114 protein-coding genes (2 of these 114 cut by a window edge) are annotated in these 115,343 nt (G+C 42.6%); 42 read left to right on the top strand and 72 right to left on the bottom strand.

What is annotated here, in order from left to right; genetic code table 11:
• Nucleotides 1-116 carry the end of an AEC family transporter gene (locus AC2A4J_RS10725; protein WP_484175986.1) on the top strand. 769 nt of this gene lie to the left of the window's left edge, so 116 of the gene's 885 nt are visible here — the last part of the coding sequence; its start codon lies off the left edge, out of view; its stop codon occupies nucleotides 114-116.
• Between the two features lie 9 nt (nucleotides 117-125).
• Here AC2A4J_RS10725 and AC2A4J_RS10720 read toward each other — a convergent pair whose 3' ends face one another.
• Complete coding sequence (locus tag AC2A4J_RS10720) at nucleotides 126-1,019, bottom strand: choline sulfate utilization transcriptional regulator (protein WP_484175985.1); 894 nt, start codon at nucleotides 1,017-1,019, stop codon at nucleotides 126-128.
• Between the two features lie 130 nt (nucleotides 1,020-1,149).
• On the opposite strand from AC2A4J_RS10720, the gene betC reads away from it, so the two are divergent.
• Both betC and choX read left to right on the top strand, forming a co-directional pair.
• Nucleotides 1,150-2,670, top strand: a complete 1,521-nt coding sequence (gene betC, locus AC2A4J_RS10715; protein ID WP_484175984.1) for a choline-sulfatase — start codon at nucleotides 1,150-1,152, stop codon at nucleotides 2,668-2,670.
• A gap of 43 nt (nucleotides 2,671-2,713) precedes the next feature.
• A complete protein-coding gene (choX, locus tag AC2A4J_RS10710; protein WP_255829107.1) occupies nucleotides 2,714-3,643 on the top strand; it encodes a choline ABC transporter substrate-binding protein in 930 nt (309 codons plus the stop codon).
• 106 nt (nucleotides 3,644-3,749) lie between these two features.
• On the opposite strand, the gene queF is transcribed toward choX, so the two are convergent.
• Genes queF through AC2A4J_RS10695 form a run of 3 tightly spaced genes read right to left on the bottom strand, consistent with a single transcriptional unit; the run spans nucleotide 3,750 to nucleotide 6,272 of the window.
• Nucleotides 3,750-4,565, bottom strand: coding sequence for an NADPH-dependent 7-cyano-7-deazaguanine reductase QueF (queF, locus tag AC2A4J_RS10705; RefSeq protein WP_255829106.1), 816 nt, complete (start codon nucleotides 4,563-4,565; stop codon nucleotides 3,750-3,752).
• A gap of 11 nt (nucleotides 4,566-4,576) precedes the next feature.
• Nucleotides 4,577-5,350 carry an ABC transporter permease gene (locus AC2A4J_RS10700; protein WP_255829105.1) on the bottom strand — a complete coding sequence of 258 codons (774 nt, stop codon included), beginning with the start codon at nucleotides 5,348-5,350 and terminating at the stop codon, nucleotides 4,577-4,579.
• 4 nt (nucleotides 5,351-5,354) lie between these two features.
• Complete coding sequence (locus tag AC2A4J_RS10695) at nucleotides 5,355-6,272, bottom strand: ABC transporter ATP-binding protein (RefSeq protein WP_255829104.1); 918 nt, start codon at nucleotides 6,270-6,272, stop codon at nucleotides 5,355-5,357.
• A 61-nt stretch (nucleotides 6,273-6,333) separates the two neighbouring features.
• On the opposite strand from AC2A4J_RS10695, the gene AC2A4J_RS10690 reads away from it, so the two are divergent.
• Entirely contained in the window at nucleotides 6,334-6,741 is a 408-nt protein-coding gene (locus AC2A4J_RS10690; RefSeq protein WP_255829103.1) for a PA2817 family protein, read from the top strand.
• Between the two features lie 48 nt (nucleotides 6,742-6,789).
• Here the strand turns inward: AC2A4J_RS10690 and fabF are convergent, their stop codons facing one another.
• The 7 genes from fabF to AC2A4J_RS10655 form a co-directional block, all read right to left on the bottom strand.
• Nucleotides 6,790-8,031, bottom strand: coding sequence for a beta-ketoacyl-ACP synthase II (gene fabF, locus AC2A4J_RS10685; protein ID WP_484175983.1), 1,242 nt, complete (start codon nucleotides 8,029-8,031; stop codon nucleotides 6,790-6,792).
• 104 nt (nucleotides 8,032-8,135) lie between these two features.
• Nucleotides 8,136-8,369, bottom strand: coding sequence for an acyl carrier protein (acpP, locus tag AC2A4J_RS10680; protein WP_012069834.1), 234 nt, complete (start codon nucleotides 8,367-8,369; stop codon nucleotides 8,136-8,138).
• A 134-nt stretch (nucleotides 8,370-8,503) separates the two neighbouring features.
• A complete protein-coding gene (fabG, locus tag AC2A4J_RS10675) occupies nucleotides 8,504-9,238 on the bottom strand; it encodes a 3-oxoacyl-ACP reductase FabG (RefSeq protein ID WP_255829101.1) in 735 nt (244 codons plus the stop codon).
• 61 nt (nucleotides 9,239-9,299) lie between these two features.
• Nucleotides 9,300-10,223, bottom strand: coding sequence for an ACP S-malonyltransferase (fabD, locus tag AC2A4J_RS10670; RefSeq protein WP_484175982.1), 924 nt, complete (start codon nucleotides 10,221-10,223; stop codon nucleotides 9,300-9,302).
• Entirely contained in the window at nucleotides 10,220-11,167 is a 948-nt protein-coding gene (locus AC2A4J_RS10665; protein ID WP_484175981.1) for a fatty acid synthesis protein, read from the bottom strand. Before AC2A4J_RS10665 ends, fabD begins: the two co-directional genes overlap by 4 nt.
• 11 nt (nucleotides 11,168-11,178) lie before the next feature.
• Nucleotides 11,179-11,358: a 50S ribosomal protein L32 gene (gene rpmF, locus AC2A4J_RS10660; RefSeq protein ID WP_072839128.1), complete on the bottom strand. Its 180-nt coding sequence runs from the start codon at nucleotides 11,356-11,358 to the stop codon at nucleotides 11,179-11,181.
• A 17-nt stretch (nucleotides 11,359-11,375) separates the two neighbouring features.
• Nucleotides 11,376-11,897: a YceD family protein gene (locus AC2A4J_RS10655; protein ID WP_255829098.1), complete on the bottom strand. Its 522-nt coding sequence runs from the start codon at nucleotides 11,895-11,897 to the stop codon at nucleotides 11,376-11,378.
• Nucleotides 11,898-12,034: 137 nt separating this feature from the next.
• On the opposite strand from AC2A4J_RS10655, the gene AC2A4J_RS10650 reads away from it, so the two are divergent.
• Complete coding sequence (locus AC2A4J_RS10650) at nucleotides 12,035-12,637, top strand: Maf family protein (RefSeq protein ID WP_255829097.1); 603 nt, start codon at nucleotides 12,035-12,037, stop codon at nucleotides 12,635-12,637.
• A gap of 9 nt (nucleotides 12,638-12,646) precedes the next feature.
• Here the strand turns inward: AC2A4J_RS10650 and AC2A4J_RS10645 are convergent, their stop codons facing one another.
• The 9 genes from AC2A4J_RS10645 to dinG all read right to left on the bottom strand — a co-directional run bounded on the left by AC2A4J_RS10645 (nucleotide 12,647) and on the right by dinG (nucleotide 22,169).
• Nucleotides 12,647-13,567 carry a patatin-like phospholipase family protein gene (locus AC2A4J_RS10645; protein WP_484175980.1) on the bottom strand — a complete coding sequence of 307 codons (921 nt, stop codon included), beginning with the start codon at nucleotides 13,565-13,567 and terminating at the stop codon, nucleotides 12,647-12,649.
• 9 nt (nucleotides 13,568-13,576) lie between these two features.
• Entirely contained in the window at nucleotides 13,577-14,368 is a 792-nt protein-coding gene (locus AC2A4J_RS10640; RefSeq protein WP_484175979.1) for a DUF4892 domain-containing protein, read from the bottom strand.
• Nucleotides 14,369-14,408: 40 nt separating this feature from the next.
• Nucleotides 14,409-15,272, bottom strand: a complete 864-nt coding sequence (locus tag AC2A4J_RS10635) for an alpha/beta fold hydrolase (RefSeq protein ID WP_484175978.1) — start codon at nucleotides 15,270-15,272, stop codon at nucleotides 14,409-14,411.
• Between the two features lie 38 nt (nucleotides 15,273-15,310).
• Nucleotides 15,311-15,790 carry a phosphohistidine phosphatase SixA gene (gene sixA / locus AC2A4J_RS10630; protein WP_484175977.1) on the bottom strand — a complete coding sequence of 160 codons (480 nt, stop codon included), beginning with the start codon at nucleotides 15,788-15,790 and terminating at the stop codon, nucleotides 15,311-15,313.
• Entirely contained in the window at nucleotides 15,777-16,061 is a 285-nt protein-coding gene (locus tag AC2A4J_RS10625) for a DUF4389 domain-containing protein (protein WP_255829092.1), read from the bottom strand. Before AC2A4J_RS10625 ends, sixA begins: the two co-directional genes overlap by 14 nt.
• Nucleotides 16,054-17,082 carry an NAD(P)H-dependent glycerol-3-phosphate dehydrogenase gene (locus tag AC2A4J_RS10620; protein WP_255829091.1) on the bottom strand — a complete coding sequence of 343 codons (1,029 nt, stop codon included), beginning with the start codon at nucleotides 17,080-17,082 and terminating at the stop codon, nucleotides 16,054-16,056. The genes AC2A4J_RS10625 and AC2A4J_RS10620 overlap by 8 nt, the downstream gene beginning before the upstream one ends.
• Before the next feature lie 52 nt (nucleotides 17,083-17,134).
• Entirely contained in the window at nucleotides 17,135-18,556 is a 1,422-nt protein-coding gene (locus AC2A4J_RS10615; protein WP_255829089.1) for a protein adenylyltransferase SelO, read from the bottom strand.
• A gap of 28 nt (nucleotides 18,557-18,584) precedes the next feature.
• Nucleotides 18,585-19,949, bottom strand: a complete 1,365-nt coding sequence (locus tag AC2A4J_RS10610) for a DEAD/DEAH box helicase (RefSeq protein WP_484175976.1) — start codon at nucleotides 19,947-19,949, stop codon at nucleotides 18,585-18,587.
• A 96-nt stretch (nucleotides 19,950-20,045) separates the two neighbouring features.
• On the bottom strand, nucleotides 20,046-22,169 hold the full coding sequence (gene dinG, locus AC2A4J_RS10605; RefSeq protein WP_484175975.1) for an ATP-dependent DNA helicase DinG: 2,124 nt from the start codon (nucleotides 22,167-22,169) through the stop codon (nucleotides 20,046-20,048).
• A 69-nt stretch (nucleotides 22,170-22,238) separates the two neighbouring features.
• On the opposite strand from dinG, the gene lexA reads away from it, so the two are divergent.
• On the top strand, nucleotides 22,239-22,862 hold the full coding sequence (lexA, locus tag AC2A4J_RS10600) for a transcriptional repressor LexA (RefSeq protein ID WP_255829086.1): 624 nt from the start codon (nucleotides 22,239-22,241) through the stop codon (nucleotides 22,860-22,862).
• Between the two features lie 117 nt (nucleotides 22,863-22,979).
• Here the strand turns inward: lexA and AC2A4J_RS10595 are convergent, their stop codons facing one another.
• From AC2A4J_RS10595 to topA, 3 genes are read right to left on the bottom strand one after another with little or no spacing between them, the layout of a single operon-like run.
• Nucleotides 22,980-23,246, bottom strand: coding sequence for a hypothetical protein (locus AC2A4J_RS10595; protein ID WP_484175974.1), 267 nt, complete (start codon nucleotides 23,244-23,246; stop codon nucleotides 22,980-22,982).
• Nucleotides 23,247-23,248: 2 nt separating this feature from the next.
• Complete coding sequence (locus tag AC2A4J_RS10590) at nucleotides 23,249-23,719, bottom strand: DUF6586 family protein (protein ID WP_484175973.1); 471 nt, start codon at nucleotides 23,717-23,719, stop codon at nucleotides 23,249-23,251.
• Nucleotides 23,716-26,346 carry a type I DNA topoisomerase gene (gene topA, locus AC2A4J_RS10585; RefSeq protein ID WP_484175972.1) on the bottom strand — a complete coding sequence of 877 codons (2,631 nt, stop codon included), beginning with the start codon at nucleotides 26,344-26,346 and terminating at the stop codon, nucleotides 23,716-23,718. Before topA ends, AC2A4J_RS10590 begins: the two co-directional genes overlap by 4 nt.
• A 190-nt stretch (nucleotides 26,347-26,536) precedes the next feature.
• Here topA and AC2A4J_RS10580 point away from each other — a divergent pair, with 190 nt between their 5' ends.
• Entirely contained in the window at nucleotides 26,537-27,289 is a 753-nt protein-coding gene (locus AC2A4J_RS10580; protein WP_255829082.1) for a DNA topoisomerase I, read from the top strand.
• Nucleotides 27,290-27,325: 36 nt separating this feature from the next.
• Here AC2A4J_RS10580 and AC2A4J_RS10575 read toward each other — a convergent pair whose 3' ends face one another.
• Nucleotides 27,326-27,814, bottom strand: coding sequence for a hypothetical protein (locus tag AC2A4J_RS10575; RefSeq protein WP_255829081.1), 489 nt, complete (start codon nucleotides 27,812-27,814; stop codon nucleotides 27,326-27,328).
• 62 nt (nucleotides 27,815-27,876) lie between these two features.
• On the opposite strand from AC2A4J_RS10575, the gene AC2A4J_RS10570 reads away from it, so the two are divergent.
• Entirely contained in the window at nucleotides 27,877-28,317 is a 441-nt protein-coding gene (locus AC2A4J_RS10570) for a universal stress protein (protein WP_255829080.1), read from the top strand.
• A 71-nt stretch (nucleotides 28,318-28,388) separates the two neighbouring features.
• Here the strand turns inward: AC2A4J_RS10570 and cysS are convergent, their stop codons facing one another.
• The 5 genes from cysS to AC2A4J_RS10545 all read right to left on the bottom strand — a co-directional run bounded on the left by cysS (nucleotide 28,389) and on the right by AC2A4J_RS10545 (nucleotide 33,601).
• On the bottom strand, nucleotides 28,389-29,771 hold the full coding sequence (gene cysS, locus AC2A4J_RS10565) for a cysteine--tRNA ligase (protein ID WP_484175971.1): 1,383 nt from the start codon (nucleotides 29,769-29,771) through the stop codon (nucleotides 28,389-28,391).
• A gap of 4 nt (nucleotides 29,772-29,775) precedes the next feature.
• Entirely contained in the window at nucleotides 29,776-31,449 is a 1,674-nt protein-coding gene (locus AC2A4J_RS10560; protein WP_484175970.1) for a glutamine--tRNA ligase/YqeY domain fusion protein, read from the bottom strand.
• 111 nt (nucleotides 31,450-31,560) lie between these two features.
• Nucleotides 31,561-31,890, bottom strand: coding sequence for an AzlD domain-containing protein (locus AC2A4J_RS10555; protein WP_484175969.1), 330 nt, complete (start codon nucleotides 31,888-31,890; stop codon nucleotides 31,561-31,563).
• Complete coding sequence (locus tag AC2A4J_RS10550) at nucleotides 31,887-32,621, bottom strand: AzlC family ABC transporter permease (RefSeq protein WP_484175968.1); 735 nt, start codon at nucleotides 32,619-32,621, stop codon at nucleotides 31,887-31,889. Before AC2A4J_RS10550 ends, AC2A4J_RS10555 begins: the two co-directional genes overlap by 4 nt.
• Nucleotides 32,618-33,601 carry a bifunctional helix-turn-helix transcriptional regulator/GNAT family N-acetyltransferase gene (locus AC2A4J_RS10545; RefSeq protein ID WP_484175967.1) on the bottom strand — a complete coding sequence of 328 codons (984 nt, stop codon included), beginning with the start codon at nucleotides 33,599-33,601 and terminating at the stop codon, nucleotides 32,618-32,620. Before AC2A4J_RS10545 ends, AC2A4J_RS10550 begins: the two co-directional genes overlap by 4 nt.
• Nucleotides 33,602-33,824: 223 nt before the next feature.
• Between AC2A4J_RS10545 and queC the strand changes: the two genes are divergently transcribed.
• From queC to AC2A4J_RS10525, 4 genes are all read left to right on the top strand, one after another.
• Nucleotides 33,825-34,484, top strand: coding sequence for a 7-cyano-7-deazaguanine synthase QueC (queC, locus tag AC2A4J_RS10540; protein ID WP_484175966.1), 660 nt, complete (start codon nucleotides 33,825-33,827; stop codon nucleotides 34,482-34,484).
• A 157-nt stretch (nucleotides 34,485-34,641) separates the two neighbouring features.
• Nucleotides 34,642-35,292, top strand: coding sequence for a 7-carboxy-7-deazaguanine synthase (gene queE, locus AC2A4J_RS10535; RefSeq protein WP_255829072.1), 651 nt, complete (start codon nucleotides 34,642-34,644; stop codon nucleotides 35,290-35,292).
• 49 nt (nucleotides 35,293-35,341) lie between these two features.
• Nucleotides 35,342-35,836, top strand: coding sequence for a peptidylprolyl isomerase (locus tag AC2A4J_RS10530; protein ID WP_114413636.1), 495 nt, complete (start codon nucleotides 35,342-35,344; stop codon nucleotides 35,834-35,836).
• Entirely contained in the window at nucleotides 35,836-36,612 is a 777-nt protein-coding gene (locus tag AC2A4J_RS10525; RefSeq protein ID WP_484175965.1) for a UDP-2,3-diacylglucosamine diphosphatase, read from the top strand. Before AC2A4J_RS10530 ends, AC2A4J_RS10525 begins: the two co-directional genes overlap by 1 nt.
• A gap of 86 nt (nucleotides 36,613-36,698) precedes the next feature.
• Here AC2A4J_RS10525 and AC2A4J_RS10520 read toward each other — a convergent pair whose 3' ends face one another.
• Both AC2A4J_RS10520 and AC2A4J_RS10515 read right to left on the bottom strand, forming a co-directional pair.
• The gene (locus AC2A4J_RS10520) at nucleotides 36,699-37,010 is read right to left on the bottom strand and encodes a hypothetical protein (protein WP_484175964.1); all 312 of its coding nucleotides are present in this window, start codon (nucleotides 37,008-37,010) and stop codon (nucleotides 36,699-36,701) included.
• An 83-nt stretch (nucleotides 37,011-37,093) separates the two neighbouring features.
• Nucleotides 37,094-37,705, bottom strand: a complete 612-nt coding sequence (locus tag AC2A4J_RS10515) for a MiaE family protein (RefSeq protein ID WP_255829069.1) — start codon at nucleotides 37,703-37,705, stop codon at nucleotides 37,094-37,096.
• 88 nt (nucleotides 37,706-37,793) lie between these two features.
• Here AC2A4J_RS10515 and AC2A4J_RS10510 point away from each other — a divergent pair, with 88 nt between their 5' ends.
• Nucleotides 37,794-39,551, top strand: a complete 1,758-nt coding sequence (locus AC2A4J_RS10510) for an SUMF1/EgtB/PvdO family nonheme iron enzyme (protein WP_484175963.1) — start codon at nucleotides 37,794-37,796, stop codon at nucleotides 39,549-39,551.
• 244 nt (nucleotides 39,552-39,795) lie between these two features.
• On the top strand, nucleotides 39,796-42,597 hold the full coding sequence (locus AC2A4J_RS10505; RefSeq protein ID WP_484175962.1) for a bifunctional aconitate hydratase 2/2-methylisocitrate dehydratase: 2,802 nt from the start codon (nucleotides 39,796-39,798) through the stop codon (nucleotides 42,595-42,597).
• A gap of 192 nt (nucleotides 42,598-42,789) precedes the next feature.
• Here the strand turns inward: AC2A4J_RS10505 and hpf are convergent, their stop codons facing one another.
• The gene (hpf, locus tag AC2A4J_RS10500) at nucleotides 42,790-43,182 is read right to left on the bottom strand and encodes a ribosome hibernation-promoting factor, HPF/YfiA family (RefSeq protein WP_255829066.1); all 393 of its coding nucleotides are present in this window, start codon (nucleotides 43,180-43,182) and stop codon (nucleotides 42,790-42,792) included.
• A gap of 566 nt (nucleotides 43,183-43,748) precedes the next feature.
• Here hpf and AC2A4J_RS10495 point away from each other — a divergent pair.
• Both AC2A4J_RS10495 and AC2A4J_RS10490 read left to right on the top strand, forming a co-directional pair.
• Complete coding sequence (locus tag AC2A4J_RS10495; protein WP_255829065.1) at nucleotides 43,749-44,399, top strand: hypothetical protein; 651 nt, start codon at nucleotides 43,749-43,751, stop codon at nucleotides 44,397-44,399.
• Entirely contained in the window at nucleotides 44,392-45,147 is a 756-nt protein-coding gene (locus AC2A4J_RS10490; RefSeq protein WP_484175961.1) for a DUF3307 domain-containing protein, read from the top strand. Before AC2A4J_RS10495 ends, AC2A4J_RS10490 begins: the two co-directional genes overlap by 8 nt.
• A 75-nt stretch (nucleotides 45,148-45,222) precedes the next feature.
• Here AC2A4J_RS10490 and asd read toward each other — a convergent pair whose 3' ends face one another.
• The 4 genes from asd to leuC form a co-directional block, all read right to left on the bottom strand.
• Nucleotides 45,223-46,341, bottom strand: coding sequence for an aspartate-semialdehyde dehydrogenase (asd, locus tag AC2A4J_RS10485; RefSeq protein ID WP_484175960.1), 1,119 nt, complete (start codon nucleotides 46,339-46,341; stop codon nucleotides 45,223-45,225).
• A 78-nt stretch (nucleotides 46,342-46,419) separates the two neighbouring features.
• The gene (gene leuB, locus AC2A4J_RS10480; RefSeq protein WP_255829062.1) at nucleotides 46,420-47,499 is read right to left on the bottom strand and encodes a 3-isopropylmalate dehydrogenase; all 1,080 of its coding nucleotides are present in this window, start codon (nucleotides 47,497-47,499) and stop codon (nucleotides 46,420-46,422) included.
• 46 nt (nucleotides 47,500-47,545) lie between these two features.
• On the bottom strand, nucleotides 47,546-48,196 hold the full coding sequence (gene leuD, locus AC2A4J_RS10475) for a 3-isopropylmalate dehydratase small subunit (protein ID WP_255829061.1): 651 nt from the start codon (nucleotides 48,194-48,196) through the stop codon (nucleotides 47,546-47,548).
• 9 nt (nucleotides 48,197-48,205) lie between these two features.
• Nucleotides 48,206-49,633, bottom strand: coding sequence for a 3-isopropylmalate dehydratase large subunit (gene leuC, locus AC2A4J_RS10470; RefSeq protein ID WP_255829060.1), 1,428 nt, complete (start codon nucleotides 49,631-49,633; stop codon nucleotides 48,206-48,208).
• Between the two features lie 93 nt (nucleotides 49,634-49,726).
• On the opposite strand from leuC, the gene AC2A4J_RS10465 reads away from it, so the two are divergent.
• The gene (locus AC2A4J_RS10465; RefSeq protein ID WP_484175959.1) at nucleotides 49,727-50,608 is read left to right on the top strand and encodes a LysR family transcriptional regulator; all 882 of its coding nucleotides are present in this window, start codon (nucleotides 49,727-49,729) and stop codon (nucleotides 50,606-50,608) included.
• Between the two features lie 22 nt (nucleotides 50,609-50,630).
• Here the strand turns inward: AC2A4J_RS10465 and AC2A4J_RS10460 are convergent, their stop codons facing one another.
• Nucleotides 50,631-51,782, bottom strand: a complete 1,152-nt coding sequence (locus AC2A4J_RS10460) for an MFS transporter (protein WP_255829058.1) — start codon at nucleotides 51,780-51,782, stop codon at nucleotides 50,631-50,633.
• Between the two features lie 201 nt (nucleotides 51,783-51,983).
• On the opposite strand from AC2A4J_RS10460, the gene AC2A4J_RS10455 reads away from it, so the two are divergent.
• Entirely contained in the window at nucleotides 51,984-53,609 is a 1,626-nt protein-coding gene (locus AC2A4J_RS10455) for an alpha-glucosidase (protein WP_484175958.1), read from the top strand.
• An 81-nt stretch (nucleotides 53,610-53,690) separates the two neighbouring features.
• Here AC2A4J_RS10455 and AC2A4J_RS10450 read toward each other — a convergent pair whose 3' ends face one another.
• Together AC2A4J_RS10450 and AC2A4J_RS10445 are read right to left on the bottom strand one after the other, a co-directional pair.
• Nucleotides 53,691-54,752, bottom strand: a complete 1,062-nt coding sequence (locus tag AC2A4J_RS10450) for an AI-2E family transporter (protein WP_484175957.1) — start codon at nucleotides 54,750-54,752, stop codon at nucleotides 53,691-53,693.
• Nucleotides 54,753-54,764: 12 nt separating this feature from the next.
• Nucleotides 54,765-55,010 carry a sulfurtransferase TusA family protein gene (locus tag AC2A4J_RS10445; RefSeq protein WP_255829055.1) on the bottom strand — a complete coding sequence of 82 codons (246 nt, stop codon included), beginning with the start codon at nucleotides 55,008-55,010 and terminating at the stop codon, nucleotides 54,765-54,767.
• A gap of 35 nt (nucleotides 55,011-55,045) precedes the next feature.
• On the opposite strand from AC2A4J_RS10445, the gene AC2A4J_RS10440 reads away from it, so the two are divergent.
• Nucleotides 55,046-56,476, top strand: a complete 1,431-nt coding sequence (locus AC2A4J_RS10440; RefSeq protein WP_484175956.1) for a M48 family metallopeptidase — start codon at nucleotides 55,046-55,048, stop codon at nucleotides 56,474-56,476.
• A gap of 65 nt (nucleotides 56,477-56,541) precedes the next feature.
• Here AC2A4J_RS10440 and AC2A4J_RS10435 read toward each other — a convergent pair whose 3' ends face one another.
• From AC2A4J_RS10435 to AC2A4J_RS10425, 3 genes are read right to left on the bottom strand one after another with little or no spacing between them, the layout of a single operon-like run.
• Nucleotides 56,542-56,823 carry a hypothetical protein gene (locus tag AC2A4J_RS10435; RefSeq protein WP_484175955.1) on the bottom strand — a complete coding sequence of 94 codons (282 nt, stop codon included), beginning with the start codon at nucleotides 56,821-56,823 and terminating at the stop codon, nucleotides 56,542-56,544.
• A gap of 50 nt (nucleotides 56,824-56,873) precedes the next feature.
• The gene (locus AC2A4J_RS10430; protein ID WP_484175954.1) at nucleotides 56,874-57,152 is read right to left on the bottom strand and encodes a hypothetical protein; all 279 of its coding nucleotides are present in this window, start codon (nucleotides 57,150-57,152) and stop codon (nucleotides 56,874-56,876) included.
• A 52-nt stretch (nucleotides 57,153-57,204) separates the two neighbouring features.
• Nucleotides 57,205-57,480 (bottom strand): hypothetical protein, encoded by a 276-nt coding sequence (locus AC2A4J_RS10425; protein WP_255829051.1) that lies wholly within the window; start codon nucleotides 57,478-57,480, stop codon nucleotides 57,205-57,207.
• 332 nt (nucleotides 57,481-57,812) lie between these two features.
• On the opposite strand from AC2A4J_RS10425, the gene AC2A4J_RS10420 reads away from it, so the two are divergent.
• Nucleotides 57,813-59,060 carry a tyrosine-type recombinase/integrase gene (locus AC2A4J_RS10420; protein ID WP_484175953.1) on the top strand — a complete coding sequence of 416 codons (1,248 nt, stop codon included), beginning with the start codon at nucleotides 57,813-57,815 and terminating at the stop codon, nucleotides 59,058-59,060.
• 86 nt (nucleotides 59,061-59,146) lie between these two features.
• On the opposite strand, the gene AC2A4J_RS10415 is transcribed toward AC2A4J_RS10420, so the two are convergent.
• Genes AC2A4J_RS10415 through moaC form a run of 3 tightly spaced genes read right to left on the bottom strand, consistent with a single transcriptional unit; the run spans nucleotide 59,147 to nucleotide 60,326 of the window.
• Entirely contained in the window at nucleotides 59,147-59,596 is a 450-nt protein-coding gene (locus AC2A4J_RS10415) for a molybdenum cofactor biosynthesis protein MoaE (protein WP_484175952.1), read from the bottom strand.
• Nucleotides 59,597-59,851, bottom strand: a complete 255-nt coding sequence (locus tag AC2A4J_RS10410) for a MoaD/ThiS family protein (RefSeq protein ID WP_484175951.1) — start codon at nucleotides 59,849-59,851, stop codon at nucleotides 59,597-59,599.
• Complete coding sequence (gene moaC, locus AC2A4J_RS10405; protein ID WP_484175950.1) at nucleotides 59,844-60,326, bottom strand: cyclic pyranopterin monophosphate synthase MoaC; 483 nt, start codon at nucleotides 60,324-60,326, stop codon at nucleotides 59,844-59,846. The genes AC2A4J_RS10410 and moaC overlap by 8 nt, the downstream gene beginning before the upstream one ends.
• Before the next feature lie 162 nt (nucleotides 60,327-60,488).
• On the opposite strand from moaC, the gene AC2A4J_RS10400 reads away from it, so the two are divergent.
• The 3 genes from AC2A4J_RS10400 to trmJ all read left to right on the top strand — a co-directional run bounded on the left by AC2A4J_RS10400 (nucleotide 60,489) and on the right by trmJ (nucleotide 65,186).
• The gene (locus AC2A4J_RS10400) at nucleotides 60,489-62,957 is read left to right on the top strand and encodes an EAL domain-containing protein (protein WP_484175949.1); all 2,469 of its coding nucleotides are present in this window, start codon (nucleotides 60,489-60,491) and stop codon (nucleotides 62,955-62,957) included.
• A 101-nt stretch (nucleotides 62,958-63,058) separates the two neighbouring features.
• Nucleotides 63,059-64,363 carry a DnaJ domain-containing protein gene (locus AC2A4J_RS10395; RefSeq protein ID WP_484175948.1) on the top strand — a complete coding sequence of 435 codons (1,305 nt, stop codon included), beginning with the start codon at nucleotides 63,059-63,061 and terminating at the stop codon, nucleotides 64,361-64,363.
• Between the two features lie 40 nt (nucleotides 64,364-64,403).
• Nucleotides 64,404-65,186 carry a tRNA (cytosine(32)/uridine(32)-2'-O)-methyltransferase TrmJ gene (gene trmJ, locus AC2A4J_RS10390; RefSeq protein ID WP_255829044.1) on the top strand — a complete coding sequence of 261 codons (783 nt, stop codon included), beginning with the start codon at nucleotides 64,404-64,406 and terminating at the stop codon, nucleotides 65,184-65,186.
• A gap of 88 nt (nucleotides 65,187-65,274) precedes the next feature.
• Here the strand turns inward: trmJ and efpL are convergent, their stop codons facing one another.
• The 3 genes from efpL to AC2A4J_RS10375 form a co-directional block, all read right to left on the bottom strand.
• On the bottom strand, nucleotides 65,275-65,847 hold the full coding sequence (efpL, locus tag AC2A4J_RS10385) for an elongation factor P-like protein EfpL (protein WP_255829043.1): 573 nt from the start codon (nucleotides 65,845-65,847) through the stop codon (nucleotides 65,275-65,277).
• Nucleotides 65,848-66,018: 171 nt separating this feature from the next.
• The gene (locus AC2A4J_RS10380; RefSeq protein WP_484175947.1) at nucleotides 66,019-66,381 is read right to left on the bottom strand and encodes a nucleotide pyrophosphohydrolase; all 363 of its coding nucleotides are present in this window, start codon (nucleotides 66,379-66,381) and stop codon (nucleotides 66,019-66,021) included.
• Nucleotides 66,382-66,384: 3 nt separating this feature from the next.
• Entirely contained in the window at nucleotides 66,385-67,539 is a 1,155-nt protein-coding gene (locus tag AC2A4J_RS10375) for a M14 family metallopeptidase (protein WP_484175946.1), read from the bottom strand.
• Between the two features lie 37 nt (nucleotides 67,540-67,576).
• Between AC2A4J_RS10375 and AC2A4J_RS10370 the strand changes: the two genes are divergently transcribed.
• Both AC2A4J_RS10370 and AC2A4J_RS10365 read left to right on the top strand, forming a co-directional pair.
• Nucleotides 67,577-68,092 (top strand): hypothetical protein, encoded by a 516-nt coding sequence (locus AC2A4J_RS10370; RefSeq protein WP_255829040.1) that lies wholly within the window; start codon nucleotides 67,577-67,579, stop codon nucleotides 68,090-68,092.
• Nucleotides 68,093-68,194: 102 nt separating this feature from the next.
• Nucleotides 68,195-68,680, top strand: coding sequence for a putative 4-hydroxy-4-methyl-2-oxoglutarate aldolase (locus tag AC2A4J_RS10365; RefSeq protein ID WP_255829039.1), 486 nt, complete (start codon nucleotides 68,195-68,197; stop codon nucleotides 68,678-68,680).
• Between the two features lie 21 nt (nucleotides 68,681-68,701).
• On the opposite strand, the gene AC2A4J_RS10360 is transcribed toward AC2A4J_RS10365, so the two are convergent.
• Complete coding sequence (locus tag AC2A4J_RS10360; protein ID WP_484175945.1) at nucleotides 68,702-69,313, bottom strand: MarC family protein; 612 nt, start codon at nucleotides 69,311-69,313, stop codon at nucleotides 68,702-68,704.
• 83 nt (nucleotides 69,314-69,396) lie between these two features.
• Nucleotides 69,397-69,876, bottom strand: a complete 480-nt coding sequence (locus AC2A4J_RS10355) for a GNAT family N-acetyltransferase (protein WP_484175944.1) — start codon at nucleotides 69,874-69,876, stop codon at nucleotides 69,397-69,399.
• 516 nt (nucleotides 69,877-70,392) lie between these two features.
• On the opposite strand from AC2A4J_RS10355, the gene AC2A4J_RS10350 reads away from it, so the two are divergent.
• From AC2A4J_RS10350 to AC2A4J_RS10290, 13 genes are all read left to right on the top strand, one after another.
• Nucleotides 70,393-72,297 (top strand): methyl-accepting chemotaxis protein, encoded by a 1,905-nt coding sequence (locus AC2A4J_RS10350; protein WP_484175943.1) that lies wholly within the window; start codon nucleotides 70,393-70,395, stop codon nucleotides 72,295-72,297.
• Between the two features lie 179 nt (nucleotides 72,298-72,476).
• Nucleotides 72,477-72,728, top strand: coding sequence for a hypothetical protein (locus AC2A4J_RS10345; RefSeq protein WP_484175942.1), 252 nt, complete (start codon nucleotides 72,477-72,479; stop codon nucleotides 72,726-72,728).
• Between the two features lie 242 nt (nucleotides 72,729-72,970).
• On the top strand, nucleotides 72,971-73,834 hold the full coding sequence (locus tag AC2A4J_RS10340; protein WP_484175941.1) for a lipase family protein: 864 nt from the start codon (nucleotides 72,971-72,973) through the stop codon (nucleotides 73,832-73,834).
• A 403-nt stretch (nucleotides 73,835-74,237) separates the two neighbouring features.
• Entirely contained in the window at nucleotides 74,238-75,392 is a 1,155-nt protein-coding gene (locus AC2A4J_RS10335) for a mandelate racemase family protein (RefSeq protein WP_255824855.1), read from the top strand.
• Nucleotides 75,393-75,484: 92 nt separating this feature from the next.
• A complete protein-coding gene (locus tag AC2A4J_RS10330) occupies nucleotides 75,485-77,095 on the top strand; it encodes an ABC transporter substrate-binding protein (protein WP_255824856.1) in 1,611 nt (536 codons plus the stop codon).
• 101 nt (nucleotides 77,096-77,196) lie between these two features.
• The gene (locus tag AC2A4J_RS10325; protein ID WP_255824857.1) at nucleotides 77,197-78,231 is read left to right on the top strand and encodes an ABC transporter permease; all 1,035 of its coding nucleotides are present in this window, start codon (nucleotides 77,197-77,199) and stop codon (nucleotides 78,229-78,231) included.
• Entirely contained in the window at nucleotides 78,228-79,130 is a 903-nt protein-coding gene (gene nikC, locus AC2A4J_RS10320; protein ID WP_484175940.1) for a nickel transporter permease, read from the top strand. The genes AC2A4J_RS10325 and nikC overlap by 4 nt, the downstream gene beginning before the upstream one ends.
• 12 nt (nucleotides 79,131-79,142) lie before the next feature.
• The gene (locus tag AC2A4J_RS10315) at nucleotides 79,143-79,982 is read left to right on the top strand and encodes an ABC transporter ATP-binding protein (protein WP_255824859.1); all 840 of its coding nucleotides are present in this window, start codon (nucleotides 79,143-79,145) and stop codon (nucleotides 79,980-79,982) included.
• 11 nt (nucleotides 79,983-79,993) lie between these two features.
• Nucleotides 79,994-80,776, top strand: coding sequence for an ABC transporter ATP-binding protein (locus AC2A4J_RS10310; protein WP_255824860.1), 783 nt, complete (start codon nucleotides 79,994-79,996; stop codon nucleotides 80,774-80,776).
• Nucleotides 80,777-81,058: 282 nt separating this feature from the next.
• Nucleotides 81,059-82,000 carry an ABC transporter substrate-binding protein gene (locus tag AC2A4J_RS10305; protein WP_484175939.1) on the top strand — a complete coding sequence of 314 codons (942 nt, stop codon included), beginning with the start codon at nucleotides 81,059-81,061 and terminating at the stop codon, nucleotides 81,998-82,000.
• 17 nt (nucleotides 82,001-82,017) lie between these two features.
• Nucleotides 82,018-83,037, top strand: a complete 1,020-nt coding sequence (locus AC2A4J_RS10300) for a FecCD family ABC transporter permease (RefSeq protein ID WP_484175938.1) — start codon at nucleotides 82,018-82,020, stop codon at nucleotides 83,035-83,037.
• Nucleotides 83,034-84,119 (top strand): FecCD family ABC transporter permease, encoded by a 1,086-nt coding sequence (locus AC2A4J_RS10295; RefSeq protein ID WP_484175937.1) that lies wholly within the window; start codon nucleotides 83,034-83,036, stop codon nucleotides 84,117-84,119. The genes AC2A4J_RS10300 and AC2A4J_RS10295 overlap by 4 nt, the downstream gene beginning before the upstream one ends.
• On the top strand, nucleotides 84,116-84,961 hold the full coding sequence (locus tag AC2A4J_RS10290) for an ABC transporter ATP-binding protein (RefSeq protein ID WP_484175936.1): 846 nt from the start codon (nucleotides 84,116-84,118) through the stop codon (nucleotides 84,959-84,961). Before AC2A4J_RS10295 ends, AC2A4J_RS10290 begins: the two co-directional genes overlap by 4 nt.
• Nucleotides 84,962-85,011: 50 nt before the next feature.
• On the opposite strand, the gene AC2A4J_RS10285 is transcribed toward AC2A4J_RS10290, so the two are convergent.
• From AC2A4J_RS10285 to AC2A4J_RS10270, 4 genes are read right to left on the bottom strand one after another with little or no spacing between them, the layout of a single operon-like run.
• Nucleotides 85,012-87,729 carry an Hsp70 family protein gene (locus AC2A4J_RS10285; protein ID WP_484175935.1) on the bottom strand — a complete coding sequence of 906 codons (2,718 nt, stop codon included), beginning with the start codon at nucleotides 87,727-87,729 and terminating at the stop codon, nucleotides 85,012-85,014.
• 3 nt (nucleotides 87,730-87,732) lie between these two features.
• Entirely contained in the window at nucleotides 87,733-89,511 is a 1,779-nt protein-coding gene (locus AC2A4J_RS10280) for an Hsp70 family protein (protein ID WP_484175934.1), read from the bottom strand.
• Between the two features lie 3 nt (nucleotides 89,512-89,514).
• Nucleotides 89,515-90,123, bottom strand: a complete 609-nt coding sequence (locus tag AC2A4J_RS10275; protein ID WP_113915722.1) for a DUF2760 domain-containing protein — start codon at nucleotides 90,121-90,123, stop codon at nucleotides 89,515-89,517.
• A 21-nt stretch (nucleotides 90,124-90,144) separates the two neighbouring features.
• A complete protein-coding gene (locus AC2A4J_RS10270) occupies nucleotides 90,145-92,073 on the bottom strand; it encodes an ATP-binding cassette domain-containing protein (RefSeq protein WP_484175933.1) in 1,929 nt (642 codons plus the stop codon).
• Nucleotides 92,074-92,333: 260 nt separating this feature from the next.
• On the opposite strand from AC2A4J_RS10270, the gene AC2A4J_RS10265 reads away from it, so the two are divergent.
• Both AC2A4J_RS10265 and AC2A4J_RS10260 read left to right on the top strand, forming a co-directional pair.
• Nucleotides 92,334-93,428, top strand: a complete 1,095-nt coding sequence (locus tag AC2A4J_RS10265; protein ID WP_255824870.1) for an efflux RND transporter periplasmic adaptor subunit — start codon at nucleotides 92,334-92,336, stop codon at nucleotides 93,426-93,428.
• 11 nt (nucleotides 93,429-93,439) lie between these two features.
• The gene (locus AC2A4J_RS10260) at nucleotides 93,440-96,628 is read left to right on the top strand and encodes an efflux RND transporter permease subunit (RefSeq protein WP_484175932.1); all 3,189 of its coding nucleotides are present in this window, start codon (nucleotides 93,440-93,442) and stop codon (nucleotides 96,626-96,628) included.
• Between the two features lie 94 nt (nucleotides 96,629-96,722).
• Here AC2A4J_RS10260 and AC2A4J_RS10255 read toward each other — a convergent pair whose 3' ends face one another.
• The 15 genes from AC2A4J_RS10255 to AC2A4J_RS10185 all read right to left on the bottom strand — a co-directional run bounded on the left by AC2A4J_RS10255 (nucleotide 96,723) and on the right by AC2A4J_RS10185 (nucleotide 112,235).
• The gene (locus AC2A4J_RS10255; protein ID WP_484175931.1) at nucleotides 96,723-97,898 is read right to left on the bottom strand and encodes an O-succinylhomoserine sulfhydrylase; all 1,176 of its coding nucleotides are present in this window, start codon (nucleotides 97,896-97,898) and stop codon (nucleotides 96,723-96,725) included.
• Nucleotides 97,899-97,995: 97 nt separating this feature from the next.
• Nucleotides 97,996-99,504, bottom strand: a complete 1,509-nt coding sequence (purF, locus tag AC2A4J_RS10250) for an amidophosphoribosyltransferase (protein ID WP_255824873.1) — start codon at nucleotides 99,502-99,504, stop codon at nucleotides 97,996-97,998.
• An 80-nt stretch (nucleotides 99,505-99,584) separates the two neighbouring features.
• A complete protein-coding gene (locus AC2A4J_RS10245) occupies nucleotides 99,585-100,118 on the bottom strand; it encodes a CvpA family protein (protein WP_255824874.1) in 534 nt (177 codons plus the stop codon).
• Between the two features lie 75 nt (nucleotides 100,119-100,193).
• Nucleotides 100,194-100,799 carry an SPOR domain-containing protein gene (locus AC2A4J_RS10240; protein WP_484175930.1) on the bottom strand — a complete coding sequence of 202 codons (606 nt, stop codon included), beginning with the start codon at nucleotides 100,797-100,799 and terminating at the stop codon, nucleotides 100,194-100,196.
• 3 nt (nucleotides 100,800-100,802) lie between these two features.
• Nucleotides 100,803-102,059, bottom strand: a complete 1,257-nt coding sequence (gene folC, locus AC2A4J_RS10235) for a bifunctional tetrahydrofolate synthase/dihydrofolate synthase (RefSeq protein WP_484175929.1) — start codon at nucleotides 102,057-102,059, stop codon at nucleotides 100,803-100,805.
• A gap of 4 nt (nucleotides 102,060-102,063) precedes the next feature.
• Nucleotides 102,064-102,933 carry an acetyl-CoA carboxylase, carboxyltransferase subunit beta gene (gene accD / locus AC2A4J_RS10230; protein ID WP_255824877.1) on the bottom strand — a complete coding sequence of 290 codons (870 nt, stop codon included), beginning with the start codon at nucleotides 102,931-102,933 and terminating at the stop codon, nucleotides 102,064-102,066.
• 31 nt (nucleotides 102,934-102,964) lie between these two features.
• On the bottom strand, nucleotides 102,965-103,771 hold the full coding sequence (trpA, locus tag AC2A4J_RS10225) for a tryptophan synthase subunit alpha (RefSeq protein WP_484175928.1): 807 nt from the start codon (nucleotides 103,769-103,771) through the stop codon (nucleotides 102,965-102,967).
• Nucleotides 103,768-104,979 carry a tryptophan synthase subunit beta gene (trpB, locus tag AC2A4J_RS10220; protein WP_484175927.1) on the bottom strand — a complete coding sequence of 404 codons (1,212 nt, stop codon included), beginning with the start codon at nucleotides 104,977-104,979 and terminating at the stop codon, nucleotides 103,768-103,770. Before trpB ends, trpA begins: the two co-directional genes overlap by 4 nt.
• A complete protein-coding gene (locus AC2A4J_RS10215) occupies nucleotides 104,972-105,589 on the bottom strand; it encodes a phosphoribosylanthranilate isomerase (protein ID WP_484175926.1) in 618 nt (205 codons plus the stop codon). The genes trpB and AC2A4J_RS10215 overlap by 8 nt, the downstream gene beginning before the upstream one ends.
• The gene (gene truA / locus AC2A4J_RS10210; protein ID WP_255824881.1) at nucleotides 105,573-106,397 is read right to left on the bottom strand and encodes a tRNA pseudouridine(38-40) synthase TruA; all 825 of its coding nucleotides are present in this window, start codon (nucleotides 106,395-106,397) and stop codon (nucleotides 105,573-105,575) included. The genes AC2A4J_RS10215 and truA overlap by 17 nt, the downstream gene beginning before the upstream one ends.
• Nucleotides 106,390-108,648: a motility hub landmark protein FimV gene (locus tag AC2A4J_RS10205; RefSeq protein WP_484175925.1), complete on the bottom strand. Its 2,259-nt coding sequence runs from the start codon at nucleotides 108,646-108,648 to the stop codon at nucleotides 106,390-106,392. Before AC2A4J_RS10205 ends, truA begins: the two co-directional genes overlap by 8 nt.
• 146 nt (nucleotides 108,649-108,794) lie before the next feature.
• On the bottom strand, nucleotides 108,795-109,559 hold the full coding sequence (locus tag AC2A4J_RS10200) for an EAL domain-containing protein (protein ID WP_484175924.1): 765 nt from the start codon (nucleotides 109,557-109,559) through the stop codon (nucleotides 108,795-108,797).
• Between the two features lie 71 nt (nucleotides 109,560-109,630).
• Entirely contained in the window at nucleotides 109,631-111,277 is a 1,647-nt protein-coding gene (gene groL / locus AC2A4J_RS10195) for a chaperonin GroEL (RefSeq protein WP_255824884.1), read from the bottom strand.
• Nucleotides 111,278-111,334: 57 nt separating this feature from the next.
• The gene (locus AC2A4J_RS10190; RefSeq protein WP_012069737.1) at nucleotides 111,335-111,625 is read right to left on the bottom strand and encodes a co-chaperone GroES; all 291 of its coding nucleotides are present in this window, start codon (nucleotides 111,623-111,625) and stop codon (nucleotides 111,335-111,337) included.
• A 130-nt stretch (nucleotides 111,626-111,755) separates the two neighbouring features.
• A complete protein-coding gene (locus tag AC2A4J_RS10185; RefSeq protein ID WP_255824887.1) occupies nucleotides 111,756-112,235 on the bottom strand; it encodes an FxsA family protein in 480 nt (159 codons plus the stop codon).
• 50 nt (nucleotides 112,236-112,285) lie between these two features.
• Here AC2A4J_RS10185 and AC2A4J_RS10180 point away from each other — a divergent pair, with 50 nt between their 5' ends.
• Nucleotides 112,286-112,603 (top strand): MGMT family protein, encoded by a 318-nt coding sequence (locus AC2A4J_RS10180; RefSeq protein WP_484175923.1) that lies wholly within the window; start codon nucleotides 112,286-112,288, stop codon nucleotides 112,601-112,603.
• A 43-nt stretch (nucleotides 112,604-112,646) separates the two neighbouring features.
• On the opposite strand, the gene AC2A4J_RS10175 is transcribed toward AC2A4J_RS10180, so the two are convergent.
• The gene (locus tag AC2A4J_RS10175) at nucleotides 112,647-113,132 is read right to left on the bottom strand and encodes a YajQ family cyclic di-GMP-binding protein (protein WP_255824888.1); all 486 of its coding nucleotides are present in this window, start codon (nucleotides 113,130-113,132) and stop codon (nucleotides 112,647-112,649) included.
• 83 nt (nucleotides 113,133-113,215) lie between these two features.
• On the opposite strand from AC2A4J_RS10175, the gene AC2A4J_RS10170 reads away from it, so the two are divergent.
• Nucleotides 113,216-114,163, top strand: coding sequence for a ketopantoate reductase family protein (locus AC2A4J_RS10170; protein WP_484175922.1), 948 nt, complete (start codon nucleotides 113,216-113,218; stop codon nucleotides 114,161-114,163).
• A 25-nt stretch (nucleotides 114,164-114,188) separates the two neighbouring features.
• Here the strand turns inward: AC2A4J_RS10170 and AC2A4J_RS10165 are convergent, their stop codons facing one another.
• Nucleotides 114,189-115,022: a CvfB family protein gene (locus AC2A4J_RS10165; RefSeq protein WP_114412186.1), complete on the bottom strand. Its 834-nt coding sequence runs from the start codon at nucleotides 115,020-115,022 to the stop codon at nucleotides 114,189-114,191.
• A gap of 81 nt (nucleotides 115,023-115,103) precedes the next feature.
• Nucleotides 115,104-115,343, bottom strand: the final stretch of a protein-coding gene (locus AC2A4J_RS10160; RefSeq protein ID WP_484175921.1) for a DUF1415 domain-containing protein. It continues 321 nt past the right edge of the window; the window shows 240 of its 561 coding nt (coding positions 322-561); its start codon lies off the right edge, out of view; it ends in the stop codon at nucleotides 115,104-115,106.

The raw sequence follows: 115,343 nt of genomic DNA, 5'->3' as shown, positions 1-115,343 counted from the left end.
GTTACATGCTAGCCAGCAAATTCAAAGGACCAGTTGATGAAATTGCCCTTATGATTCTTATATCTTTACCAATGTCGCTTTGTACTGTGGCACTGTTATGGTGGTTGTATCTATAGACACTTAAATTAAGATTTTAGCCAATCAAGAAAAGCAGCAACAGGCGCTGTTGGGGCTTGTTGCTTAGACAGAACAATGTAATAACCATTATCCGACTGCACCTTGAAATTTGGCAGTTCAACTAACACACCGCTTTTTATAAAGTCATCGACCAAAGGAAACCACCCAAGCCCAATCCCCTGACCGGAAATGGCGGCCTGCACCAACAAAGTATAATTATCGAACTCCATTACAGACTCTGCCGGTTGCCATTGACAGTTATTGAGCTGAAACAGCTGCTCCCAATCAATCCACTTTTGACCCATTTCCGCATTTAACTTCAAAAGCGGAGCCTTCACGAGATCCTCTAGATTTGTTAAACAAGCATACTCATCCAGTAATTTTGGGCTACAGATAGGATAAACGATTTCCGGCAATAATTTCTCAGACAGATACCCTTGATAGTGCCCGTCACCAAATAACACTGCCACATCAGCTTCTAAAGAAACTAAATCCACTTCGGACTGAGAAGTCTGAATACGAATATCAATATCCTTATGCTGTCTTCGAAAATCTGGCAGTCGAGGCATCAACCAAAAAGCAGCAAAAGCAAAATCTGTGGCGACTGTAATACGCTGAGACTTGGGTTTTTGTTTTATTTTCTGCAATACATTTCGCAGATCCTGCAAACTAGATTGCGTTGTTTTCAATAAAACATGACCGGCATCAGTTAGCACTACGCCACGGTAAATGCGCTCAAATAATGGCACACCTAAAGAAGCCTCTAATGCTCGTATTTGCTGACTTACTGCTGGTTGTGTCGTACCAAGTTCACGAGCAGCAGCCGTAAAACTAAGCAAACGTGCAGACGCCTCAAAAATAACAAGAGATTGAAGAGGAGGTAGCTCCGAGTTAGCTAACATAAGTTGAACTTATCCTATGCATAAGATTTCAGTCAGTTTACAGCATCTCCATCATAGCGCAATGTAGCTAGAATAAAGCAACGATCACTCATTACATCAAAGTTTAACTTTTTATCCATTAGGAAAAACCATGCCAAAAACACAACCTAATATTCTTTTTATTATGGCAGACCAGCTGGCTGCATCCGCCCTGCCTGCCTATGGCCACTCAGTTGTCAAAACACCCAACCTAAGTAAACTAGCTAAAGAAGGTGTTGTATTTGATTCTGCATATTGCAATAGCCCCCTTTGCGCACCTTCTCGTTACGTCCTTATGACAGGACAGCTACCGAGTAAAATTGGTGCTTATGACAACGCAGCAGACTTTCCAGCAGATATTCCAACGTTCGCCCATTACCTTCGTGCGCAGAATTACAAAACAGCCCTATCCGGCAAAATGCATTTTTGTGGCCCTGATCAATTACATGGTTTTGAAGATAGACTCACGACCGATATTTACCCAGCTGATTATGGGTGGTTCCCAAATTGGGATGACCTCAAAACACGCCCAACCTGGTACCACAATATGTCTTCCGTCACACAGGCCGGCCCTTGCATACGCAGTAACCAATTAGATTTTGATGATGAGGTGGTTTTTCATGCACAACGCTACCTCTATGACTATGTTAGACGCGAGCAAGACAGACCTTTCTGTTTAACAGTTTCTATGACACATCCTCACGATCCCTACGCAATCCCTCAAGAGTATTGGGATAGATACAGAGATGAAGAAATAGATATGCCAAAAATATCCATCAACAAAGAAGATCAAGACCCACATTCCGCTCGCCTCCAGGAAGTGTATGCGTATTACGATCAAGAATTAAGTGAACAACAGATTCGTAATGCCCGCCGCGCCTACTATGGAGCAATTAGCTATGTAGATGATAAAATTGGATTACTTTTAAAAGCTTTAGAAGAAACGGGATTAGCCGACAACACCATTATTGTTTTTTCTGGTGATCATGGCGACATGCTTGGTGAAAGAAACCTTTGGTATAAAATGTCGTTTTTTGAAGGATCTGCTCGAGTCCCTATGATTGTCCATGCACCTAAACACTTTTCAGCTAAACGCGTTAAAGCATCAGTATCTACGATGGATTTATTACCAACCTTTCTTGAGATGGCCACCAACTCTTCTGAACACAGTTATGCTATGCCTATTCAAGGAAGAAGCTTGATGCCCCACATTAAAGGCCAAGAAGGAGGACATGACGAAGTCATTGGCGAATATTTTGGTGAAGGTGCAATCGCCCCATTATTAATGATACGAAGGGCACAGTACAAGTACGTCCATTGCCATATCGATCCAGATCAATTATTTGATCTTGAAAATGACCCAGATGAATTAGTTAACTTGGCGAACAAGCCAGAGTTCGATGACCTATTGCATGCGTTCAAAAAAGAAGCGCTAGAACGCTGGGACTCTGCAAGGCTCACTCAAGATGTACTCACCAGCCAACGCCGCCGTCGCTTAATCGTAAAAGCGATGAACAAAGGCAAGAAAACACCTTGGGATCATCAACCGATATTCGAAAGCAGCGAAATGTATATGAGAAATCACATTGATCTAGACGACCTAGAAAGTCGGTCGCGCTTTCCAAAAGTCTAATAACCATAAGCTAAAAAGCATCATCACAAATAGGAGCACGATAATGAAAGCACTTTCTTTAAAAACTCTTAGTATAGCCAGCCTACTTATTAGCAGTAGTCTCGCCCTATCCGCTGAGCCCGAGCAATGCAAAAACGTCACCTTCAGTGATCCTGGCTGGACAGACATAGGTGCAACGAATGGTGTCGCCACGACTTTATTAAAAGCAATGGGATACGACACTCAGGTATATCTCCTGAGTGTACCAGTCGGCTTTGAAAGCTTGAAAAATGGAAAAATCGATGCCTTCATGGGAAATTGGATGCCAGCCCAATCAGCATTCATGGATAAGTACAAAGACAATCTAGACATTATCCGCACCAACTTAGAAGGCGTTAAATTTACCTTAGCGGTACCAAAATACGTTTTCGATGCTGGCGTGAAAGACTTTGCTGATCTAGCTAAATTTAGTCAAAAATTCCGTCAGAGAATATATGGAATCGATGCTGGCGCACCGGCAAACCAAAAACTCCAGAACATGATCGATACCGATGACTTTGGCCTCAAAGACTGGAAAGTTGTAGAGTCAGGCGAACAAGCTATGCTTTCGCAAGTAGCAAGAACCGTAAAACGCGATAATTTCATCGTGTTTCTTGCATGGGAACCCCATCCAATGAATGTTAATTTCGATTTAAAATATTTAACAGGTGGAGATAAATATTTTGGTCCTAATTACGGCGGCGCCACGATAAGAACAGTCACTCGCAAAGGCTACGCAAACGAATGTCCGAATGTCGGAAAATTACTCAGCAATCTGGAGTTTGGTTTAAAAATGGAGAACGAAATAATAGGCTCTAGTGAAAAACCAGAGCAAGCTGCAGCTAACTGGATTAAGACCCATCCAGAAATACTAGACAAATGGCTGCAAGGCGTTACAACTTTCGACGGCCAACCTGCACTAGCAAGAGTAAAGCAAAAACTTAGCGAAATGTAAGTCACCCTTAATATTGCAAATATAAAAAAAGACCCCCAGTAATTGGAATGCCCAACTATTGGGGGTCATTTCATTATATGTTTTTTATTGTATAGCTAAAGATAAACTACTGGCGCGTTAAACGATCATTCCCCAACACCAATGGTGCAGTTGAACGATACGGATTGATATCCAACCCTCCACGTCTGACATAGCGAGCATAGACAGTTAAGCTTTCTGGCTTACATTGACGCATGATATCAATAAAAATTCGCTCAACGCATTGCTCATGAAAATCCGTATGTTCGCGAAATGAAATCACATACTTCAACAAACTTTCGTGGTGAATCTTAGGCCCCTTGTAATCAATAAAAACCGATCCCCAATCAGGTTGATTGGTAACAGGACAATTTGATTTTAAAAGATGGCTCACCAATCGTTCTTCAACCACACCCGCTGATTCATCCGTCTCTAACAGACCAGAATTTGGGTGGTATTCAGATACATCAACATCCAATTCATCGATGCAATAATCCGGTGTTAATACAACCAAAGACGCCATTGAATCTACATCGCGAATAATGACCGTCACTTCTGCACCAGCGGCATTTGAAAGATCCTTTTCAAGCAAGGCTTGCACCTCTTCCGCTGACCCATAACGCATCTGATTTAAAGAATTCAAATACAACTTAAAGGATTTGGACTCAATGATATTTGGCGAATTACATGGTAAACGAAATTCTGCTAAGGCGACAATTGGCTTACCTTTAGAATTCAACCATGACATCTCATAAGCATTCCAAACATCTTCACCAAAAAAGGGTAAGCGCTCGGACTCAATAGCCATCTCAATCCATTTATCAACTCTTGCAATGGGGTAAAGCAACCCTGCATCGTACTCAGAAACATATTCTGTTTGCTGACCTAAGGGTAAAAAACCCATATAACACTACCTCAATTTCTAATACCTTTGCCCTGATTGAGCAAACGTAGACCAAATCCAAACAACACAACTATAAACACACAAACAATCACAAGCGCCCAATAAACATTAATATCAGAAACACCTAAAACGCCGTATCGAAACGCATTTACCATATAAAGAACAGGATTTAATAACGATACGGATTGCCAGAAATCTGGCAACAAATCGATAGAATAAAATACACCACCTAAATAGGTTAACGGCGTCAAAATAAAAGTTGGCACGATAGAGACATCATCGAAACTTCTCGCGTAAATTGCGTTAACGAAGCCGCCTAAGGAAAACATAATCGCCGTCAAACAGACGACAAGAATCGTCAGGAATAAATTCTCTAATGCTAGATGAGTAAAAAACAACGACAGCAAGGTTACCGTTACACCAACACACAAACCACGCGCCACACCACCCAGCGTGTAACCCATAAGAATAACCCAGTTTGGCGTAGGAGAAACCAATAACTCTTGCACACTATGCTGAAACTTCGCAGAAAAGAACGACGAAGACACATTAGAATATGAGTTGGTAATGACTGACATCATGATCAAGCCAGGCACTATGTATTGCATATAACTGAAACCACCCATTTCGCCGATTCGATCACCAATTAAGTTGCCGAAAATAGCGAAGTACAGTGTCATAGTGATGGCTGGTGGCAATAGAGTTTGTGGCCAAATACGAGTAAAGCGACGAATCTCTCTTACCAAAATCGTATAAAATGCGACCCAAATTTCCGAATTTTTCATTTAGCTAGCCTTTATTAATTAATTTAACGAAGAGCTCTTCGAGTCGATTAGACTTGTTTCGCATACTAAGCACATTGATTGAAACTTCATCAAGGGCTTTAAAAATAGTGTTGATAGACTGCCCTTTAATCACTTCCACTTCGATCGTACTTGCATCTTTACTGATGGACATACTAAATTCAGGTAAATCCCAATTATCTGGCAGACTGGCATCCAAATCTAAAATAAAAGTTTCTTGGTTCAGTGTTTTCAATAAAGCTTTCACACTGGTGTTTTCAACAATTTCACCGGCATTAATAATGGCAATGTTTCGACACAATTGCTCAGCTTCCTCTAGATAATGCGTAGTCAAAATAATCGTCGTACCCTGCTCATTGAGCTTTTTAATGAATTCCCACATAGAGCGACGAAGTTCAATGTCTACTCCGGCTGTTGGCTCATCTAAGATAAGCACTTCAGGCTCATGAATAAGCGCCCTTGCAATCATTAAACGGCGCTTCATTCCACCAGATAACATACGTGATTGGTCGTTTCTTTTATCCCAAAGATCCAACTGTTTTAGATATTTTTCGGCGCGCTCTTCTGCAACAGTGCGGCTGATACCATAAAAGCCAGCTTGAGTGACCACAACATTAAAAACAGTCTCAAAAACGTTGAAGTTAAACTCCTGCGGAACCACACCTAAGTATTTTTTTGCTTTAGCAAAATTTTGATCTATATCCGTTCCAAAAATAGACACTTTGCCCGATGTTTTATTCACCAACGAGCATAAAATACCTATTGTTGTAGACTTGCCCGCTCCATTTGGGCCAAGTAACGCAAAAAAATCTCCTTTTTCAACTTTTAAATCGATACCTTTTAACGCTTCAAAGCCGCCATCATAGCGTTTTTTAAGGTCACTAATTTCGATTGCATATGTCATAATTGAAGTTCTCGTACGGCAATAGCCGACTAAATAGTTACATACTTGAATAGGGTTTTACGTGGAATCACGCACACAATACATATTTGACGCATTTGTTGATTTACGTCAGCGCATCTCAGAACACGCACCTTTTGATCAGCCAGACCTAGCAGAAGAAGAATTAGACTTCTTAGAAAAGTGGGACGACCTGATGAAAAACATTCAGGAAAATACCCATGATTATACTTTCGACGCTCAAGAAGTATTATCACGCTTCATACGATGCTACGCAAATCTAGTCCCACTGATAAAAAGAGAACTATTATGGTTTGTTGGTGGAGAGTGCCTGCACTTTCTAGGTGATGAGGAAATTGCTCTTTATCAGCAGCTGGAAGATCATTTGTATGAGCTAGACAGCCAAAATCAAAGCTATGATATATCAAAAGAAATTAGTGCATTACGCGGCACACCAACTCAAATCCATTAATAAAGTTAGCTAGGCTGAACGAATTATAATTCGTTCAGCCTGTAGCGCCTAAGAAATCTTCTTAAACACTAACGTTCCATTCGTACCACCAAAACCAAACGAATTATTTAATACTACGTCTATTTTGCGTTTTTGCGGTGTTCCAAGAACATAATTCAAATCACAACCTTCGCCCGGCTCATCCAAATTAATAGTTGGCGGAGCAACTTGATCGCGAATGGCAAGAATAGAGAATATTGACTCGACAGCCCCAGAAGCGCCCAGCAAATGTCCAATCATCGACTTAGTCGAACTCATAGCAACATCTGACGCATCGTCACCCATTAGCACTTTTACGGCTTGCGTCTCCGCAAGATCACCTGCCGGTGTCGATGTGCCATGGGCATTAATATAATCTATTTCTGAAGGAATTAGATGAGCATCTTTTAATGCTGCACTCATTGCTGACGCTGCACCTTCACCACCTTCAGGTGGTGCAGTCATGTGATGCGCATCATCGCTCATACCAAAGCCTGCAAGCTCTGCGTAGATTTTTGCACCACGCGCAACAGCGTGCTCGTATTCTTCCAATACAAGAATACCTGCGCCGTCACCCATAACGAAACCATCGCGATCTTTGTCCCATGGACGACTTGCGGTCTTATGATCATCATTACGAGTAGATAAAGCCCTAGCAGCACCGAAGCCGCCGATACCTAATGGCGTAATAGCCATCTCAGCACCACCGGCAATCATCACATCCGCATCACCATAAGCAATCATACGCCCAGCCATACCGATATTATGCGTACCTGTAGTACAAGCAGTGACAATAGAAATATTTGGGCCTTTAAAACCAAAACGAATCGCAACATGACCTGAAATCATATTAATAATCGCGCCTGGAACAAAAAAAGGAGAAATACGTTTTGGGCCAGATTCATTCAATAGCTCTAGGTTTTTTTCAATCATTGGTAAACCACCAATCCCTGAACCTATCGCACAGCCAACGCGGGTTAAATCCGCTGTATCAGCATTAAGGTCAGCATCCTCTAAAGCTTGCACTGCAGCTGCGATGCCATATTGAATGAAAAGATCCATTTTGCGAGCTTCTTTGACACTCATATATTGAGTTGCATCAAAGTCATTTACTTGTGCTGCAAAACGGGTAGAAAACTGGCTAGCATCAAAAGAAGTGATCTCCGATACACCACTCTTGCCTTCCAAGATGTTATCCCACGTATCTTTCACATTATTGCCAAGGGGTGTCACCATTCCCATTCCTGTGACTACTACCCGACGACGAGACATAAGATTTCTCCAGCAAATCGCTCTCAATCATTAAGAGCTATTAATAAGAAAAGCCGCTGTAACGAATACAAGCGGCTTTTCGGAAAACTCAGTTCACCAATATATTACAAGTTAGCGTTAATGTAATCGTTCGCTGCTTGTACAGTAGTGATTTTTTCTGCTTCTTCATCAGGAATTTCAGTATCAAATTCCTCTTCAAGAGCCATTACTAGCTCAACTGTATCTAGGGAATCTGCACCTAGGTCATCAACAAAAGATGCTGAAGCAACAACATCTTCTTCTTTAACGCCTAGTTGTTCACAAACGATTTTCTTAACGCGTTCTTCAATGCTACTCATTAGAAGTTCCTACTCTACTCATTAACAGCTCAGTGTGAGCATATTATAAAAATTCGATCACCAAAAAAAGGTGTGATTCTCGACATGAACCGGAGACGTATTTTCGTTGAATTAAATATAAAATTCAACTCAAATTACGACATATACATACCGCCATTGACATGTAATGTCTCACCGGTAATGTAAGCGGCGCCATTTGACGCCAAAAATGCGACAGCTGCCGCAATTTCTTCTGGTTGACCAAGACGCGATGAAGGCACTTTTTCGACTAATTTAGCCTTATGCTCATCAGGTAACACCTTAGTCATATCTGTTTCAATGAATCCTGGAGCAACACAGTTTACCGTGATACCACGAGACGCAATTTCCGCTGCTAACGAACGGCTAAAGCCTTCTAAGCCAGCTTTCGCTGCAGAATAATTTGTTTGGCCACCGTTGCCCATGGAACCGACAACGGAACTAATACTAATCACACGACCAAATTTTGCTTTAGTCATGCCGCGTAAGCAAGCTTTTGTGACACGAAAAACAGAAGTTAGGTTGGTGTTGATCACCTGATCCCACTCATCTTCTTTCATTCGCATCATCAAGTTATCACGAGTAATGCCAGCGTTGTTAACAAGAACCGTTGGTGCACCAAATTCAGCTGTAATTTCTTTAATTACAGCGTCAACTGATTCACTTGATGACACATCAAGCACCCAGCCTTTACCATTAGCTCCCAGGTACTCTGAAATGCTTTGTGCACCAGACTCGCTAGTAGCAGTACCAATTACGGTTGCGCCCTGCTCTACTAGAGCAACAGCAATGGCTTTACCTATGCCACGAGTAGCTCCAGTTACTAGAGCAATTTTTCCTTCAAGACTCATGCTTGTCTCCTACAATATATGTCGAATCGTATATTTTTTACGAACAAATAATAAAATTCTATTACGCAGACAAAGCCGCTTCAAATCCAGCCAAATCACCTAGAGAAGATGTCTCTAAGCCTTTAACTATACGCTTATTAAGACCACTTAGCACTTTGCCTGGGCCACATTCAATAGTTGAGGTTACACCCAATTCAGAGAGCAACACAACAGTTTGCGTCCACAAAACAGGCCCACTTAACTGAGAAACCAAGTTTGCCTTAATCACAGAAGGGTCAGATACCGCTTGAGCTGTAACATTCTGCACCAAAGTGTAAGAAGGCGCATTAAATACAATCGTGTCTAGCTTCTCTGCTAACTTAGCGCCAGCTGGGATCATAAGCTCACAATGAGAAGGAACGCTAACAGGCAAAGGCAAGGCACGCTTAGCACCCGCTTCTTTAGCATTTACCATTGCAGCCTCAACCGCGGCAACATGACCAGCAATAACCACCTGACCAGGAGAATTGAAATTAACAGCACTAACAACCCCCGGAACAGACTCACATGCAGCAACCACTTTATCATCATCAAGACCGATAATAGCAGCCATTGCACCTTCACCAGCAGGAACCGCTTGCTGCATATATTCACCACGCAACTTCACAAGCTCTACCGCATCAGCGAAAGCGATTACACCAGCGCACACTAAAGCAGAATACTCACCAAGACTATGCCCAGCAACATATGCAGGTTTATCGCCTCCCTGCTGCTCCCAAAGACGCCATAGAGCTACGCTAGCCGTCAACAAAGCTGGCTGAGTCTTATCTGTCTGACTAAGCTTCTCAGCATCGTTTTGCACAAGGCCCCATAAATCATAGCCAAGAACATCAGATGCTTCGACAAAAGTTTGCTCTATTATATCGTGCTTCTCCGCTAAATCCGCCAACATTCCCAATTGCTGAGAACCCTGCCCCGGAAAAACAAAAGCTAATTTAGTGCTCATTTCACTTCCTCACTACAAAGTCGCGCTTCTATTGCAGAATATAAATCTGCACGCGCAATATCAATTCCATACTCAATCGCACCGATCATAGCAGACAAATCTGAGCGACCATGACCTTTTACCAAATTGCCACGAACACCCACTAAACAAGCCCCATGCCTTCGCTCAGTTTGGTAAAAAGTCTCAAACAAGGATGATGCTCCATCCACTTTTTTAAACTTATTCATCATAAAAGACAGAAGTCCCTCAGATGCTTTCAACACGGCATTACCAACCATGCCATCACATACAATGACGTTTTTATCGCCATCAAACAATTCTGTACCTTCCGCATAACCAAAATAATCAGGCCATTTCTTGCTCGCTAAAAGCCGATCAGTCTCTCTAATAACGGCACTACCTTTAGAGCTCTCTACCCCAACGTTCAATAAGCCTACCCTTGGCTGTTCATCACTTAGTGTTTCTACATAAGCCGCACCCAGCTCAGCAAAGCCAACCAGCATAGATGGCGGACAGTGAACATTCGCACCCAAGTCTACCAAACATCGTAAAGGATTAGAGTATAGCTCTCTAATTAATGCTGGGTATAATTTCGGACGTAACACGCCCAATATATGGCGCGCTAATGCAACCATTGCCCCCGTATTTCCTAAGGTCACTACAACATCTGAAGACTGTTCAGACAATGCGTTTAGAGACTGGTAAAGCGTGCTGTATCGGCGACGAAATAAGGACAACACTATCTCTTCGTCTCCATCAATAACATCAGAGCAAGCAATTAGAGATAAGCGTTCATGTGGCGCAGGAAGTTCCAGACCGGAATTAGGGGAATAATAAATAGTGATGACGACATCTCTATAGCGAGAAAGAATCTCCATCGCACCGTCAAATGCAATGCGGGGACCTAAGTCCCCGCCCATAGCGTCTAAAGCTACCCTGATCATGGGTATCTTAGTTACTCACCTTTTGGGGTGATAACTTGACGGCCACGGTAAAAACCATCTGCAGAAATATGGTGACGACGGTGAAGTTCACCAGTTGTCTTTTCTACAGAAAGAGTTGGACCTGTCAAAGCATCGTGTGAACGGCGCTGGCCGCGACGTGAACGAGTTACTTTACTTTTTTGTACTGCCATTTTTGGAGCTCCTAACTTTACTTGGCCTTTAATTGGGCCAATATACTAAATGGATTCGGTTTTTCGCCATCCGGTGCGTCATCGGTAGACGAGGCATACTTTACAGCTGTTGGGTTGCAACCACTTTCTTCGTGATAGGCGACAATTGGTAGCGCAAGTATAATTTCTTGCTCAACCATATCTGCCAAAATTACTTCACCATCGGTCATGACAACAGGATCGTAATTGTTTGGTAGATTCTTAGCATGATCTTCGTCATAAACGAATGCCAGCGACAAATCTATCTCCAGATCATGTGAAACAGCCCCCATACAACGTTGACAAACAACCTGTACTTGAGCGGTTAATGAACCGGTAGCAATATAGCGCCTATCCTCATCAACTCTAAAGTCTAGATGAATAAAAGCATTACCCTCATCTGAGGCTAATATAGCACAAAGCTCCTTAAATTGATTAAGGTGCAAGTACCCGTCGATCGCTTGCTCATGGCTAGCGTATTTACGAGGGTCAAAATATTTAGGTAACGTATCATTCAACATGGCGGGGGATAATATTGCTAAGGGCCCTTTTTGTCAAAGTCTAACTGCTCTTAAAGCACTTTTTTTCACTTTTTTAAGCCATTAGACACAAAAAAAAGTAAAATACCCATTCATCCCAATAAAACGATTATAAAACAATGCAAAAAAAACTCATATTAGGCTCATCTTCTCCTTATCGAAAAGCACTCTTAGAACGCCTAAAAATCCCATTTGAATGCCATTCACCTAATATTGATGAAAGCCCATTAAGTCAAGAATCCGCCATTGATTTAGTAAAACGCCTCAGCGTCGCCAAAGCCCACGCTGTTGACTTTGCTCGCCAGCAAAACACACCGAATTCAAACGACCTAATTATCACTTCCGATCAAGTTGCTGTGTTAAATGGACAAATTTTAGGAAAACCACATACAACTGAAAACGCAATCAACCAGCTTTCTAGTTTTAGCGGCAAAAAAGTCAGCTTTTTAACTGGCCTCTGTGTTTTTAATCAGCAAGACCGCTCTTATCAATACACGTTAAACGAATACCACGTTCATTTTAGAGTGCTAACAACTGCAGAGATTACACAATACGTATCTATAGAGCAGCCTCTCGATTGCGCCGGCAGTTTTAAGTGCGAAGGTTTAGGCGTGTGCCTTTTTGAAAAAATGGAAGGCGATGACCCAAACAGCCTAATTGGACTACCACTCATATCTTTATCTAAATTACTCAGAGACATAGGGGTAAACCCTATAGGCTAATAGCAGTAGCTAATAGCCTTTTGGGAATGAAAAATAACTCGACTTTGGTGACTCTAGACCATCAATCGCTTTTAAAGCAGTCTTATATCCAAATTCAACCAATTCTTTGGCTCGCCAAAATTCATAGAAACCAGAGACATCCTTAGGTATTGATATGAGCAGATCTGGCGGATATCCAGCTAATTTATATTGAGTAAGAGATTCTTGCATCGTCTCAAACATCATATTTATAGTTTGTAATCGCCCCCAACTTTCTGGGGAATACTTTACTTTATCATCTGTTCCATCTTTATTTTTCCCAAAAAAGCCTTTAGTACTCAGCCACCAAGCAGGGCCTTCTTGCTCACTTTCAGAAATATTATTGATGACTTGCTCTGCTGGTCCATTGAGATCAACAGCCACTATATAGTCCGCTCCGGCAGGTACTGAAGGAATTATAGGTAAAGGGTTCAATACCCCTCCATCGACATACATGCGACCATTAAGCGTCACAGGCAACACCAGAGACGGTATAGCAGATGACGCACGCATTGAATTTATTAAATCTCCTCGCTGAAACCAAAATTCTTTCTGATTCAATAGGTCGACAGCAACCGATGTATAAGAAATAGGTAAAGATTCAATAGTTGGTTCTCCTATCAAATCTTGAATTTTCTCGAAAAAACGATCACCTTTTACATAGCCACCGTTTAAAATAGACATATCCAATAGACGAATTACATTCATTCGATCCAAAGATTCCGCCCACTCACGATACTCAGACAGCTTTCCAGCTGCATAAACACCACCAACAATTGCCCCAATAGAGCAACCAGAGATGCTGACGATATCATATCCACTATCTTCAAAAGCCTGAATCACACCTATGTGCGCATTACCACGCGCTGCACCACTCCCTAAAACCAGAGCAACTGTTTTTTTCGTATTCACCATTACCGCCTAAGGACGAGCATAAACAAAAGATATGCGATTTACACCAAGAGATTCGCGACCAAGATCCGCTAAATTAATAAATCTTACCTTATCCTTTAATCGATCACCAAGCCCCGCCGACACAGTTGAAATAAGTTGATCACCGCTTTTAATAGCACTTAAACCACCAGTTTTTTGACTGGTAACAAAACCAACTACATTTTGCCCAGCAGGTAAATCATTAACAAAACGGCGAATTCTAGGGATATCTTCAACATCCATTTGAGCAACAATATCAAACTCTGTATCGTTTGCCTCAGTGGACTTCACTTCATCCAAACGAACCATTACGTCACCTGCGCCTCGACGATTAATATATAAAATCTGGTAAACATCCTGATTATTCTTAACCACCAACAGAAACTGACTTTGATCCGAACCATACAAAAGGTAATCACCGAAGAAGTTATTCGCCCAAGCATTACTGCTCCCACAACTCCTACTCTCACATTCAAACAGGATACTGCGCTCGTCAGTTAACATTTGGGAACGATAATGAGCATACACATCGGATATAAGTGCATTACGGTTGATTTTATACAGCGACGAGAAGTAATCGCCCTTTAAGCGAATAACTGTTTCTGGCTCCCACCCCCTACCAGCACGCTGAATCTTGCTCAGCGGAATCTCAACAAACTGCTCAGCTAGAGAGCTACTTTTAACCAACTGAGCCTCTCGGTAGGGATCAACGCCTGCCCCAGCAATCGAAACACTACTAAAAGCAGCCAATAGATATATTACGCTACGAAATTTGACCATATAACCTTCCTTTCATCCTAAGCAAGGATGGGTTAACGCATTAGTTTTGATCTATAAATCGCTGAATTTCAGTCGCTACTGCAAAACAAGTATCGGGTTCAAGGTGAAAATGATGGTTTCCCTCAAGCCATTTCAATTTAATCCATGGGAATTGGGCAGCTCGTTTCTCAACCAATTGATGGTCGTTTTGATAAATCCCATCTTTTGCCACTAGAGCCAAAGTAGGACACTTTATCTCCTGAATAAAAGCCTGAACACTTTCTTCATCCATTCGAAAAGGAGAAGGGAATGTCAATTTCCCATCGTGTCGCCACGTCCAAATACCATCGTCATTCTGCTTGGCACCACGTTCAACTAACAATCTCGAGCCGGATCTGGATAATTGAGTAAAACCTTCCATTCTAGCTGACACCATAGCTTCTTTGGTTGGATAACTGGTTTCTCTGTTTAAGCGATACTTTGCCATTTTGTTCACAGCACGCTGCAGCGTCACAACTCGACTTTCAGGAGAGCCACTTAAAGGCCCCATATTATCCAACACAATCAGACCGCGAACTTTATCTGGAGCAATCGCCGCGACCAACATAGCCACAGCGCCCCCCATACTATGACCAATCAACCAAACACTTTGCTTGGACTGATTCAAAATAGACACCACATCCAAAACGTAATCCCACAAATGATAAAAACTTCCTGCCGGACGATGTAACGATAAGCCATGCCCCGCAAGATCTAAGGCAATATGAGAGAAATCAGACAAATGAGGGGATAAATTAGTGAAGCTGGCAGCATTATCAAGCCAACCATGCAATGACAACACCTTTAGTGCAGAAGTGTTTTTAGGTAACCATTGAAGCGCGGCGATTTCTGTATGCGCCAGCTTATAAACAATTTCATTTCCCATACTTGTTTTTTTACCAACCATTAAATTCTATTAATAATTTATGATGGTGAGACACACCAACGGAATTGACAGCATGCCCGCGCCAGAAACTCACCCTCAACAGCAGCAATCGTCCCCGTTGTCATAGCAAAACTAACAGGCAAAGGCTCATCAACTAGAAAGTCGACAAACTGATGCGCAAAAGGCTGATGAGTAACTAATAAGATGGATTCATAAGGCTGGTCATTCAGCCAATTCGCCACATCCATTTCGCGACCATCAGGTGTGATAAGAGAGCTATCTTTAACCTCAACAGAAACATCAAGATCCGCCAAAAAAACCTTCGCTGTTTGTTGCGCCCGTATGTAAGGGCTGACAAAAACAACATCAAACTGTTCGCCTTTACTGCGAAAAGCTCGGGCAGCCGTTTTCACTTCAGCCACCCCAAGCTCAGTTAACTCTCGACGCTCATCTTTATCATAGCCATATGGCTGAGCGTTACCATGACGCAGGACATAAAGACGCTTAGGCTTCTTCATCCGCATCTACCTGAGGCCATGGTTGAAATGGAAAAGGTTTCTCTTCTGACCCAAAAGACAAGAATGAAAAAATTTGCCCAATAAATGCTGTCATCGCTTTTAGCCAAGACGATAACATCACAGGCTCATGCTTCGAGCCCAACTTCACCAAGCTTACTAAAATAAGCAAAACACCAAATACAGTGACAGCAACGTTTAAAACGACCCAATAGATCAACATAAAAATCACACGAAACCAAAAACCCTGATCAGCATAACCTGGTTTAGACATTGTTATTCCCCTCATTTGTCGCAAATTCGACATCCCATTTTTGCTCACCAGTCATCATTGACCCGATCAATGATTCCAGCTTGGCACCTTTAAACAATAATTTAGACAAACCTTCCGCAAGCGGCATATACAAGCCGTGTTTGTTGGCTTCTTCTACCACCATCTTCAGGGTGTTCACCCCTTCTGCTACCTCTCCAATTCCACCCACAGCCTCGTTCAAATTTTGACCTGATCCGATGGCAAATCCAACACGGTAGTTTCGACTCAAAGGTGATGTACAGGTCGCAATTAAGTCCCCCATCCCCGCTAATCCAAGAAACGTCATTGGGTTAGCACCAAAATGCACGGCAAAGCGACTCATCTCAGCCAGACTTCGAGTCATAATCATCGACATTGTGTTTTCGCCAACATTTAGAGCTTTGGCAAGGCCACAGACAATGGCATAGATATTTTTTAGCGCGCCGGCCAACTCAACACCCGTACTATCAATATTCTCATAAACTCGAAAAGTCGGCGATTTCAACAATTCAATAACACGCTGACGCACATTATCATCAGCACTAGCGATGACAGACCCAGTCATTTGACCTGCTGCGATCTCCTTGGCTAAATTTGGACCGCTTAATACACCTATTTTTTGAGTAATAGGGTTTCGACGCAAAACATCACTCATAAGTTCAAATCGATTTGGATTAAACCCCTTGGTGGTGCTAATTAATATTTTATCCGCAGTCAATAAAGGTTCGATGCGCTGCACAACCTGCTCGAATGATTTAGACGGTATAGACACAAAAACGGTATCGCTATCGCGGATTGCTTGTTCCAAATTACTGGTCGCTAATAACTCGCGGTGCAATGGTGCATTTGGCAAATAGCGACTATTCAAACCTGTCAGATTAATTTCTTCAACCTGCTCTTCATTGCGCATCCACTGGCTAACTTGATGACCATTTTTTGCCATAATATTCGCCAAGGCGGTACCAAAACTACCACCACCCAATACACATACAGAATGCTTCATAATGACTGCTTCTCTTTTAAAATATCGTCAAACCATATAAAAATGCACGAAACTAAGACGAACAACTCACCTCTAGAGATTTCCCCCACTCAGGCGCCCTTTGCGCAAGAGCATCTGACTCAGGATGCTCATCAAAAGGATGAGTAAGTACGTTTAATAAACGACGGAATGGTAAGTAATCACCTTGTTCAGCAGCAAGAATCGCATCATGAGCCAAATAGTTTCTTAGTATAAATTTAGGGTTTATAGCCAACATGGAATTACCGACTTCAGACCACGCTGAACCGCCTTTCACTCGCGCAAGCTCATATCGCTCAAGCCAAGAAGACAGTTTTTCTCGATCAACAACCTCGTCGAGCAAAAGCGAATAATCCCCCTGTTCAATATGACTCAATAAACGGAAAAAGACGGTATAATCCATTTTTTCCACAGCCAATATTGAAAATAGTATCGGCAACAATTCGTGTACTTCTTGTACTGAGTTTAGACCCATTTTCTCCATCATCAATGAATCATAATGAGCCTGTAACTCTGGCTCATAAGATTGCAATATAGCAATCAGCTGATCCCTTTCCAGATGCTTGGAAAAACATCTCATCAAGCAATTAAGATTCCATAAACCAACGCCTGGCTGGCGCGAAAACGCATAACGCCCTTCATAGTCAGAATGATTGCAAACCCAATTAGGTTCATAATCTTCCATGAAGCCATAAGGGCCATAATCGATGGTTTCACCCGTGAAAGAAAAATTATCGGTATTCATCACGCCATGCTGAAAACCAATTGCCTGCCATTTAGCAATCATTCTTGCGGTACGCTTTACCACTTCGATCAACATGCTTTCTAAGGGGGCATCTGTCGCCAAGCATTCAGGATAATAATGTTTAAGGCAGTAATCGATAAGCTGTTCCAGTTCCGCCTGTTTACCCTGATAAAAAAAGTATTCAAAGTGGCCAAAGCGAATATGCCCTTGTGCCACTCTGAGCAGCATAGCGCCAGCCTCAGGCGTTTCTCGATACACCGCCTCTCGACTATCATAAAGCGCCAAAGCACGAGAAGAAGGCACCGACAACGCCGCCATCCCCTCACTGGCTAAGTATTCACGAATACAAGATCGTAAAACGGCACGACCATCGGCGCGTCGAGAATAAGGCGTTGGACCCGCGCCTTTCATATGCAAATCATACAAAAGACCATCTTCTCCACGAACCTCCCCTAGCAGCACACCACGGCCATCACCCAGCTGAGGCGAAAAACCACCAAATTGATGACCTGCGTAGACCATACTCAGGCTGGAAGGCAGAGCCTCCTCACCACTTAAAAGTCGTTTGGTTTCATTCGATTTAATATCAATAGACAGAAAGCTAGCGAGCGATTGGTTAAACTCTACCAATCGCTGCTCAAGAAGTGGCTGGATGAGAGTTTTCGAAGAAAACGCCTCACCCAAACTTGCAAAGTGGTGTTCTAAATTCATCTTATCTCACTTAAAAATTAAGCGATTTTTATAAAGATGTATCTACCATGTATTCACAGCGGATACTCTCACCGACGACTCTTTCGATTTCAGGAATCATGAAAGAATCATCTTCGCTGGCAAAGCTTACTGATTTACCCATTTCACCACCACGACCAGTACGACCAATGCGATGCACGTAATCTTCTGGATCTTCTGGTAATGAGTAATTAACCACTAGCTCTACGTTATCTACGTGAATTCCACGCCCAGCAACATCAGTAGCAACAAGTACTTGAATGGTGCCATCTTTGAAATTAGCCAAGGTTTTCACTCGTTTATCTTGCGCCACTTCGCCAGATAAAATCGCGCAATTAATATTTGCCTTGCGCAAACGCTCATACAGATCACGAGTTTCATCACGACGGTTAGCAAAAATGATAGTACGTTGTCCGCCATTTTTTTCGATCAACTGTTGCAATACCGGCCACTTCTGATCTGCTTCTACAGTATAGATGACCTGATCAATATTTTGGTTTGTCGCCTCTTTGGGCACAACAGAGACTTCTTTTGGAAAGTAGGTCCACTGTTGCGCTAGTGCCTGTATGTCTTTAGGGAAGGTCGCACTAAACAACATAGTTTGTCTTGTTTCTTTATGTGGCGTCATACGAATAATGCTTTTCACATCCGGAATAAAGCCCATGGACAGCATGCGGTCAGCCTCATCAAGCACTAAACATTCCACTTTACCCAATTGCACTTTGCGGCTACGAGCAAAGTCCAACAAACGACCAGGTGTTGCAACCAAGATATCAACATTTTCTGTTTCTAATGCAATTTTCTGTTTTTCATAGCTCAAACCGCCAACCAAAGTCACGACATTCAAATGACAATTTGAGGTTAACTTCACCGCTTCATCAGCGATCTGTATCGCCAACTCACGCGTCGGTGCGATAATCAAACCACGAGCAAAATTATTCGATCGTTTTTCTTCCAGCGGATAATCAAGAAAATCACTAATCATTGCTATGAGAAATGCAGCCGTTTTACCCGTACCCGTTTGTGCTTGACCAATAATGTCATAACCCAAGAGCGTCATCGGTAAGGTTTCTGCCTGAATTTCACTGCAATATTCAAACCCCATTTCAGAAATAGACTTTATCACTCGATCAGGAAGGTTTAAGTCATGGAAGCGCATCTTGCCTTCAACTTCCGCCACCGGAAAGTCTTCAATAGACCAAACTTTAGAGTTTGCATTACCTGTAGGCTTAGTATCATTGCTTGCTTGCGTATCAGCCTGAACACTTGCCGTATTATCATCTTGCTTTTTTGGACGCTTATTTGGGCGACGTGTACGTTTTGGCTTTGGTTTTGCTGTCGTTTCTTGTGGTGCTTCTTGAGTTTGGTTTTCCATATTGGAATCTATACGCTTCTATTGTGTTTTGAGGTTAATAATCTGTGCTAGGAGTGTACCTAATTGGTAAAGCTTTATCACCCCTTGCGTACCAAACTACTGATACTTATACGGTGGTAGGCTATTAATTAACTGCGACCCGTATCGTTTTGTGCGTAAGCGCTTATCTAAAATATGTATTTCACCAGAGTCTTTTTCACTTCTTAAAAGACGCCCAGTTGCCTGCACTAAACGCAGAGACGCATCCGGTATAGTAATTTCCATGAACGGATTACCACCACGCTTTTGAATCCATTCAGCGAGTGTCGCTTCAACAGGATCATCTGGCACCGCAAAAGGAATTTTGGCGATGTATACACAGGTCAAATAATCACCGGGCAGATCCACTCCTTCCGCAAAACTGGCTAAACCGAGCAGCAAACTGCCTTTCCCGTCATCAATGCGGGATTTATGGGAATCTAAAATTACACGTTTAGATTGCTCACCTTGCATCAAAAGTATTTCTTGCAGTCCAGCCGAAACAGACTGAGCCACTTCCTCCATCTGACGACGAGAAGAAAACAGCACCAAACTGCCCTTTTCTGTGTTCACATGTTCATTTAAGTAAGCAACAATCTCGGCAGTATGCTGTTCTACTCGGTTTGGCTCATGCTCCATATTCGGCACCACCAAAAGACCATTTTCTTGGAAATTAAACGGGCTTATGACACGCAGATATTCGCTTTCCCGCGGTACGCCTGAGCGCATATTAAAACGATGAAATTGATTTAGCGCTGTCAACGTTGCCGAGGTCACTACAGCACCAAAGCATTTGTCCCAAAGCTGCTGCCTTAAGGTATTGGCTGCAAGTATTGGAGATGCGCCCAGTTCAATATCTTGTTCCATTCCTTGACCGGACAAAACTAACCAGCGAGCATTTGGCGGGAAATTCTGATCATCTACTGTTGAGTAAAGTCGCCACAAGCCAACACATTGCTCCAGACGCCCCATAACAACACCCAAAATAGGCTGCCAAGTTTCCGCCGTTTCAGGCGTCACTCCCATGCCTTCATTTTGCTTCGTTTTTTTACACTCGTCTTGAATACTTTCTATATTGTTAAATAGTTTTTGATAGGACGTTTGTAGGCTATAAGCCAACTGGCGCAATTCATCTGGCACCAGACCAAATTCAAACCGATGTTGATTGTTTTCTTGATCCAAACCCAACCCCTGAATATAAGGAGCCAAGCCTTGTTGCGCATATTGGATAAAGTTAACAATACTTTGTATTTGCTGTGGGATTTTTAACAAAAGCTGGCCAGTCAAACTGACATCATCGGTTAACTCCTGCTTCAAATTAACTAGATTTTTCTCCAGTTGACGTAACCAAGTAATACTTTGTTGTAAACGAACTTCATGACGGAAATGTCCAATAGCCTTATCAGGAAGATGATGCCCCTCATCAAAAACGTAGATAGTTTCTTTTGGTGGGGTAAGAATCGCACCACCACCCAATGACAAGTCTGCCAACACCAAATCATGGTTAGCTACAATCACATCCGCGACTTCAATCTCAGCGCGCGCTTTAAAAAACGGACAAGCGGAATAATTAGCGCAATTTCGATTAGTACACTGCTGATGATCGGTTGTTAAACGTCGCCAATCCTGGTCTCGAACAATGCCAGACCAGTTATCTTTATCACCATCCCATTCACCTTTTGACAAAGCGGCATCCATTTCTTGATACAGAACAGTATTAACGTCATCTGAGTGAAGGTGCTGTTCAAATAGGCCCGCAAACATATCCTCCATGGCCAGCTCTTCTGATCCTAAAAAACCTTCGAGGTTATTCAAGCAAAGATAGCGGCCTCGGCCTTTAGCAAGCGTGTACTTGAACGAGAGTTCAGTATGCTCAAGCAAGTCTGGTAATTCTTTATGTAAAATCTGCTCTTGGAGTGCAACTGTCGCAGTAGAAATAATTAATTTGAGGCCACGTGCCTTAGCAATTGGTATTGCGGCAAGACAATACGACAGGGTCTTACCCGTACCCGTACCCGCCTCAATTACGGCAACATGCTTCTCCTCAAGCCGTTCGCCTTCAGAACCTTGTCTAATGTTGCCCAAGGTTCGAGCGATTGCACCAATCATCTGGCGCTGTCCAGCCCTTGGTTTATGGGACTTCGCATCCAAAGATGCTCGGTATGCAAGTTGAATCTGTTTTTTTAGTTCGTCTGAAAGCATTTATATCATTGAGTATAGTTAGGAATGCTGTATATAATAACAGTAACTGTATAAACAACCAGATAACCTATGATTAAATTAACCAAAAGACAATCTGACGTACTAGAAACCATTCGCGAATTTATAAGTGAAACAGGTTTTCCACCGACTAGAGCAGAAATAGCACGCCGGCTTGGGTTTAAATCCCCAAATGCAGCCGAAGAGCACCTAAAAGCCCTATGCAAAAAAGGCGCTATAGAGATGCTTTCTGGCGCATCTAGAGGAATACGCTTAGTCGATCGCGCATCAAATGATGAGCCCGTTGACGACCTTGGCTTACCTGTCATAGGCAAAGTCGCTGCAGGTTACCCTATTTTGGCTCAGGAAAACATTGCTTCGCATGTAAACATTCCAGCGAGTATGTTTTCTCCGCAAGCGGATTACTTCTTGTCTGTATCAGGCACTAGCATGAAAGACATTGGCATAATGGAAGGTGATCTCTTAGCCGTTCACAAAACCACCACCGTGCGCAATGGACAAATTGTCGTTGCTCGTATTGGTGACGAAGTAACCGTTAAGCGTTTCGAGCAGAAAGGCAGTATCGTTAGGCTCATTCCTGAAAACGAAGAGTTCAGCGACATCCTTGTTGACCTTGAAAGCGAAGAGTTTGCAATTGAAGGCCTATCGGTAGGTGTCATTCGCCAAGGACTTTGAATACTCCCATTCGCTTCAACACTAGATAAATAAAAAAGCGAAGCTTATGCTTCGCTTTTTTATTTGAGCCTATATTGCGTCCATCAGTTTCATTACAGCTGATTTAGGGTCGCTTATTCAGTGCAAAATTTTAGGACGAAAATCTTCATCATCAAGATATTCCGAGTCATCGTCAAAAAACGAATCATCCGAATAAACAAAATCAATGCCTGCATGAAACATACATTTCGCTAATTCAAAATAACGATCCTTTAGATAAGACCGAGTATCATCTGATATTTGCAATGTTGCTAATGGAACGGTTTCCTCACCATCTTCACTGGCTGGACGCAGCACGATATCGCCGTTATCTAGCTCAACAATTTCTAGGTAGGATTCTTTCATATTTAATACTCTGATGACTCTTCTCTAAAACGTAATACTAATTCAACCAACTTGGCTAAATATAAACTCACGGAAGCTCCCGCATCACTTCCACGCCCTATCAGGTTGTCGCTTTGAACCGCTGATGATATAGACGCACGACACTCGAACTGAACCAAATACGCCTGATCTAATTGGTAGCACCAAGAATTACTATGTGCTAGCAAATCAGCCAACTCAGCCAATACAGGAACAACGATTTGCTTGTTTTCAGACTCTGCCAGCAGCTTAGCAACGTCCAAGGATCCAGATAAAGAATAAGCAGCGGTTACTTCTTTTAACAAGCCGTTAAGAGCACTTCTCAACTGGAAAATAGCCGAGCTTTCTAGCCCGACTTTCAACCACACTTCATCAGTGTCTTGACTCTGCTTAATAAAACGCCTTGCCGTGTCCAGTTTTTGATTGGTTACGCTGGCTAAACTAGCACCACTCATTTTTTCTTACCTTCCTCAACAACCCATTTAGAACCAACATAAAATGCTTTCCAGCCTGTTGGTTTACCCTCATCGTTCTCCGTCATGACGTATTGCTCTTTCGTCTTACGGCTATAACGAATGATGGCTGGACGACCTTCGGAATCCTTTACTGGTGCTTTGGCAAAGAAATGGTATTTCGGGTCGATTTGATCCATATAAGGAAGCAGCTCTTTTACCATAGGCGCTCTTGTTTCCCGCTTGCGAGGGAACTGACTAGCAGCAAGGAATAAGCCCGTCGCACCATCACGAAGCACATAGTGATCTTCCACTTTCTGACAAGCAAGGTCAGGCATTGGCACAGGATCCATCTTCGGCGGCGCAGCTTCACCACTTTTCAGCAGCTTACGAGTGTTTTTGCACTCCTCGTTTGTACAGCCAAAGTATTTACCAAAGCGGCCTGTTTTAAGCTGCATTTCTGATTCACATTTATCGCATTCAAGCGTAGGACCGTCATAGCCTTTAATCTTGAAAACACCATGCTCAACTTCATAACCAGAACAAGCTGGGTTGTTACCACACACATGAAGCTTACGGCGCTCATCCATTAAGTAACTGTCCATAGCGGATCCGCAAATCTTACAACGATGTTTATTGATCAGCGCTTTAGACTCGCCTTCTTCATCATCGACCGCTATTGCTTCATCACCACGGGTCAGGTTTATGGTTGCTTTACAACGCTCTTTTGGCGGCAATGCATAACCAGAACAAGACATAAACACACCAGTACTAGCTGTACGAATCTGCATAGGTCTAGAGCATGTCGGGCATTCAATATCCGTTGGAGTCGGCTCATTTGGCATCATACCGCCATCTGGCGATTCCGCTTTAGCAAGCACAGAACTAAAATCTTTATAAAATGCATTAAGCGTTTTAATCCAATCTTTATGACCTTCAGCAATGTCATCTAACTGCTCTTCCATTTGAGCCGTAAAGCTGAAATTCATCAAAGAATTAAAGCTATCAACCAAACGTTCAGTAACAATATCACCCATTTTTTCAGCATAAAAACGACGATTTTCAACACGCACATAGCCACGATCTTGAATCGTAGAAATAATAGATGCGTAAGTTGATGGACGACCAATTCCACGCTTTTCGAGCTCTTTCACCAAACTTGCTTCACTAAAACGCGCTACAGGTTTAGTAAAATGCTGTTCAGGTAGCAACTCTTTAAGATCGAGATATTCACCCTGACCAACATCTGGCAAGATGTTATCTTCGCCTTTTTTAGCGACTGTCTGCATGGCACGAGTGTAACCATCAAAGCGTAAGATACGACCTTTCGCCTTGAATTCGTATTCGCCTGTAGTGACTGTGATAGTCGTCGACGTGTATTCCGCTGGCGTCATTTGACACGCCATAAATTGACTGCGGATCAAGTCGTATAAACGATGAGCGTCTTTTTCCATACCAAGCAAGTCATCAACACGTACATTTACATCAGAAGGTCGAATGGCTTCGTGAGCCTCTTGCGCACCTTCTTTGCTGCTGTAGCGGATAGGATCTGCTGGCAGATATGCTTCACCAAAGTTAGAAAGAATATAGCCTCTCAACGCCTCTACCGCATCAACACTTAAGTTTGTCGAGTCAGTACGCATATAGGTAATGTAACCACCTTCATACAGACGCTGAGCAAGCATCATGGTCTTCTTAACACCATAGCCCAAGCGCGTACTTGCTGCCTGCTGTAACGTAGAGGTGATAAACGGCGCAGAAGGTTTACTGCTGGTTGGTTTATCTTCTCGGCTGCTAACGAGGTATTTTGCATCATTTAAACGAGCAACATGCTCATCCGATTGAGCCTTGTTAACAGGACGATATTCTTTGTCTTGATATTTTGCCGCTTCAAACTTAATAACGTCTTTTGAAGGCGTAGCAAGCATGGCATCCAATTCCCAAAATTCATCAGGAACAAATGCACGAATCTCTTTTTCACGCTCAACGATTAAACGCACTGCAACGGACTGAACTCGTCCGGCAGACAACCCTCTTGCTACTTTAGACCAAAGCAACGGCGATACCATAAAGCCAACCACTCGATCTAAGAAACGACGAGCTTGTTGAGCATTGACTCGGTCCATGTCTAGTTCTGACGGCGTTTCAAAGGCTGCCTTGATGGCTTTTTTGGTGATCTCGTTAAAAACTACTCGCTTATAGCGAGTATCATCACCACCAATTGCTTCACGCAAATGCCACGCAATGGCCTCTCCCTCTCTATCCAAATCGGTTGCGAGATAGATGGTGTCTGCATTTTTCGCCAAACGCTTTAGCTCATCGACAACTTTTTCTTTGCCGGGCAAAATTTCATAGTGAGCCTTCCAGTTACTCTCTGGGTCAACTCCCATTCTAGAAATTAACTGTTTACGCGCTTTGCTACTTTTGTACTCAAGTTTTTCTTCCGGGCTCATTTTGCGCGTCAAAGCAGCCTGCTTTGCACGCTCTTGAGGCGTAGAGGTGGCAGTTGTACCTGATGGTAAGTCACGAATGTGTCCCACACTCGATTTGACAACAAAGTCGTTACCTAGGTATTTATTGATGGTTTTCGCCTTTGCTGGCGATTCCACGATAACCAGTGATTTTCCCATTGAACTGTGTAAGCCTTTTAATAAAGTAGGTCTGCAAATCCACGTTGCACGAAGTTTAATCTCTAGGGGCGCTGATATTAAGTAAACATCTTTTATATGACAAGGGATCCCTGTATTGTTTCACACATTAAATCTTGCTGAACTTAGTATTTCTTATTTAACATACTGAATTCGTTGCTTAAGGACAATCATGGCTACTCTTCAAATATTAACAATTGCATTCTTGATCATCATTGTACTTTTGTCAGTGGTCATTGGATCACGTGCCCACCAAAAAGAAAAAGAAATCACCGAACGTCGTGTAAAACAATTGCAATTATCAAATCGCGCAGATCGCGTTGAACAACATATTCGCGGTTTAAAAGATATTAATACCGATACCATTGCTACTGAAGTGCTTTATGATTTCTATCTAGACACACTTCGAGAGCTTCTGCAATATTCCGATGACCCTGAAAAAATTGAAGTTCGCATTGCAACTGCCGAAGAAAACAGAAACAACGACCCTATTCCATTCAATCCAGAGCCCGAAGCATTTAGCTTTCAAGAAAAAAGTAACTATAAAGAACGCCTTACCAAACTCGCTAAAATGTTGCTCTATTTACGTCGTAAAGGACGTATTAGTAACACCCATTATCAAGCCTGTTATGAATATCTTCGCTGGCTCAATCTATGGATTCAGCTAAATCGCCAAGTGGTTCAAGCGAATAAAAACTTTGCTGGTGGGGACATGCGCGTCGCCCAAACGCTTTATGGCGTCATCTTGTCACACCTTAAATCAGATGCAACAGAACGCCCAGAAAAAAACACGTTAAAAAACTTCATCACCGATCGAATGAAAGAAATTCTGTCGCCAACCATTGCCGCCATGGAGGCAAGCGAGAATCCGGAAGAAGCATTAACCGAGTTAATTAAAAACTTGGAACTGCCTAAGAGCTCTTAACACTTACCTATAAACTTCAGATCGTAGAGCGTGACGCTAAGCTGTGACGCTTTTCACCTCTACCAATGAATAAATTAATGACGACAATTCATCCAGAGTTTCTTCATCACCCGACTCATCCCAATATATAGAGACACTTCCCTGCGTTACTTTAATCCCAGCCAGTAATGCGCCATGCTTTTCCAACACTTTTTTAGCATCAGCCGTCAGTATAAATAATTTACTAGACCACCAGCCGTCAACCAAGGCATTATATTTCCATACTTCATAAGGCAACAGCCAAATACAATCAGGCAAGGAAGTAACGGGTTTCAAACGATAAAAAGAGTACGCGACTGTTTTTTGACGAATCAATGATTTATCCCACTTGTCAGGAAGGTCAATTGATGTAAGCTGAACAGTAAGACCAAGTTTTCGAGCATGCATACGTAAATCCATGCGCTGACGCTCTTTTTTAGGCGGCATTATCCATAACGCCGACCCCATTAAAGATAAAGTAATAAAAATAACGATAAGAGCGGTCATATTTTAATGTCTCTCTAGTTTTGAACTAAAATAAGTAAATGAGCCAAATTTGGAGGTGTTCTATGATGTATAACAGAATTTTACTCGCTGTTGACTTAACCGACGAAAGTATCAAGGTTGCTAACAAAGCCGTTGCACTGTGCAAAGCAACGGGTGCGGAACTTACCATACTTCATGTCATCGAATCACTTAATTATGCCTATGGTGGCGATGTTCCAATCGATATCACAGACATCCAAGCGCAATTGCAAGAGACAGCCAAAGAACGCATCGCCATCCTAGAAGCTCAACTGGACGTTCCTGTTCAGGAAAGCTGCATTTCACAAGGTGGCATAGAAAGCGAGATACACCGCATTGCTGAAGAAAAACGCGTTGATCTAATTGTTGTAGGCAGCCATGGTCGTCATGGTCTTGCTCTATTGCTAGGCTCTACAGCAAATGGCGTTCTACATGGCGCACCATGCGATGTACTGGCCGTTAAAGTGGTAAAAGACAGCGATTAACACACTTTGAACGCACCAATAAAAAAGGCGATGCTCCACATCGCCTTTTTTTGTACCCACAAACTAACGCATTAACTTCTGGTCCAAGTCGTTCCTGCACGGCTATCAAGCAGCTCAATGCCTTGACTAGCCAATTCGTCACGAATCTCATCACTACGTGCAAAGTTTTTGTCTTTACGCGCCTGCGTTCTTTCGTCGATCAAGGCCTGTATTGCAGACTCATCCAACCCCTCAGAAACAGTACTGTTTTGTAAAAAGTACTCAGGATCTTGATAAAGCAAACCTAGCAACTCGGCCAAGAACCGTAATTCAGCAGCTAACGCAGAAGCTTTATTCACATCTTCTGTTTTGGCCTTATTTAGCTCGCGCACAAGTTCAAACAAAACAGAAACAGCAACGGCTGTGTTGAAATCGTCCTTCATCGCCTCTTCGAAGCGCTCAGTGAAGGCCGTTGACTCATATTCCCCTGCAATAGGCTGCTGACGCAAAGCGGTATACAGACGCTCTAGAGCAACCTTAGCCTCTGACAAACTTTGATCGGAGTAATCAATCGCACTGCGATATTGACTTGAAACCATCAGGTAACGAACGACTTCAGGATTAAACTTAGCCAATACATCACGCACCGTAAAAAAATTACCTAAAGACTTAGACATTTTTTCATTGTTAACGCGTACTGCGCCACAGTGCATCCAGTAATTCACATAGTCTTTGCCGGTCGCCGCTTCTGATTGAGCTATTTCGTTTTCATGATGCGGAAATTTAAGATCTGGACCACCACCATGAATATCAAAATGACTGCCAAGGCAATTCGTCGACATTGCAGAACATTCAATGTGCCAACCAGGTCGACCATCACCCCATGGAGAAGCCCAAGAAACTTCGCCCGTTTTTGCCTGCTTCCACAAAACAAAGTCTGCAGGGTGCTCTTTTGCCACTTCAACATCAATACGTGCACCAGCCAACATATCTTCAAGCTTCCGGTTGTTTAATTTACCGTAATCTTTGAATTTAGTTGCTCGGTAATAAACATCGCCAGAAGTGCCCTGATAAGCAAAACCTTTATCAATAAGAATTTGCACCATATCGATAATTTCCTGCATGAACTCAGTGGCTTTTGGTTCACGGTCCGGCATTTTATTACCAAGGCGTAATTCATCTTCGCGTTGCGCTGCAATCATACGCTCAGTCAAAGACTGAGTTGATTCACTATTTTCTTCAGCTCGTTTAATGATCTTGTCATCAACATCGGTAATGTTACGAACGTAATTGAGCTCATAACCTAGGTGCCGAATAAAACGAGAAATAATATCAAAAGAAATCATCGCGCGCGCATGACCAATGTGGCAGAAGTCGTATACCGTGTTACCACAGACATACATACCTACTTTGCCTTCTTCGATTGGTTTGAAAATTTCTTTCTTCCCACTTAGGGTGTTGTAAACCTTCAACATGCGCTTAATTTCCTTTCGCTTCGATTTTCGCCCAAGAGTCACGTAGTGTCACAGTACGGTTAAATACCATACCGTCTTCTTTCAAGTCGCGGCAGAAGTAGCCTTCACGCTCAAACTGGAAGCCCTGACCTTTGTCAGATGTCACCAAGGAAGGCTCAACTTTGGCATTGGTTAATACAGTCAAAGACTCTGGATTAATAAAGTCTAAGAAAGTTTTATCTTCATAGTTTGCATCAGGCGCTTCATTCACGAACAAACGATCATAAAGATTCACTGTCGCGTCTACCGCGTGTTTCGCACTTACCCAATGAATCACACCTTTTGGCTTATAACCTTCTGGGTTCACGCCAAGTGTATTTTCATCATAGCGACACAAGAGCTCGACAACTTCTCCTGCATCGTTTTTAATCGCTTCATCACACGTAATGACGTATCCACCGCGAAGGCGAACCGCACCATCAAGTGTCAAACGCTTCCACTTACGAGGAGGCACTTCAGCAAAATCCGCAGCGTCAATGTATAGCTCTTTGCTAAACGGTACTTCACGAGTGCCCGCTTCTTCATTTTTAGGATGATTGCCAACATTGAAGATTTCTTCTTTGTCTGTTGGGTAATTGGTCAAGGTCACCTTAATAGGATTTAGCACAACCATGGCGCGATTTGCACTTGCATCCAAATCTTCACGAATTGCGTGCTCTAGCATACCGACATCCACAACACTGTCAGACTTAGTCACACCAATACGCTCACAAAAGTTACGTATAGACAAAGAAGTATAACCACGACGACGCAAGCCGGAAATGGTTGGCATACGAGGATCATCCCAACCATGGACATGCTTTTCATCCACTAGCTGTTTTAGCTTACGTTTACTTGTTACTGTGTAGTTCAAGTTCAAACGGGCAAATTCAATTTGCTGCGGATGAGCAGTCTTTAGTGTATCTAAGACCCAATCGTACAATGGGCGGTGGTCTTGAAATTCTAATGTACACACAGAGTGAGTAATATTTTCCAACGCATCAGACAAGCAATGTGTGAAGTCATACATTGGATAGACACACCATTTGTCACCTGTTTGGTGGTGATGTACGTGACGAACGCGATAGATTATAGGGTCACGCATATTGATGTTTGGGCTAGCCATGTCAATTTTGGCACGTAAAACAACTTCGCCGTCTTTGTACTTCCCGTTTTTCATGTCCATAAAAATGGCCATATTTTCTTCAACGATACGATCGCGGAACGGACTATTCTTGCCTGGCTCTTTTAACGTGCCACGGTATTCACGCATCTGCTCTGCATTTAATTCACAGACGTAGGCTTTTCCAGCTTGAACAAGCTGTACAGCAAAATCAAACAACTGGTCAAAATAGTCAGAAGCGAACTTAGGTTCATCTTTCCACTCAAACCCTAGCCACTCTACGTCTTTTTTGATCGATTCAATGTATTCAACACTTTCCTTCTCTGGGTTAGTGTCATCGAAACGTAGATTACATTGACCGTTGTAACGCTGCGCTAAGCCAAAGTTAAGGCAAATGGATTTAGCATGACCGATATGTAAGTAGCCATTTGGTTCAGGTGGGAAGCGAGTAAGAACCTTACCGCCATGTTTGCCTGATTCGTTATCTTTATCAATGATTTGGGTAATGAAATTACCTGGTTTAGACGTTTCTGACATGTTTGATGTAAGTCCCGATAAGTGTTGGTCTAACAATATTGTTACTTTGACCGGCAAGTATATAGTATTTAGGTTTGCATGGGATATTGAGCAGAAAATCTTTTCTCTTTTTTATAAAGAAAAACCATATTTCGCCACAAAAAAAACCAAAACGCCCACTAGAATAGTTAGCAATTGCTGCTGACGCCAAATACCGACAATAAAAGCCGCAAACGCACCAAGCAACCAAGGGTTGGACAGAGACAAATCCATATGTTGATTTGGCATTAGGATCATCGGAGTTATAATGGCTGTGAGTACAGCTACAGGAACAAACTTCAGTGCTCTTTCAATAAAAGCGGGCATGACCACTTTATCCGCTCTAGCAAACAGAGCAAACCGCACCCCAAAGGTGACAGCAAACATACCTGTGATAATTAAAACGCTTTGCCATACTGTCATTTGCCCAACTCCTGCGTGCTCTCATCTACTTTTAGTACGGTTTTAGAGGCAGAATCCGCCACATAACCCATGACAACGCCTATCACCGCCGATACAAGAAGCCCCAAGTTATTAGGCAACTCTGATAGAATAATCGAAGACACTCCTGCACTTAACAAACACAACCAAAATGCCTTGTGTTTTAGATATGGCGTAATGATACCAATAAAGGTTGCCACCATTGCAAACTCTAACCCCCACTCACTCATGCCTGGAATTAGCTCACCGGACAGAACGCCTAAAACAGTTGTCACATTCCACATGATATAAAACGAGAGAAACGAACCTAGGTAGACTTTGTGACCATTTTTTTCATCCGCCGAGCCCACTTCATACATAGGACGGACCGCCGCATAGGTTTCATCTATCAAACCAAACCCCATAATCACACGCATGGGCATTGGCAAATGCTTCACAAACTTCACCAGATCCGCAGCGTATAAAAGGTGACGAAGGTTAACAATAAAAGTAGTCGACACAATCACCCAAATAGGCGCATGCAAAGCAATCAAACCCAGCGCAACAAACTGCGCCGAACCAGCAAACACAATAGCCGACATGGCAACCGCAAACCAAGGACTCAAACCGTAGCTGGATGCTAACGACCCAAACAGCAAACCAAATGGTATCCCCCCTATTATCATAGGTATGGAGGCTACAGCGCCTCGACGCATATCCTGCATTGTATTCATAAAATAACTCTACTCTCATTCGATAATAATGACTTTTCCATATAGACATCCGCTCTTGTATATAAAGAAGGGCTAGGAAATGGCTTTTCTACAAAGCCATTTTTATCATAAAGGTGCCTTGCAGCGTCTAAACATGAAGCAGTCTCTAACGACAACACTGAAAAGTCTTGTTGTTGAGTAAAATCAATAGCTGTTGACAGTAAGTCTTGAGCCACACCCTTTCCTTGAGCATGCTCAGAAACAGATAATTTGAACACTTCCCCCCTTTTATAGTTTGAAGATCCGCCTTCCAAAGGCAAGAAAGCAATGGTTCCAACGACTGAATCAACAGGCTGTGTTTTACGAACCGCCACCCAAACCACACCACCTTTCTGAATAATTTCTTGCTGCGGGTTACTCAATATCATTCGATCTTTATCAGCAATCTGATCTGGAAAGTAGCGCTCTAGCCACGCCATATTAAGGTCACAAAAGGCTTTTTCATGCTGAGCTTCTAGCAAGACAATATCGATAGGGCCTAAACGATCCAGCACTTTATCCGCCAAACTCCCACTCAAAACCTCTGATTCCAAAATTGACAAAGCATCCATAAAGTTTACACTCGAAAAAGCCGTCATTTTCTCAAGGATAATTCTCATTTCTTGCAGAACAGGCTCTACCCGCTGCATAGCGCTTAAGCCAAGCTTAGAAAGCTGCAAGGAAGACCTTCGCTGATCTTGCTCATCAACTGTTTTTTCTAAGAGACTTTCTTTAATCATCTTAGTGGTTTGTTTGCTCACCGCCGGGTGACTAAGATGCAACCTATCCGCAATCTCCATCACAGATAAGCTTCCGGTTTTCTGCAACAACCTAAGGATCGGAAAGTATGTTGCTGAAATGGGAATCTCGCATTGAGAATAAATTTCTTGCACTTGAATAAACAAATGATCACTTAATCGCTTTAATCGACTACCAAGAGTCAATACACCAAACTGCTCCATTGATCTTCCAAACCATAATTAAGATAAACAAAAGCCACCAAAAATAGGTAACTGGTTACGCATATAAAAATATCGTAAAGTTTCTAGTGTTACAAGCCTTGTTTTAACTTGGCTTTCTAGTTGGATCGAACGTCTGTCTGCTATACTCCTCGCTTTATCAACTCTCGCCTTACCTCAGTCTTTTTATGATTGTTATTAAGGCTTTTCTTTAGGAACCAAAAAAATGTCTGAAAAAGCCGTCGTTGTGTATTCGGGAGGAATGGATTCATTTACCGTTCTGAATACAGCAATTGAAAACGGACTGGATGTTTATGCTTTATCCTTTAACTATGGACAAAAGCACAGCAAAGAATTAGATATTGCTGCCAAGGTTTGCCAAGCCTTAGATATCCCCCACAAAATCGTCGATATCACTGCGATTAATAGCTTAATGGCGAATTCTTCTCTTACTAGTGATGCTGACATCCCCGAAGGCCACTACGAAGATGACAATATGAAGTCTACTGTAGTACCGAATCGCAACATGGTTTTACTTTCGATGGCCATTGCGTACGCAGTTTCATTAGAAGCTGGAAAAGTCTATTACGGTGCGCACTCTGGAGATCATCATATCTATCCAGATTGCCGTCCAGAATTTGTCGAAGCCATGAATGCTGTGTCTAAGATTGCTAACTATCAATCGGTTGAAATTGTCACACCTTTTTTACATGCTTCAAAAGGTGAGATTTTAAAAGCCGGTTTGGATATGAAGCTTGATTATGCCAACACTTGGACTTGTTACAACGGTCGCGAAAAATCGTGTGGTAAATGTGGAGCCTGTTGTGAACGCTTAGAAGCCTTTGCAGAGCAAGGTAAAAAAGACCCACTGGATTACGAAGCTTAAGCAAGAAGTTAGACAAAGAATTATCCCTGATTTTAGTGTGCTTGTTTTAAGGCTTGTTGGCTTTTGTTCCACAAATGACCGATGTAGCCATTAAATTATCAACTAAAGTTATCACCCTTACCTCGACTGTTTTTCGAGATGTAATAGGTATAACCAAATGTATTCTATTAAAGAAGCCTTTTATTCATTACAAGGCGAAGGTGCCCACGCTGGACGCCCTGCTCTATTTTGTCGTTTTACCGGCTGCAACCTATGGTCTGGTCTTGAAAAAACGCGAGCCAAGTCCGAATGTCAATTCTGTGATACTGATTTTATCGGCACAGACGGCCAAAATGGCGGAAAGTTCAAAACCGCCCAACAATTACGATCTCATATCGACGCTCTTTGGCCAGAAAGCCAAGGACATAAATACGTTGTTTTTACCGGTGGTGAACCTGCGCTTCAACTGGACAACGAACTCATTGCTGAAATGAAACGTCATGACTACACCATTGCGATTGAAACCAATGGAACAATGGAATTACCACAAGGAATTGACTGGATTTGCGTAAGTCCAAAAACCGCAAAGCCCTTGATTGTCTCCAAAGGCAATGAACTTAAGCTGGTGTATCCGCAATCACACCTTTCGCCCGAGTTATTTGAAAACCTAGATTTTCAGCATTTTTATCTGCAGCCAATGGATCAAAGTCACTTAACAGCAGATCAAATTCCACTAATAGATACCCAACAAGCCACTTTACACTATTGTTTATCGCATCCAAGGTGGCGTCTTAGCTTACAAACACATAAAATGCTCAACATTGATTGAACATAAATACATTTTTATATTACCGCGTTAACTTTATAAGGAATCTTAAATGATCATTTTACATACAAACCACGGTGACATTCACGTTGAGTTAGATTACGAAAAAGCCCCAAAGTCAGCGAAAAACTTTGAAGATTATGTAACATCTGGTTTTTATGACGGCGTTATTTTTCACCGTGTAATCAATGGTTTCATGGTTCAAGGCGGTGGTTTTGAGCCAGGCATGACGCAAAAAGAATCTCGCACAGCCATTGAAAACGAAGCAGACAACGGCCTTAAGAATGAAATCGGTACATTGGCGATGGCTCGCACAATGGATCCACATTCTGCATCTGCTCAGTTCTTTATCAACGTTGCTGATAACAGCTTCCTAAACCACCGTAGTAAAACTCCAGACGGTTGGGGCTACGCTGTGTTTGGTAAAGTGACAGCGGGCATGGATATCGTTAACAAAATCAAAGAAGTGAAAACCACAATGAAATCAGGTCATCAAGATGTGCCTGCTGAAGACGTGATCATCGAAAGTGCTGAACTAGTAAAATAATGATCCGTTATTTCATTTCAGATTTGCACCTTAGCGACAAACGCCCGGATTTAATCCGGGCGTTTGTACAAATGAGCAAAGCACTTATTGCACGCGAAGAAAAGTCAGAGCTTTACATTTTAGGTGACTTCTACGAGGCCTGGATCGGAGACGATTTTCAGGCTGATTGGAATACCGAAATAGAAAATGCCTTGGCGGAGATCTCTAAGTCAGGAATCGCCTTGTTTTTTTTACATGGCAACCGCGATTTCTTGATTGGCAGTGATTGGATTAACCGTGTTGGTGCTAAGCTTATTAAAGAGCAAACGACGCTATCTCTTGAAAATAGTGCAGTACTGCTGACACATGGTGACGAATATTGTTTGGAAGATACTGAATATCAAGCATTCAGAAAAACAGTACGCTCTAAAGCATGGCAAGAACACATATTGGCGATGCCACTTGAACAGCGGGTCGCGCTCGCAGCTCAACTTCGCAATGACAGTAAATCTATGGCATCGGAAAAATCCATGACTATCATGGATGTCACGCCATCAGCGGTTGTTGATTCTTTGGCTCGGCATCACTGCAAAACGGTGATTCATGGACACACGCACCGACCTGATGTCCATAAAGATGATCAGTATCTGCGCTGTGTTCTCGGTGATTGGGATAACTCGATTTGGATGGCCAGCATTGAGAGCAATACTTACACTCAATTTAAGGCATCAGTAGAGAATTTCTTGCAAAACGGATTAGACGGACTAGAAGCAATTCATCAAGAAATACTTTATTAGACACCGCGCTCGTTAATTTTCAAAAGTACAACACAAAAAAGCACTATACAAAAATGCCAGCGTAAGCTGGCATTTTTTTAATTCATTTAACGATTTAAAAGCTCTCGAACCCAAACCGTCTCTGCTGAATTACGAGATCGACTGAATTCAATATTACGATTATGTAGCATTGCCACCGCACGAAAGAAAGCATTATTAACAATCACAGGGCTTAGTTGGATACCATACGTTTGCCACCAATGTTGCTGCACTTTACACGTAAGCAATTGATATAAAAAATCCAACTCCAAAGAGCCTTTGTACATGACATCTAAGTCAACAACAGGGTCTACTTTTGCAATTTCCAATGCAAGCCAATACGTGACATCTGGTAGGGTTTCACTCTTATGTATGCCCATTATATTCTCCAGAAACTCAGACAATAATATGAGTGTAGCACCCTGCTCAAAAGTCACCATTAAGATTTATAAGTTTTTGTAACTTACGCTAAGCTTGGTGGGCCACTGTGCATACGAAATTCAGTATCAGGCTCGGTAATCAGCTTTTCTTCTAAATCACGAAAGAAGGCTACACGATCATCAATGGGTTCGTTTGAATACTCTTTTGCCAATGCTAAATAATCTTCAAAGTGCCTTGCTTCAGATTTTAGTAGTGAAATATAGAACTTGGAAAGCTCTTCATCTAAGTGCGGAGCTAACGCGGCAAAACGCTCACACGAGCGCGCCTCAACAAAAGCGCCAATAATCATGGTATCAACTAATCGCGCAGGCTCGTGAGTGCGAATATGTTTACGTAGACCATCAGCATAACGTGAGGCTGACAAGTGATCATAGGCCACGTCGCGTTTGCGCATGATTTTATGAACTTGCTCGAAGTGCAATAATTCTTCGCGAGCTAAACGGGACATTTTATGCAGTAAATTATCGCGATCGACATAGCGATACATTAAACTCATCGCAGTGGACGCAGCTTTTTTTTCACAGTGAGCGTGATCATTTAATAGCAGAGTTTGATTCTCAAGAGCCCAATTTACCCATGTCTCAGGAGATTCACAGGGAAGAAATTCAACAAGCTCTGGGTACGCTGATAACATTACTCTACCTTTTTGTGTTAAAAAACGTGATTATACCCTGTATTAAGCACTTAGGCAGCAACGTCTTGATTTGGATATCAAATTCGTAATGAATGATTTTTATGACCCTACAAAACTAAAAATTGGCCAACATGTTGGCGTCGAGCTCGATCCGTATGTTTTAAATTACCCTATGGATAGCTATAAAACCACTTGGGTTGCGGATCAAGGTGGGCGCCCTTTTGTCTTGCGTTTCTTTCAATCGAACAAAGGCAAAGTAGAAGATTTCTTACAAAATGCTCGGAAATATGCCAGCGTAAAACATCCCGCAATCACCCCAAACTATCCGCCGTTTTATTCTAATTTGTGGGTATTCTCATGCTCAGCGGTTTGTGGTGGCGAGAACCTCTATAGCTTTTTAGGTAAATACCCTGATGGAGCACCGCTTAATGTTGTCATTAGTTTATTCGACAACATAGCTAAAGCATTGGATCAAGTTCATCGCAATGGCCTTTTTCATGGCCATTTGGATTTGAGCTCCATTCATGTCGTTAATGGCTTAGGTTTGATGACAGGATTTGGTGCTCATAACTGGATGAAACGAATTGAAGACAGTGAAATGGACCCTCGCTTCTTCCCGCCAGAGTATTTAAAAAAGGAGCAACAACGTAGCGCAACTTCAGACAGTTTCGCTTTTATGCGGCTTTTGATGGCAGCGTTATTGGGTGAATCTATTCTTGATAAAGATTTCGCCACTGGCTTACCTGATACTCACCCTAATTTAAGTGAAGCCACATGGAGCCGTTTACTGAAATGGAGTCGTGACAGTGAACGCCACAGGCCTAAATCCTTAGCTGAAGTGATTCGAATCATTCGAGCTAATTTATACAAACCAGAAGTCAGTGATAGCTCCAATACTAAGCGAGCCGTTAAGCGCTATTTTCGCTCTCTATCTCCTATCACTATAGGTGCCGGCGCTATTGTCACCACAGGTCTTATCGCTGCTGTTCTGTTATGGCCAGAAGCAACACCGCCCCAGAAAGTTGTCGCAGCACCTGAAGCAGTTCAACCTGAAATTGAAGTAAAAACACCTTTTGAGTCGTTACCGCAAATTTTAGAAGAACCACTCAAATCCGGTGGTACAGCGCCAAAAGTAGAAAAAATTCCTCCGGCCACATTTATCATGGGCGATCAAGGTCATATGGGGGACGACAACGAGAAACCAGCTCATGAGGTTAACATACCCAATGGCTTTTATATTAGTAAATATGAAGTCACCTTTGATCAATACGACAAGTTTGCCAAAGCAACAAACAGAGAACTACCACCTGACAACGGTTGGGGACGAGGTCAACGCCCCGCTATCAACATTAGTTGGTACGACGCAAAAGCCTACACGGCATGGATATCCAATGAAACAAACGCCGAATATCGCCTACCAACAGAAATTGAATGGGAATATTCAGCAAGGGCCGATTCTGATACAGCCTTCTGGTATGGCGACAATGTTAAGCAAGGTTACAGCGTTTGCGACAGCTGCGGAAGCCAGTGGGACGGCATATCTTCGGCTCCAGTTGGCAGCCAGGCAAGTAATCCACTAGGCTTATTCGATATGCACGGTAATGTCGCAGAGTGGGTTGAAGATTGCTATCACGACACCTATGAAGGCGCACCAACTAAAAACCAAGTTTGGCTAGCAAACCAATGCGACAACAGAGTGTTGCGTGGTGGTTCTTGGTTTGATATCCCAAGAGTAGGTAGGAGCTCGACTCGATATAGAGCTCAGCCCGATTTAAAAGCCAGCAATTGGGGCTTTAGAGTAGTAAGGATTATTCAGCAATCTGATGACGTGGCCAAATCAGAATAATTCCGCTAAATGTCACCTATTCGAAATTGTTATGGTGCACAGTAAGTCTTTAGCACTTTTTTTCTATAAAATAAGTGCATCAAAAAATGAGAAGAATTTTGTACGACTTGTTTTCAATTGAAAACAAGTCTGCGTTTTCTAACATTACAATCGATAAATCGAAAATGAAATCTAAGGGAAATTAATACGCTAGAAGCATATTGTTAGACATAACATTTTCGTAAATTATTATTCAGAGGTGCAAATGAGCTTATATTTAGAGTACTTACAAGAAATAGAGAATCGTAAAAGCCAAGGATTGCATCCTAAACCAATTGATGGTGCTGACTTATTAACTGAAATCATTGATCAAATCAAAGATGCTGACCATGAGCACCGCAAAGAATCTCTTTCCTTTTTCATCTATAACACTTTACCAGGCACAACAAGCGCTGCAGTTGTAAAAGCCAAGTTCTTGAAAGAAATCATCTTAGGCGAAACCAGTGTAAAAGAAATCACGCCTGAATTTGCTCTAGAGTTACTTTCTCACATGAAAGGCGGCCCTTCTGTAGAAGTGTTGATTGACCTTGCATTGTCTGATGATTCCGCTATTGCAACGCCAGCCGCTGAAGTATTAAAAACTCAAGTATTCTTGTACGAAGCGGATATGGAACGCTTAGAGTCAGCTTATAACGCTGGCAACAGCATTGCTAAAGAGATTCTAGAAAGCTATGCCAAAGCTGAGTTCTTCACTAAGCTTCCTGACATCAGCGAAGAAATTGAAGTTGTCACTTACATTGCTGCGGAAGGTGATATTTCTACAGACTTACTTTCCCCAGGTAACCAAGCTCACTCTCGCTCTGACCGTGAACTTCATGGCAAGTGCATGATTACTCCTCAAGCTCAGCAAGAGATCAAAGCACTACAAGTCAAACACCCAAATGCGAAAGTCATGCTTATCGCTGAAAAAGGCACAATGGGTGTTGGCTCTTCACGTATGTCTGGTGTGAATAACGTGGCACTTTGGGCTGGCCAACAAGCGAGCCCATACATCCCATTCGTGAACTTTGCTCCTGTTGTTGCTGGCACAAACGGTATCTCCCCTATTTTCATGACGACGGTAGGCGTTACCGGCGGTATTGGTCTAGACCTTAAAAACTGGGTTAAGAAAGTAGATGCCAATGGCAAGCCTGTTCTTGATGCTAATGGTGACACAATTCTTGAGCAAACCTACTCTGTTGAAACTGGCACTGTTTTAACCATCAACACTAAAGAAAAGAAACTTTACAACGGCGATAAAGAGCTGGTTGATGTTTCTTCTGCTTTTACACCTCAACAAGTTGAATTCATGAAAGCCGGCAGCTCCTACGCTGTGGTATTCGGTAAGAAACTACAAACCTTTGCTGCTGAAACGCTAGGTATACCAACACCAACTGTTTATGCGCCAGCGCAAGAAATATCGAAGGATGATCAAGGCCTAACGGCTGTTGAGAAAATCTTCAACAAAAATGCAGTGGGTGTAAAATCTAAAAAAGCGCTTCATGCTGGATCTGATGTGCGCGTTAAAGTAAACATCGTCGGTTCACAAGATACGACTGGTTTGATGACTGCGCAAGAACTAGAGTCTATGGCGGCCACCGTTATTTCCCCTAGTGTTGATGGTGCTTACCAATCAGGTTGTCACACAGCGTCTGTATGGGATTCTAAAGCGCAAGCTAACATTCCAAAACTGATGTCTTTCATGAACAAATTTGGATTAATCACTGGTCGTGATCCAAAAGGCGTTTATCCTCCTATGACAGACGTTATTCATAAAGTATTGAATGACATTACTGTTGATGACACTGCGATCATCATTGGTGGTGACTCTCATACACGTATGTCTAAAGGCGTTGCTTTTGGTGCTGACTCTGGAACCGTTGCTCTTGCATTGGCAACAGGTGAAGCGACTATGCCAATCCCTGAATCTGTCAAAGTAACCTTTAAGGGTGAAATGAAGAGCTACATGGATTTCCGCGATGTTGTACACGCTACGCAAGCTCAAATGCTGAAACAGTTTGGCGGAGAAAACGTATTCCAAGGTCGTGTAATCGAAGTACACATCGGTACATTGATGGCTGACCAAGCGTTCACCTTTACCGACTGGACTGCAGAGATGAAAGCGAAAGCTTCTATCTGTATTTCTCAAGATAAGACTCTTATTCAATCTCTTGAACTAGCTAAAAAACGCATTCAGATCATGATTGATAAAGGCATGGAAAATGAAGCTCAAACGCTTCACGGCTTGATTGCTCTTGCTGACAAGCGTATTGCAGGTATCACTTCTGGCGAGCAACCAGCGCTAGTTCCTGATAACAATGCTAAGTACTACGCTGACGTAGTCGTTGACCTTGACGAAATCATTGAGCCAATGATTGCCGATCCAGATGTAAACAATGATGACGTATCTAAGCGTTACACTCATGACGTAATTCGCCAAGTATCTTTCTACAAAGATAAGCCTGTCGATCTTGGTTTTGTTGGTTCTTGTATGGTTCACAAAGGTGACATGCAAATCATCGCTCAGATGTTGCGTAATCTTGAAAAACAAAACGGTAGCGTATCATTCAAAGTGCCTTTAGTTGTTGCTCCACCAACGTATAACATCGTTGATGAATTAAAAGCGGAAGGCGACTGGGATATCCTGAAAAAATACGCTGGTTTCGAATTTGACGACGCTAAGCCAAAAGGTGAAGCACGTACTAAATACGAAAACATCATGTACTTGGAGCGCCCTGGATGTAACCTATGCATGGGTAACCAAGAAAAAGCAGAGCCTGGTGATACGGTTATTGCAACTTCAACTCGTCTTTTCCAAGGCCGTGTTGTTGCAGACTCCACAGAGAAGAAAGGTGAATCCTTACTTGGCTCTACTCCAGTCGTTGTACTTTCTACAATATTGGGACGTTTCCCAACCTTGGAAGAATACAAAGCAGCGGTTGATGGCATTACGCTTACGGACTTCGCTCCACCGCTAGATGCCATGACAATGGCTCCTGTAGAGTTTATTCCTGCTACTAATATTTAATCATTACCGATTAAATAGTGTGTGATATAGAAAAGCGACGCTCAAGGCGTCGCTTTTTTTTATTTACCTTAATCTGGTTATCCTTTCTCTGCTTTCCCTCGCTCATGCCGGCAAATATAATTTATCCAATTTTATACAGGCACAAAAAAGCCCCGCTATAAGCGAGGCTTCTTCCTAGAAGGTTTTGTTAGCTTAAATAACTTCGCGCTCAACAAGCTCATCAAATTCTGCTTGTAACTGACGCTCTACAGGACTTTCTACATCCTTAGCGTTAATGTGGTGCTGTCGACCAGCATGCTTCGCTTTATGTTTAATTAACTGTTTTTCCAACTTGCCAACTAACAGGTCAAGGGCAGGTTTAAGTTGTTTTTCTGTTTGAACCATTGCAAAAAGGTCATGACCAGGAATATGAACACTGGCTTCTACTATTAATTCATGAGTCCCATGCTTCTCTGTATTTAAGGTCACATTAATGGTGGTAATCTGATTATTGATACGCGCCAAGTGATCCATTTTATCTTTTACTACTTCTTGAACTTCTTCACCAGATTGGACGTGGTGACCGCTAATATTCAATGTATACATAGAGAATTTCCTTCTGTTTTGGTCAGGTTTTTTTATTAACTTAAGTCTTGTTACTCCTCTGCTGCTCTTACTTATAATCTATGGGTACTTTCGTTTAATTTCAATGCCTAGAATGTAAATACTTGCTCAAGATCATGAACAAAACACAGCAATCAAAAAAACTTACACAACACCCTTAAATACTTTATATATCAATACCATAAATCTTCTATTGAAAATATATTTCAATACGGTATAGATAAAATAATAAGTTTTGACACCCATAGCAAGCTTTAGTTTTATCAATAAAAAAGGCAGCAATTCAATGGATGTCATCTCCTATTTAAATCAGTGTAGCAGCCCCAGAAGCAATTGAGCGATGAAATACTACTCTTCTGGCCATAATCCTATAAAAAATGCTAATCGCAGCCACAAGTCAGATACTTATCGTTTCATTAGGCTAAAATAGCAATTCCGTTATAATTAGCCATAAATAGCTAATCGATATTTATTAGCCCAATTTGGCTAAATTTGTTTTTTTAGTCATAAACGGCTAAATTACTCTTATCAACTTAAGAGGACATCGCATGAAGCAGACAGTTAAACCTATTGCCGTGATAAGCGGTGATGTTGTTGGCTCAACCAAACTTACTTCTGATGAATTCGAACAACTATTGCAACGAATCAAAGATATCCAAGCGTGGATCAACAAAGGGAACGACTCTAACCTTCATAGCATTGAACGCGGAGATGAGTTCCAGACAGTCATACATGATATTAACAACGCTCTGAGATACGCAATTCTATATCGAATTGGCATCAAAGCGCTTGGCAAAGCCTTTGAAAGCCGTATTAGCTTTGCTATTGCATCTAACGCTGACTTGCGCGCCTCAGTCTCAGAGTCAATGGGAGAAGCTTTTGTTTTATCTGGTCGGGGATTAAAAGCCCTGAAAAATGACCGCTTCATTTTTCACTCAGAGCGTCTAGAACTGACAGAGCGCTTTGAGCTACTCTTCAAATATCTAGATAAACAGCTCACCGAACTAACATCTCGACAATGTGCCGTATTAGTTCCCATGTTACGCAATCATGAAGTTTTGTCTGTGAGCGAACTTGCGGATAAACTCGGGATTGCCACAGCGACGGCCAGCAAATCTCTTAAAGCATCAGGGTGGCCGCTTATAAGTGAACTAAATAGTCTATTTATAAACCAAGTAACAAGGCTTAAAGATGTCTGATTTTAGCACCCTACTCGTGTCATTTTTACTGATCCATACCCTTTGTGACTTTTACCTCCAACCAAAGCATTGGATAAAAGAAAAGGAAGAAAAAAAACACAGATCACCAAAGCTCTATTTGCATTCGATTTTACATGGCGTGGCATTACTCATCCCTGCGTTAGCCCTAAAGATCGACTGGATTAACATTGCTAGTATCATCTCGATTGTTACCATTACTCATTTCGCCATCGATCTATGGAAAGTCAGCACATCAAAAGGTGACGCCTTTTCACGCTTCGCCATTGACCAAATATTGCATGTACTAGTATTGATCATTACAGCTTTTTACATCACTGACAGCATCACCATTACTGAACTACTACAACATGATCAGTTACCAGAAGCTACCATGATCACCTTTGCTTACTTACTGATACTTAAACCTACCTCTGTCGCAATCGGCTGCATTTTAAGCAAATACCCGATTTCAGGAGGCGAGAAAGAAAGTGTTAACGGATTGGTTGCTGGCGGCGAATTAATTGGTTACTTAGAGAGAATATTGATACTAACTTTCACTCTAGTGGGCAGCTACGCGGCTATAGGCTTTGTATTAGCTGCTAAATCAATCTTCAGATTTGGTGAGCTAAATAAATCAAGCGATCGGAGCATGGCTGAATACATGTTAATTGGATCATTAGTGTCTGTGGTTATGACAACTCTAATAGGGATACTGGTGATACTAGGTTTAGATATAAGCGTCGAATAACCCATTTCAACACGTTTATTAAGACATAAAAAAAACCCGCTTAGGCGGGTTTTTATGATTCATTAGAAACGATAATTAGTCTTCAATTAGGATGCGCAGCATACGACGTAGTGGCTCAGCAGCACCCCATAGCAATTGGTCGCCCACTGAGAAAGCACTAATGTATTCAGGCCCCATGTTCAGCTTACGAATACGACCCACTGGAATACCAAGCGTGCCAGTCGCTACAGTTGGTGTTAAACGCTGCATTGTTGCTTCTTTATCGTTTGGTACAACATCAACCCACTGGTTGTGCTCAGCAAGCAAGCCTTCGATGTCCGCCACTGGGATGTCTTTATTCAGCTTGATAGTGTATGCCTGACTATGGCAACGCATTGCACCGATACGAACACACAGACCATCAACTGGAATTGGGTTGCCGTCGATACCTAGGATCTTGTTCGCTTCAGCTTGTGCTTTCCACTCTTCACGGCTCTGGCCGTTATCAAGCTGGCTATCGATATAAGGAATCAAAGAACCCGCTAGAGGCACACCAAACTGATCTGTTGGAAGCGTACCAGAACGCATTGTTTCTGCGACCTTACGATCGATCTCAAGAATCGCACTCGCAGGATCTGCAAGCTCACTAGCAACCGAGCCTTGCAACATACCCATCTGATTGATCAGCTCACGCATGTGACGAGCACCACCACCAGACGCCGCTTGGTAAGTCATAGAAGTCATCCATTCGATATGACCTTTTTCAAACAACCCACCTAGCGCCAATAGCATCAAGCTAACAGTACAATTGCCACCAACAAAAGTTTTAACGCCACTCGTTAAACCTTGTTTAATAACATCCAAGTTAACTGGGTCAAGTACGATAATGGCATCTTTATCCATACGTAGAGAAGATGCCGCATCGATCCAGTAACCTTTCCAACCAGCATTACGCAACTGTGGGTAAATAGCCTTGGTGTAATCCCCGCCTTGACAGGTAATAATAATATCCATCTTTTTCAATGCTTCAATATCGCTTGCATCTTGAAGTAATGGAATATCTTTACCAATTTCTGGACCTTTCTGCCCCGTTTGAGATGTAGTGAAGAAAACTGGATCAATATGATCAAAGTCTTTTTCTTCCATCATGCGTTGCATCAACACGGAACCGACCATTCCGCGCCATCCGACTAAACCTACAGTGTGTTTTGACATGGTTAACGTTACCTTTTTTTGTGGGGCCACTCATACCAAGAGCAGTATCCCTAATGAATACCCAATATCGTTACGATATTAAGCTTTTAATGCTGCTAGAACGGCATCGCCCATGGCTTGCGTACTAACAGTTTCGCATCCTTCTGATGCAATATCTGCCGTTCTAAGACCTAGATCCAGAACCTTGCTGACTGCCGCTTCAATCGCGTCCGCCGCATCTTTGGCGTCTAAAGAATAACGCAACATCATAGCAACTGACAAAATTGTCGCCAATGGGTTAGCGATTCCTTTACCTGCGATGTCTGGTGCAGAACCGTGACATGGCTCATACATACCGCGACCTTCAGCATTTAGTGAAGCAGAAGGTAGCATACCAATAGAACCTGTCAACATGGCAGCAGCATCAGAAAGGATATCACCAAACATATTGCCAGTAACCATTACATCAAACTGTTTTGGTGCACGAACAAGCTGCATAGCAGCATTATCGACTAGCATATGAGTCAATTCGACGTCTGGATACTCTTTCGCCACTTCTTCCATGACTTCTTTCCAAAGCACAGTCACTTCTAGCACGTTGGACTTATCAATTGAGCAAACACGCTTACCACGTTGGCGCGCCGCTTCAAAAGCAGAGCGACCGATACGACGAATTTCTGATTCGCTGTAAACATAGGTATTAAAACCTTCACGTTCACCATTTTCCAAGGTACGAATACCACGAGGCTGCCCAAAGTAAATACCGCCAGTTAGTTCGCGAACAATTAGGATGTCCAAGCCAGCAACAATTTCTGGCTTCAAGCTAGACGCATCAGCTAACTGTGGGTATAGAATCGCAGGACGAAGATTCGAAAATAACTCTAGGTTAGAGCGCAAGCCAAGTAAGCCTTTTTCAGGGCGAACTGACATGTCTAACTTGTCCCACTTAGGACCACCAACCGCACCAAGCAAAATCGCGTCTGCTGTTTTAGCTTTAGCTAATGTCGCTTCTGGCAACGGAGAGCCGGTCTCATCGTAAGCAGAACCACCGACTAAAGCGCTTTCATGCTGAATATTCAAAGAAAACTGCTCATTCACTGCATCCAAAACGCGCACCGCTTGCGCTACGATTTCTGGACCTATACCGTCACCCGGCAAAACCAATACATTTTTAGTCATGTTAAACCCTTTAAAAAATCTGTCTTCCAATATGTTGTTTTGAAAACTACTGACCGCGTGACAAGAAAAGCCACGGCGCATCATTCATGCGTTTTTCTTCGTAACGACGGATCGCTGAATCTTGCTGTAACGTTAAGCCGATATCGTCTAAACCATTCAACAAACAATGTTTACGGAAATTATCCACGTTGAACTCGAATGTCGCACCAGAAGGCGAGGTTACGGTTTGATTTTCAAGATCGACAATAATTTCTGCGCCTTCACGCAAGGCGACTTCTGCAAATAATTGATCTACTTCTTCTGCTTGTAAAACGATAGGCAACAAGCCATTTTTGAAGCAGTTGTTATAGAAGATGTCGGCAAAGCTTGGTGCAATAATCGTGCGGAAACCGTAATCATCTAATGCCCAAGGCGCGTGTTCACGACTAGAACCACAACCAAAGTTCTGACGCGCTAATAACACACTCGCGCCTTTGTAACGATCTTGGTTTAACACAAAATCCTGACGAATAGGACGACCATCGCATTCTTGGTCTGGTTGACCTTCGTCTTCATAACGCAGTTCATCAAATAAATTTTTCCCAAAACCAGTACGTTTTATGGATTTCAAAAACTGTTTTGGAATGATCATATCAGTATCAACGTTCGCCAAATCCAAAGGAGCGGCTAGACCTGTATGTTTAGTAAAAGGACGCATACTGTTCTCCTAGTGTTTAACAAACTCATTAACATCAACAAAGTGGCCTGCAATCGCTGCTGCCGCTGCCATTGCTGGACTCACCAAATGCGTACGACCACCAAAACCTTGACGACCTTCAAAGTTGCGGTTGGAAGTAGACGCACAATGTTCGCCAGCACCTAGCTTGTCAGCGTTCATTGCCAAACACATAGAACAACCTGGCTCACGCCATTCTAATCCAGCGGCTTCGAAAATCTCGTGCAAACCCTCTTTTTCAGCTTGCGCTTTTACCAAGCCAGAACCAGGAACGACGATCGCTTGCTTAAGAGTCGTTGCCACTTTACGGCCTTTAACTACTTGCGCTGCAATACGAAGATCTTCAATGCGTGAGTTTGTACAAGAACCAATGAAAACTCGATCTAGAACGATATCGGAAAGCATAGTTTTACCTTCAAGGCCCATGTATTTCCAAGCGCGTGCATAACCTTCTTTCTTCACTGGGTCTTTCTGATCTTCTGCACGAGGAATCGCCTCATCAATAGCAATAACCATTTCTGGCGACGTTCCCCAAGTCACTTGTGGCTTGATGTCTTCCGATTTGATTACAACCACTTCATCAAATTGCGCCTCTTTATCAGAAACAAGATCTTTCCATGCTTCTACCGCCATATCCCAATGGTCACCTTTTGGTGCATAAGGACGACCTTTAACGTATTCAATAGTGGTCTCGTCTACTGCAATCAAACCAACACGAGCGCCCGCTTCGATAGCCATATTACAGACAGTCATACGACCTTCCATAGACAAAGACTGAATACCTGTACCGCCAAACTCAATCGCATAACCTGTACCACCGGCGGTACCAATCGCACCGATAATCGCTAAGACAACGTCTTTAGCAGAGACCCATGGTGACAATTCACCATCAACACGAACCAACATGTTGCGGCTTTTCTTCTGCACCAAACACTGAGTAGCTAATACATGCTCAACTTCAGAGGTACCAATACCATGTGCCAAAGCACCAAAGGCACCATGAGTCGATGTGTGAGAATCACCACACACTACTGTCATACCTGGAAGCGTCGCACCCTGCTCTGGCCCAACAACGTGCACGATTCCTTGGCGAATATCTTTCATGTTGAATTCAGTGATACCGAATTCGTTACAGTTATCATCCAACGTGGTTACTTGGATTTTAGAAACTGGGTCTTCAATACCATCTACACCAGAAATACGTTCTTTCTTAGTCGTAGGAACATTATGGTCTGGCGTAGCCAAGCTTGAAGACACGCGCCAAGGCTTACGTCCTGCCAATCGAAGACCTTCAAAAGCCTGTGGTGAAGTCACTTCATGAAGTAGTTGTAAATCAATATAAATCAATGCACTACCGTCATCTCGTTGCTGAACAAGGTGGCTATCCCACAACTTGTCATAAAGGGTTTTCGCTGACATAAGTTCTCTCCTCAGAAATCTATTGCGCTATCCTAAAACTTTGGCTTAAATTACTCAAATTCATATTTTTCATGTTTTGGATAATTTTTTGGAATGATAGACATCGCAGAGCTACTAACCTTTATAAAAGTCGCTGAAACCAGCTCGTTTTCAGAAGCAGGTGATCAACTTTTTGTTACGCAACCCGCCATTAGCAAACGAGTAGCTTCGCTCGAAAACAGCCTTGGTGTAAAACTTTTTGATCGCATTGGACGACAAGTGCAATTAACCGAAGCAGGTATTCGCTTATTACCCAAAGCTCGAAAAATGGCAGAAGATCTGCAAGACATAAAACGCAGCATGACATTGCAAATGCAAGACGTAAGCGGTGAATTACGCCTATCCACCAGCCATCACGTTGGCTTACATCGCTTGCCTAAATCACTAAAACGATTTCAAGAAGATTTTCCCAGTGCGCACTTGGAAATTGAATTTGTTCAATCAGAGGAAGCCTATCAAGATGTTTTGAAAGGACGCGCTGAGTTAGGGGTTATTACCTTATCCAATAAAGAAAATCCGCTCATTGAGTCATTGCCTATTTGGTCAGACCCACTAGCGTGCGTGGTCAGTAAAGATCACCCTCTCGCATTGTCTAAAAACCTCAGCTTAATTGAATTAGCGCAACATGCTTGTGTGTTGCCCAATAAAAACACCTTTACCAGACAAATAGCAGAGCAGGCATTTGGCAAGCAAGGCCTGAAGCCTCAAGTGAGAATGAATACAAATAACTTGGAAACACTAGCAATGTTAGTCAATATTGGTTGGGGATGGTCGTTACTCCCCTCAACACTCGTCGACGAAAAGTTAGCCGTATTGAACCTGCCGGATTTGAACGTAGAAAGAAAACTGGGGGTTATTCATCACAAACAAAGAACGCTTAGTCGTGCCGCCATCGCCTTTATCGAATTATTAAAAAGCGACGGCTCTTGTTTATAGCAAATAGATATCGGTAAACAGACTAACGACGCTGACTAAGCAAAAGAATGGCTAACGCCAGCGCACTCACGCCAGCTGCGAGGGTGAAAACCCATGCTCCGCCCAACCATTCCCATAAATAGCCCGTAATCACCATACCAAGTCCGCCACCTAAACCTATAGCAAATGCACTGTACATAGCCTGGCCTTGCCCGGCAAAGCGCTCAGGAAAAAGACGTCTTATTTGATCAATCGATACCATATGAAATAAAGCAAACGTAATACAATGCAACAGCTGAGTAATAATAAGCACCCAAGCAATAGAAGCAAACCACCCGACCAGAAGCCAACGAACAATACCGCAAATAAAACAAAGCGTAATAATATGAACCACATCGAAGCGTTTAATCGTATTACCAAAAAATAAGAATAAAAAAATCTCAATCACCACACCCAATGCCATAAGCAAACCAATGGATTCACCGCTGTAGCCAAAGTTAGACAAATGCACAGCAAAAAACACATTAAATGGCGCATGCGACATAAATGCCAAAAAAGCTAAAACGAAAAACAGTATGGATTCAGGGCTTTTAACGAGTGACAAAAATGAAACACTTGCCTTTTGCTGGTTGACCTCATAGGCCTGCTCTTTAAGAAAAAAAGACGTCACGACAGCAAGTGCCATAAAAACACAAATAGTTGGAATAACAATTCCAACACCAAATTGTCCAATCAAAAAGCCGGCGCTTGTTACCGAAAATACATAGCCAATCGAGCCGCCTACTCTCAGGCGCGTATAAGGCACATCCAAGCGTCGAATACTTCTCACCGCCAGAGAATCAGTCATCGGGATAAGGGCTGAATAAAACAAGGCCATCGTACAGGTCAAAAGCCAAAAGGTTTCGAATTGGTTACTCCAATTAAATGGAATAACCGCAATGAAGCAACCAAGAATTCCTACTTGAAGTATGCGTTTTGGCAGTCCAACTTTTGCTGTGAGCCACCCCCAAAAATGAGGCACCAAAATTCCAGATAATGTAAAAGTCGACATCAAACGGCCAATCTCGGAGGCAGTTAAACCAATCGATTTATAATACATCGAGATATAAGGCATCATGACGCCCACAACAGCACAGAAAAAAAAGTAAAAGAAGAACAAAGGCCAAGCCACAGGGCGAGCATTTTCAGAAAACATCATGTCTCCAAGGAAGAAAATAAGATTATTATCGTCTAAGACAATAAAAATTATGCATAAATAATAATGTTTGAGTATGCTGGAAATAATGAGAAAAAGCACCAAAGAAGACGCCACACATACCCTAAAGCTCTGATCTAATATCAGAACCGAGTATGACTAAGATCTAATAAACATTTTCCATCTAAAGCGAGAGAAATCATGACAGACAAACAAGAATGGTGGCGTGGAGCCGTAATTTACCAAGTTTATCCTCGCAGTTTTTTTGATTCAAATAACGATGGCATTGGCGATCTTCCCGGCGTTACCGCAAAAATGCGTTATATCGCTTCTCTAGGTGTCGATGCCATTTGGTTATCGCCATTTTTCACCTCACCTATGAAAGATTTTGGTTACGATGTTTCTGACTACTGCGGTGTCGATCCTATTTTTGGAACCCTGGACGATTTTGATGAACTGATTGCCTCAGCTCATCATCATGGTCTTAAAGTGATGATTGACCAAGTACTGAACCACAGCTCGGATCAACACCCTTGGTTTGTTGAATCGCGCAGTAGTCACGATAACGACAAAGCAGATTGGTATATTTGGGCTGACGCTAACCCTGATGGCACAGTCCCTAACAATTGGTTATCTGTCTTTGGTGGCCCTGCATGGCATTGGGACAGTCGTCGCAGACAATATTATCTACATAATTTCTTAGACAGTCAGCCAGACTTAAATTTCCACAATCCAGACGTTGTGGATGCTTTACTTGAAACCGTGGAATTCTGGTTAAAACGCGGTGTAGACGGTTTCCGTTTAGACACAGCGAATTATTATTACCATGATATAGAACTGAGAAATAACCCACCAAAAGACGAAGTCGTCGAAGGCAGTATTGGCGTAAGACTCGACAACCCATACGCTTATCAGCTACACCTATATGACAAATCCAGACCCGAAAACATTGCCTTTTTACAACGTCTACGCAGCTTATTAGACCAATACCCCAATACAACGACTGTGGGTGAAGTGGGATGTGATTTTGCGCTAGAAACCATGGCGGCGTACACCCAAGGTAAAGACAAGCTGCACATGTGCTATTCGTTCGATCTGTTAACGCATGATTCTTCTATGACTCACATTCGCAATACCATGGAAACGATAGAAGCAGGTTTAGGCGATGGATGGCCTTGCTGGTCAATTGGAAATCATGACGTAGAACGCGTAGTGACTCGCTGGGGTAAGAATCATGACCCAATCGCCAAAAGCAAAATTTATATGGCGATGCTTTTAACCTTACGCGGTAGTGTTTGTCTGTATCAAGGCGAAGAACTCGGCCTGCCGGAAGCTGAACTGACCTTTGAGCAACTGGTTGACCCATTCGGAATTAATTTCTGGCCAGAATTTAAAGGCAGAGATGGCTGCAGAACACCTATTCCATGGAAAAATGAAACGTTAGGAGGCTTTACTCAATCCGCAGAAGCTTGGTTACCTATTGCTGAATCCCAACGCCCAATGGCAGTGAGTGAGCAGGAAGGTAATCGCCACTCGGTGTTGCATGCCTATCGTGATTTTCTACATATTAGACGCAGCCACCCAGAACTGCGCCATGGCAATATCGAGTTTTTATATAACGATGAAACAACCCTAACCTTCATCCGTAGCTATGAAGGCAAACGCATTTATGTCGCTATTAATACCGCAAGCCAAGACATCATCCTGCCGGTCGAGCTTCATTTGTCGCCCCTTACGTTGCCAGAAGCCATACACAGCGGCTATGTAGATGGAAATACCATTATCCTTACTCCGTTTAGTATTTTATTGGCTTCTATTACCGACTAATATTTGTGCATAAAATAAAAGTCATAAAAAAGTCCCGACCAACCATGTTGGAGCGGGACTTAAATTTAGAACAAGAAAGCACTAAGAGGATAGCTGCTCTTGACTTGGCCAAGCGTTGATAATTGCTTTCACCAAGGTCGCTAACGGAATCGCAAAAAAGATTCCCCAGAACCCCCATATACCGCCGAAAAATAACACCGCTACAATAATGGCCAAAGGATGCAGGTTCACCGCTTCTGAAAACAACAGAGGGACAAGCACATTGCCATCCAAAGCCTGTACGATTAAATAGGCAATGACCACATAGATAAACTCACTCTGAGTACCATATTGATAGAAGGCCACCAAGATAACAGGAATGGTCACGGCCGCTGCTCCTATATAAGGAATCAGTACAGATAATCCAACCAGCAATGCCAACAGTTCTGCGTACTTCAAACCAAACACTAGAAAGACAATGTAGGTCACTACGCCAACGACAAGCATCTCAATAAACTTACCACGAATATAATTCGCTATCTGACCATTCATTTCATGCGCGATATTACGCATCATTTTTCTTTCTTTTGGCAGCCATGATGTTAAATAGCTTAGTATTTTGCGCTGGTCTTTTAGTAAGAAGAAAATCACCAGAGGTACTAGAACCACATAAATGACAACCGAAAATAATGATGGAATACTTGCCAGTGAAAAGGACAGCAACCATTGCCCAAGGCTGGTTGACTCATTAGCCAGCGAGTTGGTTATTTCATCTATAGCTGCTTGGCTAACCAAGTCACTATGTCCTTGCGCAAAATGCAGCACCTCATCTCTAATAACGGTAAACATCCTCGGTGCATCTTGAACAAGTCGTACCGCTTGACGCCATACAATTGGCACCATAAAGCCGATAAAAACGCTGCATGCTGTTAAAAAGGTAAAAAATACAATAAAAACAGACGGAAGATGACCTAACCTAAGCCGTTGTAGCCTTTCAACCAACCCTTGCAATAAAAAGGCTAAAACAATAGCAATCAAGATAGGTGCTAAAATCCCTCCCCAAAATGCCAAAACACATAGGGTAGCAACCATTAGTAAAATAAAGACGACTACTTCTTCATTAGAAAAATACCGCTTAATCAGCGTATCAACAATTTTAAACATATTGAGTCCGTTTTAGCTTTTTTGAATCACAAAGGTGTACACATCATTGTCTTCTGATTTTGACAATAGAGAAAATCCAACTAACGCAACGTATTGAGGAATGTCTTTTAAAGAACCTGCATCACATGTTGTCACACACAAACGCTCCCCCACCGCCATCTGACTTAACGCCATTTTTGCCTTTAATAAAGGCATTGGGCAACGATCTTCTCTTGCATCCAAGATTGCGTCATACTGATTACCTAGATTAACCGCCATTTTATAACTTACCCAATAAATGCATTAGCCATATTATGAGACTATTTTTAAACGTTACAACAGGCTTAACCATCTTAGCCGTTGTTTTTACAAGCACTTTATCTACTATTAGCTCTGCAGGCATTCCTGATCTGGAGGCAAACAAAGACGAAAGAGCCTTATCGAACCCATCTTATATTTTAGGGCAACATTGGTTTAGAAAACTCAATGGCAGTCGAGCATTAATCGATTTCCCACCAGCCTACGATTACTTAAAAAATGCGTTATCTCAAATTCTTCCACAAACTAACCTTTACAACACCACAGTCGAAATGACCTTACTCAACAGCTCCAAAAGTAATGCCTTTGTCATTCCGGGCAATCATCTGTTCATTTATTCCGATATTATGGAGATGATTACCAGCGAAGACATGCTATTCGGCTTACTTGGGCACGAAATTGCTCATTTAGATCTTCGACACTATGAGCGGCAAACCAAACATTCTGGTGAAGAATTACAAAAAACAATGGTTATGCTGGGAGCTGGCATCGCTGCGGCTTTAGCCGGAGCAGGTTCGGATGCAACTACCGCACTCTGGTTAGGAGGGATAGCCAACCAAGCAGAGAATACTTTAACCTACAGCCGTAACCAAGAACAAGAAGCCGATCGTCGTGGTCGTGAATATCTAATCAATGCAGGGCTTGACCCAGAAGGCATGACTAAACTCTTTCAGGCTTTCTTTAAGCAAGCCTTGGGAAGACCAAAACTGGAATTTTTATCAAGTCACCCTTCACCAGACTCAAGAATGTCTGATTCTTTTAATGCAGAAACCAAAGGAACAATATTAAGCAATAGAAGAACAAGCAATTTTGAGTTCTTTAGAGCAAGCCTGTTAGCGTACAGAGCAGGTATTGAAGATAAACCTTATTCTTATTTAGATCAAAACATCCAAGATAATGATGCTAAAATTTTCGCCAAAGGGCTATTTTCTTACCTTATTCAATCACCTATTCGAGCTTTAGATTTTTTAACTAAATTAGAAAATCACAACCAATTTACCGATTACCTTCAAGCACTAAGCTATGCTGCATCCGGTCAAACCGAGGAAGGACTAAAAATAATCAACATGAGGTTGGATCTTGAGCCAAAAAACATTATGTTTTCAATGTTGTATTCACAGCTAACCCATTCAAAGCCTACTAACGTTCCGTCTGATTATTTGTATGAAAAACGTTTGATATGGCGGGCTAATATTCAATACTATCAATCCAGAAACAATATACCTATGGCTCTGAATTTTCGGGCCCTATTAGACTTTAGTCAAGGTAAAGACAAAACAGCTCAATATCTTATTAAACGTGCAGAAAATGACGCGCATCACAATGATAAAAATCTCATCCAGAGCACAGAGAACTATTTTAAAAGAATAAACGAAGCAGAAAAACAGGAAGATTTAGAAGAGGAGAATTTTAGATTAAATAGATAATATTTAAACAGACATAAAAAAGCCAAACTTAATAGTTTGGCTTTTTTATTGACAACAAGTCAGCATTATTCTGCTGCTTGTGCATGTAGAGTATCAAACTCTGCCTGCAATTCAGCATGCTTGGCATTGTATAGCGATACTTTCTGATCAACAGTGTAAGCACCTTTTAAGTTAACAGACGCATCAACATCTGCACCCATGTTTTCAAGAGTTACAGCAAGTGCTTCTACACCACCTCTTGCACTTTGAATACGATCACTTGGGCTTTTATCTGAGGCTGCAAAAGCGCTAGTGGCCATAACAGATGCAGTTACTAAAGCGAGAACAGTTTTACTTAATGTTTTCATAGTAATATCCTTTTTCAATAATATAAAGTTACTTAAATAATATGGGCTTATTATTCAGCTGACTGAGCATGTAATGAATCAAATTGGTCTTGTAATTCAGCATGCTTTGCATTGTAAACAGCCGCTTTTTGATCGAAAGTATATGCACCATTTAGGTCAACGCTGGTATCAACATTTGCACCCATATTTTCAAGTGTCGTACCTAATGCTTCAACACTACCTTTTGCACTTTGAAGACGTTCAGTGCCAGTTTCAGTATCAGCAAAAGCAGCTGTTGTCATTACGGAAGCTGTCACTAGAGCAAAAATAGTTTTATGTAGATTTTTCATAATATTCACCTTTTAAATTAAGTATTTTAAACAAGACGTTTTGAGTGTTTAATTATTCGGCAGTTTGGTTATGTAAGTCATCAAACTGGCGTTGTAATTCTTCATGCTTCGCATTATAAACAGCTGCTTTTTGGCTAAAAGTATATGCGCCACTCAAGTCAACACTAGTATCAACGTCAGCACCCATGTTTTCTAATGTGGTACCCAATGCTTCAACACTACCTTTTGCACTCTGTAAACGTTCTTCCACAGTGTCATTAGCAAATGCAGAAGTTGTCATTACAGCTGCAGTTAATAAAGCCAAAGTTGTTTTAGTAAAAGTTTTCATATTAATCTCCTTATGAGAGTAGAAGTTTGTATTTAAAATTTAATTCGTTTTGCGTTTCGATAAGTTCATAATAGTCCTTTACATAAAATTAAAAAGCCCAAAACCCTACCTTCCACTGTTGTTTCAAATACGAATTAATAAACGTCAGATTGCATAAAAATCACACAAAATAGGCACGTATCAAAATAAATAAGGTCAAAGTGGTGTTAAATAAGGAATAAAAAGACAAGAATCGACGGCTGTGACAGGTTAAATAGGGATAAAGGGGCAAATCGATAGGGATAGATCGAAAATTTTGCTAAAATAGACCATCTGTTTGGATATATAAGACTATGACACCACTTGCCTTAATCGATAATTTAGAACATTTACCTAACCCTTTTACTCAATTTGATAGCATTGTTGATCATTTGAAAGGCTCTACACCTCACCTTAATGACCCTGAATACCGAAGAGACCTCCAACTCGCTCTATGCTTTATCTACAGTTACAACGGATCACAGGCTACTTTTAACTCGTATCGTCGAGAAGTTGAGCGACTACTGCTTTGGTCATGGCATATAGCCAACAGCCCTACCACTGAATTACGCCGTGATCAGATCGAAGAATTCATACATTTTTGTATTACCCCTCCAGAAAACTGGATCGGAATTAAAAACGTCGCTCGTTTTAAGCTCCACATGGGACAAAGAACCGCTAATAAAGATTGGCGACCATTTGTCGCCCATGTAAGTAAATTAGAGTTTAAAAATGGTGATGTACCAAAAACCAAACTGCATTCATTATCTCAAGCAGCCATAAGAGCAACGTTTTCAATATTGTCGTCTTACTATGGTTTCCTTATGCAAGAGGACGCAGCACAACAAAACCCAGTGGCATTGATTCGACAAAAAAGTAAATTTGTAAAAAAAGAAGTGACTCGCAAACAAGTAAGACGAATTTCAAATTTACAATGGGATTATGTAATCGAAACCGCTGAAATGTTGGCGGAAGAAGACCCAGCACATCACGAACGCACTCTATTTATCATGAACGCCCTACTCGGTATGTATTTACGAATTTCTGAACTTGTCGCTGATGAACGCTCTGCGCCAACAATGGGTGATTTTATAAAAGACGCCGATGGACATTGGTGGTTTAAAGTCCTTTCAAAGGGTAATAAAGAACGCCTTGTTGCTGTCTCTGATGATATGTTAAATGCGTTAAAACGCTATCGACAGTTCCGTGATCTACCATTACTTCCCACCATTGCAGAAAACACACCGCTCGTACCTAAAAATCGTGGCCAAGGTGCAATGACAAGCTCGAGACAAGTTCGTAACATCGTTCAATTCTGTTTTGATAGAGCATATGAGCGCATGTGTGAAGATGGCATGAAAGCCGATGCAGATGATCTACGCGTCGCAACGGTCCACTGGTTAAGACACACAGGCATATCAGAAGACGTGAAGACGAGACCAAAAGAGCACGTCAGAGAAGACGCTGGCCATGCGAGCATGGCAACAACCGATAAATACATTGATACAGAGTATCGAGAACGCCACGCAAGTGGCCGAAAGAAAACGCTACGACCTCATTAATAGTTGAAGCGACCTAGCACATCGCTTTAATCTATTAGAATATAATTCCTCGAGCCTTATCGCGGTGCGGTTCATTAAGCCTTGTGCTATTTAGACCAGCGCTCCAGACTTTCCTCGTCATTAGTATTGGCTTCAACCCAATGACTTTGTGAGCCCTGGGACTCTTTCTTCCAAAACGCAGCTCGGCTTTTTAGGTAGTCCATTATAAAATCACACGCTTGAAAAGCTTCAGCCCGATGAGAGGCGCTTACACCAACAAAAACAATCTGATCATCAACCGACAAACGACCCACACGGTGTACAACGCAAACATCTAATAAAGGCCAACGAGCATTAGCTTCGTCCACAATAACTTGCAAGTTCCGCTCAGTCATTCCTGGATAATGCTCAAGTTCGAAACTACACGCTTCTTTAGGTAAATCAGAGAACTGCCGCACTAAACCAACAAACATAGCAACAGCACCAGTTTGATTGGCTATCAATAAACTGTTGTACAAAGCATCAACATGAAAATCTTCTTCTTGTACAAGAATCATTTAGCCTCCAGTAACGGGTGGGAAAAACGCCACTTCATGGACAGATTCTGGGACAATATCAGCGTCTCTAGCAAATTCAAAATCAATTGAAGATTGAATTCCTTTTTCCAGCAATGCCTGCCCTTTATCTAATTCATTCGCCAATTGCCGTTTTAATTCACCTAGACTCAAAGGTAGCGCTAAATCTGCCAAGTACTCACTCTGCCCAATACTCTCTTTAAGCGACGCAAAAAAAACCACTTTAACCTTAGACATTTCCTTTGCTCCAATCACCGCTCTTACCACCTTTTTTTTCTAACAAAGACACATTCTGAATAATTATGCCTTTATCCACCGCTTTGCACATATCATAAAGCGTCAGTGCAGCGATACTCGCACCAGTGAGCGCCTCCATCTCAACACCTGTTTTACCAGATAGTGAGCAGGTACATAATACTTCCAGCTCACAATCACTGATGACATTAATATCAACCGTCACTTTGGTTAGCATCAGAGGATGGCACAGAGGTATCAAATCCGATGTTTTTTTTGCCGCTTGAATACCCGCAATACGAGCAGTAGCCAACACATCACCTTTTGGCAAACCACCTTCAATGATTTTTGTTAGTGTGGTTGGTTGCAATAAAAGAATAGCTTGAGCAGTGGCCGTGCGCTTCGTCATATCTTTGTCCGAGACATCAACCATATGCGCATGTCCCTGACTATCTAAATGGGTAAGTGTATCGCTCATAAAAATCCTAAACAGTGTACATAGATTAAAAATGTCGCCTATATTTTAAGAAAGCCAACAAAAATGCAAGCAAAGTCTCACTTGAGACGGCTACAATATTGCTATAATAGCGATCTTAGATGGATCAACCTAATCACCATATTTTAATTAGGAACGACAGGAATGGTATTCAGATTTATTCTCTTATGCATTCTTCTCGCACCACCTTTGTGGGCGCAAGATGTTTTTCCTTTGGAAAAAATGGCATCAAGAATAGATACTCCCATCCCTACATTTAAAGAAACACATACGATATCTGCTCAAGAGGCTCTGCTCACTAGCGAGTTCAAAGGAACAACGTATAATGAATCACAAGGTTTTTCCCAACACGCTTACTGGCATAAATTAAGCTTCCCTAAAATAACACCGAATACAGAAACAACACTTTTTCTTGGTTTAAATTATTTCGTCATCGAGCATCTCGATTTTTATCTATTTCATGATGAGCAACTCCAAGCCCAGTGGAAAAGAGGCACGCTAGAAAATTGGCAAGGAGATACGCAGCACTACCAAGGTATTTGGATCCCTATTACTCTCTCAGACCAGCATGATACAACCCTACTCATACGCAAGCAGGGTGATAGTCCACTTCTAACACCATTTATGCTATTTGACGAGAAAAGTGCAGAAACCAGAAAAGAACAAAAGCTCATTTTCTGGACCTTTATCATCAGCAGCTTGGCAATATTGCTCGCGCACAACGTATTTGTTTTTATTCTGCTTAGACAATCTGGCTTCATTTACTATCTTGGTTTAAACATCATTATATTTATTGCCCTATCGGTGATCACAGGGTTCAGTCGTTGGATTTTCCCAGAAGAGGTTAACCAATGGATTCTTAAAAATCTGTTTATCATATTTGGTATTGGCGCTTGGATCCTATTTCGCTTCAGTCTGTACTTTTTAAAAGAAGTTCAAATACCTCCCCCTCAATCATTGATTAGAAAATATGGCGATAGCCTTTTCATTGCGTTCTTGCTATCAACCCAGCTACTACCAATAAAAAGCATAGCCTTTCTGTTTGGTGTAATAGAATTATTTATGTTCCTAGTGTGTACTTATTGGGGAGTAAAAGCCTATACAAAGGGCTTTACAGCCGTTCGATTTTATTTATTCTCCTGGTTCTTTTTAATCATTGGCAGCATATTAAACACCTTCATTTTTTGGAAAATACTGCCTATAAACCTGTTTACAGAGTCTATTCTGCCTGTCTGTAGCATACTGCAACTACTTGGCTTTGCTTTTGCTTTTGCTGATAAAGCGAAGCAGTTCGAGCGCAATAGAAAGCTACAGGCACTTACCGATTTGCAAACGGGGCTACCTAATCGCAGCTACTACTTTAGTAAACTGCCTGCTCAGTTAAAAGAAATGACGAATAAACCGCCTCAGTTGGCGCTTATTATGATCGAAATCAACAACTATCAAACACTAAGCCAAGCCTTTGGCCCAGCCAAGACAGACTCAGTCATATCAGACATTATCCAAACCCTTCATCAGCGTACGTTAGAAATTAAGCACGTTTTGGCTTTTCCTTTACCAAATAAAAACAGTTATAAAGTCATTCGTATTTCAGCCACCAAAATTGTCTTAATCAGTACAAATCCTGAGATAATCCATCAACAAATACGACAAATTCAAAATGTTCTTGATGCGCCAACACAGGTAAATAAAATTCAGTTCAGACATCAATACAAAATTGGCAGCGCCCTTTCCTCTTCGCAAGAAACAGACTTAGACAAACTTTATCAAAACGCACTTATTGCTAATCGTTCGGTAAGCTATTCATCTGGAACCTGGGTTGCGTTTAATGAAAACCTTAAAAACAACCATGCACATCAGCTGAATTTAATCACGCAGCTAACAGACGACATTCAGTACGAGAAGCTGTATTTCCACATACAGCCACAAGTCAACTTAGTGGACAGAAGCATTATCGGTGGAGAAGTCCTCATTCGTTGGCATAACCAGCACTTAGGACAAGTATCACCCGCGGAGTTTATTCCACTTGCAGAGCAAACTGGCCTCATAAACAAACTGACAGACATGTTGCTAGAAAAAGTATTTTCTTGGGTTTCATTGCACCCTGAGCTACTGGCCAAACAACGCTTATCGGTCAATATTTCCGCATTGGATTTACTACAAGAAGACTTTGCTGAGGGAGTTATTAAACAGATCAAAACTCACCAATTATCAGCCAGCAAGTTCACTATAGAAATCACTGAAACCAGTATTTTTCAGAATAACGATATTGTACATAACAACGTAAAGCAGCTACATCAAGCAGGCTTTAAGCTTGCTATCGACGATTTTGGAGTTGGTTATAGTTCCATGCAAAACCTTGTCGCCCTAGAAACCGACGAGCTAAAAATTGATCAATTCTTCGTGATGAACTTACTAAACGACCCACAGAGTCATATTTTGTGTAAAAATATGATCGATTTATGCAAAGCACTTAATATCGTCAGTGTGGCAGAAGGCATTGAATCTGAAGACGTTTTGAAATTACTACTGGAATGGCAGTGCCAAGTAGGACAGGGCTATCATCTATACAGACCCATGTCACCAACCGATTATTTAATGCTCTTAGATTAAAACGTTCCATCTTTGTCAGAACCAACAAATCGTGCATAATGCATTAAGTATTAATTGATCCCTCCCATTCATAACGAAAAACGGTTAATAGCCAACACCTCATGAGCTTAATAGACGATTATCAACTGCTGGAGATTCCAACTACCGCCAGCGAGCAGGAAGCAAAAACCGCGTTTAGACGTTTGGCAAGGCGCTATCATCCTGACAAAAACCCTGACAAGGATACAACTGAGCTTTTTCAGCGCCTCCAAGCCGCTTACGAAAACGTCACCAGTGCTATTCGTCAAGGCGCACAAGTTAATGATTGGAAACCGTTTACTTTCACCAAAGAAAACACTCAAAGCTCCGACGCGAAAAACCGTTATACGAATTTTTCAACCGCCACAGACAAGGAGCAAGAAGCCTTTGTAAAAGAGCGACAGCGCGCCTACGAAGAAATGAAACGCAACAATGCGCATCACGAAAAGACCCGCAATGACGCCATCAAAGCCGCCCGAAATACCCTAAATGAAAAACGCGTTAAAGCCCTTTACGAAGAAGCCTCCAAAGCATCCAAAAACTTCACTTCACAAGGCTACAACTACACAGACAAGCCAAATAACGAAAAACCAGACATCCCGCCTTATCAGTCCTTTGTTGATGATGAGGAAGAGTTCACACACACAACACAGTCATTCTATAGTGAACCAGTTAGCCAGCCGATTAAATTAGACGCCGCAAAAGCCGCCTTTCGCGCTGCAACTTATATTGCTTGTTTTGCAGCGGGTATTTACAGCACGCTGTATTGGCAATCGTCAAAGCAAGAGGCCGTCTCCGAGCAAAAAGCTACCACCTACATTAGTGGCTTATACCCACAATTTCGTGTTGGCATAGGTTACACTTTATTAGATACCGTATTGTATGCAGAACCGGATGCATCCAGCGCCATCCTGCAAACCATTCCTACTCAATCAGACCTGCAAAGCATTAAATCACAGGGGAATTGGCTAACCGTACGATACAACGGAATGAATGGATGGGTGCAAGCAAAAAATATCGGTTTCGGTAGTGTTCAGCACGCTCTTCAAACTGGTTGCTTTGGTCAGCCTGGCACAGCACCTGAACATGGCGAGTTAATAGGAAAAGCTGACGGCAATAGTCGCTTACGTATTCTCAATCAATTACCCGAGCACAGCATGCTCACCTTCCAGTCTTATGATGGGCAAGCGCCCTTTTCTATCTATTTGTATGGAAAACAAGCTTATGCAGCCAATTACATTCCAAGAGGCAACTACCGATTGGTGTTAGAGACAGGTTCCCTGTATCATCATGCCTGTAACCAATTCCTCTTTAACGACACAACCAAAGTCATCTTAGACAATGTCGATTTTGCCAGCACCGAGCAATCACTCACGCTGAAGCCATAATCACCCTAACTGACAAATAACCCTGAGTACTTCACGACCCATGCTAAGTAACATCCGAATCGTACTGATCAACACATTTCATCCTGGCAACGTCGGTGCTATTGCCCGCGCTATGAAGAACATGGGATTAACCAACCTTTATTTGGTTGACCCAAATGACTACCCATCAGAAGAAGCCACCAGCCGCGCTGCTGGTGCAGTTGATCTACTTGAAAACGCTACCATCGTTTCCACATTGGAAGAAGCCATCGCTGATTGCAGCCTTGTCATTGGTACAAGTGCCCGTCATCGTACATTTCAACTGCCGATTATGAATGCCCGAGAATGCGCAGAAAGCGTCATTCCAGAAGCGGTTGACCATAATGTTGCTATTGTTTTTGGTCGTGAGACAACAGGCTTATTAAACGATGAAATTGCGCAATGCCATCGCCAAGTTTATATTGATGCCAACGACGAATACCCAGTGTTAAATATTTCACAAGCCGTGCAAATCGTCGCTTACGAAATCTGGATGGCAAACCAGAATAAAGAAAACTACAAAAAAGAAACGCCAGAATACCCACATAAAAAAGACATGGACCTTTTCTATGAGCATTTAGAAGAGACGCTTTATGGTATCAACTTCATCATCCGCAGCCATCCTGGAAAGGTGCTAGACAAATTACATCGTTTCTTTAATCGCTCTCGTCCTGAGAAACAAGAATTAGGGATTTTACGCGGTGTATTAGCGGCAGTTCAACGTGAAGCTGGATTAACAGAAGCGAACAATCACCCAGAGAAAAAAGCCAAAGACGCATTAAAAGAAACCGCTAAAAAAGATTAAACTATATTTTATTATTGGCGAATACCTGAAACAAAAATGCAGCCAACTGGCTGCATTTTTTATGTCTTTTACAAAACCTTTAGAAATATTATTTCTCAGCGCGTCCTGCAAATTTACGCTCTTCTACATTGACCTTGATGCGGTCACCTGTAGAAATATGCTCTGGCACTTGAATCACTGCGCCAGTCGACAACTTCGCGGGTTTGTTACGAGAAGTTGCAGAAGCGCCTTTGATAGAAGGATCGGTTTCTATGACTTCTAGCTCAACGTTCGTAGGCAACTCGATAATAACAGGCACGTCATTAACCAAAACAACTTGAATACCAACGGTCTCTTCGTTTACAAAAAGAATTTCTTCTTCAATCGCACTCTTATTCAAGTTATAAGGCGTGTAGTCTTCATTGTCCATGAACACATACTCATCACCATCGGAATAAGAAAACATCGCTTGACGACGAACAAGATCGGCAAGATCTATCATATCGGAATCTTTGAACGTCTCATCTAATTTACGGCCCGTCACCACGTCGTACATACGCATACGATAAAGACTACCGCCAGCACGACCTTGTGGCACAGAACGCTCAATGTCTTTGACTATGTACGTTTTATTGTCATAGCTGATAGCAATATTCTTTTTAATTTCACTTGCCTTAGGCATTTTTCTTCGTCCTAAAATTACGTTTTATAAAAATAAATATGGATATAAATTCATTGCAATTTTGAAAGCCAGATCCTAATCCAGTTTGCTTAATTTCGCTAGATAGCAAATCAAGATTTACTCTACGAATAACGTAAAATAACGACAAATAGAAGATTTAATAGCTTAAAATCAATATTGATTGTATTTCTTCGCACTGCCCTTCACTCTTTCCGCCGGATAGCGCTGCTCATTTTTAGCAATTTTATCTTTTGCTGCTGTGAACAAATCAACGTTAAGTTTATCGGCCAAACGAATGGTAAAAAGCAACACATCCGCCATCTCCTCTTTTACAGCCAACATTTGTTCATCATCCAACTGATATGACGCGTCCTCTGTTAGCCAACGAAAACAATCCAACAACTCTGCAGTTTCCCCAGCCAACGCCATGGATAAGTTTTTAGGAGAGTGGAATTGGTCCCACTCTCTTTCCACTGCAAATTGACGCATAGCGAGCTTTAACAACTCCAACGAATCCTTTTCAAGACCTGTCATTGGTTAATCATTCGCCTTCATATGAGCACTCATGATCACCTGATGAATTGGATACAACACATCGGCACCAAGAATCTTAGCTCGCTCCGGAGACCAACCAACCACATCATCTGGCAAGTTATTATTGTCTTTAAATGGCATTTCCAGGGTAAAAGACAAACAATTATAGGTTTCCCCTACCCATTTGGTTGCTACAGTTAAATTCGCTTCACCAAATTGATCTGGCGTATAACCGATTTCAGTCTGAAAATCTGGACTCACCGCGGTAAAGACATCTTTGAACAAGGTTTCCATAGCTTCCATGCGCGCATCAAATGACGGTACACCTTGGCAACCATCAACAAAATTCACTGGTAATGCTTCATCACCGTGTATGTCCAAAAACAAATCCACACCGGTCTCAGCCATTTTCTTTTGCACGGCTAATACTTCTGGGCTGAATTCTGCTGTTGGATTCTTCCACTCACGATTCAAATTCACGCCTTTGGAATTGACTCGTAGATTTCCGTGCACAGCGCCGTCTGGGTTCATGTTTGGCACCACATAAAATCGACATTGCTTTAACAGCGAACGCGCGATGGGGTGCGATTCATCAAACAAGCGCTCAAGCAAGCCTTCAATAAACCATTCCGCCATGGTCTCACCTGGATGCTGACGAGCAATAATCCAAATATTTTTCGCCAACCCTTGGGTTTTGCTAATTTCTAACAAAGTAATATCACGGCCTTCTGCCGTTTCGCCCAAATGATCGGTAATACAATCCTCGTTACTTGCGGCCCAAGCAATCATGTCCAGATGACGCTCGTAGCTGTAAGGCGCAAAATACGCGTAATACACACTGTCTTGTTCTGGCTGATGCGTAATCACCAATTTGCCGTCTACATATTCCGTTGGGACACGGAACCAATACTCGCGATCGTAAGAAGCTACCGCTTGGTAATCGACCCAGCCATCTGGGTAAGCAGCGTCGCTGGCGTTCTCAAAATGGATAACACATTGCTCGCCCATACCGCCTTGTAAACGAAAATAAAACCACTGCAAAAATTTAGAGTTTGTATCATTAGGGATCTTTACTCTAATATTGTCCGGCTCCGAAGCATTAATAACGGAGATGTTACCGCCATCAAACGCACTACTGATCTTGATTCGGCTGGTCATTTATTCTTCCTTAACAATCAAACATTGGTTCTAAATTATGGCAAGTTTACCTATATTCATGACGGCTGTCGCCAACTCTTCCGACGAGCCCGCTTTTCCATTACTTTTCACTTGGTCTACTCATGAAGCGCAAGTAAAAGAAGTACTGGTGATCCCCGACGACGAATGGTTAGAAAACCATCGCATCGAGCCTAACGCACTCGACCTTGATGAACAACAACTCTACGAATTTGGTTTTGAAGCCAGCGACATTCTAGCGGAATGGATCAATGAATTTGACACAGACGTCATTTACGCCCTTGAGCCAGAACCACTCAACCTGCTGGTTGAAGCAATTTACGACATAAAAGGCTTAGAGCCTAGCTTTGAAGTTCAAAGCATTCACTCTTGGTTCCAAGAACGCGACGTGGACCTAAACGACGCCGTCGCAGAGCAAGGCCAAACCACACCTTTGCACCTACTACCACCCGATGAGCTAGTCATTCAGCTGCTTCAAATAGCCGTAGAACATGGCCTGATCGACCCAAATGATATTCCAGCCGTTGATGACTAATCACACCACTGAATAATGATTATTGCTCAGAACAACTGGCTATATTAAAACCACTTATTTAGAGTCTAAGATATTCTTAGTCACTCTAGATAGGTGCTCAAAATGAAAGACCTTCTCCCCGATCTGTGCGACCTGTACTCTGAACAACTACAAATAGCAGAACCTATTTTCACCTCTTACGGAAAGCGCACGTGTTTTTATGGCGAAGTGGTTACTGTATCCTGCTTTGAAGACAACAGCCGAGTTCGAGAACTAGTCGCTCAAAATGGTAAAGGGAAAATCATGGTGATTGACGGCGGAGGCAGCAAACGACGCGCCTTACTTGGGGATATGTTGGCGGAAAAAGCCGTCAACAATGGCTGGGAAGGTTTTGTAATAAATGGCGCGATTCGTGACATAGCCGCTCAATCACAACTAAGCATCGGCATTCATGCTTTATGCGCGCACCCAATGCCGACAGAAAAACGTGGTCTAGGAGACCTAGGGAAAACGCTTCGTTTTGCGGGCATAACAATCGCCCCAGGAGATTATATTTATTGTGACTTAAATGGAATTGCCGTATCTAAACAGCCATTAGCCCTTCCGTAGAAGGGCTAATTTTATAGAGACTTACAACGCAGCTAAGGTATGAGTGAACAAACTGCGGACACCATTGACCAACATTTGTACAGACATCATTAACAGCAACATGCCCATCAAACGCTCTAACGCAGCCAACCCTTTCTCTCTCAATATTCTGTTCAACAAAGGCGCCATCGCTAAAATAATCACGGAAATTGCCCAGGCCGCGCCAACAGAAATCAGCAAGTCTTGTTGATCATTCGGATAACTCTTCACCATCACCAATAATGTCGCCAAAGTTGAAGGTCCAGCCAACATCGGAATAGAAATAGGTACGATGAAAGGTTCCATTACCGGTCCAGCGTCTTTCGAATAAGGCGAAGGAAAAATCATCTTCAATGCAATAACGAACAACACAACTCCGCCGGCAATGGAAATAGATTCCGTTTCCAAATGCAGCAGGGCCAAAAACTCCGCCCCAAAAAACAAGAAGCACACCAAAATAATCAAACCAATCAAACCATCGCGCAACACGATTTGATATTGACGCTTCTGCGGTACGCCTTTCATCACAGACAACAAAATAGGAATGTTGCCGAACGGATCGATAACAAACAAAAACAACAAGGTGGCAGATAAAATAGAAAACTCAGTGCTCATCAGATCAGATTCTCGAATTAATATGACGGAATTTTAGGGTGCGTAGTTTAGCCTATAACCCAAGATGACGATAGTTGAGGTTATCACTCTCCAGACACCAAGCACTGCCGCTCCATGACATAATTAATCAACTTTTCCCCTCGAATCGTAACAATCTGTTCATTTACAGCCGAAAAAGCATAGCGCTCAAAGAAAGGTTTAGCGGTGACACTCACATAAGAGTAAAGGCGAGCAACACCTCGCTCATCTGCTAAGCGTAAAATATGATTCATTAATGCTCTTCCAATACCTTGCCCTTGATATTCATGATGACAAAAGAAATGATCAATCAAACCGTCAGGCTGTAAATCACAATAGCCAACAATCATACCATCCACTTCTGCAATAAAAGGCTGAAGCTCACTCATCACATTTTCCCATACAGACATATCAAAAGACTCTGGCGCCCAAGCTTTAACCTGAGCAAGAGAATAATCACGAGCATTCACGATTCGAACCGTATTGAAAAACACCTGCCAAAGAGCAGCGGAGTCGCCCTCTTTATATTGTCTTATCTTAATCAAAATTTTTCTGCCTTTCTTCCCGCATTCTCAATCATCTATCGAAAACACAAGCTGTTCATACCTTTGCTTTTAGCTATACATCGTCAGCTCATGTTTTCGCCATATTCTTTAAGCGAGATTCAGTTACTTCACTCTTATAACGGGCCATATTGAATAACGAAACAGATAACGAAACAGAGCCACAATCACTCACGACAAGCCTTCAAAACCATACGATTGCTTTGTCATAGTGTAAATTAGAAATCATACCTGCGTTGCTATATGTAATTTGGTTACTTGAATAATCAATGTAGTCACCTTGAGCACATGCATTAAAAAATATTTCTGAATGAGAACAGAATATAGCGAAAGATTCTACTTTATATGAATTAGGGCTTTTGTAACTTTATAAAATAGATATCCATGGATTCTCATCGCAAAAATCCATCAGAAAAATTATTATTGCACGCGAAATCATTCACTCAAGCCACATCAGAAAAATCACTTCAAAACTTGCGTCATGAGAAAGGAAATTTAATGAAAAACCCCTTCGAAAATATATCTATTGGACTCAAACTTGTTTGGGGCTTTGGCCTAGTTCTGTTATTAACACTCATCGTTGCAATTGCAGGCTTCGTTGGTGTAGATACACTGCTAGAAAGAGCTCATAAGGTTCAATTATCCAACCAGCTTAATAGCATCGTTCTAGATCTTAGAGAGCAACGAAAATTATACCTCGATAAAGGTAGTAAAGATGCTTACCAAGATGTGGTTAATCTTGAGTCAACACTCTCGAAACAGTTTCAAGATTCTTTTAACCTTTATACTGGTGAGGGAAGTTTAGCCCTTGTCAAACAGGCTTCTAGTGCCTTAGATCAATATACACTCACATTTGAAGAGGTTCACACATTTCGCCAAGACTGGGGCAACACGGGTAAAACAGCTGCTGGTATTCGCAATGAAATTAAGAGCCAAGCCGACCAGCTCATAGATAGCCTCAGCAATTCCAGCGATACCAATGCAGTGACAACCACCTTACGTATGTCGAATGAACTCGCTGATACTATGCTAATCATTACAACAAGTGTCGGCCAAGGAAAACCTATTCCACAAGATATAATAAATGTTCGTATCCCAAAAATTGCATCCGAAATGGAGAAACTGCAACTCACAGGGCAGTCACAAGCTATTCAGCAGAAAATCAATGAGCTGTTTAAAACCTACCAAGGATTACTCGCTCTAAACCCTCCTCTGACGCTGAAATTGGATAACGGAACTCAAAAACTTGCAGAATTGGCAACAACTATTACCGATAAGCTTGAAGATTTAGAAGCGCTGCAACAAGTCAAAAGTGCTGAAGATGGCGCTCAAGTTCGCACATTGCTTATATCGATCACAATCGCCGCTATCTTCATGGGATTATTCTTCGCGTGGTTTATCCGCCGCATGATAGTCACACCAATGAATGACGTTACTTTGGCGTTAGAGTCCATTTCTGCCGGCGACTTGACTCAAAGTTACTCCACTGAACGTCGCGATGAACTTGGTAAACTCTACAACGACATCGGCAAGATGAGCCTGACATTAAACAAATTGATCTCGGAAGTTGTTAGCGGTGTACTTAACCTAAGCTCTACCAGTGAACAATTGGAAACCATCACTAAAAACAGCCAAAGCAGAATGCAGTCTCAACGAGACGAAACAGATCAAGTCGCCACCGCAATAAATGAAATGTCTGCAACAGTTGCCGAAGTAGCACGCAATGCTGAAACAGCAGCCTCAGCTACAACAAAAACTGACACTATCGTCAACCAAGGCAGTGCCATGGTTAATGATACAGCGACTCAAATAAGCAACTTAGCAACTGAACTTAACAATACCAGCCAAACAATGGAGACACTAAAAGAACGCTCTGACAATGTTGGAAACGTACTAGAAGTGATCAAAGCTGTTGCCGAACAAACCAACCTATTGGCATTGAATGCCGCCATTGAAGCAGCCAGAGCTGGTGAAGCGGGTCGCGGGTTTGCCGTAGTGGCCGACGAAGTGCGTGGTCTAGCAAGCAGAACGCAAGACTCAGCCAAAGAAATTGAAGACTTAATCCACCAATTACAAAGCGGTGCACAAGAGTCCTTAGAGAAAATTCAAACAAGCCGCGACCTATCTATTAATAACGCCGAACAAGCCAAAAGCGTTGTGACTCTGTTTGATAATATCAGCCAAGAAATGGGGCATGTGCAAGATATGACTCAACAAATTGCAACTGCAGCAGAACAACAGTCACACGTTTCTGAAGAAATAAGCAGCAGCGTTGAAAATGTACGTCAATTAGCTGACCAAACTACTGAAGGTGCTACGGAATCTGCTATGGCCGTCAGTAACTTGAAGGCGCTTAGTCTAGAGCTGAAAGCCCTAACAGAACGCTTTAAAACGAAAAGCTAAACCTTAGTTAGCAGCACTGAAAAAACCAATTCCCTGCGGGCTAACTGCAGGGGATTTTTACTTGAAAGCCTTCAAAAACACCAATAATCCAGTAAAACGTTCAAATATTGACATACTAAAGTTAGACTCGTCATGATACGAGATTCGCCAAGTTATTCCTCTCATAAAAGTGATCAGTCATGGCCAAACCAAATAAGAAAGCCCCAAGTAAAACCATTGATATCTTTTGCAACCGATGTAATACGGCTTTATTCAAGTATAAGAAAGGCGGTAAAGGCGCGTTGGTTAAATGCTTTAAAGAGCGCATTGTTGAAGACTTTACACATACACCCTGTCGTTGTCCTCAATGCGATAAAGAATTCGCCCGCGATACATTAGTGCGAGGCACACCGGCCTTAAAATTTATTGGCGGAAAAGTCTGCTTTAAATAATTATAAAAGGGCAAGAAAAACAACTGGGGGCACCAGTTACTATGCTGAATTGTATGATCGGCATAACTTGAAATATACACTCCCATGGAACATGGCAGGCTCCCCTCATACTTAATACTAAAAAAGATGGCACAAAGAAGGATTCATCAAACGCCCGCACAAGATTGCAGCAAATAACTGTTCGCGTTTAACGTTTTTTAGTACCCTCTTGGCTTCATTTCAACACGTCATCGACAATAATCATGTTTAAGTTTTTAGCACTTTGTTTTTTCTTCATCATCCCATTTCAATTGGCGTTTGCTTCCCCTAACTTTGCCACTATAAAAACACAAGCAAAGCTATCAGACGACACTTATCTAGAAGAAGGCACACTCAAACAACGCCTTCAAGAACAGGGTCAAAAACTGGTGCATCAATCTTTAATTCCTTTGTCTCAAGTAAGTTATTTTTTAAGTCGTGCAAATGGCGTCCAAACCATTGCCATTCGCGGCACTGCAAATTTAGAAAATGCCATGCTGGACTTAGATTTGGAATTAAGACCAGACGCCATTCTTGATGTGAAACTACACCAAGGTTTTGGCTCTGGAGCAAAAGCCGTTTATGAGGATATCAAACCATTTTTAGCGAAAGACAGACGCATCCACCTAACAGGTCACAGTCTGGGTGGTGCTATTGCCGTAATCCTTGCCATGTACTTGCAAAAAGATGGCTACTCTGTGGAGCAGGTAATCACTTTTGGCCAGCCTAAAGTGACGAATGTCACAGGCGCAAACAAGTTTGATGATTTACCATTGACTAGAGTCGTCACGCTTAATGATATTGTTCCTTTAGTTCCACCTATCAGCCCGATGCAGATTAGAGACTTAGATATTTTTTGGCACATGGGAGAAGAAATAATTCTCATGAACAAAGGCGAATTTGCCCAAACTAATGGCGTAAAAGCTATGCTAAGAGCGACCAAATTCACAACATCGATCCCAAGCGAAAAGAACTTAATTGCACATCAAATGACGACTTATATAAAGCTGATTGATCAGCTCCAGACATCGGCAGAGAAAATACCTTATAAAACCGATATTAGCCTTTTTGGCTTCTCACTCGATTAGCCACTAATCACTTCCCAACTCCCCTTATAACAAAATTCCACGAATCATTTTTTGACCTTCCGCTTTGCTTAATCCTTCTACAACACGACCTAACACCCCCTGATTTTTAACAAAACATTGCCACTAAAGATCACTCTACAGTTAGAAATAAAAATCCTTATACTTATCAAAAACCCTTAAATTATTGTTTTTAAATGTTTTTTATTTTAACACAATCATTTCGAACAAACTTTTTCTAAACAACTCTTGACTCAATTAGTTATACATCATACAACTTAAAGGGGAGATAAATGAAATGGCGTTTTAATTTTAAATGTCAGGTGTTTTATTTAATTTTATTTGTCTTCACATACATATTAAAAGTCTCTTAAAAGATAAAAATATTAAACAGGATGCTTACTTTATGATCATTAAATCCATTTCAGTGGACGTTTTTACTTTTCCTTGCCGTCGATCTGTAGATACCGCAGGCCATGCCCATCCTGGTGATGAAAAGCATACCAAAATGGCAATGTTGCGTATCACAACCGAGTCTGGCGACGAAGGTTATGCCTTTGGACCACCGGAAGTAATACGTAAACACATCCTAGACGCCTTCGCTCGAAAAGTACTTATCGGACAAAACGCCATGCACAGAGAACGCCTATGGCAAGAGCTTGCTCATTGGCAACGTGGTAGCGCTGGTCAATTAACCGACCGGGCTCTTGCATTAGTTGAACAAGCCCTGTGGGATCTTATTGGCCGTAAATTTAACACTCCAGTGTACCAACTTCTTGGTGGCTACCGCGACAAAGTTTTAGCTTACGGCAGCACAATGTGCGGTGACGAGCTTAAAGGCGGCTTAGCAACCCCTGAAGACTACGCCAACTTTGCAGAAACACTTGTAAAACGTGGCTACAAAGCCATCAAGCTCCATACTTGGATGCCTCCTGTTTCTTTCGCCCCTAGTCCAAAAATGGACATTCGCGCCTGCGCCGCTGTGCGTGAAGCTGTTGGGCCAGATATTGCGTTGATGTTAGATGGCTACCATTGGTACAGCCGCACAGATACGTTCAAAATCGGCAAAGAGCTAGAACGTCTTAATTTTGAATGGATCGAAGAACCAATGCCGGAAGAATCTACAGAGTCTTATGCATGGCTGACAAAAAATTTAGATATTCCGGTATTGGGACCAGAGTCACTTTCAGGCAAACATTTTAGCCGCGCAAGTTGGGTTAAAAATGAAGCCTGCGATATTTTACGCGCAGGCGTTGCAGGTGTCGGTGGTATTGGGCCGTGCATGAAGGTCTCTCACCTTGCCGATTCTTTCGGAATGAACTGCGAAATCCATGGTAACGGTGCTGCTAATCTTGCGGTTGTTGGTGCGATTAAAAACTGTGCTTGGTATGAACGTGGATTACTTCACCCATTTCTAGAATACGATGATGTGCCAGCCTATCTCAATAGCATCGTCGATCCTATGGATGAAGATGGTTATGTTCATTTACCTCAAAAGCCTGGTTTAGGTGAAGACATTAACTTCGAATACATTGCCAATAACACAGTGGAAACCTATTAATTAAATCACATAAAAAATGAAACGTCGCTGGCACTATGAGCACCAGTCAGCGGCAATGCTTATCCATTACAAAAATAAAGAGGAAGCAAAAAATGAATGTTTCAAATCTGCTTAAATATTGTGCACTTTCAATAGCGGTTAGTGCCACTATCGCTCCCAGTGCGAATGCTATAACACCAGACAATCAACTGGTTATCGGTATGAGTATGGATAACCTATTATCCCTCGATCCGGCTTCAGCCAGCGGCCTAGATGTAGTTGGCGTGAACTCTAATTTATATGACATGCTAATTGAGTTGGCACCAAAGGAGCCATCAAAAATTTCACCTGCTATCGCGAAAACTTGGACTATAAGTGAAGACGGTAGCCGCATCACATTTCAGTTAAGAGATGATGTCACCTTCCACTCTGGCAACAAACTAACAGCACAAGACGTCGCTTGGTCATTTCAGCGCGTTTTGAAGCTCAATTTAGCTCTAGCTTCTACTTGGAAAACATATGGTTTTACTGCTGATAATGTCGAGCAAGCTATCCAAGCAAAAGACGATTACACGGTTGAAATAACCTTACCAGAAAAAACAGACCCTAAATTAGTTCTCTATACTCTGGGTAGCTCTCCAAGTGCTTTTATCATTGATAGCAAGGAAGTCCTAAAACACGAAGTAAAAGATGATTTAGGTCATGCATGGTTAACAACAAATGCAGCAGGATCAGGTCCTTTTAAGCTAAGGGATTGGCGAGCAAAAGACCGCGTACTCATGAATAGATACGATGACTATTGGCGCGAACCGTCCGAGATGAGCCGTATAGTAATGCGCCATATGACAGAGTCTCAATCATTGCGTTTGATGCTTGAGCGTGGCGATATAGATATCGCCATGGGCATGTCAATTCCTGACATCGAAGCCTTAAAAAAAGATGATAATGTCCGTGCTGAAGCGAATATTCGAGGCACTCTTTACTATGTTGCCGTGAGCATGAAAGACCCTAAATTTTCGAACAAAAAAGTACGAGAAGCCCTACGCTATTTGATCGACTATAAAGGCATTAACGATTCAATTATGCCGAACTACGGTGTTTTGCATCAACGTCCTCTCAAATTAGGACTGGATGCTACCCTTCCTGAACTTGGTTACGGATTAAATGTAAAAAAAGCCAAAGCGCTACTAGCAGAAGCTGGCTATCCAGATGGATTCAAAACCAGCATTCGAGTGCTGTCTCAACTGCCTTTTATTAACATCGCCACCAGCGTGCAATCTACCCTTGCTCAAGCAGGTATTGATGCAGAGATCATTACCGGCACAGGTAATCAGGTATATGGCGCGATGCGTGAACGTAAATTCGAGATGCTCGTTGGTCGCGGGGGCGGAGGTATAGAACCACATCCTCATTCCAGCCTGCGTTCACTGGTTTACAACCCTGATAACAGTGATGAAGCTAAACTGACTAACTTCCAAGGCTGGCGTACTGGGTTTTATAGCCCAGAAATTAACACCATTATTGAAAAGGCTTTATTAGAAAAAGACACTCAAAAGCAAATTGAAATGTACCAAGACGTCCAAAACCTTTATGACACTCAAATTGGTGCCATCTTCCCTATTTCACAAATGGTAGATACCGTTTTACTTAGAAGCGATGTGAAACACTACGAGGGTCACCAAGCTGCAACTACGCGACTAAGAGAAGTCACTAAAGAGCGTTAAGGGAATTCTTTTTCAACGAAAGTACTGGTCTATATTGGCCAGTACAGCCACTAGTTGCCTCGTTTCTAGTGGCTTTCTCCCCTTTATTTTGGAGATTTACTTTGCTTACTTTCCAGTTATCGAATGTGCGCTTTAAGCATTTTCTTGGTGGCCTAAGCTCCGTCGCCATTACTCTATTAGGTTTGCTTGCATTGACGTTTTTCATCGGTCGGGTAATGCCCATCGATCCTGTTCTATCTGTCGTAGGACCCGATGCAGATAATTCAACGTATGAACAAGTTTACCAAGAAATGGGGCTTGATAAGCCTCTCTACATGCAATATTTGTATTATTTGAATGACATTGCTCATGGGGATTTTGGCAATGCCCTACTGACTGGTCGTCCAGTGATAGAAGATATTGCACGTGTTTTTCCAGCAACACTGGAACTCGCCACCATAGCGATTATTTTTGGTATTTTTATCGGTATTCCATTAGGAGTATACGCTGCAGTAAACAAAGGTCGTGCTGTTGATCATATTATTCGAGTTATCAGCCTCTTTGGTTATTCAACACCCGTATTCTGGGTGGGTATGATAGGTCTGATTATTTTCTATGCTTGGCTTAATGTCGTCGGCGGATCTGGGCGCGTAGATTTGGCTTACGATGGTTTTGTCGATCCAGTCACTGGCATGCTACTGATAGATTCGGCCTTGGCAAAAGACTGGGATGTGTTTCAAAGCGCCATCAAACACATTATTTTGCCAGCCTTTATATTGGGTTTAAACGCCGTTTCTTTTATCACTCGTATGACAAGAAGCTTCATGTTGGAGCAGCTTTCACAAGAGTACATTTTGACAGCTCAAGTTAAAGGTTTACCTAAACATGTTGTCATCTGGCGCCATGCATTTCGCAATATTCTTGTGCAATTACTCACTATTATCACCCTCTCCTATGGTGCGCTATTAGAAGGTGCAGTATTGATTGAAACTGTCTTTGCTTGGCCCGGATTTGGGCAATATCTTACCAGTAGCTTGCTACTCGGTGATATGAATGCAGTTGTTGCATCCATCTTATTGATTGGTCTGATTTTTATCTCACTGAACTTGCTGACAGATTTGCTTTATCAAGTATTTGATCCGAGGACACGAAAATGATTACAAATTCAACTATAAAGTCATCTGCCACCTCAAAATCAACCAACGACAGCATAATGATGTTATTACAAACGTTTGCGCATGGTTGTAAACGAATCATTCGCAACCCTTTGACTGCAGCAGGACTTATTGTCGTAATGTTGCTGCTCATCATTGCCCTGTTCGCTCCTTGGATTGCAACTCATAACCCGCTTGCTCAGCAGCTTAGCAATAGCTTACAAGCGCCTAGCTCCGAACATTGGTTTGGCACCGATGAATTCGGCCGTGATATCTTTAGTCGCCTTGTCTACGGCTCTCGCATAACCCTGTATATCATTGCTTTAGTCACGATAATTGTTGGGCCGATTGGCTTAGCGATTGGGACTATTTCAGGTTATTTCGGCGGCGTGATCGATACCGTATTCATGCGGATTACCGATATTTTCATTTCTTTCCCAGGACTTGTACTTGCCTTAGCTTTTGTTGCTGCTTTAGGGCCTGGCCTTGAACATGCAGTAATTGCCATAGCATTAACAAGTTGGCCTCCTATAGCCCGTTTGGCACGTGCTGAAACACTGCAATTACGTAAAGCGGATTATATTGTGGCGGTTCAATTACAGGGAGCCTCTTCTAGCCGCATCATTTTTCGTCATATTGTTCCGATGTGCTTATCTTCTGTAATCGTACGCCTGACTATGAACATGGCAGGAATTATTTTGACTGCAGCAGGCTTAGGTTTCTTAGGGCTAGGAGCTCAAGCGCCATTGCCTGAATGGGGTGCAATGATCTCCACTGGCCGTAGTTATATGTTGGAAAATTGGTGGCTTGTTGCCGCCCCTGGCGCCGCAATTATGCTCGTCAGTTTAGCATTCAACTTACTTGGCGATGGTCTGCGCGACCTACTCGACCCTAGAAACTAAAGGTGTGATTTTATGCAGAATACAAAATTAGAAGTCAAAAATCTCCAAATTAGCTTTTCTCATGAAGGGAGCCAAGTAAATGCCGTGCGCGACGTTTCTTTTTCACTAGGACAAGAAAAGCTAGCCATTGTAGGAGAATCGGGATCAGGCAAATCCACAGTTGGGCGTAGTTTAGTAAAACTACATCCTAAAAATGCCACAGTAGAAGCCGAAAAACTGCAATTTGGCGATATCGACTTATTAAAAGCCAACGAAAAAACCATGCAAGATATTCGCGGTCGTAGAATTTCGATGATAATGCAAGACCCTAAATTTTCGCTAAATCCTGTGATGCGAGTCGGCGATCAAATCGCTGAAGCTTACCTTGCACATTACAAGGTAAGTAAAAAGGCCGCCAAAGAAAAAGCCTTAGCTATGCTAGAAAAAGTACAAATTCGTGACCCAAAACGAGTCTACACCCTTTACCCTCACGAAGTGTCTGGTGGCATGGGTCAAAGAGTTATGATCGCCATGATGCTGATTCCTGAACCAGAAATCATCATTGCTGACGAACCCACGTCGGCGCTTGATGTTTCGGTACAGCGCCAAGTGCTCAACCTACTTGATGAGCTTATTGGAGAAAGAAATATTGGCCTGATATTTATCAGCCACGACCTAGACCTAGTGCGTAATTATTGTGATCGAGTACTGGTTATGTACGCGGGGCGTGTTGTGGAATCGATCAAAGCCAGTGAACTAGAAAATGCCCAACACCCATACACACAAGGCTTGCTCAAAGCACCACCTAGAATAGGCGACATTCGAAACCGCCTTCCGACCCTGCAAAGGGATCCTAGCTGGCTATACAATTAAGAGGGAGCGTTATGAACATAATTGACATAGACAAACTCAACTTATCTTTTGGAACAGGCGCCAGCGAAAGCAAAATCCTGCACGACGTTACTCTTCAGATTCAAACAGGAGAGTCTTTTGGCCTAGTCGGAGAGTCTGGCTCAGGAAAAACAACTGTCTTACGCTGCCTTGCAGGACAATACCATCATTGGTCAGGCCAACTGTCTGTTAATGGAAAACATCTACAGCATAAGCTCGACAAGAAACGCTGTATCGAAATGCAGATGGTCTTTCAAGACCCATACGGATCATTGCACCCAAGGCACAGTATTGAGACAGCATTAGCAGAACCTTTGAAAATCCATAGAATGGATAACAGAGACGAACGCATTAGCTCCATACTCAAAAAAGTAGGTTTGGATGATAGCTACCGTTATCGCTCGCCCCACCAATTGTCTGGAGGCCAACGTCAACGTGTTGCTATTGCCAGAGCCCTGATACTTGAACCAAAGATCCTTTTATTGGATGAACCAACATCAGCGCTGGACGTTTCTGTACAGGCAGAAATCTTAAATTTATTAAAAGACTTAAAAGAAAAAGAAGGGCTCACTTACCTCATGGTTACTCATGATCTAGGTGTGGTGTCTTACCTCTGTGATCGTGTTGCCGTTATGCAGAATGGCCATATTGTAGAAACCATATCATCAGAGGATCTTGCTAGTCATAATGCGTCGGAACCCTATACTAGAATGCTACTTGATTGTTGCTTTCATACAGAAGCCACACTCAACTCTGCGACACTTAGTTCTCCATAGAACGTATAATTGATATATGTAAGCGCTCAGTGAATTGAGCGCTTTTCCTTTAGTTCTTCCCCTTAAACTACCTCCTCCTCACAATTAACTATGTTGTAAAACGTTACGTTGCACATCTCGTTACGCTTAATTGAAAATAAATAGTTAAAAATATTAATAAGAAGCGTTATCATTATCATCGTTTATTAGCCTACCAACCGCTTCTAGTAGTCTTGATCACTTACTTTCAAGAATGCGCCACAGAAAAAGCTGATGTAGATATTCAATTCAAAGGAATCCATTATGTTACTTAATCGTCCCTCTATTAAGAAAGTCTTACTCTGTGCTTGCCTTTCTGCTTCTGTTAGTGCCTTTGCCAGCGAACACAGTGTCACTACAAAATATGGCGAAGTGAAGGTGAACGATGAAGTCAAACGCATAGTAACGCTATCTGAAGATGCCCTAGACAGTGCCATTGCACTGGGCATAAAACCTCTAGGCGCAATTGCAACCCGTGGTGGCGATTCTGTCGCTGAATACATTCAAGAACGCACTAGTGGCGTTAATATGGTTGGCACCTCTCGTCAAAACAACTTAGAAGCTATCGCAGCTCAACGTCCAGATTTGATTTTAGCATCGGCGTATTTGCCTCAGGATCAATACAATATTTTATCGAAAATCGCTCCGACCGTTGTTCCTATTTCACCTGGAATGGTTTCTGACAGCTGGATCAGTGTTGCTAAAGTCTATGCTCAAGCGTTAAACAAAAGCGATCAAATGGATGAAATCCTAAGCGACATAAAAGATCGTGAAAATGCATTAAAAGAAGTCATTACCAATAGACTTTCTAAAAACGAACGTTCAGCAACTTTAGCTCGCTGGATGCCCCAAGGCCCTATTGTGATGTCTTCGCAGATTTTCTCTACCGATGTGCTTGCTGCGACCGGATTCATCATTAATGATGCTGGTGTTATCAAAGAAGGCCGCCCACATAGTAGCCCTCTTAGTTTAGAAAACTTAACTAAAGTTGATAGTGCTTGGTTATTCTTGGCAACACTAAATAGTGAAGGTAAAGATGCTTTGGAAGCAGCTAAAACATCGCCGTCTTTCTCTCGCCTTAATGTGGTAAAAGAAGACAAGGTTATCGCAGTAAATGGACAACTTTGGACAAGCGCCGCTGGCCCACTTGCCGCACATGCCATTCTTGATGACATTCAAACAGTGTTTGACCAAAAAATTAAATAATAAGATATCTACTCTAAATGATTAGTTGGTTTCACATACCTCCTGCACAGCGTCCACTATTTAGCTTGTTTGTGCCAGCACTCTTAGTGCTGGCACTTTGCTGTTTCTGTAGCTTATTATTTGGTGCTGGCGGCTTAAGCCTTCAAGCTTCCTTTCAAACCTTATTAGGCAATGGTTCTGCAGACGACCAATTCACCGTATTTCATTTACGCGCAAACAGAACACTTGTTGGTTTATTTGTCGGTCTAACATTGGGAATTGCTGGCGCGCTTATGCAAGCTGTTGCTCGTAACCCATTGGCAGAGCCTGGTTTGCTTGGCGTCAGTGCGGGAAGCTCTTTTGCCGTTGCCATTACCTTGGTACTAGGTGCAAGTACGGCGACATTAACCGTTGGTATTGCTCAACTTGGCGCCTTGATAGGCTGCATTTGTGTGCTTAGCGTCGCTCGCATGCAAGGACAACAAAACGACCCCATTCGACTAGTACTGGCCGGTGCAGCACTTTCAAGCCTGTTACTTGCAGTGACCTCTCTATTATTACTGTTTGACCAAAGAGCCGCCGATGAAATTCGCTTTTGGGTAACCGGTAGCGTTGCAGGCAGAGATACCAACACTCTGTTCTCACTATTACCTTCCATGTTGATTGCTGGGCTTTGTATCTTATACGCAGCAAAGCCGCTTGCGTCATTAGCACTAGGTGAGCGAGTTGCCATTGGCTTGGGACACAAACCGCAACGTATCCGCGCTGTTGTCATTGTAGCCGTTGCTTTACTCGTTGGTGGTGCCACCGCGATTGCTGGTCCCGTTGCTTTTATTGGCCTAGTGGTTCCCTTCGCTGCTCGTGCTTTAGTGGGCCCCGATATTCGTCGTACTTTGTGGTTATGTTTACCACTCGGGCCGATTATTGTTATTGCCGCAGACGTTGTATCACGCCTTGTTGCACAACCAGCCGAAATGCCGCTAGGCGTACTAACCGCCATTATCGGCGCCCCAGTACTTTTATTGATTGTGCGCTCACGAAGAATGCCGACATTATGATAAATCAAAGCCTCTCGCTTCCTAATGATGAAGAAGTTACATCTGCACCAAGCGGTCACTGCCTATTGCCTTTAGGCCGAAATGCAATTTTATTGATAGAGAAGCCCGCAATAATACGCAACGCTTGGCTGTTAACCTTGTTGGCTATCGCTTGTATCGCAACCCTTGGTATTGGCACCATGCCTATTTCACCAAAAGAAGTCATTGCCGTTTTATTTGGTCATGGCAGCTCAATGAGCCAATTCATAGTGCAAGATTTACGTTTACCCCGTTTATTAGCCGCTCTATTCACTGGCGCCGCTTTCAGTTTGGCTGGCTGTTTAATGCAAACCATGGCAAGAAATCGGCTTGCGACACCAGGCATTATCGGTATAGATAACGCCGCTATGGCATTCGCTGTGTCTTCGGTGGTTGGTATGGGAATTTCTCTCGCACCTTCCGTGATGGCATTAGCGGGTGCAGCAACGGCAACCGCCTTGGCGTTTGGTTTAGCAGGTGGAAGTGGCACACGAGGATATCGTTTCATCGTTGCGGGTATCGGTATTGGTGCCATTGCGGGTGCGATAACACAATTACTCTTAAGCCAAGTCAGTATAGATGTAGCAAACAGCGCTTACCCTTGGACGGTCGGCAGTTTAAGCGCTCGCGATCCTATGATGGTAAAGGTATTAGGCATTGGTCTAGGCGTTTGCTTAGTTGCTTGCTTACTTTTCGCCTCTCAGTTTGCCTTGATGCCCTTCTCTGACCAAGTGATCACAGGCCTTGGGGCCAATATAAAATCCATTCGAATCATTGCATTAGTCTTATGTATCACACTAACAGGTCTTGCCGTTGCCGTGGCTGGTCCTGTTGGTTTAGTCGCCTTAATCGGCCCTGAAATTGCACGAGTTCTGGCACGCTATCGTGGTATTCCATTAATAAGCTCTGCACTGACTGGCGCCTTAGTAATGATAATCGCTGACCTCTTTGGTCGAACTGTATTATCCCCAATAGAACTACCTGTTGGTATAGTCACTGCCGTTGTTGGCGGCCCTTACTTAATTTGGATACTTGTTCGACGCACTTCAAGGACTTCACTATGACGGCTACGTCTCTACAATTTACACAGACACCTAAAGAAAATACTTACAAAACATCCTTGGCACGCCTAGGTGCAGAAAAGCTAACCTTAAAACACGGCAAAACTAGCATCATTGAAAACCTAGATGTTTCGCTACCAGAAGGAAAGGTAACCGCTATTGTGGGACCAAATGGCTGCGGTAAATCAACATTGCTGAATGGCTTGTCTCGTGTTCACTCACCAAGCTCTGGTGTAGTACTACTAGACGGTAAAGACATTCACACACTCCCTTCTAAAGAAGTCGCGAGGCAGCTCGCCCTCTTGCCACAAGACACACTCGCACCTGACGGCATTACAATCGAAGAACTTATTCGTTTTGGTCGCCACCCTCACCAAAGCTTATTAAAACAATGGGCAATGGATGACCAGCAAGCTATTAATTACGCCTTAAACGCCGCAGATTTAGAAGGGCTCAAAGATCGATTGTTAGACACACTCTCAGGCGGACAGCGCCAACGCGCTTGGATAGCCATGTCGATTGCCCAAGAAACGCCATTACTTTTGTTGGATGAGCCTACATCGGCACTGGACTTGGGGCATCAGATTGAAGTGTTTGAATTGATACGACATTTATCCAAACAAGGTAAAACCCTCGCAATGGTGGTTCATGATTTGCCCAGTGCTTGCCGTTATTCAGATCATATTATTGCTATGAAAAAAGGTGAAATCATCACCCAAGGCAGTCCAAAAGAGGTAATGACAAAAGAGCTGGTACGTGAATTATATGGTGTTGAATGCGACTTAATTCCGGACCCAATGACTGGCAGTCCTATTCTCATTAATATGAAGCGAGTTAGAAACTAAATACATACAAAGGCAAAACAGATACTTCATAGACCTATTTTGCCTCCAAATCACAAACGTAAACCCAGCGGTAAGCTCTCACCGACCAAGGCGTTTAGTTCATCGCTGTTAATCTCGATTTGGCTTTCCAAACGTTCTAACCATTGGGCGGGGCATTTATCTTTTTTGAGTTTATTAGCGACTTTTTTGCGCATAACGCTCATTTTGTCAGTTTCACCAAGGCTGACTTGGCTCATTAAAACAGCGGCCAACCCTGCTTGCTTACGCTTCTTCCAATCTTCCTTGAGAACCGTCTCTAGAATCGGAAAAAGTTTATCCTCAGCAATTCTCTGCTCTTGCTTGCCAGATAAAAGATGACGAGAAGCTATGCGCCCTATTGTCCACCAAGCGGTGTCTGGCTCAGAGGTTTTCTGCAAACGCTTTAGTAACCAATCTATTGCGGTGGTTTTATCTTCATTAGACAAACTCTCTAACGCACCAACCAAACGAATTAAATCGTCACTGGATTTAGTCGTCAGTGCTTTCATCTTGTCACGAGAACGCTGCCCTGTTGGGGAATAGTATTGGCTAAACTGTTTAAACAAATGCGCTTGTTGTTCCACCGATAAGCCACCAGCAATACGACGATATAAGGTCCAATATTGCCCCCATACGGGTGCTGTATCAAACTGAGCGCCTGCTTTAGTGGTATTAACGACTTGTTGAACCCGTGCCAAATCATCCGCGGCACCAAACCCTGGGCGTAAACAATAGCCCATGAGCTGCAACCATTGTCGCTCATGCTGGGCGCTTTTGGTTCGACCCGATTTTACACTTAACAGTTTATCCACCAAACGTCGTGAGGTGGCAAGATTCCAATCATCTCGATTGCCTAACAACTGGTCCAAATCCTGTTTAAGCGATTTCACTAAGTCAGGATTTTGTTTTTGACCCGCACTGGAAAAACACTTAGCTAAATGCTCTTCAGCTTGCCCCATATTGGCATGCAGCAAACCACTTTCATCAGCTTGCTCAGTCTCTTGTGAGGAACCCACATGGGTAGAGAAATCCAAACGCCACTGGTCTTTCTGATTATTGGCGTTTAACACCACTTGCAACACACCAACCTCGGTCATTTGCACCGATAGTGTTACCGCGGTTTCTTGGGATTCGATGGAGCCATCTAGCTCTGTCATCAAGGTTGAAATGTAATGCAATCCATTTTGATCACAAACGTTACCGACGACACAATCAATATGGTCATCTGATCGATATAAGGGGAACTGAACTTGCTGGCCCAGAGTCACAAAGAACTCTTGTTCCAAGCGGATAATCTCACCTTTCAAGGTGTCTTTTGGCAAGATACCGACGAATTGATCTTCGCCAAGCTTCAAATACAAACTGTGTGCCACGCCACTTTCAATGCGTGTACTTTCGCCTGCTAAAGCGTTCAAATACATGGCCGCGCCTTTGGCAACCGCGTCGTTGGGTTCGTCTGCACTACAAGCCAAAATTGGCTCAGAAGACCAAGTATTGAGCTGCTCTAACAAACGCGACTTCAATATCGGACTATTAAATAAACCACCATTAAACAACACCGCATCAGGCATAGGCGAGCCTGTTGCTGCTTCAATTACAGTTTTATGCTGCTGCAAAAACGCCGCTAAATGACGTGTAAAAGCGGGATCAGATTCGTAAGGCAAGCCCAAGGTGTGCATGGCGTAATCGCTCTTTTGCACCTTGTCATCGCTATTCACCATAGGAAAAAAGCCATTGTGAATTTGTTCTAACAAAGCATCTCTGGAAACATCAAACTTTTGTGAGCCGCCAATTAAACGACTACCACCGCCAAGCACCGTAATACTTAGGGATTCTGGAGCGCCTTCACCTAACAAAGTTTCTTTTGCCTGACGAGTTTGTTGAACCAATGCCGCTAAGCGCGTAGCTGACAAGGCAGAAATTTGTTTTGGATCTAACTGAAACGCCAAGGCTTGATCTAGATTATCGCCACCCAGCAATAAATGCTCACCTACGGCAACACGCTTCAGAGATACACTGCTGTTTGAAGGCGCAGACTTGATCGCCACCAAACTAAAATCACTGGTGCCACCGCCGATGTCGACAACCAAAAGCATCTTTTTATTCGCTAACGCAGCGAGCTTTTCGTCATCACTGATGTAGTGGTAACAGGCCGCCTGCGGCTCTTCAAGCAGATATAAATCCTGTAAACCTGCCAACTTCGCCGCTTCTAGTGTCAAAGCTCGCGCCTCTTCATCAAAAGAGGCTGGCAAGGTTAACGCGATGGATTGCGACTCTAGCGGTGCATCCGCAAAGCGATGATTCCAGCTTTGCTCAATGTGTAATAAAAGAACTTTACTCGCTTCAAGAGGACTGAGTTTCTTTGAGAACTCACTCGCCCAAGGCAAAATAGCGGAGCGTCTATCAACCTGACGATGGCTTAACCAACTTTTCGCGCTTTGTATCAATTGTCCGGCTCGACGCTGGCCTAATGCCAACGCACCAACACCAACAATGCGCTCTTTATCATGATGGCGCCAAGGCAAAACCGGATCGATTTTACCTACCTCATCGGAGGCCAATACATAAATAGCACTGGGCAAATACGCAAGCTCTTGCACAGAACCATCCGCCATCACTTGCGGAATGGGCAATAATTCTGGCGCATTTACATTCGAATCATTTGATACTGGTATATAAGAGACAACACAATTGGTTGTCCCCAAATCAATGCCTACGCGATAAGTAGAAGGAAAAGCCGTCTGCGCCATGTATTAAGACTCCCTGACTTGAAACTCAATAGTCCAACTTAGGTCTGATTGGGTATCGTGTGCTTGTAACAGCAACAGCCCCAATTCAGTAACACGGGCCGTCAGATAGACTCGCACCATATCGCCAGCTTGATAATGACCTGCGTCTAATCGTACCGACAAAGGGTTCAATTCATTTAGCTGGGGAACAGAAAACGAAGCAATGACCTTACCTACCGATTCCACATTGCTGTTTTTCGATTGGAAGAAACGGAATGTCACACTTTCGCCAACCACAAGAGAAAACTCGTTCGGCAACATTTGCTCTTCTGAACCTTCCTCCAACCCAAATGGTGCCACACAAATAGCATCCACAGGAGGTGCCATTCCAGGAATCGCTGGCATTGGACTAGCAACGCCAATGTAGTAGTTTGCCGCTAGGCCACTTTTTACTTTAACGCCGCCTTCAGCTTGCACTTGGGCATAATATGTCGCGCCTTTAGCAACCGCATGGTCCAAATGAGACGGCGTTAACATAGTTAATTCGCGGCCACCCAACGATTCGGCCAGCATAGAAGCCAAACGGGTTTCTAGGGTATTGCGAATGACACTGGCATTGAACACACCACCGTTTAACAACACCTTGCTTGGTTTCACATCATGCTGAGCTAAGAATTCGCTGATGTGACGAGTGATCGCTGGATCACCTTCGTAATCCAAGTTAATCGCACTGAAACCACTACGTGCTGTTTTTTGAGCTTGATCACCTAATTGAACTTGTGGAAAAAAGCCATCAATCAAAAGCTGTTGCACATCATTCTGCGTCAAGGTTGCTTTGATGCTGTTATTAAACAGACTGCGACCACGACTAGGCACAACAACGCTCACGTCGCCTAAATCCGCATTGGTTAACAAACGTTCTTTTGCTTCTCGGCAAGCTTGGGTCAAACCGCTAATTTGCCAAGGCTCAAGATTAGTGCCGTTTTGCGCTAGCTGAGCAGCCAAATGGTAAGTCAGCGTCAAATCCATATTGTCGCCGCCAAGAAGAATATGACGACCCACAGCAACACGCTCTAGACCAAGCACTCCATCTTGCTCTACCGCTTGGATTAACGATAAATCTGTTGTACCACCACCCACGTCGACAACCAAAATATGCTCATTGACATCTAGGCTTTCAGCCCAGCTTTGCTGATCACTTAACCAGGCATAAAATGCCGCTAACGGCTCCTCAATCAAACGAGCACGCAAACCGACTTTCTCAGCGGCTTGTTCAGTAATAACACGAGCAGCGGGATCAAATGATGCCGGCACGGTAATAACAAGAGTTTGCTCGGCAATTGGCGCATCAGGGAATTGATGGTCCCATGCACTAACCAAATGCGCTAACAAGGTTTCTGTCACCTGCGCTGGAGACACTTTTTCTACTTCTTCAAGCGCATCCACAGGTAATACCGCTTCATCAGCACTCACGCGAGAATGGCACAACCAGCTTTTAGCACTCTGTACCAATCGACCAGAAGATTTCGCACCCAACTCACGCGCCAGCTGTCCGACAACAAAATCCGCTTTGCCCCAAGGAAGCTGTAAATCGCTCTCTAAAAATTCACCTTGGTGAGGAAAATACACAAAAGAAGGAAGTAAAGGACGAGCATCCACTTGACCTGCCGCGATAAACTGCGGAATCGCCAATTGTTGAATACGCCCTACTTGATCTGATTCGGTTGCCATTTGGCTAGATGGCGAATAATAGACAGCCGAATGCGTGGTACCTAGGTCGATACCAATGAAATATTGACTCATGAGTTATACCTCGATTTCAGCTGGCGCTAGAATATTTAGGCTTTCTGTATTGGTTACTTTTGGCAGACGCGTTTCCGTCACTTTCCAACCAGGATGAATCAGCGTGCCAGAGTATGGGCCATCACCCTCCACTCGACCTTCAAGCTTGATCTGCTTGGAATCGTAACCAGATGGCACTTCTACACGGCTATTTTCCGCGGCGCTGTTCACAGCATCTAGAGACACGACATCGATGGTAAAATGTTGCTTCAATACTTTAGAGCAACCAGCGTGAATTTGGCGAGACGCCGCCCCCACATCCGCATCGCTGTAATCATCAATGCTTTCTTGGATGAAATCGATAAAGCGCGCTTCTTGTTGTAACAGTTGTAGTAACTGGTGCGCTCCGTCAGCGTTGACTGTATCCAAAACAGGTGCAGCGACTTCGATTTCACGAATCACTTCCACTTCTTCTGTTATGACTTTAGGCTCGACTTCGAAGGCAAATTGCTCGCCTTGATCAACCGTTTGACAGCGAGCGGCATAGTCGCCGCTCCCCATGTATTTAAAGAACTGACCAAAAGCGCCAAAAAAGCGCGGTATAAATGAAACTGGTTTAATTTTATTCGTCATAATCTACCCGTTTTGCGCAATTTAACCGTTTTGCATTTCTTCAAGCTCTAACCAACGCTCCATGGTTGTTTCAAGCTCTTCTTCTTTATGCGCTAGTTTTGCTAAAGTTTTCTGAACCTTATCCGCATCCTCGGTATAAAACTCTGGCGCGCTAGTGGTGACATGCAACGCGGCGATCTCTTCTTCCAACTTCGCGATGGTCGCAGGCATATTGTCAAATTCGCGCTGCATTTTATAGCTTAGCTTCGCTTTTGGTTTCGCCTGCACAGAGGTTTTTTTATCCTCTTCGACTTTTTTTGCGTCTGCTTTGGCTTTTTCTTTTTTAGTTGGTATGTCGTCAGTTTGCGATGTAGATTCTGTTGGGAATTTACCACCTTGACGAATCCAGTCTTGATATCCACCAACGTATTCTTTCACTCGGCCTTCACCTTCAAAAGCAATTACGCTGGTGACCACGTTATCTAGAAAAGCACGGTCATGGCTTACCAATAACAAGGTGCCATCGTAGCTCATTAGAAGCTCTTCAAGCAGCTCTAAGGTTTCCACATCAAGGTCGTTGGTTGGCTCATCCATGATTAATAGATTGGCTGGGCGAGTGAATAACTTCGCTAGCAATACACGATTTCGCTCACCACCAGACAATGCTTTTACTGGAGTACGGGCGCGCTCAGGCGGGAAAAGGAAATCACCAAGATAGCCAATAACATGTTTGTTCTGACCGTTGATTTCAATAACGTCTTTACCTTCACCAACGTTTTCCGCAACCGTTTGTTCTGGATCTAGTTGCTCACGCAGCTGATCGAAATACGCTACGTTAAGTTTCGTACCTTGACGCACCAATCCGGTTTCAGGCTCAAGATCCCCTAATAGAATTTTAAGGAAGGTACTTTTACCGCAACCATTTGGCCCAATCAGACCGATTCTGTCTCCACGGTTTACCACGAAGTCCATTGGTTGCAGAATCACTTTGTCTTCAAATGAATGACCAACTTGGGTGAATTCAGCTACCAGCTTGCCAGACTTATCTTTGGTCTCAATCGCCATTTTGGCATTGCCTTGGCGATTAATACGTTCAGAACGTTCTTCACGTAAGGCTTTCAAAGCACGAACTCGACCTTCATTACGGGTACGACGTGCTTTAATACCTTGGCGGATCCAGACTTCTTCTTCTGCAAGGCGCTTATCGAACAAGGCGTTTGCACGCTCTTCTTCTTCGAGCATCTTCTCTTTAAAAGCAAGGAAAGCGGTGATGTTGCCGCTGAAGGAAATAAGATTACCGCGATCTAGTTCAATGATACGGTTAGCCAATTTCTCTAGGAAACGACGATCATGGGTAATAAATAAGATCAAACCGCGGAATTGCTGAAGCTGTTGCTCCATCCATTCGATTGTTGGTACATCCAAATGGTTAGTCGGCTCGTCTAGTAGCAAGACATCTGGGTTAGAAATTAGTGCCTGCGCTAAGATAACGCGACGACGCCAACCACCAGACAATTCAGACATCAGCTTATCAGCAGGCAAGGCCAAACGCTGAATCATGTGATTCACACGTTGCTCTAAATCCCAGCCTTGAATTCGATCTAATTCAGTCTGAATATCACTTAATTCATTGGCGTGATCATTCTCGAAATCTTCTAATAACTTGAAGTAGCGAGTCATTAACGAATGCGCTTCACCGGCGCCCTCACTGACCACTTCACGAACGGTTTTTTCATTCGCATCAGGCAATTCTTGTGGAAGCTGACCAATAGTCATGCCTCCTTCTAAGCGAACAACGCCTTCATCGGCAACTTGTTCGCCTGAAATGACTTTTAACAGTGTCGATTTACCCGCACCATTGCGACCGATAATTGCAACACGCTCTCCAGCTTCGGCTGAAAAACTGATTTTTGACAGCAGTGGATTATGCCCAAAAGCAACACTGATCTGTTCTAACGACAATAGACTCATATCTATCCATATAAAGTAAAAATTTTGTGGCGGTATAGTATCATCCTTCTAACCGAAGGTTCAGCAAATAGACGAGACTAGCGATTAAAAAGAAACAGTTTTTTGTTGGTTAAAAATATTTTTAGCAACTTTGATCATAAAATGAGGGTGTAATATTGCTATTGTCTGCGCAAGATTTAATCTAAAACGCTTTCTTCCTTATTATTTACGCATATACTAACCCCACATAATGATAATTTTTATATTTCACGGAGTGTCAAATGGAGCTTAAAAGCAAGGTAGGGCCAATAACAGCAGTGGTCGTTGCCGTCGCAACCGTAACTTGGATGATTGCAGGAGGCAATGGAGTTACGGTTAGCCCAACAGGAAAAACCCCAAATGAGAATACTGTTTCTTCACAGTCAACAGAAAGTAAGCTAGCTTACCCAGTTCAAGCCAAAACCCTTATCACCAAAACGATTGAAATGCATTTGCCGTTAAGTGGAAAAACCTTGGCTGATGAAACACTTCAACTTATAAACACATACCCAGGCCGAATTACGAAGCTCCCCGTCGAAAAAGGTCGTTTTATAAAAAAAGGCAGCTCAATCCTGCAAGTTGATACTCGAACCTTAAAAGCACAAATAGAACAAGCTGGGCTACTAATAAAGCAGAAACAACTTGAACTTGATGGCATCAGAAAACTAAATGCAGGCAATTTCACATCGAAAGTCAATTTAGCCCAAGCCGAAACGGATCTAGCCTCGGCAAAAGCGACCAAAGAAGCCCTATTGATTGATTTAGAAAATGCGAATGTAACAGCGCCCTTTTCTGGCATATTGAACACATTGAACGTACAAGAAGGTCAAGTATTAGCGGCTGGCGCGGCTATCGGCACCTTAGTTTCTGTGAATCCAATTAAAGTTAGCGTGAATATTCCACAAAATAAAATCCAGTTTATAAAGCTAGGCACCCAAGGTAATATCCGTCTCGAATCTGGCTATGAAGCACAAGGTTTTGTTTCCTATATCAGTACCACGGCTAACGAATCCAGCCGCACCATCAGTGTCGAGATGCAAGTAGACAATCCAGATAATGCTATTCCTGCAGGTTTAACGGCTGCTGTAGATTTCGTTTTAGATGAACAAAGAGCTCATGCCTTCTCTCCAGCGCTTCTTACCTTAGATGACTCAGGCAGAACAGCCATAAAAACCATCAGTATAGACAATACGGTTGTTGTATCAACTGTCGAAATCATTAAATCAGAACGCGACCAAGTTTGGGTTCGCGGCCTCCCCGACAACGTGAACATTATCACCGTCGGACAGGGCTTTGTGTCTGCGGGCGATAAAGTCGAAGCCCATTACCAAAACTAAGGAGGCCCAATATGCAAACATTGATTGAGGCGGCCTTAGCTCGCTCTCGTACTGTAATGATGTTTTTCGTCCTCATACTTATTATGGGTACGGTTTCTTACATCGAAATTGCCAAGGAAAGTGATCCTGATATCACCATACCGATGGCCTATGTATCAGTATCGCTGGAAGGCATCTCGCCTGAAGACGCAGACAGTTTATTAGTTCACCCTCTGGAAAAAGAATTAAAAGGCTTAGAAGGGTTAAAAGAACTCAAATCTACAGCCTCAGAAGGCCATGCATCAATCATGCTGGAGTTTGAGTCTGGCGTCGATATTGACCAAGCCATTAGCGATGCTAAAGATAAGGTAGATAGAGCCAAAAGCGAATTACCTGATGATGCCGATGAACCGACTGTCACAGAAATCAACCTTTCCACCTTCCCAGTATTACGTGTCAATTTATCGGGTAATGTCAGTTTCGCGACACTGAGTCGTACGGCAAAAAACTTACAAGATTCTATTGAAGCAATTGATGGTGTACTAGAAGCTAAGATCAGTGGTGACCGTGACCAAGAAGCTCAGATTATTATTCGTCCCGAACAGCTTGAATCCTATAATTTGTCCTTATCAGATGTCGCCAACTTCGTTTCTGGCAACAATAGATTGGTGGCCGCTGGGAATTTAGACACTGGGGCTGGACGTTTTTCACTGAAGGTTCCCGGTCTACTGAAAACCAAGGAAGATATTCTTAACCTTCCAATCAAAGTTGACGGAGATCAAGTTGTCTTATTAGGAGACATAGCTACTGGCGAACTGACTTTTGAAGACCCAACAAGTTACGCCAGAGTCGAAGGCAAACGTAGCATTACGCTTGCAGTCTCTAAGCGTGTTGGCGTCAATATCATTAACACCATTGAAGCGGTAAAAGCAGCGGTTAAGAGTGAAAGCGAACAATGGCCAGATGGCATCGAATACAACTTAACTGGTGATAAATCCACAGACATCGAGACCTCTCTAAACGACTTATTTAATAACGTTCTCGCGGCCACCCTGCTAGTAATGATCGTTATTGTATGGGCTCTTGGAGTGCGAAGTGCTTTTTTAGTCGGCCTAGCCATTCCTGGGGCCTTTCTATCTGGTATTTTAATACTCGATTTGCAAGGTTACACCATCAACATGGTTGTGCTTTTTGCCTTAATTCTCAGTGTTGGCATGCTCGTTGACGGGGCCATTGTTGTGACTGAGTATGCCGATCGAAAACTAGCTGAAGGCGCATCCAAGCGACAAGCCTATAGTGAGGCCGCAAAACGTATGGCATGGCCTATCACAGCCTCTACAGCGACCACATTAGCGGTATTCATGCCATTACTTTTCTGGCCCGACATAGTCGGAGAATTTATGCGCTTCATGCCTATTACCATCATAGCGACACTGGCTTCGTCTTTAGTCATGGCGCTAATAGTATTACCGACCATCGGCTCTATCATTGGTAAAAAAGGTGCCTATACAGAAAAAACCATGCGCGCACTGCGCATCACAGAAACAGGTGATTTGTCCGAACTTACTGGTCCAACAGGCTTCTATGGCAGAATGCTGACTCGTTTAGTGGAGTACCCAGTTTGGGTGCTATTGTTCACAATAGTGTTACTCTTCACTATTTTTGCCAGCTATGGCAAGTTTGGTAAAGGCGTTGAATTTTTTCCTAATATCGAACCTGAATCAGCTAACCTAGATATACGTGCCCGCGGCGATCTATCTTTAGAAGAAAAAGACGCATTAGTGAGACAGGTAGAAGAGCAAGTTATTGGTACACCAGCACTAAAAAGTGTTGTTGCAACAACATATGCCACACCAGGCAACAATGCCGCACCTGATAGCATCGGCTCTATTACCATGGAATTTACTGATTGGTACAAACGAGAATCCGCTGGCGTCATATTGGACCAAATAAGGGAAAGAACGAAACAAATCCCTGGCATCGAAATCAGCGCAGAAAAAGAACAAGGCGGCCCCCAATCAGGTGCAGACATTCAGCTACAGCTTAGTTCAAACTATTCTGAAGCCCTCAACCTTGCTGCTGATGAGATTAGTAAACAGCTTTTATTAAGAGATGAAATCATTACGGTCAGTGATGACAGGTCTCTCGCTGGCATTGAATGGCGTATTGATATTAATCGCGAAGAAGCAAGCCGGTACGGCGTCGACGTCAACAGCCTTGGTAATGTTATCAAACTGGTTACCACAGGTATAACTTTAAGTGACTTTTTACCAGAAGGGGCTGATGACAAAATTGATATCGTTTTACGCTATCCAGTGAATCAACGTAGTCTAGATCAACTGGATCAGCTACAGATTCCAACGAATCAAGGCAGTATTCCAGCCAGCAACTTCATTCATCGATATGCCGCACCTAAGCAAGGTGTGATAAATAGAACCGATGGAAAGAAAACCATTAAAATCGATGCCGACGTGAAAGACGGCTTAGTGGTTGATGAAGTAATTAAAGCCATCAAAGTAAAACTAGATGCCGCCGGTATAGATAAATCCGTCAGCTATGAGTTTCGGGGCAACACTGAAGACCAGCAAAAATCCATGGCTTTTTTGATCAAGGCATTTGGTGTTGCGTTTTTCATCATGGCGATCATTTTGGTGACTCAGTTTAATAACTTTTTCCAATGTTTATTAATCCTGAGCGCGGTAATCTTTTCGACCATGGGTGTATTCATTGGACTTATGGTCAAAGGGCAACCGTTCGGCATTGTAATGAGTGGTGTCGGTGTTATCGCTTTGGCAGGGATTGTTGTTAACAACAATATCGTTCTAATCGATACTTTCAATGGTTTGCGCAAGCAAGGCATGATGGTTCGCGAAGCGGCCATCAGAACAGGCGTTCAACGATTAAGACCGGTTATGTTAACCACCATTACCACTATTCTTGGGCTTGTCCCCATGGTGTTTCAGCTCAATATCGACCTAATTCATCAATCCTTCAGTATTGGCGCGCCATCGGCCCAATGGTGGACGCAATTATCCACTGCCATCGCCGGAGGCCTCACCTTTGCAACGCCATTAACGCTTATTTTAACGCCTTGTTTATTGGTTCTGGGCTATCGTAGAAAAGAACAAAAGCGACTGCAAGCCTTGGAAGGACAAACGGTAGAGCCCCAGCCGTCTAAAAATACGCCCCTGAAGGAAGGAAGCCAAGACAGCGAAATTTAACAGGGCAAACACAAAGCCTCAGCAAACAAAAAAGCGGACTCAGAAATTACTCTCAGTCCGCTTTTTTATAAGCCAATATTTATAACGAAATATACTAGGCCAACTGATCCAGCGCCACTTTAACATCGGCAATGATGTCATCAATGTCTTCTAAACCAACGGACACACGAATCAAGCCTTCAGCAATTCCAGCTTTGGCTTTTTCTTCATCCGTCAAACGACCATGAGTGGTTGTCGCAGGATGTGTCACCAAGGTTTTGGTATCACCCAAATTTCCTGTAATCGACATCAATTTAGTGGCATTAATAACAGACCAAGCAGCTTTACGGCCACCTTCTACTTCAAAGGACAACAAACCACCAAAATCTTTCTGTTGCTGTTTAGCAAGTTCATGGTACTTGTGGCTCGGCAATCCGCCATAATTGACTTTAAGTACTTTAGGGTGCGCTTCTAAATATTCCGCCAACTTCATCGCGTTTGCAGAATGAGCAGTCATACGCAATGACAAGGTTTCGAGGCCATTTAATAGCACCCAAGCATTGAAGGGGCTCATGCATGGACCAGCACTGCGCATAAAGGCAGTGAAAACATTGATGATCTCTTGACTAGCAATTAAAGCACCGCCCAGACAACGACCCTGGCCATCAATAAACTTAGTGGCTGATTGCATGACGATATCAGCACCTTGCGTCAAAGGATTCTGCAGCGCTGGTGTCGCTAAAACGGTATCAACACACAACAATGCACCTTTCGCATGCGCCAATGCCGCTACACGAGCAACATCAACCACTTCATAAAGTGGATTAGACGGCGTCTCAAAATAACAAAACCGTGTATTTTCGTTAATCGCCTCTTCCCATGCAACATAGTCAGTCGCATCGACATAAATAACTTCGACACCAAACTTGGTGGTGTAAGTATTAAAAAACTTAACCGTTGAACCAAAAATATTACGTGAACACACCACACGATCACCAGCCTGCAATAAGCTATATGCCAACGTCATTAACGCCGCCATACCAGAACTTGTCGCAATCGCTGCCTCACCTTTTTCTAGGGTCGCTAAGCGCTTCTCAAACAGCTCGACCGTCGGGTTAGTAAAACGAGAATAGACATTACCATCCTCATCACCAGAAAACTTGCCTGCCGCCTCTTCTGCACTCGCATAAGCAAAGCTCGAGGTCATAAAAATGGCTTCGCTGTTTTCTTGTTCTTGCGTTTGACGAATACCTGCACGAATCGCATTCGTAGCATCTTTATAATCTGCCATTACATCACTCCAAGCCACTTTTCAAAATCATTTCCCAAAAACAACTAAGCCAGGCGTGACCTGGCTTAGTTTTATCCGTCACGAGATCATGCAAATATTACATAGGGTGCATCATATCGCTAGCTTCTTGGTCTTCAACCGAAGCCTTATTTAAATCATTACGCGCACCTTCAATGCCTTCTAAATAGGCAGCATCAATATTGCCTGTAATGTATTTTGCATCAAACACAGAGGTATCAAATTCACGAACATCAGAATGCTTTTCATCGATACATGCATCGATCAAATCTTGCAAATCTTGGAATATTAATTTGTCCGCTCCAATTAATTCGCAGATTTCATCAACATTACGATTATGCGCAATCAGTTCTTTCGCCGCTGGCATATCGATACCGTAGACGTTCGGATAACGAACTTCTGGTGCGGCCGATGCAATATAGACTTTCTTCGCACCTGCTTCTCTCGCCATCTCGATAATTTCTTTACTCGTGGTACCACGAACAATAGAGTCATCAACTAGCAAAACGGTTTTATCTTTAAATTCAAAAGGCACAGGGTTAAGCTTTTGACGCACAGACTTCTTACGAATAGCCTGACCCGGCATGATAAATGTACGACCGATATAACGGTTTTTAACCAAACCTTCACGGAACGGTATATTTAATGCCTGTGCGATTTGTAACGCAGCGGTACGACTTGTGTCTGGAATCGGAATAACCACATCGATATCATGATCTTTCCATTCACGCTGGATTTTCTCAGCAAGACGATCGCCCATGTTAATACGCGCTTTATAAACTGAAATACTGTCAATAACAGTATCAGGACGTGCAAAATAAACGTATTCAAATAAACAAGGGCGCGCTACTTTTTTCGGTGTGCACTGACGTACGTGAACATTGTGGTTTAAGTCAAAAAAGATCGCTTCGCCTGGTTGGATATCACGCTCAATTTTGAAACCTGCCGCATCCAAAGCAACGCTTTCAGACGCAACCATGTATTCAATACCAGAATCAGTTTGACGTGAACCATAAATCAATGGACGAATACCATCAGGGTCACGGAAAGCCAAAATACCGTAGCCTGTTATCAAGGTAACGACCGCATAACCACCTTCAATACGCTTATAAACACGCTCAAGCGCATTAAAGATATCTTCTGGTGTTGGTACCAGCTTTCCTTCTTCATGAAGCTCATGAGCCAATACGTTTACCAAGACTTCAGAATCAGAAGTGGTATTGATGTGACGCAAGTCAGATTCAAATACTTCACGCTTTAATTTAGCAGTATTTGTTAGGTTGCCATTGTGCGCAAGTGAAATGCCATAGGGAGAGTTAACATAGAAAGGTTGAGCTTCAGCTGAGCTAGAAGTTCCTGCCGTTGGATAACGGACATGACCTATACCTATGTTACCGTGTAGTTTTTTCATATGACGAGTGCGAAAGACCTCACTCACCGGACCATTGTCTTTGCGTAAACATAAACGTCCGTTATGGCTTGTAACCATACCCGCAGCATCTTGCCCACGATGCTGAAGAAGGGTTAACGCATCAAAAATTGCTTGGTTAACCACAGACGTGCCTACGACACCAACGATACCACACATGTTCTAGATCCTCGTGTTGGGGAATTGCGACAAACGCCGCAAAGGTTCTTTATCTATTTGGCTGCTATATAAATAAGCAACTAATTTCCAAGGGCGCGGTCAATGAGAGTCGAATCCATAAGATCCGAGCTCTTGCCTAACATATCACGCGTCCAGTCATTCAATTGACCCAATTGAGGGATCAATTGTGAAGTTTTCCAAAACTCTGTTTTTTCTATCGCTGGACTCAAGCTCAATAAAGAAACAAAAGCCACAACAATCAAGCTGCCACGAGCAAAACCAAATAGCATGCCCAGCACTCTATCCGTACTTGTCAAACCCGTTACTTGGATAAGTGATCCCAATAAAAAGCTAACCAAGACCCCCACTACCAAAGTAGCTATAAATAGAGATACAAAAGAAACGATATAGCGAATCTGATCATTTTGAACCTGATCAACTAACAGCGCTTGCATCTGATCAGAGAACTTAACTGATACGACAAAAGCAACAACCCAAGTCAAAAGTGATAAGACTTCTTTTACAAAGCCTCTCTTCAAACTCAAAAGAGTAGAAAGTACCACTACTGCAATGATCAACCAGTCAATGGTCGACATTGAATTTACTTGCTCCATGTACACCTCTAAAAATCGCCGCAAAGTTTAACAGACACCTGTAATTTTCCAAATACAGAGACGTCAAACCTCAAGCTAATTCACTGAATATTTAACGACAATGCCGTTTAAGCTAAATTTCTTCTTGATCTCTTCACGCATTTTTTCAGAGGTCTCTCGTTTGAACTCAGGACCAACATAGACTTTATAAAGTGAATTAGTCGTCAAACTATATGCATCGTAATTAGCACCTTTAAGCTTATCGACTAAACGAACTGAATTGTCTTTACTTTTAAACGTGGCAATCTGAAGGGTCCAACGCTCAGCTACTGGAGCAGGCGTTGTTTTTTCAGCGGGCTCTTTCGCAACAGGCTTGGGTTCAGGTTTAGCATCTGACTTAGCAGAAACGGTTGATTCCGCTTTGCTAATTTCTGAAACATCTTTCGCAGATTGGGGAACAGGAATCAAACGAATATCTGATGCGGCTTTGTCTTCACCAACTGACTTTTCAATTGGCAAGCTATCGACAGACTGAACAGGAGCGATTTCGACAACAGGAAACGCGGGAGGTGTCGTGACTTGAACCTGAACATCTAATTCTGCAGGACGCTCGCCATCTAAAATCAATGGCAATACAATCGCTGCCGACAACACCATAATCCCAGCACCAATAAGTCTATATGTAACTGTTCTATCTATCATAAATCACTCTTTTGATTGATTAAGCGCCAAATAATCTGACACAGTTACAAACGAACCAAAAACAATCACCGAACACTGATCGGCTTGAGCTTTGACTAAGGCCGCACTTAACGCATCACTGACAGAATTAAACGCCATAGCACTTAAACCAAGACTTGGTGAGCTGTGCGCAATATGCCTGATCAGTTCATCTGCCTTCGCGCCTCTTGGACCCGCTAAATCACTACAGAACCAGTCAGAGAAACTGTCCGCTAGATGCACCATCACACTTGCAACATCTTTGTCTTTCAACATACCGCAAACGGCAACAGGCTTACGTGGCAAGGTACTAATGCGGTTAGCAAGCTCAATGGCGGCTTCAGGGTTATGAGCGACATCAATATACACATCAGGGGAAGTGGCAATTTTTTGGAAGCGACCCATTAGTTGAGCTTTACTAAATAAATCAACTAAATCTGCATGCGCAGGAGAAAGCCCCATATAAACCAATACTGCAATCACTGTGGCGGCGTTTTGTAGCGGCAGAGACGGAACCGGTAAGTTCTCAAAATACACATCATTACCGGTCCAAGACCAGGAATTCTGATCCAATTCAAAATTGAAATCTTGCCCTTTCTGACGTAAGTTTGCCCCTATTTCTAAAGCGGTACTAGCAATAGTACTAGGAGGGTTAACAACGCCACTGATGAGTAACTTACCTTTTCTTGCAATACCTGTTTTTTCTTGAGCAATAACATCTATGTTATCGCCTAGCCAATCAATATGATCTAAAGAAATAGAGGTCACGACAGCGACATCTGTATCGATCATATTAACTGAATCTAAACGCCCACCTAATCCAACTTCCAGCACCCAATAATCTAACTTAGATTGGTCAAAAACCCATAAAGCGGCAAGTGTACTGAATTCGAAATACGTTAAGCTAGTTCCTTCACGTGCAGCTTCTACGGCCTCGAAAGCACGACATATAACATCATCATCACAAGGAGAATCGTTTAATGCTATACGCTCGTTGAAAGCAAGAAAATGAGGGGAAGTATAAGTTCCAACAGAATAACCTTGTGAACACAGATACTGCGTCAGCATGGCACAAGTTGACCCTTTACCATTAGTTCCAGCAACAGTGATCACTTTGCACTTAGGTCTAGATAAGTTTAACCGAGCTAATACGGCACTCCCTCTGTTAAGACCTAACTCTATTTCAGAAGGATGCTGGCCCTCAATATATGAGAGCCAGCTAGCTAATGACGTTTGCGCCATTTAATTAAGCAACCTTATTTTCAGTAAGCAAAGAAAGTATATTGAATAAGCGATTACGCATTTCATCACGTTTGATAATCATATCCAACGCGCCTTTATCCAATAAAAACTCACTACGTTGGAAACCTTCAGGCAATTTTTCACGAACCGTTTGCTCAATAACGCGTGGACCAGCAAAACCAATCAAAGCGTTTGGCTCAGCAACGTTTAAATCACCTAACATGGCAAGAGAAGCAGATACACCACCGAAAACAGGATCAGTCATGACAGAAATATAAGGAATGCCCTCTTGCTTCAAGCGCTCCAAACCGGCACTTGTTTTTGCCATCTGCATCAAGGAAATAAGCGCTTCTTGCATACGTGCACCACCACTGGCAGAGAAACATACAAGCGGAATGCGTTTTTCTAAACAAACATTAACGGCTTGAATAAAACGCTCACCTACGATTGCGCCCATGGAACCGCCCAAGAAACTAAATTCAAATGCAACAGCGACCACGGGCATGCCATTTAAAACACCTTGCATCGCAACCAAAGCATCTTTCTCGCCAGTTGCTTTTTGAGCATCTGCAATACGGTCTTTATAACGCTTTGAGTCTTTGAATTTTAATTTGTCTTCAGGTTCAAGATGAGCACCAATCTCATGGCGCCCTTCTTTATCCAAGAAAATATCTAAGCGACGACGAGCACCTACACGAAGGTGATGATTACATTTTGGACAAACATCTAGGTTTTTTTCCAACTCTGGACGATACAAAACGTTTTCACATTTTGGACATTTTTTCCAAAGACCTTCAGGTACACTACCTGCAGTCGCGCGCTTTGATTCGCTGCGCACAATGGAAGGTACAAATTTATCTAACCAGCTACTCATTTACTTCTCCAAATTTCTCGTTTGCTGCCGCTTAGGCGTCCATTTCATTACGCATGGGCGATAAAATAGCCCCTAAAGCGTCAGCTATATATTCTTTTTGATGATCTTGATTTTCAGCAATAGCGTTAACTAATACACTACCAACAATGACACCATCAGCACATTTGCTTACTGCCGCTGCCGTTTTTGAATCACGTATACCAAAACCAACACCAATTGGTAAGGCGGTAATCTCACGCAATGAATCTACATGTTTTTTAACACTTTCAACATCTAGCTCAGCAGAACCTGTCACGCCTTTTACAGAAACGTAATACACATAACCTGAAGCCAAATCACAAATTTTCTTTGCTCGCTCAGGTGTTGTCGTTGGTGACAGCAAATAAATCAGATCCAAATCGTTCTCACGGAAGTATTCTACTACATCTGTCGCCTCTTCTGGAGTCAGATCCACTAATAAAATGCCATCAACACCCGCTTCTTTTGCTGCATTTGAAAAAGCTTGATACCCAAAAAACTCGATTGGATTCAAATACCCCATCAAAACGACAGGCGTTGTCGTATTGCCTAGCCTAAATTCAGCGATGATTTGCAGTACTTTTTTGACACTGGTTCCTGCGGCTAAGCTTCGTTCACAAGCCAATTGAATCACTGGACCATCAGCCATAGGATCTGAAAAAGGCATGCCGATCTCAATCACATCAGCTCCTGCATCTACTAGAGCATTCATAAGTGTCACTGTGTAATCTGGGCTAGGGTCTCCAGCGGTGATATACGGAATGAGCGCCTTTTTACCAGATTTTTCTAAATTTTCAAAACATTGTTTAATGCGACTCATACTTCTATCCCATCTAATTCTGCAACGGTAAGAATATCTTTATCACCACGACCAGAAAGATTGATCACTACGATCTTATCTTTTTCCATCGTGGCGGCTAGCTTCATCCCGTAGGCAACAGCATGGCTTGATTCAAGTGCTGGCATAATACCTTCTAAACGAGTGAGATCTCTAAAGCCATCCATCGCCTCATCATCATTAATCGCCACATAATTAGCGCGTCCAATATCTTTAAGCCAAGCATGCTCAGGACCAACACCTGGGTAATCCAAACCCGCCGAGATAGAGTGAGTGCCGATAATCTGACCATCATCATCAGCCATGACATAAGTACGATTACCATGAAGCACACCAGGGCGACCAGCACTCAGAGGTGCAGCATGACGACCCGTTTCAATTCCATCGCCACCCGCTTCAACACCATACATAACAACATTTTCATCTTTAATAAATGGATGAAACATACCAATAGCATTAGATCCGCCACCAACACATGCGACTAACGCATCAGGCAAACGACCTTCTTGAGCTAAACATTGAGCTTTCGTCTCACGACCGATGACAGATTGAAAATCGCGAACCAATTTAGGGTAAGGATGAGGACCCGCAGCCGTACCAATAATGTAAAAGGTATCGTCTACATTTCCTACCCAGTAACGCATCGCTTCATTCAGCGCATCTTTTAAGGTCTTAGTACCAGATTCAACAGAAATGACCTCAGCACCTAACAACTTCATACGGTATACGTTAAGTGACTGGCGACGAATATCCTCCGCCCCCATAAAAACCTTACACTTCAGACCCAAACGAGCGGCAACGGTGGCAGAAGCAACACCATGCTGCCCAGCCCCAGTTTCTGCAATAATATTTGGTTTCCCCATGTGCTTGGCAAGCAAAGCCTGACCAATAGTATTATTTATTTTATGAGCACCAGTATGATTTAAATCTTCGCGCTTTAAGTAAATTTTAGCTCCGCCCGCTTTTTTGGTCAGACGTTCAGCAAAATAAAGTGGAGATGGGCGGCCAACGTAATGAGCTAAGTCATGATCAAAAGCAGCCTGAAAAGCACTGTCTTTCGATAAGCGCTCATACATTTTCGCCAAATCATCCAAAGCAGACATCAGCGTCTCAGAAACAAATGTGCCACCATAAGGCCCAAAACGACCATGAGAATCTGGTAAATCTAAGTTAAAATCTTTGCTATCCACATTTCGCTCCACTAATGAATTCTTGAACTTTAGACTCACTCTTAATGCCTTTTGACAACTCAACGCCACCACTAACATCTACGGCATAAGGTCTAACCTGCGTTATCGCTTGCTGAATATTGCTCGGCGTTAAACCGCCCGCCAGAACAATTGGTTTAGACAAGCCATCTGGTATTAATGCCCAATCAAACACTTCGCCCGTTCCGCCAGGGACGCCAGCTTTATAAGCATCTAATAACATAGCAATTGCACTTGGATATTGATCAACCAAAGCGGTTACATCATCACCGCGCTTAACTCTTAATGCCTTCATATAAGGACGCTGATATGAAAGGCATTCAGCCTCAGACTCACCACCGTGAAATTGTATAGTCCAACGAGAGCTGCCATTTATAACAGAATTGATGAGTGCCGCGTCAGCATCAACAAATAAAGCAACAGGCGTTACAAAAGGAGGCAGTTTATCAACAATAGAATTCGCCATATCAGGCGAAACATATCTTGGGCTTTTTGCGTAAAAAACAAAACCAACCGCATCAGCACCATGACGACACGCCATAAGCGCGTCTTCTAAATTGGTTATTCCGCAGATTTTAACTCGGCAATTCATAGTTAGGCTCGTCTACATAAGGTAAAAAATGAGGACCTAAATGTCGCTTTGGCACATTAAAGACATCAGGGTATTGAGCATCCACAAAATACAGACCAGTTGGTGGCGCAGTTATACCACCCTTGGTACGATCCTTTGCTTCTAACGTTTTTTTCGCCCAGGAAACGGGTTTCTCACCAGCCCCTATAGACATCAAAACACCAGCAAAATTTCGAATCATATGATGCAAAAAAGCATTAGCGCGGACATCTATAACAATGTATTGACCCAGCTTCTGCACATCAAAGTTTAGAATTGTACGGATAGGCGTATTGGCTTGGCAGCCAATTGCTCGGAAAGAAGAGAAATCATGTGTACCCAGAAACACTTTAGCAGCTTCCTTCATGGCATTAACATCAAGCGTCTTATATGTCCAAGTCACTCCTTTAGCCAATATTGCCGGACAAAAATCCGACGAATAGATAACATAACGGTAGCGACGACTTAATGCACTAAAGCGAGCATGAAAGTCATCTGTAACAGAGCGTGCCGCTACTACGGTAATATCCGTAGGAAGATAGGTATTAACACCTATTGTCCACGCACGCTCGTTACGCTCTACTTCTGTTTCAAAGTGAACCACTTGGGCGCTTGCATGGACACCGGAATCAGTTCGACCTGCACAAACCACCTTAACTGGGTGATTTGCAATAACAGACAATGCTTTTTCTAAATTCTCCTGAACACTTGGAACACCAAATTTCTGTGCTTGCCAGCCCTTGTATTCAGAGCCATTATATTCAACAACTAGTACTACTTTATTAGTCACTTGGGAACATTCGCTCCATCATATTCTGTGCTTCAGCTATTTGCTGCTCATTACCTGACTCAATTACATCATCTAGAATGACGCGCGCCCCCTCTTCATCCCCCATATCCATATAAGCTCTTGCTAAATCAAGCTTGGTCGCCACTTCATCACCGCTAGCGTCGAAGAAGTCAAATTCTTCTTCCTCATCACTAACATCTTCATCTTCGGCTGCTTCAGCTTCACCAAATGAAGGCACTTCAATCTCATCTTCTTCTTGCTGTGCTTCTGCTAATGTTTCTTCAATTGAATTGGCTAAGGAATCATTTGGGGCACCACTAAAAATAGAAGCCTCATCAACATCATCCTGATCCACGTCGTTTAGCAAACTAGAAACAAAAGACTCTTCTTCACTTTCAGTTTCATCATCTACGCTTGGATCAACAGTCGTATCAGTTTCAGTTTCAGTTTCAGTTTCAGTATCAGTATCAGTCTCAAGGTTTGATTCAACCGATTCTGGCGTCATAGTAGGAATGTCTTCTTCAACAAAAGACTCAAGCTCATCTAACTCGTCTTCGCCATCAAGATCCATTACCGATTCAGGCAGGTCATCCGTTTCATCAAATGACGCAAATGCATCATCCTCTAGCGCACTTTCAAATTCATCTTCCGGATCTTCAGAAAAATCCATATCATCTGTTACTGCTGAATCTTCAAGGTCTGTAGAAGCAACCTCTTCCCCAAAAGAACCAAAGTCATCTAGACCATCATCGTCATCAGGAGTGTCGAAATCAAAAGCGAAAGGGTCTTCCTCTTTTAGCTCTACCTTTTCTTCAACTTTTTCATCATCTAAAGCGTAATCCGCTGCAGCAACCGCCGCCACAGGGGCTACAACCGCAGCAGATGAGAGATCAAACTCATCCTTTTTTGATGTGTCTTGCTCCTCTTGTTTTTTTCCAGCTCGACGCATAACCAAACCAATCAAGAAGCCAAGCAAGAGCAATACTACCGCACCGATCGCCACAACAATTGGGTTGCCAAATATTTTATTAACAATTGAATCGGCTTCAGCCTGCTCTTTTTCACGACGAATCTGATCAGCCTCTAATAGCTGATCAACAGTATTTTTCTGCTCCTGAAGCGCCTGCTGAGCACTGGCAAATTGTTGCTGTAACTCCGCCATTTGCTTATCTTTTAAGCTAATGAGCTGCTCCAAGGTTTCAAGCTGCTTATTTAAATCACCCAATTGACTAGATAGCTCACTTTTTTCACGCTGCTCTTTATCCAGCAGCTCTTGAGAAGCAGACAACTCCCCCTGCAAAGCACTTAGCTTGGCATTATCATCATCACCAGCATTCGAACTGGCTGCATTCTCAGGCAATAGACTTTGTCCAGACGCCAAGGTTAGTTTATCGCCTCCAACCGAAGTCTCGTTGGAAGCAGCCTTTGCCTTCGCTTGAGTATTTAGTTGAGCCTGCTCTACTGCCGAACTATCTCTTGACCCTTTTAAAGCCATCCAAGCATCATGCTGACGCTGGAACTCTTCTTGTGAAGTAGATCGATTAAAGAGAGCAATTTGATCCTGTGTTGGTAAGCGTAAAATAGCACCTTCTTTAAGAAGGTTAATATTATCAGAATAAAAGGCATCTTTATTAAGCGCCTGAATTGCCATCATTGTTTGATAGATGGTTAGCTGATTCGTAGGGCGATTTTGACCCGCAATAGACCAAAGCGTATTCCCTTTCACTACATTCATTTGACCTTTCACAGTCATTTCCTCTGCAGAAAGAGTCGCTTGTCGAAAAACGGTTTGATTTGAATCATCAGACGAAGAAGTAACAGGAGCCGACTGAACCACTTCCTTTTGCGTTTTATTAACTAACGCGGATTGATTTAAAGGCGTTTGATATTCTCTAACAATCTGCCCACTCGGCCAGCGAGCAGCTAATATAAAATGCAACTCATCGACACGAAGCGGCTGATCTGAAGACACAGCAACCACAAGGTCACCGTTGTCGCGAACAACGTCAAATTTTAACTGAGAAAGAACTCTCGTCGGTGCAAATCCTGCTTGTCGGAATTCACTTTCACTACCGAGACGAATCAATATATCGTTATCAGTCAGAGCACCAACATCAGACAGCTCGATCTTTCCACGATAGGGTTCGCCCAAATTTGATTGAGAGGTTAGCTCACCCAGTTCCAATGCGTAACTGCTGGACACATACAGCGCACCTGACACAGCAATACTAACGAGGGTTTTTCTGAGCATAAGCTTCCCTTTATTTACAAATTATGGACATAAATATCAGAACAAGTATCTTACACAGGTGACCATTTATCAATAGCTTTAGAATCAATGGTTTGCACTTAATACTAGAGAGAGATAAAAAATACAAAAACAAGAGTTTTTTACACCTAATAACTTAAAAAATGACGCCTAAAATAAAACCCTTGAACAAAGTCTACACCGATCTGTCGAGCAAAAACTAAGTCTTCTTCTCTCTCCACACCCTCAAGAATAACTTGTTTACCTGTAACATGAGCAAAATCAATTATCTTTGAAACAAACACCATAAAATTAGCATCTAATCTATTATCTAGCACACATTTATCCAATTTTATCCATTCTACCAATTGTAATACAGCAACAGATAACATCGATTTCGGGTTACACAAATCATCTAATGCGGTACGAACACCTAACCCATTAAACAGCTCAATCATAGACAAACTCATTAACGCATCGCTTATCTCAGAGTTTTCTATCAACTCAACCACCACCCGATCACGCCCAGCTAATTGAATAAGTTCAACAAAAGGATTATTTCCCACATCCTGCCCGCAAGCGTAAAATGCATCCTGATCTAAATTGACAAACACCTTCTCCGAACTACACAGACGATCTAGCTGAATCTTTTTTTGAGCCAACTCAACTTGAAACAATAGCAATGGATTATCATGCAGCGCTGCATAAACATAATCAGGCCTTATAAATTCCCCCACCGCAGACCTAAACCTAGAAAGGGCCTCATATGCGAATATTTCTCTGGTTTTCAACTCCACAATTGGCTGATACTCAACTCCAAACCGTCTAGACTCAACCAACTCCAACAGCATTTTTTGTGTTACAAAATCCATTTCAAAAACCCCAAATAAAACGAGAACGACACTCATTAACATAAAGATTCATTATAAAAAAAAACCTCGCTAAATAGCGAGGTTTTCTTTTATTTCAATGAGTTAGAGAGGGATTACATCATCCCGCCCATGCCACCCATTCCGCCCATGCCACCCATATCAGGCATGCCACCAGCGTCATCTTTAGCCACATCAGCAATCATAGCTTCAGTCGTGATCATAAGACCTGCTACAGAAGCGGCTGCTTGAAGCGCAGAACGAGTTACTTTAGCTGGATCTAGGATACCCATTTCCAACATGTCGCCGTACTCACCAGTCGCCGCGTTGTAACCGTAATTTCCTTCACCTTGCTTAACTTTATCTACAACAACGGAGGCTTCAGCACCTGCGTTGATGACGATTTGACGCATTGGCGCTTCCATTGCACGTAGAGCAAGAGTAATACCAACGCTCTGATCTTCGTTTTCACCTTTAAGATCAACAATTTTAGTCAGCGCGCGAACTAGAGCAACACCACCACCAGCAACAACGCCTTCTTCAACTGCTGCGCGAGTTGCATGAAGAGCATCATCTACACGAGCTTTTTTCTCTTTCATTGCCAACTCAGTCGCTGCGCCAATTTTGATGACAGCAACGCCGCCAGCCAATTTAGCAACACGCTCTTGAAGCTTCTCTTTGTCATAATCAGAAGAAGAGTTAGCCATTTCCGCACGAATTTGTTCTACACGAGTAGTGATATTTGCTGCATTGCCAGCGCCATCAACAATTGTTGTGCTTTCTTTTGTCAAAGTAACGCGCTTTGCCGTACCAAGCTGCTCAAGAGTAGCTGTTTCAAGACTCAAGCCAACTTCTTCAGAAATAACCGTTGCACCAGAAAGAACAGCAATATCTTCAAGCATTGCTTTACGACGATCACCAAAACCAGGTGCTTTAGCAGCAGCTACTTTCACGATGCCACGCATAGTGTTTACAACCAAAGTTGCTAAGGCTTCGCCTTCAACGTCTTCAGCAATAATCAATAAAGGGCGAGACGCTTTGGCAACACCTTCCAATACTGGTAGCAAGTCACGAATGTTGGAAATTTTCTTATCAACAAGAAGAATGAATGGGTTTTCAAGTTCCGCGCTCATTGTTTCTTGATTATTGATGAAGTAAGGAGATAGGTAGCCACGATCGAACTGCATACCTTCTACCACAGCCAGCTCATCTTCAAAGCCAGAGCCTTCTTCAACTGTGATAACACCTTCTTTTCCAACACGCTCCATTGCTTCAGCAATAATTTTACCTACTGAAGAATCAGAGTTGGCAGAAATCGTACCTACCTGCTCAATAGCACGAGTATCAGTACAAGGAGTAGATTGCGCAGCGATCTCTTTTACAACGGCAGCAGCCGCTTGATCAATACCACGCTTAAGATCCATTGGGTTACGTCCCGCAGCAACGGCTTTTAAGCCTTCAGCCACAATAGCTTGTGCTAAAACAGTTGCAGTAGTTGTACCATCACCAGCAACGTCGTTGGCTTGAGAAGCAACTTCTTTTACCATTTGCGCGCCCATGTTTTCGAACTTATTTTCAAGTTCGATTTCTTTCGCTACCGTTACGCCATCTTTAGTAACTAGCGGTGCACCAAAAGATTTTTCAATAATAACGTTACGACCTTTTGGTCCCAAAGTTACCTTTACTGCGTCTGCAAGAACATTCACACCCTTCAGCATTTGCTGACGAGCGCTATCTCCAAATTTAACTTCTTTAGCTGCCATTTTCTTATACCTTAACTGTTGTAAATGCTATGAATCGTAATAGAGTTACAAGGAGACTTAGGCTTCAACAATGCCGTAAATTTCGTCTTCCTTCATGATAAGTAGCTCATCACCTTCGATTTTAACGGTTTGACCGGAGTATTGGCCAAACAACACAGTATCACCAACTTTAACGGCCAAAGCTTGCACATCGCCATTTGATTGAATACGGCCAGTGCCAACAGCCAAAACCTCGCCTTGAGTAGGCTTTTCTTTAGCAGATCCGGGCAGAACGATACCAGATGCAGTTGTTGTTTCTTCTTCTTTACGTCGAACAACGACACGATCGTGCAAAGGACGAATATTCATTGATCAATCTCTCCAATTAAAAACGATACCAGGACTCCCCTGGCTGGATAATCCTACTGCATACATAGTAGGAAGCTTTAACAAGTTTCTATATACGGCTATACAAGCCAATTTCAACCCCAAAAATGAATTATTTTTTATCTATTAAGTCATTGTCATCTTTAGGTTCTTTTGAATACTCACCATCAATTGTTTCACCACTAGACTGAGCATCATAACTTCCGTAAGGCGCCCATTTAGACCCCTTTTTCACCATAGATGCAACAAAATTAACTAAGAGTCCAGCCGCGAACAGTTTGCGTAGCGGTGGAACCAGTAACAACCCACCAATAATATCTGTTACAAAGCCAGGCATTAATAAACACAAACCAGCAAAAATTAACATAACCCCTTCGGCGACCTCGGAAGCAGGCAGTTCACCCCGACGCATTTTTTCCTGAGCCTTAAGGGATGTTTCTAAGCCTTGCTTACGAATTAAGGTCACGCCTAGAATAGCGGTTAAAAATACCAAACCAACCGTGGCCAGCGCACCAATTTGACTACCAACTTTTATTAAGACAGATAGTTCAATAACGGGAATGAGTATGAAAAGCAAAAGTGCAAATCTCATATTTACCTTCTTTGTTTTAAATGTAGTTATTTATCTAAGGGCAAAATACGATGAATCAACCGATAGATAGATTTAAATCTCAGGTGTTGCATATTTTAAATGAAATACCCAAGGGTGAATGCATTGCTTACGGAGAACTTGCAAAACTAGCGGGCTTTCCAGGTTATGCAAGACAAGTTGGCAGTTTAATGAAAAAACTCCCCAAAGACACCAAACTGCCTTGGCACAGAGTAATAAACGCACAAAAAAGAATTAGTTTTGCAGAAAACACAGACGCCTACTTAAGGCAAAAGGAAAGATTGGAGCAAGAAGGCTGGGTTATTGTAGGGAACAAACTAAGTCTCAATGAAAACACAACAAAGAAATAAAAAAGCCACCGTACAACAATACGCGGCAGCTTTTTAAATGAAATTAATCTCTAAAGTTGGTAAATTGAACTGGCTGAGCCAACTCAGCACCGCGCAATAAAGCCATGACTTGCTGAAGGTCATCTCGTTTTTTACCAGTAACACGAAGCTGATCACCTTGAATCTGCGCTTGAACTTTCGCCTTGCTATCTTTGATCATCTTCACGATCTTTTTCGCTTCGTCAGTTTCAAGACCTTCTTTCATTTTTACAGCTTGAGAGGCACGCATATTCCCTTTTACGACATCTTCTTTTTCTAAACTTTTTAAATCAATCCCACGGCTAACCAATTTTTGGTTTAAAATATCAGACATCTGACGAAGTTGAGGTTCTGCCTCAGCTTCCATGACGACGCTTTTTTTGTCTTTAACTTCGTAGTGCGCTTTCACGCCTTTAAAGTCATAACGCGTTGTAATCTCTCTGTTTGCCTGATCGACTGCGTTAGTGACTTCGTGCCAATCTAACTCAGATACTACGTCAAATGATGGCATTTTCTGCTCCTTTGCATTTTCAATAATGTATTTTGGGGCGATAATAACAGGGATTGAAATAAAACACCTAATGGAAACCTATTATGAAGAACACGCCTTGGTTAGTCATCGGCGCTGGCGCTATCGGCCTCTTTTGGGCCTGTAAGCTAGAAAAACTCGGCAGTAAAGTCCATCTAGTGTACCGATCAGAAAGTCCAGGGAAGAAAATCACCCTGGAATCACTTGCCGATGAAGACGGTCAACAACAAGTTTCTGTAACGAAACATAAAATCAAAAGCTTCAAAGCAGAAGATCTTACCGAGCAATATGACAAGGTGCTAATTTGTACCAAATCTTTCGATCTTAAAGATGCTTATTCTCAAGTTGCAGCACATGTTAGTGATAATGCCGATATAGCTTGTCTATGTAATGGAATTGGTGCACAAGAAGCGCTTCAGAAAACACTGATGGAAACACAAACACTATGGGCAGGAACCACCAGTGAAGGCGTTTTAAAAATTGAAGCCAACCACATAAAGCATACTGGCTTAGGAGATACCTACTTTGGCGAATGGCGACAATCAACACCCGCAAAGCACTTCCCCATTGAGTCTCTCACGGTTGCCAACATCCATCAGCGCATGATTGAGAAACTGGCAGTCAACGCCGTAATTAACCCCATAACCGCCATTTTTAACATTCATAATGGCGACATTTTAAATGATGAGTACAAGTCATTAATTGACGCGACACTATCTGAATTATCAAGTATTTTCACCCACCCAAAATTCAGCTACTCACAAGAAAGCCAACACCTAACCCAAGAAAATCTCAAAAACCGAGTACACACCATTGCTCAACTTACTCGTTTGAACCGATCTTCGATGCATGAAGATATTCGACTACAACGTCAAACCGAAAACAGCTTTATTTCCGGCTTTCTACTTGATCATAGCCCGATAGAACTGCCTGTTCAGCGCTTGCTTTTCGAGGGTGTAGCCCATGCGGAACAGCGTGAAGAGGTCAAAAAAAAGCTGCTAAGTCTTCCTTAGCAGCTTTTTTATTGAGCCATAAAATCTAGATTTTAGAGATCTTTTCTTTCGTGAGTAGAATTTTCTTCTCTTTATAAAGTGCACCCAACGCTTTCTTGTACGTTGCCTTACTGACTTTAAAAACAGCATAGATAGCTTCTGGAGACGCTTTATCCGTCAACGGGGACTCACCACCATGAGCATCCAGATAATCTAAAATATCATCTAAAATGTTACGTACTTTTTTGTAGCCCACTTCTTGCAAGCTTAAATCGATCTTGCCGTCTTCACGCATTTGCTTAATGAAGCCGACAGTCTTTTCACCTTTGCGGAGCTGCCTAAACGCATCTTCGAAAAACAAAACACCCCAAAAACGGTTATCGATAACACACTTAAAACCAATATTCGTTTTGTCGCCGATAATAATAGACACTTTATCGCCTACACGATAAGGCGCCTCTTCACGGTTCAGCAACGCATCCACTTTGGTCGTCGCGACAATTCGGTTTGTCGTTTGATCAAGGTAGATAAACAACAAATGCGTTTCGCCTTCTTCTACGCGGTTCTTCTGTTGACTAAAAGGCACCAATAAATCCTTTGGTAATCCCCAATCAAAGAACGCACCTACTTGATTTACCGCTATTGACGTTAATGCAGCAAACTCCCCAACTTGAGCCTTAGGAAACTCAGTGGTGGAAATTAATTTATCATCTGAATCCAAGTAGACGAATACTTCCACTTCGTCATCGACCGTTACACCTTTTGGTACATAACGCTTAGGTAATAAAATTTCACCCAATTGATCGGCGTCTAAATACACACCAAAATCTTTCTCTTTAACGACTCTTAATGTATTTAAGCGCCCAATTTGTGTAGCCATGAGTTCTCCGGCAAGCAATTTTTTTCGCACTATACGCACTTCATTCGTAAGCGCAATACAGTTCATTTTGAATGTTATAAGTTAGTCATTATCTGCTTTCATACAACCAACAAATATACCGTCTAATTTAGACTTTCCAAGCTCTTCCATTTTTTCAATATTTTGATTTGGTATCTCGGCAGTATCTCCGTAGAACTCAATCGCCTTATCAACACTCGCCTCTCTTAAAAGATGCAACATAGGATAAGGTGAGCGATTAGTATAATTAGAAACATCATCAGGCTCTGTGCCTGAAAAACAATAATCAGGGTGAAAAGTTGC

The organism is Marinomonas sp. ATLA20 (genome assembly GCF_057180105.1).
Note: the sequence above shows the minus strand (reverse complement) of the source record. Positions and strands in the feature narration are given on the sequence as shown.

Bases quoted from the DNA above. Each gene is read 5' to 3' on its own strand.
- AC2A4J_RS10720 (WP_484175985.1), bottom strand. From the start codon at position 1,019: ATGTTAGCTAACTCGGAGCTACCTCCTCTTCAATCTCTTGTTATTTTT.
- betC (WP_484175984.1), top strand. From the start codon at position 1,150: ATGCCAAAAACACAACCTAATATTCTTTTTATTATGGCAGACCAGCTG.
- choX (WP_255829107.1), top strand. From the start codon at position 2,714: ATGAAAGCACTTTCTTTAAAAACTCTTAGTATAGCCAGCCTACTTATT.
- queF (WP_255829106.1), bottom strand. From the start codon at position 4,565: ATGGGTTTTTTACCCTTAGGTCAGCAAACAGAATATGTTTCTGAGTAC.
- AC2A4J_RS10700 (WP_255829105.1), bottom strand. From the start codon at position 5,350: ATGAAAAATTCGGAAATTTGGGTCGCATTTTATACGATTTTGGTAAGA.
- AC2A4J_RS10695 (WP_255829104.1), bottom strand. From the start codon at position 6,272: ATGACATATGCAATCGAAATTAGTGACCTTAAAAAACGCTATGATGGC.
- fabF (WP_484175983.1), bottom strand. From the start codon at position 8,031: ATGTCTCGTCGTCGGGTAGTAGTCACAGGAATGGGAATGGTGACACCC.
- acpP (WP_012069834.1), bottom strand. From the start codon at position 8,369: ATGAGTAGCATTGAAGAACGCGTTAAGAAAATCGTTTGTGAACAACTA.
- fabG (WP_255829101.1), bottom strand. From the start codon at position 9,238: ATGAGTCTTGAAGGAAAAATTGCTCTAGTAACTGGAGCTACTCGTGGC.
- fabD (WP_484175982.1), bottom strand. From the start codon at position 10,223: ATGAGCACTAAATTAGCTTTTGTTTTTCCGGGGCAGGGTTCTCAGCAA.
- AC2A4J_RS10665 (WP_484175981.1), bottom strand. From the start codon at position 11,167: ATGATCAGGGTAGCTTTAGACGCTATGGGCGGGGACTTAGGTCCCCGC.
- rpmF (WP_072839128.1), bottom strand. From the start codon at position 11,358: ATGGCAGTACAAAAAAGTAAAGTAACTCGTTCACGTCGCGGCCAGCGC.
- AC2A4J_RS10655 (WP_255829098.1), bottom strand. From the start codon at position 11,897: ATGTTGAATGATACGTTACCTAAATATTTTGACCCTCGTAAATACGCT.
- AC2A4J_RS10650 (WP_255829097.1), top strand. From the start codon at position 12,035: ATGCAAAAAAAACTCATATTAGGCTCATCTTCTCCTTATCGAAAAGCA.
- AC2A4J_RS10640 (WP_484175979.1), bottom strand. From the start codon at position 14,368: ATGGTCAAATTTCGTAGCGTAATATATCTATTGGCTGCTTTTAGTAGT.
- AC2A4J_RS10635 (WP_484175978.1), bottom strand. From the start codon at position 15,272: ATGGGAAATGAAATTGTTTATAAGCTGGCGCATACAGAAATCGCCGCG.
- sixA (WP_484175977.1), bottom strand. From the start codon at position 15,790: ATGAAGAAGCCTAAGCGTCTTTATGTCCTGCGTCATGGTAACGCTCAG.
- AC2A4J_RS10625 (WP_255829092.1), bottom strand. From the start codon at position 16,061: ATGTCTAAACCAGGTTATGCTGATCAGGGTTTTTGGTTTCGTGTGATT.
- AC2A4J_RS10620 (WP_255829091.1), bottom strand. From the start codon at position 17,082: ATGAAGCATTCTGTATGTGTATTGGGTGGTGGTAGTTTTGGTACCGCC.
- AC2A4J_RS10615 (WP_255829089.1), bottom strand. From the start codon at position 18,556: ATGAATTTAGAACACCACTTTGCAAGTTTGGGTGAGGCGTTTTCTTCG.
- AC2A4J_RS10610 (WP_484175976.1), bottom strand. From the start codon at position 19,949: ATGGAAAACCAAACTCAAGAAGCACCACAAGAAACGACAGCAAAACCA.
- dinG (WP_484175975.1), bottom strand. From the start codon at position 22,169: ATGCTTTCAGACGAACTAAAAAAACAGATTCAACTTGCATACCGAGCA.
- lexA (WP_255829086.1), top strand. From the start codon at position 22,239: ATGATTAAATTAACCAAAAGACAATCTGACGTACTAGAAACCATTCGC.
- AC2A4J_RS10595 (WP_484175974.1), bottom strand. From the start codon at position 23,246: ATGAAAGAATCCTACCTAGAAATTGTTGAGCTAGATAACGGCGATATC.
- AC2A4J_RS10590 (WP_484175973.1), bottom strand. From the start codon at position 23,719: ATGAGTGGTGCTAGTTTAGCCAGCGTAACCAATCAAAAACTGGACACG.
- topA (WP_484175972.1), bottom strand. From the start codon at position 26,346: ATGGGAAAATCACTGGTTATCGTGGAATCGCCAGCAAAGGCGAAAACC.
- AC2A4J_RS10580 (WP_255829082.1), top strand. From the start codon at position 26,537: ATGGCTACTCTTCAAATATTAACAATTGCATTCTTGATCATCATTGTA.
- AC2A4J_RS10575 (WP_255829081.1), bottom strand. From the start codon at position 27,814: ATGACCGCTCTTATCGTTATTTTTATTACTTTATCTTTAATGGGGTCG.
- AC2A4J_RS10570 (WP_255829080.1), top strand. From the start codon at position 27,877: ATGATGTATAACAGAATTTTACTCGCTGTTGACTTAACCGACGAAAGT.
- cysS (WP_484175971.1), bottom strand. From the start codon at position 29,771: ATGTTGAAGGTTTACAACACCCTAAGTGGGAAGAAAGAAATTTTCAAA.
- AC2A4J_RS10560 (WP_484175970.1), bottom strand. From the start codon at position 31,449: ATGTCAGAAACGTCTAAACCAGGTAATTTCATTACCCAAATCATTGAT.
- AC2A4J_RS10555 (WP_484175969.1), bottom strand. From the start codon at position 31,890: ATGACAGTATGGCAAAGCGTTTTAATTATCACAGGTATGTTTGCTGTC.
- AC2A4J_RS10550 (WP_484175968.1), bottom strand. From the start codon at position 32,621: ATGAATACAATGCAGGATATGCGTCGAGGCGCTGTAGCCTCCATACCT.
- AC2A4J_RS10545 (WP_484175967.1), bottom strand. From the start codon at position 33,601: ATGGAGCAGTTTGGTGTATTGACTCTTGGTAGTCGATTAAAGCGATTA.
- queC (WP_484175966.1), top strand. From the start codon at position 33,825: ATGTCTGAAAAAGCCGTCGTTGTGTATTCGGGAGGAATGGATTCATTT.
- queE (WP_255829072.1), top strand. From the start codon at position 34,642: ATGTATTCTATTAAAGAAGCCTTTTATTCATTACAAGGCGAAGGTGCC.
- AC2A4J_RS10530 (WP_114413636.1), top strand. From the start codon at position 35,342: ATGATCATTTTACATACAAACCACGGTGACATTCACGTTGAGTTAGAT.
- AC2A4J_RS10525 (WP_484175965.1), top strand. From the start codon at position 35,836: ATGATCCGTTATTTCATTTCAGATTTGCACCTTAGCGACAAACGCCCG.
- AC2A4J_RS10520 (WP_484175964.1), bottom strand. From the start codon at position 37,010: ATGGGCATACATAAGAGTGAAACCCTACCAGATGTCACGTATTGGCTT.
- AC2A4J_RS10515 (WP_255829069.1), bottom strand. From the start codon at position 37,705: ATGTTATCAGCGTACCCAGAGCTTGTTGAATTTCTTCCCTGTGAATCT.
- AC2A4J_RS10510 (WP_484175963.1), top strand. From the start codon at position 37,794: ATGAATGATTTTTATGACCCTACAAAACTAAAAATTGGCCAACATGTT.
- AC2A4J_RS10505 (WP_484175962.1), top strand. From the start codon at position 39,796: ATGAGCTTATATTTAGAGTACTTACAAGAAATAGAGAATCGTAAAAGC.
- hpf (WP_255829066.1), bottom strand. From the start codon at position 43,182: ATGTATACATTGAATATTAGCGGTCACCACGTCCAATCTGGTGAAGAA.
- AC2A4J_RS10495 (WP_255829065.1), top strand. From the start codon at position 43,749: ATGAAGCAGACAGTTAAACCTATTGCCGTGATAAGCGGTGATGTTGTT.
- AC2A4J_RS10490 (WP_484175961.1), top strand. From the start codon at position 44,392: ATGTCTGATTTTAGCACCCTACTCGTGTCATTTTTACTGATCCATACC.
- asd (WP_484175960.1), bottom strand. From the start codon at position 46,341: ATGTCAAAACACACTGTAGGTTTAGTCGGATGGCGCGGAATGGTCGGT.
- leuB (WP_255829062.1), bottom strand. From the start codon at position 47,499: ATGACTAAAAATGTATTGGTTTTGCCGGGTGACGGTATAGGTCCAGAA.
- leuD (WP_255829061.1), bottom strand. From the start codon at position 48,196: ATGCGTCCTTTTACTAAACATACAGGTCTAGCCGCTCCTTTGGATTTG.
- leuC (WP_255829060.1), bottom strand. From the start codon at position 49,633: ATGTCAGCGAAAACCCTTTATGACAAGTTGTGGGATAGCCACCTTGTT.
- AC2A4J_RS10465 (WP_484175959.1), top strand. From the start codon at position 49,727: ATGATAGACATCGCAGAGCTACTAACCTTTATAAAAGTCGCTGAAACC.
- AC2A4J_RS10460 (WP_255829058.1), bottom strand. From the start codon at position 51,782: ATGTTTTCTGAAAATGCTCGCCCTGTGGCTTGGCCTTTGTTCTTCTTT.
- AC2A4J_RS10455 (WP_484175958.1), top strand. From the start codon at position 51,984: ATGACAGACAAACAAGAATGGTGGCGTGGAGCCGTAATTTACCAAGTT.
- AC2A4J_RS10450 (WP_484175957.1), bottom strand. From the start codon at position 54,752: ATGTTTAAAATTGTTGATACGCTGATTAAGCGGTATTTTTCTAATGAA.
- AC2A4J_RS10445 (WP_255829055.1), bottom strand. From the start codon at position 55,010: ATGGCGGTTAATCTAGGTAATCAGTATGACGCAATCTTGGATGCAAGA.
- AC2A4J_RS10440 (WP_484175956.1), top strand. From the start codon at position 55,046: ATGAGACTATTTTTAAACGTTACAACAGGCTTAACCATCTTAGCCGTT.
- AC2A4J_RS10435 (WP_484175955.1), bottom strand. From the start codon at position 56,823: ATGAAAACATTAAGTAAAACTGTTCTCGCTTTAGTAACTGCATCTGTT.
- AC2A4J_RS10430 (WP_484175954.1), bottom strand. From the start codon at position 57,152: ATGAAAAATCTACATAAAACTATTTTTGCTCTAGTGACAGCTTCCGTA.
- AC2A4J_RS10425 (WP_255829051.1), bottom strand. From the start codon at position 57,480: ATGAAAACTTTTACTAAAACAACTTTGGCTTTATTAACTGCAGCTGTA.
- AC2A4J_RS10420 (WP_484175953.1), top strand. From the start codon at position 57,813: ATGACACCACTTGCCTTAATCGATAATTTAGAACATTTACCTAACCCT.
- AC2A4J_RS10415 (WP_484175952.1), bottom strand. From the start codon at position 59,596: ATGATTCTTGTACAAGAAGAAGATTTTCATGTTGATGCTTTGTACAAC.
- AC2A4J_RS10410 (WP_484175951.1), bottom strand. From the start codon at position 59,851: ATGTCTAAGGTTAAAGTGGTTTTTTTTGCGTCGCTTAAAGAGAGTATT.
- moaC (WP_484175950.1), bottom strand. From the start codon at position 60,326: ATGAGCGATACACTTACCCATTTAGATAGTCAGGGACATGCGCATATG.
- AC2A4J_RS10400 (WP_484175949.1), top strand. From the start codon at position 60,489: ATGGTATTCAGATTTATTCTCTTATGCATTCTTCTCGCACCACCTTTG.
- AC2A4J_RS10395 (WP_484175948.1), top strand. From the start codon at position 63,059: ATGAGCTTAATAGACGATTATCAACTGCTGGAGATTCCAACTACCGCC.
- trmJ (WP_255829044.1), top strand. From the start codon at position 64,404: ATGCTAAGTAACATCCGAATCGTACTGATCAACACATTTCATCCTGGC.
- efpL (WP_255829043.1), bottom strand. From the start codon at position 65,847: ATGCCTAAGGCAAGTGAAATTAAAAAGAATATTGCTATCAGCTATGAC.
- AC2A4J_RS10380 (WP_484175947.1), bottom strand. From the start codon at position 66,381: ATGACAGGTCTTGAAAAGGATTCGTTGGAGTTGTTAAAGCTCGCTATG.
- AC2A4J_RS10375 (WP_484175946.1), bottom strand. From the start codon at position 67,539: ATGACCAGCCGAATCAAGATCAGTAGTGCGTTTGATGGCGGTAACATC.
- AC2A4J_RS10370 (WP_255829040.1), top strand. From the start codon at position 67,577: ATGGCAAGTTTACCTATATTCATGACGGCTGTCGCCAACTCTTCCGAC.
- AC2A4J_RS10365 (WP_255829039.1), top strand. From the start codon at position 68,195: ATGAAAGACCTTCTCCCCGATCTGTGCGACCTGTACTCTGAACAACTA.
- AC2A4J_RS10360 (WP_484175945.1), bottom strand. From the start codon at position 69,313: ATGAGCACTGAGTTTTCTATTTTATCTGCCACCTTGTTGTTTTTGTTT.
- AC2A4J_RS10350 (WP_484175943.1), top strand. From the start codon at position 70,393: ATGAAAAACCCCTTCGAAAATATATCTATTGGACTCAAACTTGTTTGG.
- AC2A4J_RS10345 (WP_484175942.1), top strand. From the start codon at position 72,477: ATGGCCAAACCAAATAAGAAAGCCCCAAGTAAAACCATTGATATCTTT.
- AC2A4J_RS10340 (WP_484175941.1), top strand. From the start codon at position 72,971: ATGTTTAAGTTTTTAGCACTTTGTTTTTTCTTCATCATCCCATTTCAA.
- AC2A4J_RS10335 (WP_255824855.1), top strand. From the start codon at position 74,238: ATGATCATTAAATCCATTTCAGTGGACGTTTTTACTTTTCCTTGCCGT.
- AC2A4J_RS10330 (WP_255824856.1), top strand. From the start codon at position 75,485: ATGAATGTTTCAAATCTGCTTAAATATTGTGCACTTTCAATAGCGGTT.
- nikC (WP_484175940.1), top strand. From the start codon at position 78,228: ATGATTACAAATTCAACTATAAAGTCATCTGCCACCTCAAAATCAACC.
- AC2A4J_RS10315 (WP_255824859.1), top strand. From the start codon at position 79,143: ATGCAGAATACAAAATTAGAAGTCAAAAATCTCCAAATTAGCTTTTCT.
- AC2A4J_RS10310 (WP_255824860.1), top strand. From the start codon at position 79,994: ATGAACATAATTGACATAGACAAACTCAACTTATCTTTTGGAACAGGC.
- AC2A4J_RS10305 (WP_484175939.1), top strand. From the start codon at position 81,059: ATGTTACTTAATCGTCCCTCTATTAAGAAAGTCTTACTCTGTGCTTGC.
- AC2A4J_RS10300 (WP_484175938.1), top strand. From the start codon at position 82,018: ATGATTAGTTGGTTTCACATACCTCCTGCACAGCGTCCACTATTTAGC.
- AC2A4J_RS10295 (WP_484175937.1), top strand. From the start codon at position 83,034: ATGATAAATCAAAGCCTCTCGCTTCCTAATGATGAAGAAGTTACATCT.
- AC2A4J_RS10290 (WP_484175936.1), top strand. From the start codon at position 84,116: ATGACGGCTACGTCTCTACAATTTACACAGACACCTAAAGAAAATACT.
- AC2A4J_RS10285 (WP_484175935.1), bottom strand. From the start codon at position 87,729: ATGGCGCAGACGGCTTTTCCTTCTACTTATCGCGTAGGCATTGATTTG.
- AC2A4J_RS10280 (WP_484175934.1), bottom strand. From the start codon at position 89,511: ATGAGTCAATATTTCATTGGTATCGACCTAGGTACCACGCATTCGGCT.
- AC2A4J_RS10275 (WP_113915722.1), bottom strand. From the start codon at position 90,123: ATGACGAATAAAATTAAACCAGTTTCATTTATACCGCGCTTTTTTGGC.
- AC2A4J_RS10270 (WP_484175933.1), bottom strand. From the start codon at position 92,073: ATGAGTCTATTGTCGTTAGAACAGATCAGTGTTGCTTTTGGGCATAAT.
- AC2A4J_RS10265 (WP_255824870.1), top strand. From the start codon at position 92,334: ATGGAGCTTAAAAGCAAGGTAGGGCCAATAACAGCAGTGGTCGTTGCC.
- AC2A4J_RS10260 (WP_484175932.1), top strand. From the start codon at position 93,440: ATGCAAACATTGATTGAGGCGGCCTTAGCTCGCTCTCGTACTGTAATG.
- AC2A4J_RS10255 (WP_484175931.1), bottom strand. From the start codon at position 97,898: ATGGCAGATTATAAAGATGCTACGAATGCGATTCGTGCAGGTATTCGT.
- purF (WP_255824873.1), bottom strand. From the start codon at position 99,504: ATGTGTGGTATCGTTGGTGTCGTAGGCACGTCTGTGGTTAACCAAGCA.
- AC2A4J_RS10245 (WP_255824874.1), bottom strand. From the start codon at position 100,118: ATGGAGCAAGTAAATTCAATGTCGACCATTGACTGGTTGATCATTGCA.
- AC2A4J_RS10240 (WP_484175930.1), bottom strand. From the start codon at position 100,799: ATGATAGATAGAACAGTTACATATAGACTTATTGGTGCTGGGATTATG.
- folC (WP_484175929.1), bottom strand. From the start codon at position 102,059: ATGGCGCAAACGTCATTAGCTAGCTGGCTCTCATATATTGAGGGCCAG.
- accD (WP_255824877.1), bottom strand. From the start codon at position 102,933: ATGAGTAGCTGGTTAGATAAATTTGTACCTTCCATTGTGCGCAGCGAA.
- trpA (WP_484175928.1), bottom strand. From the start codon at position 103,771: ATGAGTCGCATTAAACAATGTTTTGAAAATTTAGAAAAATCTGGTAAA.
- AC2A4J_RS10215 (WP_484175926.1), bottom strand. From the start codon at position 105,589: ATGAATTGCCGAGTTAAAATCTGCGGAATAACCAATTTAGAAGACGCG.
- AC2A4J_RS10205 (WP_484175925.1), bottom strand. From the start codon at position 108,648: ATGCTCAGAAAAACCCTCGTTAGTATTGCTGTGTCAGGTGCGCTGTAT.
- AC2A4J_RS10200 (WP_484175924.1), bottom strand. From the start codon at position 109,559: ATGTTAATGAGTGTCGTTCTCGTTTTATTTGGGGTTTTTGAAATGGAT.
- groL (WP_255824884.1), bottom strand. From the start codon at position 111,277: ATGGCAGCTAAAGAAGTTAAATTTGGAGATAGCGCTCGTCAGCAAATG.
- AC2A4J_RS10190 (WP_012069737.1), bottom strand. From the start codon at position 111,625: ATGAATATTCGTCCTTTGCACGATCGTGTCGTTGTTCGACGTAAAGAA.
- AC2A4J_RS10185 (WP_255824887.1), bottom strand. From the start codon at position 112,235: ATGAGATTTGCACTTTTGCTTTTCATACTCATTCCCGTTATTGAACTA.
- AC2A4J_RS10180 (WP_484175923.1), top strand. From the start codon at position 112,286: ATGAATCAACCGATAGATAGATTTAAATCTCAGGTGTTGCATATTTTA.
- AC2A4J_RS10175 (WP_255824888.1), bottom strand. From the start codon at position 113,132: ATGCCATCATTTGACGTAGTATCTGAGTTAGATTGGCACGAAGTCACT.
- AC2A4J_RS10170 (WP_484175922.1), top strand. From the start codon at position 113,216: ATGAAGAACACGCCTTGGTTAGTCATCGGCGCTGGCGCTATCGGCCTC.
- AC2A4J_RS10165 (WP_114412186.1), bottom strand. From the start codon at position 115,022: ATGGCTACACAAATTGGGCGCTTAAATACATTAAGAGTCGTTAAAGAG.